Here is a 115,343-nt window from a genome sequence, read left to right on the forward strand (position 1 = left end):
CCGCCTGTATTGCCGAAGCCGGCAACCCATGCGTCATAAGCATCCTCAATGGAAGCCAGTGTAGCACAAGGATCGGTGATATTAACAGCAGGAGCACAGGTAACAACAAGATCAACATCAGGAGCCACAACAAAGGTCGAAGTGCACTGATCATCTTCGCAGTCACCATCTACCATGTAGGTGAACGACAGGTTAGCACCTATACATTCAACATTGGCAGGCAGCTGAGGTATCTGACCGATATTGGTGGTTACATTGCAGCCGCCTGTATTGCCGAAGCCGGCAACCCATGCGTCATAAGCATCCTCAATGGAAGCCAGTGTAGCACAAGGATCGGTGATATTAACAGCAGGAGCACAGGTAACAACAAGATCAACATCAGGAGCCACAACAAAGGTCGAAGTGCACTGATCGCTGGAGCAGTCATCGCTGGCGGTATAAATAAAGCTCAGGTTAACGCCGTCGCAGAAGTCTGCAGGCAGTGTCGGGACCTGGGCAATGTTGCTTGTAGCACCGCAACCACCGGTGAAGCTGAAGCCGGCAGCCCATGAAGTATAGGCAGCCTGGATATCAACGGCAGGTGTACATGCGGGCAGGTTAACCGGTTCAGCGCAGGTAACTTCAACCTCTGGAGCCACCACACTCACCTCCTTCTCACACGTCCTGCTGCAATCAAAACTGTTGGTCACCGTCAGGTTCAGGGTAAATGACTGGTTACATCCAGAACCGGCTGTTACGCTGACTGTCTGGGCATTGTCAGCACCAACGATGGTTGCATTTCCGGTAACCGACCATGCATAGGAACTCATGCCGGCCGGAGCCGAGTAAACCAGGCCGGTAGTCAGCGGACAGACCGGACCATCCGGACCTGTGATCAGGCAGTCAGGACGGGGGTGAACGGTAACCGTAATGGGAACCCTGGGCCCTACGCAACTGGTTGACACCCCTTCAGCTACCCAGTAATTGGTTATACCGGGCGTGGCCGTTGAAGGCGTTATGCTCAGCTGAGAGCTACCTCCTGTTGATGTTGTGTAATAATATAAAGTATATTCCGGGTCTGTCGGTGTTGCTGTCAGTGGCACAGCGGTATCATCCTGACAGTATTCAGGATTTACCGGGTCAGGAGATGTATCTATGCTGGTCACCGTAATCGTGAATTCGTAATAGCAATCCGTGATACCGGGAGGTACAGCATAATACGTAATAGTTCCGGGGGTTGCCGGGAAAGGATTTCCGATGGTATATTCGGTCGAGCCTTCATCGGGTGGATACTCATTGTAGAACCTTGATCCTGCCGGAAAATTCCCAAGTACTTCGGTAACGGGGATAACCCCTCCGGGGAAATTGCAATAGGCAAAATCAGGGATTGCCGGGGTTCCCTGACAATTCTGGTTCACATAGTCTGCTGCATCAATCAGCACGTTTACAGGATCGTAAATGGGCTCTCCTTCACACTCGCCGATGGTTGTATAACCCTGTATAAAAGGAACTTCAGAAACTTCAATAAGGGAGGTGGCCCCGGTTCCTTCTATAATTCCATCCACAGTCACCGCAACCTCACAGTTGGCATTGCTGAGGATTACACAGTTTGTTGTTACCTGAAGCGTATAGGTAAGGGTGGCGAGCAGGTCATCCGGATCGGCCGGAAGCGGAAGAGTACCCAAATCCCATACAATTGAACCGGTTGCGCCTGCTCCTGCATCATAGATAGGGGCGGAATTTCCAACCGGGGTATAGGTGAAGCTGGCCGAACTGCTTACATAGGATGCGGAATAAGGCATCGGAATGACCACCTGGGCATTGTTGATGGGTTCCGTTCCCTTGTTTCTGACTTCAAGCTGATAAACAATGGTCTGCCCCGGCAAAGCCTGCATCCCGGGGGTATAAGGCATCCCGTTTATTGAGGCAAGGGTATTGAGGCCTTCGGGTTCCGGCCGGTAGGCATCCACTGCCATGGCTATACAAAATATAATGTAGGTATCCTGCGTTGAGCCATATCTGAACGTGGTTGAGTTCTGATTATTGGTAATAATGCTGTTTCCCGTGTTCGGGATTGCAAACATGGAAATATCCATCCCCGTATTGTTCAGCAGGTTCGGATTGCGGGCATTGCCCCCGGTAAAGATGGAGCTGTTGAAGAAATTATTGGTTGCATTGCCTGCATGACTGAGCGAAACCCAGTTGCTGGCCTGGTTGATGATCTGAAAATAGTCGCCGGGAATACTTACATCCCCTTCGCCGGCCATCATCCCCATTTTCATATTTACATCCCCGCTTTGGGTAGTACTGAAACCGGAAACAGGAAGGTCATAGCTCACAGTTGTATTCCCTTCAACGTAAGCGTGTCCGTCAAACAGGGTGATGTCACGCCAGCCCATTTTCGAATTCTCGTAAATGACCACCAGACCCCAGCCACCGTAAAATCCGGTTGCTGTGCCATTCCCTTCGCGCAGCGCAATATTGCCGACTGTGTATTCTCCGGGCCCATGCTGTACTACATAATCTGTGACTTCAGCATAAGCAGAGTACATATTACCATCGGTATTGCTCGGGTAATAAATATCTGCTGAATTAGCGGTTACATCGAGATAAGAGCCGGAAGCATGCTTCAGTTTAACCGCCAGCTTATTTAATCCAAAACTCGGAAGCGTAATATTTGCCCAAAAATCATCATCAATGGTATTATTTATATAAGTTTTTCTTAGACTATTCACAGTAATTGTGCTGCCTCCGGTGGTGATTACATAGCCTGTATTAAAAGTAACAAGCACCCAATTATCCCCACTTGTACCTGAACTAGATGTATAAGGCACATTTGTTGGCGAACCACTTCCAACCTGAACTGTCAAAGATGTTACACTAGCGCTTGAGGTAGTAAAAACAAAAACTACAGGATCTCCAGTAACAGGCTGAAAAGTATAAGTAGCAATACGTGAAGTAGATCCGGTCTGAGTAATCGTCAATGTATAATCACTGATTACTTGCGAATTATAATAATCGGCAGGAGTGCCACCTACCGTAAAAGTATTCGGACTGCTCCCTCCGTCATGAGCCCTTCCTGTCCAGTAGAGTCCGGCATAGATGATATTTGAGCATAACGGGTTTGCACCGTTTTCTGTTGACAAAGCAAGGGTTGCAGCAGAAGAATTAACGGTTGCCGGGTCACCGTCAACATCCACGTACCGCATGTCATTTTGACTGTTGGGTTCGTTATCGTCATATTCTACAAGTGTCATGTTGGTGTTCCCGATCATGGTAAAGTCGCCTCTGACGTTGTAAATGGTTTTGGTCGGTGTATAAACGGAAGTCCTGGGTTCAAAATCCACCCTTACCTGGGCAAAAGCAGACTGTAACATCAATCCTGTGAGCATCAACAACACGATGACACCCACCATCGTATTCACGCAGGTGAATACAGAATTCAAGATCTTTTTCATGGCTTTTGGTTTTTATGTTGTTGAATCAGGAAGGAATTGAGACTTTATAAAGTATCATCATCACCCCATCACCTTGCCCCGAGAGCATAGGACTCAGGCGATTCTCGACACAGGTGCGGCTCTGGTTGAATTCAGGGCACACGTCGAAAGTGCAGAGGAAATAGATGTATTTCAGCTGTGTAAAAGCCGTGAGCCGGGTGAGATCTACCTGTGCACCCAGCTCCGCAGGGCTGGTCACCCTGATAATGATCAGTTCAACGCCGGAATATGCCGGCAGCGGCTGGTAAAGATTCGAGATGGATGCGGCATCGCACTTCACCCTTAACGGATAGTCTCCTCCATAATAAGTGAACTCGCCTTTGGTGATGTAAAGGGTTGGATGCAGGTCCGCAACAAGACTTTGGAGATGTTGCCCCTCATCTACAATGGCTGTATTGGGCGAGGCCAGCATGGTTGCAATCTGTCTGTCAAGTTGCAGCAGCGTCTGGGCTTGCAGCCCTACTGTCAATAGCAGCAAGATAAACCCCAAAAGCCATGCTGCGCCGGATAAGCCATAAGCGCGTTCAGCCCGGGGTTGCCGGGATGTGTTCAGATTTTTCATAACGGTGTTGTTTTGGCATTAAAAATTGTGGTTATAATTGGTTATTCTTTAGTACAAACACGATATCAATAACTTAAAAGCATCAGGCTGGCATTCCTGATACTTCCTGAAACAAGCAGCATTATTCTCTTCGTTCCAAACAGGCAGAAGAAAACCCAAAACAATCTTTCATCCATACATCCGGCAATACGATGGCCAGATACATTCACATAGATGAAGAAAGTACATCTCCTCCGGAAATTCTGCCCGGAAATTGCAGTTGGGGTTTGAAAAAGTAATACCTGAATTGAAGGTTTCCTGTCAGGCCAGTTTAGTTTAGCATTTCAAGTACCTGAAGCATATTATATATGTAGCAGGATCAGATAGTACATGCAGAAATCTTGCATCAGGATGAATGCATCAGATCATAAAATTCCCATAAATTACCCTAAATATTTGCTTTCCTGAATCTTGACGAAAGATAACTCATTTATTTAAAATACGATAGGGTAAAAAAGTATATTTCTATGTACGTTAAATTACGCAGCAAACAATTGCATTTCACATTAAATTGAATTATATTTGTTATTTCATACTATAAATCAATTAAGTAAATTACGCGACAGGGAATGCGTAATCTTATCGTATCATACGATGAACGCTTAATCAGGAAATAACCGGCCAGGGCATAATGGGATCATTGAAAAAAATTTTCATCGTTGATGATGATGCAGTGATAAGAACCGGATTAAACGGGATTATCCGGCATACAGGACTATTTGAGATTTCCGGGGAAGCATCAAATGGTGAAGAATTTTTACAGAAGCTTGCTGATATTGAAACTGAAATTGTACTGCTTGACCTGCTTATGCCGGGGCTTCACGGGCCTGAAGTTGCACGCAGGGCATTGGAAATCAAACCGTCTCTTAAAATTCTCATATGCAGCGCTGAAGCATCACAGGAAGAATTATACCAGTTGCTTGACATCGGCATTTTTGGCTTTATTCTTAAAACAGAAGGGTTCGACCAGACCATCAGGGCATTGACCAACGCAGCCAACGGAATACCTTATTTTTCTCCCGAGTTGGTGGGCCATGCAGTAAATCTCAGCAGAAATAAAGCAAAGCCTGTTCAATTCTCTCGCCGCGAAACCGAAATCCTCGAATTATTTTGCAAAGGTTACAGCCTGCATGAGATCGCATTAAAACTCTATATCAGTTCCCGGACTGTTGAAAAGCACCGCTCCAATATGCTGTCGAAAGCTAAAAAAAGCTCAACCCTTGATCTGGTGCTGTTCGCATTAAAAAATCAGATTATTGCGCCGGAAAAAATTGCCTACAGGACTGCAACGCACAGACACTATCTGAATGGCGAAAAACAGACTGATCTCTTTTCCGGAGCCTGAAAAGTCCCGCTTAATGAATGTAAATAAAAGTTCTATACATTAAAACCCTGTCCATAAAAACCATACCGGATGATCGCCCCTTTCCGAATATACATTTCTGATCCGCATGTCATTTTCCGTGAGGGAATTAAAAAGATTATCAATGAAAATCATGCGTATGTCATTGCCGGGGAGTCAGACAACTGGAGCAATACGGATGCTTTTTTTCAAACATCGGGAGCCGATTTGCTGATGATTTTCACCATTCCGCTGAAAACGGGTATTGAAGGTGCCCTTTTACTGAGGCAGAAACATCCGGATCTGAAATGCGTGCTGCTCACAAACACCTCCAGGCATCCCGACCTTTTTACAGCCATGGACAAAGGCTTTTCCGGTATCATACATAAAGCCACTTCGGAAAAAGAACTTCTTCATGCGCTGGAGATTATCCGCACCGGTTCTGCTTACACATCCCCCGAAATTTACACCTACCTGTCGAAAAGAAGAGCTAGCTATGCGCCAGTTGATGATAATCCCGTGAACAGTATATGGACAGAAAAAGAGATCAGGATCCTTAATTATATAGGAAAGGGTTACCATAACGATGAGATTTCAAGGTTAATGAATCTGAAAATCCGCACCATAGAAGGACACAAAGCGAGAATGATCGAAAAAGCCGGAGTCCCCAATACTTTAAACCTGATCCTTTTTGCACTGAAGAACAAGTTGTTGAGCATCGATGATTTATAAACTGAAGCTAACTAAAGCAGCACAGTCTGTTACCTGATTCAGCCCAGATATCTGAAGGCTGACCGTTTTGACCAGAGCCAGACCAGCAGGCTGGTGGCCGCGGTGATTAAAATAAAGGACATTATCAGGGCTGGCACCTGAACGCTTTTATACAGCAGTGTGGCAGTATTTCCGATTAACAGCCACTGGATTACATAAAATGAAGTCACATGCCTCCCGATCCACCTCAGATACTTTAGCGGTGGCAAATCTCCTGCCCGGGAAACGATCATACTGAAAATCAGGATTAAAAGAAGCAGAAAACTAACGGCCCACAATGCAAATATAATTCCGTGGTGATAAAAGGTTTCAAGGTGCGTTGAAACAGAAAAACCATACTGAAAAGTAATGAGGATCATTGCCAGCAATACGGTAGCAGCTATCAGCTTTTGTTTCAGTGATAAAAGAGACAAATTGAATTCTTCATAAATCAGATAAAAGACAAATCCGAAGACGGGATAAGCCAGCCAGGGTAAAACAGGAAAATAAGACCACCAGGCAAGGCCATAGAAATATGAAAGCACATAAGTCACGCATGGTTGAGCTCCGTCAATAGACGGCAGATATTTGCCGGCTGCAGCTGCAATAACGGCAACAACCAGCCATGCTGCAATCCGGTTCTTCAGAAAGATTCTTAAAACTGCGATAATAATTACACTTAAACCAGCCAGGAAAAGGATGTCCACCCCAAAGAGATAAGGCAAAGGGTCAATGGCAGAAGTTCCGTTGAAAATTCTCAGGAAAAGATGAAGATTCATGCCGATATTCAGCAGAAAGCCCCAGCCAATCAGTTTCAGCCCCCTTAAGGTCTGCCTGCCGAAACCGGCCTGACTGGCGCCAACAAACCAGCCCATCACCGCCATAAACAAAGGCGCTGCAGGAACACCACCCAGAAAAAGCGAAATCCTTCCGGCCAGGTTTTCCGAAAATTCACTGACAGCAAACAACTCAGTAAGATGAACCTGGATCATCAGCAGAACAGCGACTCCTTTCAGCAAATCGGGCAAAGCCATCCGGGCCGGTATTTTACTTTTCATAATCTGAAATTATTCCCAATATTTCAGCAATTCAGTTATTTATAAGTAGCGCTTGAAAAAGCAAACATACCTTAAATAGAAACACCAATCCGTTTCAATTAAAATCTTATAAGATATTGTATGAATAACATAACCGTGCTGAGGCAGGTTCGCATAAATTTGCCGCAATCATTTATTGAGTGAGCCATATTCATTACCTAAAAACTTCCTTCAGAAACATGAGAAGAAATCTCCTGATCCTTATTCAGACTTTGCTGACAATTAATCTCTTCGCTCAGATTACTCTTGAAAACACTTATAACTATTCCGGGACTTATACCCACCTGCAACATTCCGGCGACAAGTTTTTTCTGATGGATATCGGACAGAACCAATGCAGGATTTACAATACTGACCACAGTTTGTGGAAAACGATTAACCTGAATGTACCCGCCGGTAATTACCTTTACGACATCAGATATGTGAGTGAAAACCTGTTTACCACAGACAATGCACTATGCCTGGCTTATGTTTATTACTACTATGACGAAATAAACCAGTATTATACCTTTACGGCAAAAATCATCCGGGAAAACGGCACCGAACTGCTCAGTATTCCGGGATGCCAGACATTCAGCATTTACACCACTGATAATGGCGTTACGAAGCTGCTTGCCTACAGCTATGACTACTCACTCCTGCTGTACACAACCACCACAAGAGTTTACAATCTACCCGGACAACTTACCGGGACAGATATAAATCAGGAAGATCAAAACGAAACCTACTTTCGTCCTTTTCCGAACCCGGCTTCTTCCCGGATTACGGTTCCGATCCGTTTGCCGGAAGGAAATCCGGACGGTGTGGTGCATCTGATGAATGCTGCAGGAAAAGAAATACGAACTTATAATGTTTCAGGGACACAACCGGAATTAACCATTCCAACCGACGATCTGCCTGCCGGCATTTACTTCTGCACGATTGAATCGGGAAATGTATATTCAGCAGCTCAAAAAATCATCGTGAGATAACCTTAAGTGCCAGTAATCACCCATCACTTTTTGAGTTGACGGACAATCCCGGAATATTCAGAATTTATAGGGATTTTTAAATGTCTGTGAACTCCCGTCGCTCAGGTGCACCTTTAGCTCAGGTTCATTCAGTTGCCTGATTATTTCATCCCTGCCGGTCATCTCAGGTATATAAACCAGACCCAGCACAAAACCGGCATCTGAAGGGATTACCTCAAACTTCACCACACCACGGTTGTTGCTGATGTGACTGAGCAGGTACCAGGGCATATCTGCCAGCAAAGGATCGGCTGCGGCTGAAAAAGGAAGCAAAACATCAGCTGTTTGGGTTGAATCATAATTTTCGAAGCCATTGAAAGTCAGTACTACCGGCTCATACATTTTCCCGAGATAATCCTTCATGTTCAGCGCACCCTTCGGTTCAACCGAAGCCACCTTAAAGCCGGTGATTGCTTCACGGGGATCTCCGTCGACTTCCCACTTAACCTTTTTTTCTTCAATTATCCTGCTGATCTCATCAGTGGAAACAAGAGTGGAATCAAAATAAACCAGGGTGTGAACCGGTTCACCGAACATGGTTTCGAAAGCCAGGATGCCCGGTTGCTGCGATGCCTTGATGGCCAGCAGCCCGGCATCGGAAGGATCGAAAAATTTATCCACGGCAAATTCGGCCATAGCCACCCGGCTGATATTTTGAGCCGGAGCTGCGATCACCCTTGAAACAGGCGTAAATATAAATTCTTTGATCGCTGTTTCGCTTGTAACAGCCGGATCATAATAAATTTTCACGCTGTTGTCTGACACAAATGCTTCCACACCCAGCACGCCGGGCAATTCCCTCATATGATTGGCAAACGACATGGAACTGCCAAAACATTTCACACTTTTAATCCCCGACTGCCGGTAGACAGCGGCAGTCTCCATTTGTTCCGCGCTGCCCCATTTCTCGCTGATGGTGGGAATATCTGTAACCGAAGCAAATGCAAAACCAAATGCCACAAGCGCTACAGTTGCCGCTGCCGGCAACCAGTTGATTTTTCGGTTGCTGAACTGCAGGGTTTCCGGTTCCGGACAGCTTGTTACGCAATCGCCGCACAAATGACAGTCAATATGCTGAACCTTCGGGATATCAGAAATCTTTATTGCCATTGGACAGGCTTTATCGCAAAGGCGGCAGGAGGTGCAGGTGTCAGCATTACGAGTGACTTTTACAACCGGAAATATTCCAAACTTCAGGCGGGTGGTTTCAAGAATTACACCTGCCAGACAGAGCGCGCCCAGCAACCATATCCAACCAATGGAAAGCCCTAAACCGGCGGTCAGAACAGCATAAAGAGCAACAATTCCGAGAAATACAAAACCAAAACTAAAAATATTGGATGCGGCACTGAGCGGACAAATGTATTTACACCAGAACTGCCTCACAAAGAAGGAACCGGGGATGGCTAGCAAAAGTGCCATCACAGCATAACTTATCACTACATCGGAGCTAAAACCCGAAAAAATTGCATAATACGGATCAAATGTCTTGCAGAAAAGTTCGCTGCTGCTTACCGAAAAGTAAAAGGTAATAAAGAGCAGGGCATATTTCAGCAAACGAAGCAAGCGGTCTGCAATTCCGGAAATTATAATATTCATTTTAAGCCGCTTTCCCTGTTTGCTGAGCCATTCGGTAAAAGTTCCTATGGGGCAGATGTAACTGCAGAAAAGCTTACTGAACAGGAATATGCCGGCAAGCAAGGCAAGTCCCATGGCAATCTGGGTGGTCGTCATGGAACAGGCCAGAGAATTATTAGCCAGAAATGACGACAATGCCTGCAATCCGCCGAACGGGCAATATGCTTCAAAATCTGCCACATACGACCTGTCAACAAATGGCCTCACAAGCATGTAAGCCAGCAAAGCAACAATTATCCACTGAAGGGTGAGCCGGTAATAATTCTTTTTCCTGGTGCGTGCCATTTCCCGTTAGCATTTGGTTTGCGGGTCAAAAATAATGAGTTAAGAAGATGATTTTGCACAATTGCCTTATTCATACTCAGTTTAAACAAGCGAAAGAACATGCTTCACGCAGTTGCACGAAAGAACTGAACTCAAAAATATTTAAGTTTGTAAGTGAAACAACCATGTCATGTTCAACCTGCAAAATCAATCAACCGGATATTTTATATCAATCGCATTCATTCTGTTGTTCCCGCTTTTTGCTTTATCCCAGGAAAAAGAACATAAACCTGAAGAATTCAGGATTATGTTCTACAATGTTGAGAACCTGTTTGACCCATTTGACGACTCCCTGAAAAATGACGATGAATTCCTCCCCGGTGGCATGCGCGCCTGGACGTGGAAGAAATTCGAGAAAAAGCTGCAACACACCGCTAAAGTCATCATCAGTGCAGGTGGCTGGAGGCCGCCTGAAATCATTGGCTTCTGTGAAGTCGAAAACCGGTTTTCATTGATTCAGCTGCTTAAAAGAACACCGCTTGAGCGTTTTGGCTATCAGATAGTGCATGAAGAATCGCCCGACGCCAGGGGCATTGATGTGGCACTGATCTACCGTCCCGACAGGGTTAGGCATCTGTATCATAAAGCCATACCTGTTATTTTTGAAGGAGACAGCGCCGGGGCTACCCGCGACATCCTGTATATGAAAGGACTTGTGGGCGGAAAGGATACCTTGCACCTGTTTATCAACCACTGGCCGTCAAAATACGGCGGGGCAACGGCTACGATTACGCGCAGGCGTGATGCAGCGCTTACCCTCAGGGCAGCGGTGGACTCCCTTCAGCAAAAAGACAGCACCGCATTAATAGTAATTACCGGGGATTTCAACGATCAGCCTTCGGATGAAAGTGTTTTGGTGCATCTTGATGCAAAAGACCGGCAGCAGGACGGTCACGGATTTTATCTGCTCAACCTGATGCATCCGCTCATGGGCAAGTGGGATACCGGCACGCACAAATTCAGGGAAGAATGGAGCATCATAGATCAGTTTATTGTTTCCTCTCCCCTGCTTTTAAAAATAAAAGGCCTAAGGCTGGGTGAGAAAAGGGCCGAAATCCTGCGCCTTCCTTTCCTGCTTGAAGAAGACAGGGCCCACAACGGCACGAAACCTTACAGGACCTACAACGGGATGCGCTACCAGGGAGGATTCAGCGACCATCTTCCCATCATGCTCCATCTTGAATTCTGAAACACAAAAGCATAAAGCGATGCGCGTACTGATTATCAGGGCAAGGATAAAATCCATGCTCCTTTATCCTTAACGGGATGAAACTTCACCCCGGCTTTTTCAAAACCGTCTTTCCAATCCATTGTCCTGCGATAGGCATTTGATGCATCGGCAATAAACTCAGCCCCGGGGAAATAAGCAGTCAGGTCATCGGCATTGAGTTTCGCATTTGAAGTAAGGATCACATAATCCACATTTATTGCCCGGCCCCGGGGTGGTTTAATGAATCCGCCTGATATAACCGCAAACCGGGATCCGCTAAATCTTAAAAATCCATTTTTATAAAAATATACCTGATCTCCGGCAGGGGTTTCTGCATCAAATCCAACCAACACCGGAGGGCTGAGTCCGGATTTAATCCTGAAGCCTTCGAGGGGATAGTTTAGCATACCAGGTTCGCTGATAACGGCAGAATCAGCCAGTATGCTGTGTGTTCTTCCCATCACCAGGCTGATTGCAGAATGCCGGTTCAGGCTGTGCACAATCAACATTTGCTGCCTGGCCCGCAGCACGTTAACCCTCGCGTAATCGGCAGCCAGCAAAAGCACGGTGGCAAGTGCGATGCTGAACCATATCCTTTTGTTGCTCAGGTATAAAGCAAGCAGGGCAAGAATCAGCATGTACAGCAATAATGCTGAGAATCCTGAAAGAAACAGGTTCCGGCTGACCGCTCCCGGCAAATCTTCAATCATTGCAATCACCCAATTCAGGGACTTAACTTCGGTAACAAGTACAAATGCGGCAATCTTTCCGAAAGCCGGCAGCAGGGAAAAGAAAAGGAATATGACTCCGGTATAGATCAGTATACCGGCAAACGGAATAACCAACAGGTTGGTTAAGAGAAAATAGTTGGGGAACTGGTGAAAATACATTACCGACAGCGGGCCGGTAGCAAGCTGTGCAGCCAACGAAACCAGGAGGATATCCCACAAATATTTAAGCACTTTGGACTGAGGTGCCCAGATCTTCTTTAAGTGGGGCTGAAAGGTTACAATTCCGATAACGGCCGCATAGGAAAGTTGAAATCCGACTTCGAAAAGCATGGCCGGATTCAGGATAAGAAGGAAAAATGCCGATGCGGCCAGTGTATTGTAAATGTGCGATTTTCTGCTGAGCGCGTTGCCCACCGTTACCAGCGAAAACATCAGGGAGGCACGCATCACTGAAGGAGCCAAACCGGTAATCAGGGCATACAGCCAGATAACCAGAATAATCATCAGCGGCTTCAGCACTTTTCCTTTCTTTCTTCTGCCAAGAAAGAAAAAAAACTTGTCGGCCATCAGGAATACGATTCCCACGTGCAGTCCGGAAACACACAGGATATGCATAGCACCGGCTCCTGAGAACTCACGCCGCTGTTCAGGATCCAGGCGGTCGTCGTATCCGATCATCAGGGCGGCGGCCACGGCAAACTCCCTGCCGCCAATCCCGTATTGGGAGAATACCTGCAAAAACCCATCCCGCACATTAAAAGCCAGTGCCCTCAGCCAATGCCCCTTATTCCCTTTTGACACACTATAAGCTGCCCGCTTAAGATAAACCTGATGGTAAATGGCTTTGTTTGCGAGATATCCTGCATAATCAAACTCCCCGGGGTTGGCGGGCGGGGTCACCCTGACAGGTGGGGTCGAGAATATAATGCGGTCACCATATTTCAATCCGGAAACTACTGTATCCTTCGAAAAATATACCATTACCCTGCCTTTACAGCTCCTTGCATCCTGAACCTGATAAATCCTGTCGATATTAACAATTGCACGGAATGAATTAGCCCTTTCAGACGGAGGTTCAGCCAGTATTCCGGAAAAAATTGCCTTTTCATCATTCAATAATCCGGAGAAATGATCAGACGAATTGAGTTCATGATGCAGTGATGCCAATTGAAAACCCAGCATGACAAAAACCAGATTCAACAGCAAACCAAATACCCAGCGGCTGCCATAACCCGTAATGATTCTGCCGGATAATCCTGCCATTATCAGTAAAAGCGACAGAATCGCAATAGTGTAAATTGACAGGTTCAACCATTCAGACAGGTAACGATGCAGCAATATGCCGGAAATCAGGGGCAGTACAATTCTGACAAATGGGAATCCGGGCCAGATCTTCACCTAAACATAGATTAATTATATCTTTAACTTTCGCAAGCTCAGTTTACCCTGCTTGCAGTAGGGCTTTGTAATTTGTTAGTTTTGTAATTCTTTGATTATCAGATATTAGCTTCTCCATTAACAAATCAGTGTCAATTTCGATCAGTTCGGCTAAATCAGCTAGCACGTCTACGATTAATTGCCACAGTCTTTCTGCCAGAGTAAGTTGTATTGTTTCGGCGTTTGTGCTACGGAACATTTCGCCCAGCGATTCGTAATCAGTAAACTGTTTAGCAACCGAAAGCAAGTTATATTGTAGCATACAAATAGTTGTGCTTGCTATTTGGGCATCAAAATCCTGCGACTGGCATTTTCCAAGCCCCAGGTATTGCTTGCTTTCCTTGAAGAAAACTTCTATAGACCATCGGATGGCGTAAATTTTGTAAGCTTGCTCAAAGCCCAATTCCTGGTTTGTGGTTAACAATACATTCCATTTGCCTTTGCGGGAGGTCTTACAGAAGAAGAGCTTTACCTGTATGCCATTAAAGTCAACCAAGGCTTCGCTATAGTAACACTTTAATTGCTTTGAGCGTTTCAATTTTTTTTGCTTGCGCAAGCAATCGATGATTTCTTTAGATGTAAGCTTTTTCCCGTTAAACAAATACCTCGTTTTTCCCATTTTAGCCATGCCAAGCAGATGACAACCGAATCGGCGTGAGGAAACGAACTTAACAAGTGCATAGCAGGTAAACCAACTATCAACCAACATATAATCAAACCGAAGCCCTTGTCCAATGGCAGTGCGTACCATCTCTATCATGTTGTCGATCTTGGTCGTAAAATACTCCTGCTTCCGTATGCTGCCTGGTGAACTTTTGTCACGGCGTTTTGAATAGCGGGCTTTCATTTGTTTTGTTGAAAGTCCATAAGGCTTTTTCTTGTTTTTCCCCTCTTCTCCATGTAATGAAAAGTCCATTGCAAAAAAGCTTTTCCCATCGTGATAGCCCAAAAACAAACCCTTGAATGCCAATACGCTTTTCTGGGTTACATGAGAAAATACCTTGCCTATCAGCTCCATGCGTCTTCCCGTTTTTGGCAGGTCAGTATCATCAACTATCAGGCAACTTGGTAACTCACCACTACTTTCATTATTCTTGTCAATTGTCTTGCCTATAAGTTGCATGGTTAGCTTATAGGATATCTTACGCCAAGGTATATTATAATCGTTCAGCAAACGGTAAAAAACATCCTTGCCACACCTAAAAGCTGGATAAAGGCTTGATTGCCCATAATTCCAGGCGTCTTTTACTTCAAAAAAAGGAAACATCACAACCAACAATAATTTGTTGATGTTTTTATGCTTGTTGTTGCATTTGCTTGCTAAGCCCAAATGCTTTTCTGATAATGTCAAAGAACTTAAAATCGTAAGAACTGTATAAATTGCCTTTTCACTTGAAGTAAAAAAGTCTTTTACCTCTGAAACGATTGTTGTACTTTTGTTTGGCAGCATATTTTATTTTGTTTGTTTGGCAAAACAAAGTTATTGATTATCAATAACATGACAAAATAATTATGCTGCTTTTTATCTCATTCCCAAGGATTTATTGAACTTGCGAAAGTTGAATTATATGACAAAATAATTATGCTGCTTTTTATCTCATTCCCAAGGATTTATTGAACTTGCGAAAGTTGAATTATATCTTTATAAATAATTATAATAATACGAGTTATAAAGATATATAAAATAATCACGCAAAGCAAGGGGTTGCAAATAATTTGCAACCCCTCCGATCCGATAAGTAAATAATTATAAGTATTTCACACGCATGAAATACTCCTGACAATAGAAAAGCCGGGGACAACAACGGCAAATTTCCGGCTAAAAAGGCAAAATAAGTGATTTCACGTCCGCGTTGTATTAAAAACGGTAGTGCTTAACAGCAGAAACAGCAGGCATCAGCAGGTAACCATAAAGGCAACCATTAATAAAACTATCTGAACCGACCCGGATAAACAGCGGGTTAATTACAATACTTTGCCAGCACCTGCCCTGCAGTTTTATGCCCCAACGAAACCGCCTTTTTCCAGTCTTCGCAGGCTTCTTGCTGTTTTCCCGTTCTCTGATAAGCAAATGCACGGTTGTAATATGCATCAGTATTACCGGGCTGAAGGGTAATGGCCTGAGTATAATCATCAGCAGCATCAGTGAATCTTTCAAGCATGAATCTGCAATTGCCCCGGTTTGTGTAAGCCTGGCTGTAACCGGGATCCAGTTCCAGGGCACGTGTAAGCGCCTGATCTGCTTCAGCAAATCTCTTTAATGCAGCCAGGGAGGTTCCTTTATTAAACCAGGCAAGTGCATGATCCGGAACTTTATCAATTACCTGATTATAAATGGCAATCGCATCTTCATGCTTTCCGGTATTGGCCAATGCCACACCTTTAAAATTAAAAGCATCGGTGAAGTGAGGAGCGCGTACAATGGTTGAATCAAAGTCAGCGATTGCAGCCGCATACTGTTTTATTTCGTTGTACATCTGCCCGCGGTAATAAAAGTAAGGCGCCTGTGAAGGCCTGATCTCTATGGCTTTGGAAAAATCCTGATCGGCGCCCGCATAATCTTTCAACTCCCATTTGGCTTTTCCGCGGTAAAAATACGCATCCGGATTCCTTTCATGAATCTCAATGGATTTCGTAAACTCCCTGATGGCACCCTGCAGGTCTCCGGCAGCGGCAAGGCTTACCCCCTTGCGACGCTCTTCAGCCCCTTTCCCTTTAAAAACGATTGCCTCAAACATCTGAGCATCCTTGTTCTCCGGAGATTTCAGCGAGGGTTTGCCGGATTCAATTCCCGGCTGCAAGGGTATGCGGTCAAAACCACCTTCTTCCTGTTTAACGGTGGTTGTGTCCGGTTGCTGAGCCATCGCCAGACTGTCAGCTGAAGTTGCCTGTTGCTTTCCCTTACTTCCGCTACAGGCGGATAAGAGCACCAATACCAGAAAACAAACACTTATAACACTGTTAATCAATTTCATACAATTAAATATTTAGCGCACAAATTTAGGGTATTCATTTGAATTATTCAGATTCTGCCAAACGGAGCCTTAAAAACACTTCGATTGTTGCCGCAGCCCTGGCGGAAGCCCCCGGCCCGCCCAGCTTCTGTCGCAAATCATCAAAGTCATTAACGATCGCCGTCTTGCGTCCTTTATCATACAGTAAAAGCCTGAGTTCCTTTTCAAGGTTATCCGTTGAAAGATCCTGCTGTATCAGCTCCTTCACCACTTCCCGGTCCATGATTAAATTTACCAGAGAGATGAATTTAACTTTTACAAGCCTTTTTGCGATCATATAAGAGATCGCCCCGCCTTTGTAGCATACCACTTCAGGAGTACCAATCAGGGCAGTTTCCAGCGTTGCTGTGCCTGAAGTAACCAGGGCGGCGGAAGATTGCTTCAACAGATCGTAGGTACGTCCTTTCAGAACGGTGACTTTTTGCTTTCCGGCAAGTTTTGCATAAAATTTATCATCTACCGAGCAGACTCCGGCAATGATAAAATCCACTTCCGGAAACCGGGGAACCACTTTAAGCATTTCCGGTAAAACAGCCCTGATTTCCTGCTTTCGGCTGCCAGGCAACAGTGCAACCACAGGCCGGTTTGCTTGCTGAGTTACCGGACTAAAGGATTTACCGGACAATGCATCAAGCAGCGGATGCCCTACAAACTCAGCTTCAACCCCATGTTCTGAGTAGAATTTATTCTCAAAAGGAAGGATAACCAGCATTTTATCGACCACCCTCCGGATGGTTTTCACGCGGGATTGCTTCCAGGCCCAGACCTGGGGTGAGATATAATATACCACAGGTATACCTTTCTGATGGAGAAATCCGGCAATACGCAGATTGAACCCCGGATAATCAACGAGTATCACCCCATCAGGACGATAATTCATGATATCCTGTTTACAAAAAGTCAGATTCCGGACAATGGTACCAAGATTTAAAAGCACCTCGGTAAATCCCATAAATGCCAGATCCCGGTAATGTTTCACGATCACGGCTCCCTGCTGCTGCATCAGGTCACCTCCCCAGCAACGGAAGTCCGCCTGCGTATCTTTCAGCTTCAGTTCCCTGATCAGGTTAGAGGCATGAAGATCTCCCGAGGCTTCACCGGCAATAATATAATATTTCATGATCTGTCAGTTTGTCGATGGGAAACAGGCGAAAACCGGACGAAGCTGGCGGCTGTAACCAAATCAGAAGAAATAAATGCTGAAATCACCACCTTCAACAAGCACAAAATAGAGGATTATTGACACAAAAACGATCAGCAGGGCCCCCATTCCGGCTTTGTCAAACCTTAGTTTCCGCAGGTACCAGCGCATCAGTAACACCCCGGGCAGAAATGCCAGCAGCAGTAGTTTATTCTCAGGTCCGCTGAGTGACAACAAACGGTAAACCGGTGGCCCGGCAAGTATGACAACAGCAGCAGATGCCAACGTCAACAACAATGAAGCCAGCATGCCAATGAAGAAATTATTGTTTTTCCACATATCCTTCCGGAAGGGTCAGTTTAGATTTCCTGTTTCCCAGTCCCTGAGCAAAGGTATGGTTTTATGCGATGTAAGGTCGAAGTGCACCGGCACCACTGAAACATAATTATTTTTCAGCGCCCATTCGTCGGTATCCAACCCTTCGTCTCGGTTACGGAATACGCCGGTCAGCCAGAAATAGTCCCGCTCATGCGGATCTTTCCGGTGCTCAAACTTTTCATCCCAGAATGCCATGGCCTGGCGTACAATTTTTATTCCTTTAATCGGCGAACCGTTAACAGCCGGAATATTGACGTTCAGACAGGTATACTCAGGCAGTCCTTTCTCAAGCACATTGCCTGCAATTGATAAAATATAGGGCTCACATTTGCTGAAATCTGCGTGAAATGAATAGTCATTCAGGGAGAACCCGATGGAAGGAATATTTTCCATTGCTCCTTCAAGCACTGCCGCCATGGTTCCTGAATAAATCACATTCACCGATGAATTTGAGCCATGATTGATTCCCGATACAATCAGATCAGGATTTCGTCCGAGTATCGCTTTCTGTCCTAATTTCACACAGTCGGCAGGCGTCCCGTTGCAAGAGTACTCAATATGTCCCGGTTCCTCTTTCAGTTTATTTACACGCAACGGCGAAGTGATGGTGACAGCATGTCCCATGCCCGACATGGGTTTATCCGGGGCAACAACCAGCACATCACCGAGTTGCTTCATAACTCCGATCAGGGCGCGGAGACCCGGCGCATGAATCCCGTCATCATTGGTAATGAAAATCAAAGGCTTATTCATTATTTTCAGATTACTTAATTTATAAACTTAATTGTCCGCCAGTTGGTTCATTCAGTTTGCCTGAGACTCTTGTTTTCCAGGCTTGTAACGCCGGCGGTTACAATAAATTTCATCACTTCAGCCGGCGGCGCATTGAGCGGTGTGATATTCTCAACCGGCACAATAAACAGGTTGCCCGAAAAATTGTAAGAGTGAGGCAGATAAACGGCAACCTTTGTTTCCGGAATCCCCAGCATGGATAAATCCTTCTGGGTGATAAATCCCATTTTTTCCAGATTTGCTTCCCTGCTGACCTTAACCAGCACCGGTTCGGTAAACCTGCGCTCTTTACCGACAAATGCTGACATAAAATCCTTGATCGAGGTATAGATGATCTTTACGAGGGGCGCCTGGCTGATCAGCTTGTCAAGGTATGACAACAGGGGTTTAAAAACAATTGAAGAACCCAGAAATCCTATCAGGGTAATCATGGCAAGGATAACCACCAAACCAAGCCCGGGGATTCTGAAACCAAGAATATTAAAAATTACATCAGTCAGTATCCCATCAATAAAAGTAAATGATACGACAATGATGTAAATAGTCAGTGCTACCGGAGCTGTAAATAACAACCCCTGCAGAAACCATGTCAGCAGTTTTTTTGAAACCCTGTTCTGATTCTTCATGTAAATAGCTGTTAGCAATATACAAACCTGAATGTTACCGGAATTTCCGGATGGAAGTGCAAAGTTAGGCAATGATCGCATGTGAATGCTAAAACAGTGGAAGGCATCCAGCTAAAAGATCAACAAATAATTGATAAGAAGAAACAGTGATAGAAAAATCCTGACTCTTTTGGCAATAGCCAGTAAATGGAAATCCACACGTGTTAACTCACAATTCCGATCACACCCGAAGGTGCAGGCGTCTAACGGTTTTTCAGCCTGATTAATTCCGCCGTGGTGATTCAGAAATCAAAAGTCAGGGATATTAGCCTGCATCAAACAACTTTGTTTTTATATACACTTTTCGGAATTCAGCACCGGACTCCTATATGAAACCATAAAACCAATGCATGTAACAACAAGAAATAAAATAAACCAGCAGTCAATTTAAGGCAAACTGCTGGTTTACAATGATCTGAACAAACAGTTAAGGCAAAGCAATTATTGGCCCAATGAAACTACAATGCCAAGATTAAACTGGACAAAGCCATAGATATACTTATAATCTGTATCGCGGGATACTTCATCTTCATAAGTATATTTTTCAGTATCATTGCCATATCCGAGATAAACATCAAAACCCACCCTGTCATTTACAAAATAAGTAGCTCCGACACCCAACCGATAGCCAAACAAAGAACTTTTATCATCCTGTGAATCACCCTCGCCCGGAATCCAACGCTCCTTATAGGAACCTATGCCAACTGCAGCCTGTGCGTAAGGCCATAAACCATCCAGGTCTGTGATGTAATACCGGACAAATGGACCAACAATAAATGAAGAGTAAACTGATTTGTCATCATCCTCAGGGTCTTTCCAACTTTCACGCGATAATTCAATCAAAAGCCCTACCGGTAATTTATCAATGACAAAATACCCGACCTGAGGTTCAAAGGTCAATCGTGTAAACTTGTAACTGTCGCTGGTTGTGCTTCCGGATTTGTATTTTTCCTTACCGGAATCAAAGCTCAGCCTGCTTGAGCCATTGAGAAGCCATTTACCTTTTTCTGTCTGCGCCTGCGCAACCATCAGATTGCCGGCGAGTAAAACCGCAATTAAAAACAGGATCTTTTTCATGGCGTTGTTTTTTTTCGGTTAATAACCAGTTAACTAACAAATGTAGTGAATTCCAAACATTTTGTCAAGTTAAATATTTAACCGTGAGGGCGCGCGGAAAACGCCGTAAAAATCTAAACCCGTATGTGAATGTAAAAGGGCAGGATATATTTCAGGCAATCCCGGATTAAGGTAAGCTGTAACTTCGGAAAAAGCCGGAAAATCTCCGGGCAGCCACTGCCAGTTATTGATTTTGAATAAACTGCTTCAGTTCACAATACAACCTCTGTACAGGCAGGCCCATCACATTGAAATAAGAACCTTCTATTCTTTCAACGCCGATGTAACCGATCCACTCCTGAATACCATAAGCACCGGCCTTATCGAGCGGTTTATAGTGTTTGACATAATAGTCAATTTCATCGGGCTCCAGCCACCTGAAGAATACCTCCGTATTAACAAAGAAGGAATGCATCCGATCGCGGGTTCTGAGGCATACTCCGGTAGCTACCGTATGTCGTTTGCCCGATAATTTCCGAAGCATAATCTTTGCGTCCTGCTCATCAAGCGGCTTACCGATACACTCCCCGTCAAGCCAGACGATCGTATCCGCGGTAATCAGCAGGGTGTTGGCCGGCAATGCATGCATATCGAAAGCCAGCGCCTTTTCCCTGCTAACATGAAGGGCAATCTCTTCACATAACAGATTCTCAGGGTAGTTCTCTTCCGTTTCAATCACCTGCACCTCGAATTTAAACCCGGTCTCCGACAGCAGGAACTGTCTTCGGGGCGACCGGGAGGCGAGGATAAAATGGAAGCCGGAATTATTGAGATCAATCATATTCGGATTTCAGAATTTGTTTTATTTATAAGTTCAACGTAACCAATGTATTGACCACATCTCATTAAAGGGACATAGCCAGCGGCTGCAATCCCAGCACTCCGGCAAGCATAAGCAACTTCAGCAGGTTGCTGATCAGGTGAAAGTCGGATTTATCAGTGGCCGGTATGATCCGGTAACAGATAAAAAGCAAGGGAATAAATACCACTGCCGCAAAGTAAACGGCCGGCAAAATCATCCCAGCTGAATGCAGCTTCAGGACAGCGGTAACGACAAGCATCCCGGTAAAAAGTCCCGTTACGAGCGCAATAATTTTTGCTGACTTTATTCCATGAACGACCGCCAGGGTATTGCATCCGGTCAGCTGATCCCCTTTTACATCTTCCATATCTTTAATAATTTCGCGCATCAGGCTGATCAGGAAGGCAAAAATTGCATAAACAAAGAAATACCGGCTGATCATTTTCATATTTCCATAGATCGCAATGAACTGATCCGGTTGTTGCCTGAGCATATAGAATTCGAATAACCAAACTATCAGGACAACCATAGCCGACATAAATGCCACCGCTAGATTTCCCCATAAAACCGTCTTTTTGTACCTTACCGAATAGAGCCACAACAGGATTATAATCATCAAAAAAATAAAGGCGAGTTTCAGTGAACCGGCTTTCCAGGCCAGAAAAACGCCTGCAACCAATGCAACGACGTTCAGGGCAATGTGATAAATGATCGCCCTGCGTTGCCGGATACTTCTGCCAAGCACCTGTGAATCCGGGTGATTCACGGCATCTGTTCTCAGATCAAAATAGTCATTGATGACATACCCTGCAGCTGCAATCAACACAGTTGTAAACACCAGTATGGCAAATAAGTAATTGCTCATAGCCGGCGCCAGCCCTTCGGCATCGTATATACGGCCGATTATAGCATACCTTAACAGGTACTGTGTAATTATAATGATAATCAGGTTGGGCCAGCGGATAAGTCTGATAAAGGGCAGAAGCCCCTGACTGAATAATTTATTCATTACAATGTTTTATTACCAGTGAAATGCGTTTCCATTCATCCACTTTCCCTGGATCTTCATCACCTGTTCGATGATATCCCTTACACATCCCTCTCCCCCATTGAAGTGAGAGATGTAACGGCTGATCTTTCTGATTTCCTCTGCGGCATCTGCCGGGCAAACCGGCATGCCAACCCTGAGCATAACCTGGTAGTCCGGAATATCATCCCCCATATACAATACTTCTTTCGGAGACACTCCAACGCGTTGGATATATTCTTCAAAGACCCTGATCTTATTTTCTACACCAAGAAAAACATCCGTAAGTTTCAGCGCGTTGCAGCGGTGGCGCATTGATTCGGAATATCCGCCCGAAATCACGGCCACCCGGTAACCACTCTTGATGGCCAGCTGAAGGGCATACCCATCCTTCACATGTCCGGTCCTGAGCTGATCGCCCGAGTTGGTAATCAGCACCACACCGTTGGTCAGGACCCCATCGTAATCAAAAATAAAAGTGGTGACCCCTGTGAGATCTTCCTTGTAATTTGTCATAAAATATCTGGTGATTTCTTTTCTTTTTCAAATTGCTCAATACTCTCGCTGAGTATCTTATAAATTCTCTGAAATGATGGCTGCCCTTCAAGCAACTGAAGATGCCGCTGCATTGTTGTCAGATCTCCCCTTACAGCCGGCCCTGTCTGCAACAGCAGAGGATCGGTGTCACCCAGTCTCATGGCTGTTTCCCTGATCAAAGGCAGCAATATATCCTCCTCAATACCCGACTGCTTCAATATGCGGGAAGCAATGACATACAGATGGTTAGGGAAATTACATACAAACACTGCAGACAAGTGTAACAATGCCCTGCTTTCAGAATCAATTACCCGCACGTCACCGGATATCGCAGCAGCTACCTGCCTTAATAATGTCTCTGTTTCAGGTGAATTTGCCTCAATACAAACGGGCACTTTTATGATTTCAGGGGCACTGAACCTGCTGAATGTCTGGAGCGGATAAAACACTCCGGCTTTGCTGAAGTGCTGAGAAATGGTTGAAAGTGGGCAGGTTCCCGAAGTATGGGCAACCAAACCGTTAAAGCTGCCTGCATTCTTAAGTTCAGCAACAAACTCACCGATAGACTGATCGGGAATTGCCAATAACAGCAGATCGGTGGTATCATCAAGGGTACATGGGTCGGTTGATGCTATGGCTCCGGTTATTCCGGCCAATGACTGCGCATGCGCTGCAGTATGGCTGACGATATGCCGGATGCGAAAGCCTGCACCAAGCAGTGCCGGAGCCAGGTGGTTTGCCACATTTCCGGCTCCGGCGAATGAGATGTTTCTGATTCTGTTTCCTGCCATCGCGGTGTAAAGATACAAAAACCGCCGACAGTTGCGGCAATACTATTCCGCTGCATTCCTGGCCTTGACAGCCCTTTTCCAGATACCGACCGTGATGCCCGTAAACATAATGACAGCGCCAGCCCAGAGTATGAATATCCAGGGAAAATGCAGAATCTTCACTACAACAAATTCCGGCTTCTTCTCAAATATCCCCACATTGATGGTCCTTGCCATTTCCGAAACCTTATCGAATCTCAATCTCAAACCCGAGCCCGGGATCTCCGCAACCCCGCTTTCGGCCATACCGCCATTCACGGTATAAGTAAGCGGGTATGTCTGTTCCATACCCAGGCTGTCTTTTGCCTTCAGCATTGCCATGATGGAAATCTGCTCTGCATCGGCACTCATATTGCTGATATACAGGGAGTCGAATATAACCGGGACTTTACCAGCCTCTAACGTGTCACCAAGGGTAAAATCAACACTACCCGAATAAACATAACCATCCGGCATGCGTTTGGCCCTGTCTTCGGCAAAGGTTATATACATGTATATATCACCGCTCAGCATATTCCGCGTGTCAGGGTTATGTACATTTCCCATCATGGAATTATACTTCACTGATGGATAAAGGGAAAAACTAAGATGAAGTTCACCGTCTTTGTCCTCCTCAAGAAAATCAATCTGATGGAAGGTCTCATCCCGCACATCCTTGCTGCCCGAATAGTTGATCTTGTACTTTCCCAGTGGCTTCATCATCCCTTTGAACAACATCAGGTTATCTCCACCTCCAGGCATACCCGGAGCCCCGCCTTTCGACAGCGTTTCTGTATTGGAAAAAGTAATCAGTACACCCAGCAGAAAAATCCCGAATCCGACATGGGTGATGCCGGCAGCCGAATTACCCCTTACGGAAGCAAACCTGAACAGGTAGGCTACGGAAGTAAGGATTGTAAATACAATGCAGAAAAGAAACACCCCATGCACCACACTCATATCATTGTCTGCAATAAAGCCCCAGATGGCGACAATCAGCGCAAGTACAAACGGATAAATAATATTATGCAGGAACGATTTAATGTCATTTTTCCCATAGCTCAGATATTGCCCGATACTCAGGAGGAGTGTCATCATAATGGCAAATGGCAGTTGCCAGGTGTTGTAGAAGTTGACCACATCGGAGGGTGGAGCCATACTCGTACCAAAAACTTTATTGATAACCGGAACCGAGGTAGTGCTGATCACCTGAAATGCCGCCAGTAACATCACAATTGCCCCGTACATCATCAGAAATTCCCTGGTAAAAAGTTCAGGCAGGTCATTTGCCCTGATGTTCTTCCGGTTCTTGATCAACTGCCATACCGGAAGTAATATAAAAATAACTGTAAACAGTATCAGTTGAAAACTCCTTCCGTCATCGCCGAACGCATGCACCGAAGTTTCGCCAAGCACGCCCGAACGGGTCAGGTAACTGGCGTAAATCACCATGATAAAACCAAGGAAAGTGAATATATAAGTGCCATAATAGTACTTATCCCGCTTATAGGACAGCAGCATATAATGCAATGCGGCAACCAATACCATCCAGGGAACCAGTGAGGCATTTTCTACCGGATCCCATGCCCAGAATCCGCCGAAAGTCAATGACTGATATGCCCAGGCTCCTCCGAGTAAAAGTCCGGTACCAAGCAGGCCAATGGCCAGGAGCATCCAGGGCAATACCGGTTTAAGCCAGTAGCGCTTATCTCCCTGAACCAGCGAAGCGAAAGCGAAAGCATAAGGAAAAATAGCAGTGGCGTAACCCATAAAAAGCAGGGGCGGATGAATGACCATCCAGGGATTCTCGAGCAGCGGATTCAGGCCGTTCCCATCCCTGATGAAACTCAGATAATTCGGATTTTTAAAGAAATCATTACCCATGTTTTCAGGCACTTCCCTTAACAGGAGAAAGGGATCACTCCCAATAGAAATTCCGAAGAAATTCAACCCCAGCACCATGGTTACCAGAATCAGCTGGGCAATAACAACGATTGACATAACTCCGCTTTCCAGTTTTCGGGCTGTCAGCATGGCCCCGATTCCAAAGAGCCCGATAAACAAAGCCCAGAGCAGAAAGCTACCCTCCTGCCCTGCCCAGAAACTGGAAATTATATACTTACCAGGCATCAGCGAAGAGGAATGCTTGAATGCATAGGCATATTCATAGTAGTGATTTACAATGATGTAAAACAACGCAGCACTCACACCGACTATTGAGAAAGTCTGTATCAGGTAAAACAGCCTGCCGGAGTTGCGCTGCTTCAGATCAGCCAGTGAGCCTGATTTAAGGGCCCGGAAATAAAAGAACAGGGAAAAAATACCGGCAATGAGCGAAAGATAGATCAAAGCCCTGCCGGTAATGGCTGGCGCAAGGTGTTCGCCGATATATGCAATTTCATTCATAAGTAGATATTTATCAATGATTAAGCAAAAAAAGCAGCGGATTTTCCGCTGACAGATGAAAACATGTAAAATGAAGCACTAAAATACAACACTTTCCTTTGTTTTTCAGAAAGAAAAAAATCATCTTTGTAAAGCAGGATTTATTATCCCTTTTGTAATCCCCTTATCAGTCTCATGCTCAGGTAACATATATGCTAATTGATGTCAGGATTGTTAACAGCAGGAAACTTCTGTCTGTTTTTATAAATCTTCCTGCCCGCATACACAAAGGGCACAAAAACTGGTTACCACCCATCTATCATGATGAATGGCTTTTTTTCAATCCCCGCCGGAACAAGGCCTTCAACTATTGCGATACCATACTGGCACTCGCTTTCAGCCAGGGCATTGCCGTGGGGCGCATCATGGGCATTATTCATCATCCTTATAATGAACTCAAAGGGGAAAAATCGGCCCGCTTCAGCCATTTCGATTGCACTGACAATCCTGAAGCAGCTTCAGCCCTGCTGAAATTCATTGAAAACTGGGCAAAAGAAAAAGGAATGAATCAGGTGACAGGCCCTTACGGATTTTCAGACAAAGATCCGCAAGGCTTCCTTTTTGAAGGATATGATGATATCCCCTTGATTGACACCTCATGCAACCTTCCCTACATGGTTGATTATACCGTGAATAATGGCTATTCGAAACTGGTAGACTGTCTTACCTACCGGTTTGACATCGATTTTATGATGCCAGACATCTATCAGCGCGTTCAACAGCGCCTGATGAACACACACAGGTACACCATTCTTGAGTTTAGGAATAAGCGCGCGCTTAAACCTCACATCGTACCGGTACTCAGGCTGGTAAACGAAACCTACCGCAACCTTTACGGGTTTTATCCCATGGAAGAAACCGAAATGCATGACCTTGCCAGAAGGTATATGCCGGTGCTTGATCCGCGATTTGTAAAAATCATTATGCTGGATCAGGAACTGGTTGGATTTGTAGTGGGGCTGGCAAATATGTCGGAAGGAATTATGCGTGCCAAAGGAAAACTATTCCCGTTTGGCTGGTACTTCATTTTACAATCCCTGAATAATTCAACACAGCTTGATCTGATGCTGGGGGCAGTCAAACCGGGGCACCAGGGGTTGGGACTGGAAATCAGCATGGGTCTCCGTCTGCTGGAATCGGCAAGAACCGCAGGAATCAAGACCATTGAGACCCATCTTATACTGGAGTCGAATCAGCGCATGCGGGCGGTGATTGAACGCATCAATGCCCCGATAGTAAAACGCTTCAGGGTTTTCACAAAAAAAATCCCCGGAAACTGAACATTCCCGGGGAAAATTTACAAGATTATAAACGCTACTTTGCGTATTTGAATTCTTTCCCTAAATAGCGGGCAGAAGTCCCCAGAATTTCTTCAATTCTGAGGAGTTGGTTATACTTGGCAATCCGGTCAGTGCGACTGGCCGATCCCGTTTTGATCAGACCGGTATTCAATGCAACCGCCAGGTCGGCAATAGTGGTGTCTTCAGTTTCGCCTGAGCGGTGGCTCATCACGGCGGTGTAGCCATTGCGGTAGGCAAGGTTCACGGCGTCGATGGTTTCGGTAAGGCTTCCGATCTGGTTAACCTTCACCAGAATACTGTTGGCCACGCCCCTGTCGATACCCATCTGAAGGCGTTTTGAATTGGTAACAAACAAATCATCGCCCACCAGCTGAATCTTTTTACCCATTACATCGGTCATCAGTTTCCATCCGTCCCAGTCATCCTCAGCCATACCATCCTCAATAGAAATAATGGGATATTTATCGATCCATGTTTTCCAGTAGTCAACCATCTGAGCCGGAGTCAGCTTATCACCGGTTGATTTTTTCAGATGATATACCTTTTCTTCTTCGAGCCAGTATTCCGATGAAGCAGGGTCAAGGGCAAGGAACACATCCACACCAGGTTTGTAGCCGGCTTTTTCTATAGCCTGTAAAATAACGGTCACGGCCTCCTCATTTGATTTGAGGTTCGGGGCAAATCCACCTTCGTCGCCAACGTTTGTTGAATAACCGGCATTTTTGAGCACGGATTTGAGGTTATGAAAAACCTCTGCACCCATACGAAGGGCTTCGGTGAAGTTTGGCGCACCCACAGGCATGATCATAAATTCCTGAAAGTCAATGGCATTGTCAGCATGTGAGCCGCCGTTGATGATGTTCATCATCGGGATAGGCAGGGTATTGGCATTTACCCCTCCCACATAGCGAAAGAGGAATTGGTTCGACTCCTGTGCTGCAGCATTGGCCACGGCCAGTGAAACTCCGAGAATTGCGTTGGCACCCAGATTACCCTTGTTGGGGGTTCCATCAATTTCAATCATGCGGTGATCAATCTCATTCTGTTCTGAAACCAGATAACCTTTCAGTTCATCGGCAAGCACTTTGTTCACGTTCTGAACGGCTTTCTGAACGCTCTTTCCCATGTAGATACTTTTGTCTCCATCGCGAAGCTCAACGGCTTCATGGATACCGGTCGAGGCTCCTGAAGGAACAGCTGCCCTCCCCATAATTCCGTTGGTAGTATATACATCTACTTCAATGGTAGGATTTCCGCGTGAGTCGAGTATCTGGCGGGCAAAGATGTTGGCTATTGCACTCATTTTCTTTCTTTTTTGAATTATTAATCGGGTTAACTCAGGTTTATTGATCCGAAAGCAGGAAGTAGTAGTTCCCTGACAAATAAAATGAGGACAAAGTAACAGCTACCTTATCCTCATCCCTTAAAAACAGTAAATCTTTATTCTTTGTTTTCGGTATTTTCGGCAGCTGGTTCTTCAGAAACATTTTCTGTTTTGGGAGCCGCTTCGGTTTTAGCCACCGGCTTTTCCGGTTTGGCCACCGTGGTTTTATCCTTGGTGCCACGGCTGCGGCGGGTGGTTTTAGCTTTGGGTGCTTCTTTGGCAGCCAGCATATTTTCGTTGAAATCCACCAGTTCCATCATGCACATTTCTGCATTGTCACCCAGGCGGTTACCGGTTTTCAGAATCCTTGTGTAACCTCCGGGGCGATTGGCAACTTTAACAGATACTTCCCTGAAAAGCGCGACAACAGCCTCTTTATTCTGAAGGTAGCTGAAAACCATCCTGCGCGAATGTGTAGAATCTTCTTTGGAACGGGTAATCAACGGCTCTACATATCCCCTCAACGCCTTGGCTTTTGCAAGCGTGGTGTTGATGCGTTTATGAAGGATAAGCGAAGATGCCATGTTCGAAAGCATTGCCTTACGATGGGCACTTGTCCTCCCCAGATGATTGACTTTCTTTCCGTGTCTCATTTCAATTAATCCTTATCAAGTTTATATTTTGCAATATTCATTCCGAATTCCAGGTTTTTCGACTTCACAAGCTCTTCAAGCTCGGTGAGTGATTTTTTACCAAAATTGCGGAATTTTAAAAGGTCATTCTTGTTGTATGATACCAGTTCACCCAGGGTTTCTACATCAGCTGCCTTCAGGCAGTTAAGAGCCCTTACAGAAAGATCCATGTCAACAAGTTTGGTCTTCAGCAGTTGACGAATGTGAAGTGAGGTTTCATCAAATTCCTCAGCAACGGCTTTTTCTTCAGTATCGATGGTAATTTTTTCATCCGAGAAGAGCATAAAGTGATGAATGAGTATCCTGGCGGATTCTTTCAGCGCTTCCTTGGGATGAATAGAGCCATCGGTGATTAGTTCCAGTATGAGTTTTTCATAGTCGGTTTTCTGCTCCACGCGGAAATTCTCGATGGTATATTTCACATTCTTTACAGGTGTGTGAATCGAGTCAATCGCGATGGTACCGATAGGGGCACCAGCTTGTTTGTTTTCCTCAGCAGGCACATAACCGCGGCCCTTGTCAATAGTGAGATCGATGACAAGTTTTACTGAAGGTTCCATATGGCAGATCTCCACTTCGGGATTCAAAACCTGAAATACCGAGAGGAACTTATTGATGTCACCGGCCATAAAAGTATCCTGACCGGAAATGACCAGGCGGATCTTTTCGCTGGTTTCGGAATCAAGCAATCGTTTGAACCGGATTTTCTTCAGATTGAGGATAATGTCGGTAACATCTTCCACAACGCCTTTGATCGAGGAGAATTCCATATCAACTCCATCAATCCGTACAGAGGTGATCGCATAACCTTCCAATGAGGAAAGCAGTATCCTTCTGAGTGCATTGCCGATGGTAATTCCGAATCCTGGTTCAAGAGGCCTGAATTCAAAAACGCCTTTTGAATCATCAGCTTCGACCATGATAACCTTTTCAGGCTTTTGAAATGCTAATATTGCCATATTATCTTCCTCTTGTGTAATGAATTTATAAACCGTAAAATCGTTATTTGGAGTACAACTCAACGATGAGCTGTTCCTTAATGTTTTCGGGAATATCTTCACGAGCCGGAAGGCTGGCCAATTTTCCTGTCAAAAGCGTGCTGTCCCATTCAAGCCAGGGGTAGGTATTCCGTTTTGAAGCCAGGGCATTCTGGATCACTTCCAGAGATTTGGATTTCTCCCGCACTGCAACAACATCACCCAGCTTCAGTTCATAAGAAGGCACATTCACTACTGAACCATTTACCATGATGTGACGATGAGTCACCAGCTGGCGCGCAGCGCTGCGTGTGGGAGCAATACCCAAACGATAGACCACATTGTCGAGACGTGATTCAATCAGCTGAAGCAGTACCTCACCCGGCATGCCTTTTTTACGGCTTGCTTTATGGAAAGTATTTTTAAACTGTTTCTCGAGAATTCCGTATGTATATTTGGCTTTCTGCTTCTCCTGAAGCTGTGTTCCGTATTCAGAAAGTTTTTTACGCCTCTTCGAATTTCCGTGCATACCCGGGGCATAGTTTTTCTTCTCGAAATACTTGTCCGGACCGTAGATCGGATCTTTGAATTTTCGTGCAATTTTGGTTCTTGGACCTGTATACCTGGCCATAGTTACTTGTTATTTGATGTCAATTTGTTTTCAGTGATCACTCCGGTAGCCGCGTTACAAACCATCCTGAAGGGCTAGACAAGTACCGGAATTAAAAAAAATTATACCCTTCTCCTCTTGGGAGGACGACAACCGTTGTGCGGCAGTGGGGTTACATCCATGATTTCCATAACCTCAATGCCTGAAGAATGAATGGTACGGATGGCAGATTCCCTTCCCGAACCAGGCCCCTTCACAAACACTTTTACTTTGCGCAGGCCCATATCGTATGCAACCTTTGAGCACTCGGTAGCAGCCATCTGTGCAGCGTACGGGGTGTTCTTCTTCGAGCCCCTGAACCCCATCTTACCAGCGGATGCCCAGCTGATAACCTGACCGGCATTGTTGGTGAGCGAGATTATGATGTTGTTGAAAGATGCACTCACATAGGCTCTTCCAATGGGATCAACCTTAACAACTTTTTTCTTTGATGTTTTAGCAGTTTTTGCCATAACAATGTTTTTTCGACAATTCGTTTGGTTTATTATAAGGTTAAATCAACGATTAACCTTTCGTTGCTTTCTTCTTGTTGGCAACAGTTTTCTTTCTTCCTTTACGGGTACGCGCATTGTTCTTGGTACTCTGTCCGCGGAGCGGAAGACCCAGACGATGCCTTACCCCACGGTAACAGCCAATATCCATCAATCGCTTGATGTTGGTCTGTACTTCTGACCTCAGCGCACCTTCCACTTTGTACTGATCACTGATGATGGTACGAATGGCATTCTGTTCGTCGTCATTCCAGTCCTGAACCTTCTTGTTCAGATCAACACCGGCAGCCTGCAGAATCTTCTGAGCGGTGCTGCGGCCGATTCCGTAAATATAGGTAAGACCAATCTCACCTCTTTTGTTTTTGGGTATATCAATACCAGCAATACGTGCCATATATTGTTTTGTTGTTTGTTAAACGCTTAACCTTGTCTTTGTTTGTACTTGGGGTTCTTTTTGTTGATGATGTACAACCGCCCTTTCCTTCTGACAATTTTACAGTCAGGTGTTCTTTTCTTGACTGATGCTCTTACTTTCATTTTACAAGATGGTTTGTTTATTTGTATCTGAAAATTATTCTTCCCTTGGTCAGGTCATAGGGCGACATTTCAAGCTTCACCTTATCACCAGGCAAAATCTTGATGTAGTGCATCCTCATTTTTCCCGAAATGTGGGCTGTAATGATGTGCCCGTTCTCAAGCTCAACACGGAACATCGCGTTTCCCAGCGATTCAGTAACCGTTCCGTCCTGTTCTATCGAAATCTGTTTTGCCATGTAATTTCAAGTTATTTTTTTGACTCAAGTACTTTTTCAATTTCATCAAAAGACGATAAAATGTCAGTGCTCCCCTCTCTGATGGCAATCGCATGCTCAAAATGCGCCGAAGGTTTACGATCAGCAGTTCTGATTGTCCAGCCGTCTTTGTCCTGTGATACCTGCCGGCGTCCAAGGTTAATCATAGGCTCGATACAGATCACCAGTCCCGGTTGAAGCATGGTTCCAACACCACGCTTGCCGAAATTCGGCACTTCCGGTTTTTCGTGCAGATGCCGGCCAAGTCCGTGTCCTACCAGGTCACGTACCACTGAATAACCGAATTGTTCCACATAAGCCTGTATTTCAAAACCTATATCTCCGGTCCGTTTGCCTGCTTTCGCGGCCTCAATTCCCAGATAAAGCGATTTCTTGGTTCGCTCCATCAGCAGCTGTACTTCTTCAGTAACATTACCGACGGCAAAGGAATATGCGGAATCACCGTAAAATCCGTTCAGGATTACACCACAGTCAACCGAAACAAGATCACCATCCTTCAGCACCTGATTCCCGGGAATTCCATGCACCACAACATCGTTAACCGATACACACAAAGTGCCGGGGAAACCGCCGTAACCTTTAAATCCGGGCACAGCCCCATGATCACGGATAAATGTTTCTGCCACCTTATCGAGCGAAGCGGTAGTTATGCCTGGTTGAATGTGCCTGGCAACTTCAGCAAGGGTCTTACCAACAAGTAAAGAACTTAATCTTATTAATTCAATTTCTTCGTCAGTCTTGTAATAAATCATCTTTCAGCACTCAAGTCTGTCACACTAGCCCATATTGATTGATGAACGGCCTTTGATACGACCTGACTTTGTCAGACCATCGTAATGCCTCATCAGCAAATGGCTTTCAATTTGTTGTAGCGTATCAAGCACCACACCCACCAGAATAAGCAGTGAAGTACCGCCATAAAACTGGGCAAATTGTGCAGTGATACCTATTTTACTGACCAGTGCGGGCATGATAGCTACAAAAGCCAGGAAAAGAGAACCCGGAAGGGTTATGCGCGACATGATCTGGTCAATAAACTCAGCTGTTTTCTTTCCGGGTTTAACACCAGGAATAAAACCGTTGTTCTTCTTCATATCCTCTGCCATCTGATTCGGATTAATGGTGATGGCGGTATAGAAGTAGGTAAATACAACAATCAGCAGGGCGAATACAAAATTGTACCAGAATCCATTGATGTTGGTGAATGCGGAAGCAAATCCCGTTAAGGTTTCTGATTCGGCGAATCCGGCCAGTGTCAGCGGCAGGAACATAATTGCCTGGGCGAAAATAATCGGCATAACGCCGGCAGCATTCACCTTCAGGGGAATATATTGTCTTACTCCACCGTACTGTTTATTACCAACAATGCGCTTTGCATACTGTACAGGAATTTTGCGGGTCCCCTGAACCAGCAGTATACTGATCAGGATTACGCCGATCAGGACGGCAAGTTCTACGATAAAGATGACCAGTCCGCCGCCTTTCTGCTCCATACGTGAAACCAGTTCACCAAACAGTGCGAAGGGCAGACGGGCAATAATCCCGATCATGATGATAAGTGAAATACCGTTTCCGATACCTTTATCGGTAATCCTTTCACCAAGCCACATTACAAACAGGGTTCCTGAAATCAGAATAATTACAGAAGATACCCAGAAGAAAGTGGTGGGCGAAGTAACCGCAGGATCGAATGGTGTAATGGCCTGGGCGGGAAGCTGCGAAACAAGGTTCGCAATATAACCCGGAGCCTGGAAACCAGTGATCAGCACGGTGAGATAACGGGTAATCTGATTGATTTTCTTACGTCCGCTTTCTCCCTCCTTCTGCAATTTCTGGAAGTAAGGGATTGCCATACCAAGCAACTGTACCACGATGGATGCAGAGATGTAAGGCATAATCCCAAGCGCGAAAATGGAGGCGTTCGAAAATGCGCCCCCCGAGAACATATTCAACAATCCGAGCAGTCCTCCGCTGGTCTGATTCTGAAGATTTGCCAGCTGGTTGGGATCAACACCCGGCAGAACAACATAAGAGCCTAACCTGTAAAGCAAAACGATTCCAATGGTATAACCAATGCGTTTGCGCAGATCCTCGATCTTATAAATGTTCCTGATAGTCTGTATGAAACGTTTCATCTACAGTTTAGATTTTTATAGCCTGACCACCCTTTGATTCGATTGCTTTAACGGCAGATGCAGAAAAAGCATTGGCCTTAATATCAACTTTAGCCGTGAGTTCACCGCGACCAAGAATTTTGATCTTGTCATTCTTTGCAGCAAGGCCACTTTCGATAAGCAGATCAATATCTACGGCATCAACATTCTTGGCAGAGACCAGCGCCTGAATTACGTCAAGGTTAATGCTGCGGTACTCGATGCGGTTAATGTTTCTGAAGCCATATTTGGGAACCCTCCTGTAAAGAGGCATCTGACCGCCTTCGAAACCGATTTTCTGGCTGTAACCTGAGCGTGATTTAGCTCCTTTGTGTCCGCGGGTAGAAGTACCTCCACGGCCAGAGCCCTGACCACGGCCGATTCTTTTGCTGGCTTTTACAGATCCCTGTGCCGGTTTAAGATTACTCAAATCCATAATATCTTGTCAATTAGTTGTGTACGATTAGATTTCTTCAACTTTCAACAGGTGGTTGATTTTTGCAATCATACCTTCAATCTGGGGGGTTGCTACCACCTCGACGGGCCTGTTCATCCGCTTAATGCCTAAAGCCTTAAGGGTAAGTTTCTGACGCTCGGGCTGTTTTATGCCACTCTTTATCTGGGTAACTCTCAGTTTTTTCATTTTCTGGTCTTGTTATTATTGGTTATGCCTAACCATTGAAAACTTTGTTGAGGTCAACGCCGCGAAGCTGGGCTACTGCATAGGCATCACGCATATTTACGAGTGCATCAATGGTAGCTTTTACCACACTGTGAGGATTTGAAGAACCCTTTGATTTTGCAAGAACGTCTCTCACGCCGACACTCTCAAGAACAGCACGCATAGCACCGCCGGCAATAACTCCGGTACCGGGTGTAGCGGGCTTGAGAAACACCAGGGCGCCCCCATACTTACCCAATTGTTCGTGGGGAATGGTACCCTTCAGAACCGGAACCTTTACAAGGTTTTTCTTGGCATCGTCAACACCCTTGGCAATAGCGGCTGTAACTTCCTTGGCTTTGCCCAGGCCGTAACCTACAACTCCGTTTTCATTGCCAACAACAACGATGGCAGAAAAACTGAATGTACGGCCCCCTTTGGTAACCTTTGTAACCCGCTGAATGCTTACCAGCCTGTCTTTAAACTCAATCTCGCTGGATTTAACCCTTTTTATGTTTGCGTTTGCCATCTGTGTTAAAATTTAAGGCCTCCTTCTCTGGCTGCTTCAGCCAGGGATTTGATTCTACCATGATATAAGTAACCGTTGCGATCGAAAACCACGTTCTGAATACCTGCCTCAATCGCACGCTTGGCTATCAACTGGCCAACCAGTTTAGCCTGTTCGATTTTGGCCATCGGGGTTCCCGAAACTTCAGGAGTGCGTGACGATGCAGAAACAAGTGTCTTACCTTCCAGATCATTGATAATCTGGGCATAGATCTGTTTGTTGCTTCTGAATACGGTCAACCGCGGCTGCTCAGGCGTACCGGAAACTACCTTCCGGATTCTGAGTTTTATCCTGTGCCTTCTGTATTCTTTTCTGTTCTTAATAGCCATCCTTTTCTGAGGAATTTGACCCGGGGTCACCGGGAATGGTTTATGTTAAAGATTATTATTTGTCTGAAGCTGACTTACCGGCTTTCTTCTTCACCACTTCACCCATAAACCTGATACCTTTACCTTTGTAAGGCTCGGGTTTACGCAGCGAACGGATCTTGGCAGCCACCTGTCCGATCAACTGTTTGTCAAAAGACTTCAGCGTAATGGTAGGGTTTTTTCCCCTTTCAGTGAGGGTTTCAACACTCACTTCTGCCGGCATCTCAAAGAAGATATTATGCGAATATCCAAGGGATAATTCAAGTACATTTCCTGCAGCTGAAGCTTTATAACCTACGCCAACCAACTCCTGAACCACGGTAAAGCCTTCAGAAACGCCTTTTACCATATTGGCCAGCAATGACCGGTACAAACCATGCTTTGCCCTGGCATCCTGTGATTCATTCACTCTTCCGACTATGAGATGACCATCTTCAACCTTCACGGAAACAAGGGGATCGATCTGCTGGGTAAGTTGTCCGAGTTTGCCCTTCACCGTCACCAGGTTAGTGTCAGATACTTCGATCTGAACTCCTGAAGGAATGGCCACCGGCATTTTTCCTATTCTCGACATTGTAAAATCTCCTCTTCTTTAGCTAATGTAACACAAAACTTCGCCGCCAATCTGAAGGGTTCTGGCTTCTTTATCGGTCATAAGCCCCCGGTTGGTAGAAAGTATAGCAATACCCAACCCGTTCAGCACGCGGGGAAGCTCATCGGCGCCGACATACCTGCGTAAACCCGGTTTACTGACACGCTCCAGCTTTGAAATTGCGGGAACCTTTGAAATCGGGTGATACTTCAGCGCGATCTTTATAATGCCGGGGATGGTTTCATCCTCGAATTTATAATTCAAAATATAACCCTTATCAAACAAAATCTTGGTGATTTCCTTCTTCATGTTGGATGAAGGGATTTCCACGATCCGGTGGTTTGCCATCACGGCATTCCTGACTCGGGTCAGATAATCTGCAATAGGATCTGTTACCATTTTATCCTTGAATATTATGATTGTTCACTTGTTTTTCTTACCAGCTGGCTTTCTTCACGCCCGGGATAAGACCCTCGAGGGCCATAAAGCGGAAATTTATACGCGAAATACCAAACTGACGCATGTAACCCTTGGGGCGACCCGTGAGTTTGCAACGGTTGTGCAGACGCACCGGCGATGCATTCTTGGGAAGCTTCTGAAGCGCGATGTAGTCACCGGCTTCTTTCAGTTCAGCACGTTTGGCAGCATATTTTGCAACAAGGCGCTCTCTTTTGCGTTCCCTTGCTTTCATTGATTCCTTTGCCATATCTTATTTCTGATTTTTGAATGGTAAACCAAATTCTTTCAGCAGTGCCAGGCACTCATTGTCGTTGCGGGCGGTCGTCACAAAGGTAATATCCATACCATTGATCTTGGCCACTTTATCGATCAGGATCTCAGGGAAAATAATCTGCTCGGTAACACCCAGGGTATAATTACCACGTCCGTCAAATCCTTTTTCATTGATACCGCGGAAGTCCCTGATACGGGGGATTGCCACAGAAACAAGCCTGTCAAGGAATTCATACATCCTGTCGCCCCTGAGGGTAACCCTTACCCCGATGGGCATGCCCTTACGGAGTTTAAAGTTGGAGATGTCCTTCCTTGATTTGGTGGCAACCGCTTTCTGACCGGTAAGGGCTGTAAGTTCATTTACCCCGGCATCAATAAGTTTTTTGTCGGCGATGGCTGTGCCAAGACCTTGGTTCACACTGATTTTCAACAGTTTCGGAACCTGCATTACAGTTTTGTACTGGAATTTTTCCGTTAATGCCGGAACAATTTCCTGCCTGTATTTATCTTTTAAGCGTGGTGAATAGTTCATTACTTAATTACCTCCCCCGACTTTTTAGAATAACGGACTGATTTATTGGTTTTGGTGTCAAGCTTCCGCCCGATGCGGGTGGGCTTGCCGGTGCCATCCACAACCATCAGGTTGGATACATGGATTCCGGCCTCTTTTTTCACGATTCCACCCTGAGCGTTCTTGGCGTTGGGTTTGGTGTGCTTGGAGATCAGGTTAACGCCTTCAACGATGGCCTGCATTTTCTCAACATCCACCTCCAGAACCTTACCCTGCTTCCCTTTTGAGTCACCGGCGATCACCATCACGGTATCACCCTTTTTTATACTTAGTTTCGTGCTCATGTTTGTTAGGTCAATTAAAGCACCTCGGGTGCCAATGAAACAATTTTCATGTACTGCTTTTCGCGCAGTTCCCTGGCGACCGGTCCGAAGATACGGGTTCCGGTCATTTCGCCGGCGTTGTTCAGCAGCACTACCGCGTTGTCATCAAAGCGGATATATGAACCGTCGTTGCGGCGGATTTCTTTCTTGGTTCTGACAACCACCGCTTTGGCCACTGTACCTTTCTTGATATTTCCGGAAGGAAGGGCATTTTTAACGGTTACAACGATTTTATCGCCAATAGAGGCATAACGTTTGCGGGTTCCTCCCAGCACACGGATGCAAAGCACTTCTTTTGCACCGCTGTTATCAGCTACCGTAAGTCGTGATTCCTGTTGTATCATAATTACTTGGCTCTTTCAATGATTTCGACTAATCTCCAGCATTTGTTCTTGCTCAGCGGACGGGTCTCTGCAATGCGAACGGTATCACCGATATTGCAGTCGTTGTTTTCGTCATGGGCCGCAAATTTGGAGGATTTCTTCACAAACTTTCCGTATTTGGGGTGCTTCTCGCGACGTTCAACCTGAACGACGATAGATTTCTGCATCTTGTTGCTGACAACTACCCCAATTCTTTCTTTTCTCAGATTTCTGGTTTCCATTGCTTTTCCGGTTATTTAGTGTTAACGGTAGCCGTACCCTGAGCCGCTGCAGCATCATTCAATTTGCGTTTATGCAATTCGGTGAGCATACGGGCGATGGTCCTGCGGTAATTTTTGATTTTATTGGGGTTCTCAAGAGGCGAAACAGCATGATTCAACTTGAGCTTGGTAAGCTGCTTGCGTTCTTCATCGAGCCGTTCAATAAGTTCGGCTGTTGAAAGCTCTCTAATGACTTCTTGTTTCATCGTTCGTTATATTGATTCTTCAACGTAATCTCTTCTTACCACAAATTTGGTGGCAACAGGCAATTTCTGGGCACCCAGGCGGAGGGCTTCCTTTGCAACCTCTTCGGTAACACCTTCGGCTTCGAACAGGATGCGGCCCGGGCTAATGCGTGCCACGAAATATTCAGGAGCACCTTTACCTTTACCCATACGCACTTCAGCAGGTTTCTTGGTAACGGGCTTATCAGGGAAAATGCGGATCCAGATCTGGCCTTCACGTTTCATGAAACGGCTGATAGCCTGACGGGCGGCCTCAATCTGCCGGCCGGTAATCCAGGCTTCTTCCAGGGTTTTTATCCCGAACGAACCAAATGAAAGCTCAGCACCACGTTTGGTGTTACCCTTCATTTTGCCCTTCTGCATCTTCCTGTACTTGGTTTTCTTTGGCTGTAACATTATTGTCGGATATTGATCGTGTGATTGTTACTCTTTTTGTTAACTTCTTACTTCTTGGGACGGTTGCGGTTTCCACGCGGAGGCCTGTTTCCGCCCGGACGCGGGGGCATTGACTTTTCCCTTGCTCCGGTAGCAGCCTGGCTTTCTGCCGAAGGGGTAAGATCTACCTTACCATAAACTTCACCCTTGCAGATCCATACCTTGATACCGATACGGCCATAGGTTGTGTGGGCTTCAGCAATTGCATAATCAATGTCAGCACGAAGGGTATGGAGCGGAGTACGTCCTTCCTTGATCATCTCGCGACGGGCCATCTCGGCGCCGGCCAACCTTCCGGAAATCAAAACCTTGATTCCTTCAGCACCGATGCGCATGGTGGAGGCTATCGCAGTCTTAATCGCACGGCGGTATGAAATCCTGCCTTCAATCTGACGGGCAATCGCGTTGGCCACGATCACGGCATCCATTTCAGGGCGCTTGATTTCAGAAATATTGATCTGGATCTCCTTTTTGGTGACCTTCTTCAATTCTTCCTTCAATTTATCAACTTCCTGACCACCTTTTCCGATGATGATACCCGGACGGGCAGTATGGATAGTAACGGTAACCAGCTTAAGGGTACGTTCGATCACAATCTTCGAAACCCCGGCTTTCGATAAACGGGCATTCAGATATTTGCGGATCTGGTCGTCTTCCACCAATTTGTGTTCAAAACGCCTTCCACCATACCAGTTGGAGTCCCATCCTTTGATGATGCCTAACCTGTTACCTATTGGATTTGTCTTTTGTCCCATTCAACAAATGATTATTTGGTTGTTAAAGCCTGCTTTGCAGAAATTTCCTTTTTATTGTGCAATTCTATTGTCAATCAACAAAGTAACATGATTCGAACGCTTGCGGATACGATGGGCACGACCCTGGGGAGCAGTGCGGATACGTTTCAGTGAACGGCCACCGTCAACACCTACCTCTTTCACAAAGAGACTGGTTTCTTCCATGCGTACGCCCTCATTCTTGGCCTGCCAGTTGGCAAGCGCTGAAAGCAGCAGCTTGTGCATACGGCCACTGGCCTCCTGGGGCGAATGTTTAAGCACATGCAGTGCCTGTTCCACCTTCATGCCGCGGATCATATCAGCCACCAGGCGCATTTTCCTGGGCGATGTAGGGCAATTCCTGAGCTTGGCAAATGATTCAGTCTTCTTTGCTTCCTTGATCAGCTCAGCTCTGTTATGTTTACGTGATCCCATTGGTTTTTCCTTCTTTATTTTTTACCTTTATCTTTACTACCGGCATGGCCCCTGAAGATACGGGTGGGTGAAAACTCCCCGAGTTTGTGACCTACCATATTCTCAGTAACATAAACCGGGATGAATTTATTTCCGTTATGGACGGCGATAGTCTGCCCCACAAAATCCGGAGAAATCATCGAAGCACGCGACCATGTTTTAATCACAACTTTTTTGTTGGAACTGATGGCGTCTAATACTTTCTTTTCCAGTTTGTAGTCGATATAAGGACCTTTTTTAAGCGAACGGCTCATTTTTAATGCTGTTTAAGGTTCAATTACTTCTTCCTTCTTTCGATGATGTATTTATTCGAAGCTTTCTTCGGATACCGGGTCTTGTAACCCTTTGCAGGTAACCCCTTGCGTGAACGCGGATGTCCTCCTGAAGCCCTTCCTTCTCCACCGCCCATCGGATGATCTACCGGGTTCATAACAACGGCACGTGTACGTGGCCTGCGACCGAGCCAGCGGCTGCGTCCGGCCTTTCCTGAAACCTCGAGGTTATGCTCCGTATTGGAAACCATTCCTATGGTTGCCTTGCAACTCTGAAGGATCATGCGGGTTTCCCCTGAAGGAAGTTTGATAACGGCAAATTTGCCATCGCGCGACATCAGCTGTGCCGACGATCCGGCGCTACGTGCCATCTTTGCTCCCTGTCCGGGCCTGAGCTCAATATTGTGAATCACGGTACCGAACGGAATCTCACTCAGGTAAAGCGCATTCCCGATTTCAGGCTGTGCGCCTTTGCCGGCAATAACTTCCTGACCTACCTTCAGTCCATTGGGTGCAACGATGTAACGTTTCTCACCATCGGCATAGTAAAGCAGGGCAATACGGGCGGTACGGTTCGGATCGTATTCAATGGTCTTTACCGTTGCAGGAATATCCTCTTTATCGCGTTTGAAGTCGATGATACGATATTTCTGCTTGTGACCACCACCTATTGACCTGATGGTCATTTTACCGGTGTTGTTTCGGCCACCAGAGCTTTTCCTCGGCTGCAGCAAACTCTTTTCAGGGCTTGTAGCAGTTATGTCATCCAGTGCGCTAACCAGTTTGAAGCGCTGACTTGATGTGGTCGGTTTGAATTTTTTTAAAGCCATTATCTTTAAATATTGCTATAAAAATCAATTGTTTCACCCTCAGCTAAAGTTACAATAGCCTTTTTGTACGAACCTGCACGGCCTTTAACCATCCCGGTCTTGGTAAACCTGGATTTGTTCTTTCCGGCATAATTCATGGTGTTTACTTCAGTAACTTCAACGCCGTAAATCTCTTCCACGGCTTTCTTTATCTGCAGCTTGTTGGAATCCTTCTGCACGATAAAACCGTAACGTTGAAGCTTGTCGCCTAAGGCTGTCATCTTTTCCGTAACTACCGGCTTTATTATGATACCCATTGTGTTTCTTGTTAATGGTTCTTAATCTCAGCGCTGTGAGCGTGATTGTTTAGTTCTCAAAGATTTTTTCGATTTCGGCAACCGAGCTTTCGAGAATTACCAGGTTGTGGGCACGAAGAATTTCGTATGTATTTAAATCACAAGCCCTTACAACCCTTGCCTGCTTCAGATTTCGGGAGGACAAATATACGGCTTTATCGCTTTCGCTTAACACCATAAGTGTCTTTTTCCCTGAAAGTTGCAGATTATTCAGTAATTCAATGAAATTTTTGGTTTTCGGTTTGTCAAAGCTGAAGTCTTCCAGAATCATGATGCCGTTATCTTTGGCCTTGTGACTGAGGGCCGACATACGGGCCAGTTGCTTCAGCTTCTTGTTCAGTTTGAAACCATAATCCCTGGGCTGAGGTCCGAATACCCTGGCACCACCCCGCATAAGCGGAGACTTGATACTGCCTGCACGGGCGCCACCGGTTCCTTTTTGCCTCTTCAGTTTACGTGTACTGCCCGAAACAGTTGATTTCTCTTTCGAGCTATGGGTTCCCTGACGCTGATTGGCCAGATACTGTTTTGTATCAAGGTAAATCGCGTGGTCGTTGGGTTCGATATTGAATACCGAATCGTTCAGGTTAACCGTTTTACCGGTCTTCTCCCCTTTGATGTTATATACTGTTAGCTCCATCTTTCTACAATTACGTATGATCCGTTAGATCCGGGCACTGCACCCTTAATTAACAAAAGATTCTTTTCCTTGACAATTTTTACGATCTGGAGGTTGATCATCTTTACCCTTTTGTTTCCGGTCTGACCAGCCATGCGCAATCCTTTGAATACGCGTGAGGGCCATGAGGAAGCGCCTACCGATCCGGGAGCCCTCAACCTGTTGTGCTGTCCGTGGGTTACACCACCAACGCCGCTGAAACCGTGCCGGCGGATAACACCCTGGAAACCTTTTCCCTTGGAAATGCCCACTACGTCAACAAATTCGCCTTCTTCAAAAACATCCACCATTACCGCGTCACCAAACTGCTTGCGGTGACCGGACTCAAAACGGGTAAACTCAACAAGTTTACGCTTGGGGGATACACCTGCCTTGGCAAAATGGCCCATCTCGGCCTTGTTGGTATGCTTTTCCTTTTTATCGTCGTAAGCAAGCTGGATGGCATCGTATCCGTCCACTTCCTTAGTCCTGATCTGGGTGACATAGCAGGGCCCGGCTTCAATAACCGTGCAGGGCACATTCCTGCCATTGGCATCGAATACGCTGGTCATCCCGATTTTTTTTCCTATAATTCCTGACATTGCAGTATCATGTTAAAATTGATGATTCTTTTTTTAACCCCGCCACGCTAAACGCGGCTGTGCGGCAATCCGATCAGACTTTGATCTCTACTTCAACACCACTGGGCAACTCAAGCTTCATAAGTGCATCAATGGTCTTGCTGGTAGTGCTGTAAATGTCAAGGAGACGTTTGTATGAGCTTAACTCGAACTGCTCCCTTGATTTCTTATTGACAAAGGTTGACCTCAGCACGGTGAAGATTTTTTTGTTGGTCGGCAGGGGAATGGGGCCGTTAACAACTGCACCGGTAGATTTCACGGTCTTTACGATCTTTTCGGCAGATTTATCAACCAGGTTGTGATCGTACGATTTCAGTTTTATTCTGATCCTTTGGCTCACGTTACTTAGGTTTATTGATTTTATTTTCTTTGTTTATTTAACAAGATATCCTTTTAACTTGTAGATTACATCGTCAGTGAGGCTGGCAGGAAGCTCGGCATAATGCGAAAACTCCATGCTCGAATTCCCCCTGCCCGAAGTAATGGTACGCAAGGCTGTAACATATCCGAACATTTCTGACAGAGGCACATGGGCCTTTACAACCTGATAGCGGTTTCTGTTATCGATACCATCGACACTTGCACGCCGCTTGTTAAGATCACTGGTAATTTCACCAACATACTCATCCGGGCAATTGACCTCAAGCCTCATTATCGGCTCAAGCAATACATTCCTGCCCGATTTTGCAGCTTCCCTGAAACCGACTTTTGCACAGATTTCAAATGCCAGGGCATCGGAATCCACCGAATGGAAGGATCCGTCAAGCAACCTGACTTTCAGACTCTCGAGAGAGAAACCGGCCAGCACGCCATTCTGCATCGCAATGCGGAATCCTTTTTCAATGGCCGGAATGTATTCCTTCGGGATATTCCCGCCCTTAACATCATTGATGAACTGCAATCCGCGGATTCCGGCATCGGCAGGGCCCATCTCAAAAAGGATGTCGGCAAATCTGCCCCTGCCACCGGTTTGTTTCTTATAAACTTCACGGTGCTCAATGGTTCCCACAAACGCTTCTTTATAAGCGACCTGGGGATTACCTTTGTTGATCTCTATCTTAAACTCACGTCTCAAACGATCGGCAATGATTTCAAGATGAAGTTCACCCATACCGCTGATAACGGTCTGACCCGTTTCCTCATCCACCCTTACGGTAAATGTGGGATCCTCTTCGGCAAGTTTATTAAGCGCTGAATCCAGTTTGTCAACATCGTCCTGGGCACGGGGCTCCACGGCGATACTGATCACCGGCTCGGGAAACTCAATAGATTCCAGAACGATCGGATGTTTTTCATCGCAAAGCGTATCGCCGGTCCTGATTTCCTTAAAACCAACAACTGCCGCGATATCACCGGCCTCTACCTGTTGCAGGGGATTCTGCTTGTTGGCATGCATCTGCATGATGCGGGCAATGCGCTCCTTTTTACCGGTTCCGGTATTCAGCACATAACTGCCTGCAGCCAGAGTGCCGGAATAAACCTTGATAAATGCAAGGCGGCCTACAAACGGGTCGGTGGCAATCTTGAAAGCCAGGGCAGCGAATGGCTCCGAGGCTTCCGGATGACGGACCTCCTCCTTTTCAGTATTGGGGTTGATTCCGGTTATGGAATCGATATCAGAAGGATTCGGCAAGTATGATACAATGGCGTCGAGCAGCGGCTGTACGCCTTTGTTTTTAAATGAAGCGCCGCACAACACCGGGGTTATCCTGTGCTCGATGGTAGCTTTGCGGATGATCGCACGCATTTCATCGGGGGTGATGGAGTTGTGGTCGTTCAGGAACTTCTCAAACAATGCTTCTTCTTCTTCAGCAACGCCTTCGATAAGTCTGGTCCTGTATTCTTCAACAAGTTCGGTAAGTTCAGCCGGAACATCGGTAATGTTGAAAACCGAACCCAGAGAATCATCGTCCCAGATGATGGCCTTATTGGTGATAAGGTCGACCACCCCGGTAAAGTCGTCTTCCTCTCCGATGGGAATCTGAAGGGGAATGGGGTTGGCGCCGAGTTTCTCTTTCATCTGGTTGAGAACCCCGAAGAAATCGGCCCCCGAACGATCCATCTTATTGACAAAAGCGATGCGGGGAACCTTGTATTTATCAGCCTGTTTCCAGACAGTTTCGCTCTGAGGCTCAACACCTCCAACGGCACAGAACAAGGCGACCGCGCCATCGAGTACCCTGAGTGAACGCTCTACCTCAACGGTAAAATCTACGTGGCCCGGGGTGTCGATGATATTGATCTTATATTTTTCGTTCCTGCAATCCCAGTAAACGGTGGTGGCTGCCGAAGTAATGGTGATTCCGCGTTCCTGTTCCTGGATCATCCAATCCATGGTGGCGGTTCCTTCGTGCACTTCACCGATTTTATAACTGATCCCGGTATAATACAATATCCGCTCCGTTGTCGTGGTTTTACCCGCGTCAATGTGCGCCATAATGCCGATGTTGCGTGTATGTGCTAATTTAACGGACATTGGATATTGTGTGGTGTATCAGTGATCAGTTGTTACAGATTAAAACCTGAAATGTGAGAATGCCTTGTTGGCGTCGGCCATACGGTGGGTATCCTCTTTTCTTTTGAATGCAGCACCTTCTTCTTTGTAAGCGGCCATGATTTCACCGGCGAGTTTGGCACTCATGGTTTTTTCGTGGCGTTTGCGTGCAAAAAGGATAAGGTTCTTCATGCCGATGGAGCTTTTGCGGCCCGGACGGATCTCTGAAGGAATCTGGAAAGTTGCTCCTCCGATACGGCGGCTGCGCACCTCTACATTAGGGGTAACGTTGCTGAGCGCTTTCTTCCATACTTCAAGGCCATCTTCGCTGGTCTTCTCGGTAACGGTTTCTATGGCTTCATAAAAAATCTGGAAAGCCAGGTTTTTCTTCCCGGTGTACATGAGGTTGTTGACGAACTTGGTTACAAGCACATCATTGAACTTCGGGTCAGGAAGTATGATTCTCTTTTTTGGTTTTGATTTCCTCATTGTTGTAAGCTGTTTTTACCTGAAACCAGTTTTACTTTTTACCTTTTGCCGGAGCAGCTACCTTACCGCCTTTGGGACGTTTGGTGCCGTATTTTGACCTACGCTGGTTCCTGCCGTCAACGCCCGATGTATCAAGCGCACCACGGATGATGTGGTACCTTACACCCGGAAGATCCTTTACCCTGCCACCGCGGATCATTACGATCGAGTGCTCCTGCAGGTTGTGGCCTTCGCCCGGAATGTATGCATTCACTTCCTTGGTGTTGGTAAGCCTTACCCTGGCTACTTTGCGCATGGCTGAATTGGGTTTCTTGGGAGTGGTGGTATATACCCTCACACAAACACCCCTTCGCTGCGGGCAAGAATCCAGAGCAGGTGATTTGCTCTTATCGGTTAACTTGTTGCGTCCTTTACGAACCAATTGCGAAATTGTAGGCATATCAATACTTTTAAATTGTTTTTTGGTTACTCGGCTACCCCTGTTTTTTGGGGACTGCAAAAGTACAGCATTATTTTATATTTACAATAGGCTGAACAAAAATTATTTAACCCGCTCAGGCGTTTGTTCATGATGAAAAACAAAATGCCTTTAAAGTAATAATCCTGTCGCCGGGACTGTGTTTCTGAAATCGGTGGGAAAGCAATAAGGGGAGACAAATTTAGCCTTTGAGGCCTGAAGACTCATCAATTGCAGAAGGTTTTTTTGAACGCTGCCCTGGGGGCAGTCTGCATTGATTGAAACCTATATTGTCTTACTTTATCAGGTTTCCCGGATTCGAAAATCTCAGAAAAATTGTGCATTTCAGGAAGTTAAATTCAATTCGTTCCTTTCAAATGCGGCTGCAAAAGTACTTAATAATTTGACACCTACAACTTTTTTTGCTGATTTTTATTGATTTTCTCAAAAAAAACAGCCGGAAGTCAGAAACGACCGGCCAATAAGATGATTTAAGATACTTTACACGCTGCATTACAGCAACTCTCTCAGCCGCTTATAACCTTCGGCGCTGGCTTTCAGCCGGGCGCCGCTTTTCAATACCACCAGGTGGGTATCTTTTCCGTAAAGGTCAACCGAAACAATCTGGCTGATATTGACGATATGGCTGCGATGAATCCTGATGAAACCGTTGCGGGGCAGGTGACTTTCGAAATACTTCATGGTTTTTTCCTTCAGGTGGTTGCCCAGGGAAGAACAGATCATCACGTAGTCGTCCTGGGCCTCTATATAATATATGGTATCAACCGGGATCACCACGATGCGGGAGCCAAGTCTGGCTACCACCCTGTCGATTTCGCCCGGAGTTTCCTCAAACTGACGCTTCAGATCGGTAACAGGCTTTGTGGTGAGATCACCTTTATCCTCAATGCGCAGCAGCGCCCTTTCAACTGCCTGCCTGAACCTGGAAGCCGAAAAAGGCTTGAGCAGATAATCAACGGCATTCATTTCGAAAGCCCTGATGGCAAATTCATCGTATGCGGTAGTGAAAATGATCGGAGGCGGGTCCGTCAGTAGTTCCAGCAATTCAAACCCGTTGATCTTGGGCATCTGGATATCCAGAAAGATCAGTTGCGGCTTCAGCTCCTGTATCGCTTTCAGGGCTTCAAAGCCGTTCTCGCATTCTCCGGCAATTTCAAGCGCCGGAAAATCCTTCAGGTAATGTTTGACCAGATCCCGTGCGGGCGGCTCATCATCTATTATCAGTACTTTGATCTTTGACATTTTCAGGAAATTTCAGTTTTACTTCAAAAGCATCTTCAGTTTTGCGGATATTCACCAGATCAGGCATCCCGTATACCATACGCATCCGTTTCATTACATTCGAGAGGCCGGTACCCGTTCCTTTGCGGCCCGGAACCGATGGGTCGTAATTATTGATCACACGCACCTCAAGCCAGGGGCCGGTAATCTGCGCGTTCAGTTGTATCACGGATGCCCCGGGGGTATCGTAAACTCCGTGTTTCACAGCATTCTCAACCAATGGCTGCAGAATCATGGGCGGCAAAGGCCAGCCCAGCGCCAGTTCATCAATCTGCTCGCTTACCTGCAGCCTTCCCCCGAACCGGACTTTCTCAATCTCGAGGTACAGCCTGAGGTGGTACAACTCCTTGCTGAGCGAACTCATGCTGTTGTCGGAAAAACTCAGGGAATACCGCATAAATTCCGACAGGTTGATGACCATCTCCTGCGCCTTTGCAGGATTGGTTATGGTGAGCGAACTGATTGAATTCAGCGAATTGAACAGGAAATGCGGCTTGATCTGCGAACGCAGGGCATTCAGTTCCGTTTCATAAAGCATGGTTTGCAGCAATTGCTCCCGGGTCCGGTGTTCGCGGAGGTTCTCATAATTGATCACCAGGTAAAAGACCGAGACCAGAATAATGTAGAGCAACAGCCCGACCATGATTCTTACCATCAATGTTTCGGTGAGAAACAAACTGTATGCATCATCCTGGCCGGTAAGATACCCAAGGATAAAATAACTGCTTCCAAGCCAGATAATTACTGAAACCGAACTGCTGGCAGCCAGTCGCCAGATCATTTCAAGCCTGCTCAGTTTCTCGTAATCACTGATCTTCACCATGTGCCACAACCCGACGCCCAGCAAGGCATAGATCAGGTTCATGACCAGGACTTCCGCAACGGCATTGCTCAGCTCAAGCCCGTATTGGTTATGGATGATGATAAAATGGATCAGCGAAATGACCATCCAGGTGGAAATGTAAAACAATACATTCCGGCTGATTCCCGATCTTTCCAGCATAACTCAGTGATAAACCGGTTAGAAACTTTTTAATTCACCGCCTCCAAAGATGGCAACGCCTTTAATGACAAGGGTTTTATTATAATCCACGTTGATATTGCGTCGTTTATCGGCAAAACCTCCAAAGATGTTGAACACCTCCATTTTTACATTCCAGTCGGAAGGCACCAGCAGGGTGGACCCTCCGAAAATGGCAACCATTTCCAGTACATTGTCTCCTTCCGAAAGCTGACACTGTGTAAGGTCAAGTTTTGAGCCGCCGAAGATGGCGATAACTTTTCCTCCGCGCATGGATGGAGTATGAATGACGCGTTCGCTTCCACCGAAAACAGCAACATCTTCAATAAAGTCATCACTGCCGGAAGTTACACGCTCCCTTTTCAGGCTCCTGAACAGGGTGGTATGCGAAAAGATGACAGCCAGACCGACCAGAATAATCACAACCGGCCAGAAGTATCCCAGCATATTAAATCCTTCAATCCGGCCCTGTAAAAATATAAGCCCGACAACCACGAGTATGGTTCCCCATCCGTAATGCTTGCCGGCAAAGTTGATCAGACCGACGACGATCAGCAGCGAAGGCCAGGAAAAAATTACGCGCCAGGCAGCATCGTTGACAACGCCCATATTGCGCAGCATGTAGAGAAGACCAAAGGCAATGATGGCCAGACCGACCAGCGTGGTTTCAAGGTGCCATGTCCGGTTCAGCGGATTGCGGTTCAGATTGTTTTCCATTGTTGTAAGAGTTTAAGTTGAGAAATATTTTTACCCTGCAAATTTAGGGGTACAATAAAGCGGGAAGGTAATACAAATCGGTAAAAAGGGGAAAAAGCCCGGTAAATCAGTTTATGCAGGGTACAAAAAAAAGAACCGGGGCGCTCGCCTGCCCCGGCATCTTCATTCCACTCATCGAATAACGGTTTTCAAACCGTCCATATCATACAAAATCAGCATCGGGCAAATCAGGCAGTCCCTGCAGATTGCCGATAAAACGCGCATGGTTGAATGCTTCCCCATAGCGCATAAGCCGGAACAGCTCAACCTGAACCGCCATATAGATCAGCCGCCTGGCTTCCACATCGGTAAATGAATCCTGCAAAAGCCGCTGATAGGTCTGTGCCGTTTCGGGAGGGTCATTCCTGCGGATCTGCTTGTCAACGATCTGCTCTATAACCATTCCTATACTCTCGTCACGTTTTATGTTGCTTATCATTGTTCAGTAAATTAAGAATACAACCATGCTGCAATACCGGGATTTATTGAAATCCAAAAAACAGGAAACTGCAGTTTTTCTATTACCAAAACAGGAACACTGACAAATACGCAACCACTGCCCCGGGCTGGCCGGCAAATTCTTTCTCCGGCCTTTTGCAGCAAGTCATGCAGCCTGTTCTCTGGTTTATCCTGAAGGGGCCTAAAAGTAACAGTTGCGCAAGTAATTTAGATTATTTCTAAATAAGATAATATGGAATAGCCCTTCAAATTAGCCGGAGACATCAGATCACAGAAAAAGTATGCTAATTTTGCACGACCAATCAAACCCATTAAAGTGTCGCAACTGCTTAAAGAATTAAATGAAGCCCAGCAACTTGCGGTGACCAGCAGCGATGGTCCCGTGATGGTGATCGCCGGAGCAGGTTCAGGCAAAACCCGTGTATTGACCTACCGTGTCGCTTACCTGCTTGAGCAGGGCGTAGACCCGTTCAATATCCTGGCGCTGACATTTACCAACAAGGCTGCCAGGGAAATGAAAGAACGCGTGATCGGGCTGGTGGGAAGTCAGGAAGCACGAAATGTCTGGATGGGCACCTTTCATTCCATTTTTGCGCGCATTTTAAGGGTGGAGGGTCACCTGCTGGGCTTTCCTTCCAACTTCACCATTTATGATACGGATGATTCGAAGAGCCTGATCAAGACCATACTGAAAGACCTCAGCCTCGATCCTAAAATATATGTACCGGGGGCGGTGCTTTCCAGGATATCTTCGGCCAAGTCGAACCTGATTTCGGCCGAGGAATATAAAGCCAACTCCGCCATTGAAGAGCAGGACAGGATTGCCAACAGGCCGCAGACCGGCGAGATCTTCCTGCATTACAAGACCCGCTGCTTTAAAGCGGCAGCCATGGATTTCGACGATCTGCTGTTCAACATGAACCTGCTGCTCCGCGACTTTCCGGAAGTTTTGTTCAAATACCAGCAAAAGTTCCGTTACATTCTTGTGGATGAATACCAGGACACCAACTTTGCTCAATACCTGATTGTGAAGAAACTGGCAGCGAGAAATGAAAACATCTGTGTGGTAGGCGATGATGCGCAGAGTATTTACGGTTTCAGGGGGGCAAACATCCAGAACATCCTGAATTTCAGGAAAGATTATCCCGATGCCAAAACCTTCAAGCTGGAACAGAACTACCGCTCAACCAAGATGATTGTAAATGCCGCCAACAGCATTATTGCAAAAAACAAGGATCAGATTTTCAAGGAAGTATGGACCGAAAATGAAGAAGGCAAACTGATCAGGATACTGAAGGCCAACTCAGACACGGAAGAGGGAAATATGGTTGCCAACGCGGTGTTCGAAACCAAGATGAATCAGCACTGCCAGAACAGTGATTTCGCCATCTTATACCGCACCAACGCCCAGTCGAGGGCCATTGAGGAATCACTGCGCAGACTGAACATCCCCTACCGCATCTACGGCGGCCTGTCATTTTATAAACGCAAGGAAATCAAAGACCTCCTTGCTTACTTCAGGCTTGTGGTAAACCCCCGGGACGATGAGGCGTTCAACCGCATCATCAATTACCCCGCCAGGGGCATTGGGAAAACCACCCTTGAGAAAATTGAGCTGGCCGCCGGAGTTTCCGGTAAAAGCCTCTTTGAGGTTGCGTCTGCTGCAACACATTATGTGAAGGGACTGAATTCGGGCACTATCTCAAAAATAGAGGAATTCACCACCATGATCGCCGCGTTTCATCAGCAATTGCAAGTACTCAACGCGTATGAGCTTGCCATTAAAATTGCCAGAAACTCCGGATTACTGAAAGAGCTGGCGGCCGATGATACGGATGAAGGGCAGTCGAGGGTTCAGAACACCGAGGAGCTCCTCAATGCGGTAAAAGATTTTTCCGAAAAGGAACAAACCCTGTTTCCGGATGAAGAAACGGGTGAACTGAGCGCTGCTGAAGTAACCCGTACCCTCGATAAATTCATGCAGGAAGTGGCACTGCTTACCGATGCCGACAGCGACGATAAGGACGACATGAATAAGGTGGTGCTGATGACAATTCACGCGGCAAAAGGGCTCGAATTCCCGTATGTTTTTATTGTCGGGCTTGAAGAAAACCTGTTTCCTTCAGTCATGTCGCTGCAGTCGCGCGCCGATATTGAAGAAGAGCGGCGATTGTTTTACGTGGCGCTGACCAGGGCCGAAAAACAGGTCATCCTCTCCTATGCTGAAACCCGTTACCGCTGGGGAAACATGACCATGAATGAGCCCAGCCGTTTTCTCGATGAAATAGAAGAAAGTTTTATCGAAAAACCGGCGCGCAAAATTTCGTCATCTGGATTAACCGGAAAATCCGGCGATGGGCTTAGAAAAGAATCCGTTTTCATCAAAAAGCAACTTAAAAAAATCAGCACTGCCGAGGGGCCTGCGGTTCAGGGAGCAGAAACGCCCCCTGAGCTGATACAACCCGGCGTGGAGGTAGAACATGAGCGTTTCGGCAAGGGAAAAGTGCTCAGTGTGGAAGGCAGCGGCCCGAATATGAAGGCAACCGTCTTCTTTGCTGCCGTAGGTCAGAAACAATTATTACTTAAATTTGCGAAACTCAGGCTGGTAAATTGATTTAATTTGTATATTTGCACCCGGTAATCAGGCCAGCAATTAATTATCTCCGGGCAAATACCAGTTTAACGAATTCCTGACACTATCAGTAAATTTAAGCTTTGACAGCAGTTTTCAGATGCTAATCCTGCCTTATTAAGACTGCTACCAACACTTATCAATCAACCCCGACAAGAAGATTTCTATTAATAAAATGTTATATGGATTATAACAGCACCCGTGAAAAGCTCATTATTCCCGAGTACGGACGCAATGTGCAGAAGATGGTCGCCTATGTGATCAGTATTGAGGACCGCGAAAAACGCACCAACCTGGCCAAAACGCTGGTTAACGTGATGGCGCAACTCCATCCCGATCAGCGCGACACAGTGGATTACAAAAGAAAGTTGTGGGACCACCTGCACATCATTGCAGATTACAAACTCGACATCGACGGGCCGTACCCTGCTCCTGCGCCGGAGGAAAAAATCAAAAAACCGCAAAGTATTCCTTACCCTCAGGAAGACATCCGCTTCAGGCCTTATGGCAAGAACATCGCCAAAATGATCGAAAAAGCCTGCCTGTTTGATGATGGCCCTGAAAAGGACGCATTGGTAAAAAACATTGCCAATCACCTCAAAAAATCATACCTCAACTGGAACCGCGATTCAGTCAATGACGAGCTGATTACCGAGCACCTGAAAGTGCTTTCGCACGGCAGACTGAAGCTGAGTGAAGATACCCGGCTGACGCACACCAGCGAATTGCTGGCCCGGAATAACCCGCCTGCCGCCATTCCCCATAACCAGAACAACAAACGCAGAAAATTTAATCCTAAAAACGATAAGAACAGCAACTATCGTGACATGAGGAACCGTAAAAAGAATTAACTTGCCTGCCTGTTAATTTACGGTTGGATTTAACTTTCTGATAACTATGAGCTCTTTCATTATCAACGGAGGCAGAAAGCTTCATGGAGAAATTGTGCCTCAGGGCGCTAAAAACGAAGCGCTTCAGATATTATGCGCTGTTCTGCTGACTCCCGAACCGGTTACCATCCACAACATTCCTGACATCAGGGACGTGAATAAACTGATTGAGCTGCTGGGTGAAATGGGCGTCAGCGTGACTCCGGCCGGCAAAGGAACCTATATTTTCCAGGCAGGAGATATTGACCTTGACTATTTAAAAACCAAAGAATTCCGTAAAAAAGGAGCCGGGCTGCGGGGCTCGGTGATGATCCTTGGTCCACTGCTTGCCCGTTTCGGCAAAGGTTATATTCCACATCCTGGCGGTGATAAAATAGGCCGACGAAGGCTCGACACCCATTTTACCGGTCTGCAGAAACTGGGCGCGCGTTTCGAATCTGACGGGCTTAATACCTTTTACAGTGTAGACGCCACGGAGCTGAAAGGCTGTTACATGCTGCTGGATGAAGCATCGGTAACGGGCACCGCCAATGTGGTGATGGCTGCCGTTATGGCAAAAGGCACGACTACCATTTTCAACGCCGCCTGCGAACCCTACCTTGTCCAGTTGTGCCGTATGCTTAACCGCATGGGGGCGAAAATATCAGGCGTAGGCTCCAACCTGCTCAGCATCGAAGGTGTTGAATACCTTTCCGGAACAAGCCATACCATGCTGCCCGATATGATTGAAATCGGAAGTTTCATTGGTCTGGCCGCAATGACCGGTTCGGAAATCACCATAAAAAATGTTCAATACAAGGAATTAGGGATTATTCCGGAGGTTTTCAGAAGACTGGGCATTCAACTTCAGCTGCGTGGAGATGACATTCTTGTTCCGGCCCAGGAAACTTATGAAGTAGAAACCTTTATGGACGGATCTATCATGACCATCAGCGATGCACCCTGGCCGGGATTTACCCCTGACCTGATCAGTATTGCCCTGGTGGTGGCTACCCAGGCCAAAGGCAGCGTGCTGATCCACCAGAAAATGTTTGAAAGCCGTCTGTTTTTTGTGGATAAGCTGATTGACATGGGGGCACAGATCATCCTTTGCGACCCTCACCGGGCAACGGTAATCGGCCTCAACCATCAGGTGCCGCTCAGGGGAATCACCATGTCATCGCCGGATATCCGGGCCGGAGTGGCGCTGCTGATCGCGGCCCTTTCGGCAAAAGGGAAAAGCCAGATCGATAACATTGAACAGATCGACCGCGGATATCAGGATATTGACGGAAGATTGCGTTCGCTCGGCGCCGGTATTGAGCGTATCGAAGGTTAGGCTGCCCGGAAAAGAAACATACACTGCAGGATACAGGCCGGACCATCAACAGGAAAATTCCGCTGATCAGCAAAGATGCTCAGCGCTGTTGTGATCGTTTTAATACAGCCGAAGTAAACCCTGACAGCCTGAACCATCAATCCTGATTTCTCAGAAAAACACTGTCAATTTGGCGTTGGAACCTGACTGGCAGGCATTTTGCAATAGGTGCATCAAAAAAAACAAAACAGGGCAAAACCTGATGAAAATATTCGGAAACATGGGTAAACAAAGTAAGCACAAGCCGGAAAGCGCAGAAACTGTAAATGAAAAGGCACCTGTAAATGCGCAACCTGAGACCAATGAAACTGACATTCCGGCACAGGAGGATGTGGCAAAAGAACAGCCTGCAGAAGAGTTGTGCGGGGAGCTCAATAAGAAATACGACGAACTGAACGATAAATATCTCCGGCTCTACTCTGATTTTGACAATTACAGGAAGCGCGTCATCAAAGAGAAAATCGAGCTGAGCAAGAATGCATCGGAAGAAATAATAACCGGGCTGCTACCGGTTCTCGATGATTTTGAGCGGGCCATCAATGCTTTCGCCGGAGGGGATGAACCGGACCCGGTAAAAGAAGGAATTACACTGATCTACAATAAATTCAGAAATCTTCTGGTGCAAAAAGGATTGGCTGAAGTGGACGCCATGGAGCAAGCTTTTGACACCGACTTCCATGAAGCCATCGCCAATGTGCCTGCGCCGGCCGAAGCGCTCAAAAACAAGATCATCGACGTAACCCAGAAAGGATATACCCTTAATGGCAAAGTGATCAGGTTTGCAAAGGTGGTTGTCGGAATCTAAAATAAGTTTAAATCGAAAACGGTGACGAAAAGAGATTATTACGAAATACTGGGTTTGCAGCGCAACGCCGGTGAGGCTGAAATAAAGAAGGCATACCGTCAGATGGCGCTGAAATACCATCCTGATAAAAACCCCGGAAATAAGGAAGCTGAGGAGAAATTCAAGGAAGCTGCCGAAGCTTATGAAGTACTCAGCAACGCCGAAAAACGTGCGCGTTACGACCAGTATGGGCATGAAGGCATGAAGGGCATGCCGGGCGGCGGATTCGGCGGAGGAATGTCGATGGATGATATTTTCAGCCAGTTCGGCGATATTTTCGGCAGTGCATTCGGCGGAGGTTTCGGAGGTTTCGGCGGAAGTACCCGCCGCAGGGTAAACAAAGGTACCAACTTAAGGGTAAAAGTACGGCTCACCCTCGAAGAGATTGCCAAAGGGGTAGAGAAGAAAATAAAGGTCAACAAACTGGTCAGTTGTTCAACCTGTCATGGTACTGGCGCGGCCGGAGGATCGTCCTTTTCTACCTGTTCCCACTGCCACGGTACCGGCCAGGTAACGCGTGTAACCAATACTTTCCTCGGGCAGATGCAGACCAGTTCAACCTGTCCGTACTGTAACGGAGAAGGTCAGACCATTACCAACAAATGTAATACCTGTGGCGGCAGCGGAACTGTGAAAGGGGAAGAGGTAATCAGCCTCAACATTCCGGCAGGTGTTTCCGAAGGAATTCAGCTTTCGGTAGGAGGTAAAGGAAACGCCGCTCCCCGCGGAGGTGTTCCCGGGGACCTTATCGTTCAGATTGAAGAAATACCACACGAAGAACTTATACGCGACGGTTCCAATATCCTTTATGAGCACTACATCAGTTTTCCTGAAGCTGCGATGGGCACTTCCATCGAAGTGCCAACCATTGAAGGCCGCGTGCGGATCAGAATAGAACCCGGCACCCAGGGAGGCAAGGTTCTACGCCTCAAAGGGAAAGGGGTTCCCTCCCTGAATGGCTACGGCCGTGGCGATCAACTGATCAATATCAATGTGTGGACGCCGAAAAACCTTAACCGCCAGGAAAAAGAGATGTTGGAAAAACTTATGGAATCCGAGAACTTTAAACCTCATCCAGGCGCTAAAGACCGTTCGTTTTTCGACCGCATGAGAGAGTATTTTCAATAATTTTGTCTTTCCGGATGAAAGTGCATGAGGGGTGATTACTTAAATGAACAAGCAATCACCTTTTCTTCTTTAACCCATATAACCAACCCTGAATATCAATGGCCTATTTTTCAGTAAGAAACATCACCAAACGCTATGCGGCCCATACAGCACTCTCCAATGTGAGTATCGACGTGCCGGAGCAAAGCATCTTCGGACTTCTTGGTCCGAACGGGGCAGGAAAAACTTCCCTTATCCGCATCATCAATCAGATTACAGGCCCTGACGAAGGAGAAGTTTACTTCGGAAATGAAAAACTTGCCCCCCATCATGTTGACCGTATCGGTTATCTGCCCGAAGAACGCGGGCTTTACAAAAAAATGAAAGTGGGCGAACAGGCATTGTATCTGGCTCAACTCAAAGGAGTCAGCAAAGCCGATGCCATGAAAAAACTGAAGTACTGGTTCGAGAAGTTTGAAATCCAGGCATGGTGGAACAAAAAGGTGGAAGAACTTTCGAAAGGAATGCAACAAAAGGTTCAGTTCATCGTCACCATCATACATGAACCCTCCCTGCTGATCTTCGATGAGCCTTTCAGCGGGTTCGACCCCATCAATGTAAACCTGCTGAAGGATGAAATTCTGAACCTGAGGAAAAACGGGGCCACCATCATCTTTTCTACGCACAATATGGCTTCGGTGGAAGAACTTTGCGATAACATTGCCCTTATCAACAATTCACATAAAATACTCGAAGGCAGTGTTAAGGAGATAAAAAAGAGGTTCAAAACCAATACCTACTCCATTGATTTCGATGGCTTTACAGGCCCGGTCAATCCGCTTCTGCCCGGAGGGTTCGTACTCACAGAGGATAAATCTGACGATGACCTGAGACAAGTAACCGTCACATTGCCTGCAACAGCCACCCAAAATGAGCTGCTGAATGCTTTTATGCCTTATGTCAACATTCATGCTTTCAGGGAAATTATCCCCACCATGAACGAGATCTTCATCAAAACAGTGCATGCGGCAGGCAATCATTCCATAAACAGTTAATTAGAAGACCTATGAATAAGATAATCCTTGTCATAAAACGCGAATACCTTTCCCGCGTCCAGAAAAAGTCGTTCATTGTAATGACCATTCTCGGCCCCATCCTCATGGCAGCGCTTTTCATCGTCCCCATTTATCTTTCACAAATGTCGGATGAAGTAAAAAAGGTTGACATCCTGGATGAAACCGGGTGGTTTATCAACAAATTCGAGAACTCCGAACGCTTTAATTTTGAGTATGTTTTCACTGACCTTGAAACAGCGAAAACAGCTATGATGGCAAAAAAAGGATACGCGCTGCTTTACATTCCCAGACCCGAAGTGAGTGTACCCGCAAGCGCCATGATCTTCAGCGAAAAGCAAGCCAGCATTGACCTGAAAGGATACATCAGGAGCGTAATGGGCAAAGAGGTTGAAAACCAGAAGCTGGGAGCGGAAATCATCAGGGAAATCAAAAAGGCAAACCCGGACTTCAATACCGGTGAAAACGATACCGCTTCCCGGGAAAGTATCGTGAGTGAGGAAATCCTGAAAAATATCAAGACCAACATCAAACTAACCTCAATCAGGATAGGCGAGGAAGGTAAGGAAGAAAAAAGCTTTACCGAAGTAAGTATGGGTGTAGGCATGTTTGCCGGCATCCTGATCTATTTTTTCATTTTCCTGTTCGGATCGCAGGTAATGCGGGGCGTTATTGAGGAGAAGGTCAGCCGCATTGTGGAAGTAATCGTAAGTTCGGTGAAACCCTTTCAGCTGATGATGGGCAAGATCGTCGGGGTCGCCCTGGTCGGGCTTACGCAGTTTATGTTGTGGGTAGTGCTTACCCTGGCCATCGTCACAGTTTTTCAAACGGCGATGCCTGATAGTATGAAAAAGGATGAAACCGTTCAGGCTTTTAACCCGGGCACAAGAATCCCTGCCTCAGCCGAGGCAAACATCAACTTTGAAGAGACAGAAAGCCCAGATAACATGGACAGGATTATCGAAGCCCTCCAGTCCATAGACTATGGCACCATGATATTCTCATTTATCTTCTTCTTTCTGGGCGGGTACCTGCTGTATGGAGCCATGTTTGCAGCCATCGGGGCAGCCGTGGACAATGAAACGGACACCCAGCAGTTTATGATGCCGGTGACCATTCCCCTGATCCTTTCTATTATTGTCGCGCAATTTGTAATCAACAATCCCGAAGGGCCGGTAGCCTTCTGGTTCTCAATTATTCCGTTTACTTCACCCATCATCATGATGGTACGCATACCTTTCGGAGTACCTTACTGGGAACTGGCCCTCTCGATGGGTTTACTCACGGTTACATTTATTGCAGCTGTCTGGATGGCCGGCAGGATCTACCGGACCGGGATCCTCATGTACGGGAAGAAAGTTTCGTGGGCTGAACTGGGAAAATGGTTATTTTACAAAGGGTAAATGGCACAGAGCTTGTAGCAGCGTCAATGCGGAACCGGCAGCATGAAAAACCGGGCGATACTAACAGCATTCCGAATTAAAAGATAACATGGCACGAATACTTGTAATTGACGATGAACGCAGCATCCGGAGTACGCTGAAGGAAATACTTGAATATGAGGGGTACCAGATGGATGAAGCACCCGACGGGATGACTGCCCTTGAGCTGGCGGGCAAGGAAAAGTATGACGTGATCCTTTGCGACATCAAGATGCCGCAGATGGACGGGATAGAAGTTCTTGACCGCCTGCTGGTGATGAATGACACCCCGGTGGTGATGATATCCGGCCACGGCAATATCGAAACCGCCGTGGATGCCATCAAGCGCGGCGCCTATGATTATATTGCCAAACCCCTCGATCTGAACCGGTTGCTGATTACCATACGGAATGCCATGGAAAAAGGCAGCCTGCTGAAAGAAACACGCGTATTAAAACGCAAAGTCAGCAGGACCTATGAAATGATCGGTGAATCGGAGCCCATGCTTCAGATCAGGACCATGATTGAGAAAGTGGCTCCGACGGATGCAAGGGTGCTGATTACCGGAAGCAACGGTACCGGAAAAGAACTTGTAGCCCGCTGGCTGCACGAATTCAGCAACCGGTGCGAAGGCCCCTTTGTGGAGGTAAACTGCGCGGCCATTCCGGGTGAACTGATCGAAAGTGTACTTTTTGGCCATGAGAAAGGATCTTTTACATCGGCCATCAAGCAGCGCAAAGGTGATTTTGAGCAGGCCAGCGGCGGTACGCTCTTCCTCGATGAAATCGGTGATATGAGCCTGGCTGCACAGGCCAAGGTGCTGAGGGCCCTGCAGGAAAACAAGATCATGCGCGTGGGAGGCGAAAAGGATATACCGGTAGATGTAAGGGTCATCGCAGCGACAAACAAAAACCTGGTTGAGGAGATTGAAAAACGGAATTTCCGCGAAGATCTCTATCACCGCCTGAGTGTAATCCTTATTCATGTGCCTACCCTGAACGAACGGGCTGAGGATATCCCGCTGCTGGCAAATCATTTTATCAATGACATCTGCGAAAGCCAGGGCAAGCCCCTGCTGACATTTACGGATGATGCCATAAAAGCGCTTCAGGACATAATATGGACCGGCAATATCAGGGAGCTCAGGAATGTGGTAGAACGGCTGGCTATCCTGTGCGATGGTCAGATTACCGCCGCCGATGTGGAAAGGTATGCCAGGCCGTTGAGCAAGGGATAAAAAGAATAAACGTCAGAATCAGGATGTTGATTTCACCGGTTTGGTATATATTTTGTAATTTTGCACCAGTAAAACAAGTGACCGGGGATGACCGGTTTTGACAGCAGGGAAGTGGTACTGTAAGCATGCCGGGCGTTGGAAGCGTGGCCCGTTAATCCCAACTTTCAAAGCCCTAAACGGCAACGATTACAATTACGCGTACGCCGCTTAATCAAGAGGATTAAGCCGCCTACTGCTCCCCGGGAAGCCTCGCGCGGCCGCGTCCTGACCGGAGCATCGCAAAAGCCGCGATAAGGCAGTTAAGGTCCCGGTGACTGCACGAAAACCAAAGGGAATAAGAAACGGATCGGGTTGTTTTCTCCCTGTCAGTTTACGAAAACCAACTGAAAACTAAGCATGTAGAAAGCACTATTGCTGCCTGTTTGGACGCGGGTTCGACTCCCGCCATCTCCACAAAAAAACCTGTAAATCAATAGTTTACAGGTTTTTTATTTACTGAAAAGAGTCCTGATAACCCAGGCATTTTCAGGGATATAATTTCACAGGCTTACTTTCGTCCCACCGTTGAATTATACTTGTTCATGCCAGAATATCAAAACCCCCGGCCGAACATTTCCCAGAATTTAGCTTCCATGGCAGTCCAGCGCTGCATGGTGGCACCGGAGAAATCATTGCTGTAGTTCGTGAGCAGGGCACGGGCTTCATCATTTTTACCGGTCTTTATCAGCTCAGCGGCATTCTTCTCAAGTGCGGGCATCTCCAGCCTGGCTTTTGCTTCAAAACTGAGCACCTGCTCCAGCATTTGCTTCTTTGTCTTACCCCACGATACCGTCGCCAGTTTATTGGCTTTACGGTAGCTCCACAGTGCAGCATCCTCGCGATAAGACTTCTGTCCGCAGATTTCCCATTTTGAGGGTACCTGTTTTACTCCTGCATAGATGGGTACACGCGGACTCTGGCCCGGATTATCGAATGAAAACCAGGAAACGCCGCCGACTTCATCGGGCAACCAGTCGCGAAGAACGGTTATATGCGAATAAGAGCACCATGAAACCGATACGGTCCGCTGAAAATCTACCGTACCGGGCGCAATATAGTTGAGCGTGTTGCGCATATCTCCCGTGAGCCAGGGATTGGCAACCGGGCTGACGATTGTATCCCTGCCAATCACGTTTCTTTTCTTGTCGTAACGGGTATTGACCATTTTAACGTGCCGGGTCATATCGTAGCTGCTGCCCTCATAAGACGAGCGGTACAATTCCGTCAGCACCTCCATGCTTACCTTCTTTTCCGGTTTTACCGAAAACGGAAGTTCATCCATATCAATGCTCAGGTTAAGGGATGGCGCCAGGGTGCTTAGCACAAAGAACTCCCTGATTTTGAATGGCTTTTCGGCATTGGCATAAGCTTTCCAGAACTTAAAGGGCTCCTTGCCATCCCACAGGCCAAACTCTCTGGCAACCTCCTTTACATTCGGGCTGGCCATAAAAAAATCGGGATTGCTGAAATCGATGATTCCGATACGGGATATGTTTGCCGATATACCCACATGATCGTCGGGGACACGTTGTGCAGCCCAGACCCCTCCGATCCGCTCCTTCCCTTCTCCAAGTATTTCCATCTGCCAGACCTCACGGGTATCGGCAATGGTAATGCATTCACCGTAATCGCCATAACCGTATTCTTTGATCAGCTCTCCGATCAGGCGGATGGCATCGCGGGCATTGTCGCAGCGCTGCAAGGCGACGCGCTGCAACTCTTCGATAAGAAACATTCCCTTCTTATTTACGAGTGTATCTGGTCCCACGAAAGTAGTTTCACCCATGGCCAGCTGCTTTTCGTTCAGCGAAGGATAGGCGGTATTGAGGTACGCATAGGTATGCTTTACCTGGGGGATGCGTCCGGCCACGGTAAGTTTCCGCATATCGTCAGGCGTTTCGGTATGCAGTGTGCCTTTGTATACCGTATGCAACGCAGTGTCAGCATGATCCGCTGCCTTTTCCATTCTCACCCAGGTACGGTAATTGCCATCGCAGGTATGGGCGGTAATCACCGAGCCATCGGCCGAAGCCATTTTCCCGACCATAATGGAGGTGCAGCTCTCGCCAAACCAGGGATCGCCGGGATTTACCTGCGCGGATAGGATGATGCTGCTCAAAGTCAGCAATGATGCAAAAATGATACGTTTGTCCATAATCAGTCCGTTTGGTGGCAGTGCCGGTTTCAGTTGATTTAATACCGGCCGGTGTGCTTTGGTTAGTGAAACTTTTCCGGAACCGTCGTTGCCCGTCCGGGCGGTAAATTTAGTAAGGGTTTTCAAAATAATCTAATCCCGGGCAGGTGGCAAATTAAAATCCGCTGGACGATAATCTGAGTTTCCTGATCAACACCTTGCTAAGGCTATATTCAATCTTCCTGAAAATCGTCTGAAAAAAGGGATATTTCAACCGGAGAAAAGGATATTTCGTCTAAAATATTCGTTTATCAGTCCGTAATACCCTTATTTTGAAAAACCAACCGGATTAAGCTGCTGGAGTGAATGTCTGTGATAGCCGGGATCTTATTTAAACAAATCCCGGTTGCTGAAGGAAATGTTCATTTCACAGCAGATTCTGGTTACTTGTACCTATAAGATCATTCACAAATATATCACGAACGGCAAATCAAACAATATGAAACAAAAACAATTGCTGCTGATCTTTCTGACTTTGTTTTTCTTCCCTTTGGGAATTCAGGCTCAGTCACTGATCGTGCAGGAAACTGACGGGTACGAAACCAGCGAAGCACTGAGTCTAGTCAGGAAACTCACTTTTGAGCAGAACAACCTGCATGTTCACTTAAAATCGGGTATTATTGAAAGTTACGGACTTCAGCAGGTACGGAAGCTTTACTTTGACACCCTGACTACCGCAGCCAGCCTCGTTCCGGGCACTGATGAACACCTGATTGTTTATCCTAACCCTGCCGGCAACCTGATTATGGTCGATCACATACCATCAGGCACCAAAGAACTCTCCGTTTTCTGCGCTGAGGGGAGTCTGGCAATGCAGGTCCGGGTCAATATGCAGAAGGAAACCATCAACCTCGACGGGCTTAAGAGCGGCATCTATTACATTTTTGCAAATGGCCGGGCGGCAAAATTTATCAGGCTATGAAAAAACACATTATTACGCTGGCCCTGGCAATTGCCGGTCTGGCAGTTATGGCTCAGGAAAAAATGTACATCCATAAAGCGGATCATTTCACCCTGGGAGCCCTTGTCACTTCAACTGACAGTATTTATTTCAGCAACGACCAGAGCACCATCTTATTCAGCATTGGCGACACCCTGGACTCATACGCCGTATCAGAGATTGACAGTATCACTTTTGGCGCGAATTCAACCATTATCAGCATCTTCTATGAAGGGAACTACGTCAGGGTTATAAACCCGCTTGCTTATGAAGGGGTTTCAGTTTCAACTGACGGAGCAAATGTAACCGTAACCTCAACCAGCCAAATACAGGATATTGGTTACCGTCTTTCAGGGAGCACCCATGGAGGCTCGTTTAAAATATACAGCCAGCAGCCTTTCGAGCTGATGCTTAACGGGGTGCAGATAACCAATACCAATGGGCCGGCCATAAACATTCAATCCGGGAATACAGTTACCGTCGACATCATGAACGGAACAACAAATGCGCTTACCGACGGCGGCTCTTACAGCAATCCTGCCAAGGCACCTGACGGTAAATCAGAGGATCAGAAGGGCGCTTTCTTCAGTGAAACCACACTGATATTCACCGGCACCGGTAATCTGACCATCAACGGCCTGGGTTCTGCAAAGCATGGCCTGTGCAGCGACAGCAACATTGAGATCAATGGCTGCAGCATTAACATTGCAAGTGCAGCAAAAGACGGGATACATGCGAAGACCGGATTCGAAATGATAAACGGTTCACTTAATATAACTGCGACGGGTGATGCCATTGACGGAGATGCTGGAAATGTGACCATCACAGGCGGAAATATTACGACCCTGAATGATGCAGATGATGTAAAAGGCATAACCTGCGACGGAACCATGTCCATTTCGGGCGGGGTGCTCATGCTTACGGTCAACGGAGATCAGTCAAAAGCCATGAAGAGCGAATCGGACATTACCATCAGCGGAGGCAGCATTACTATAATTACAACAGGTGATGCAGTGCTTGAAGCTTCAGGATCCGGATTTGACCCTTCCTATTGCACAGCTATCAAATGCGATGCAAATATTAATATCAGCGGGGGGAGCATAGACATCATAAGCACGGGAATCGCCGGTAAAGGTATTTCATCGGATGCTGACATCACTATTGCAAACGGAACCATAACCATAACCTGTTCGGGGAACGGAGCAAGATACACGAATACCGAAGGTGCTTATGACGCTTATGTTTCCACCTGCATCACATCCGACGGAAATACCCTGATTAACGGAGGTAACATTACCACCAGCAGTTCCGGTTCAGGCGGGAAAAGTATTTCAGTGGACGGAACTCTGAACATAGAAAACAGTAACTCACCCCCTGTAATAAACCTGACTACAACAGGAAACAGGATTTACATCAGTGGCTCCGGTGAAAATGCGGAATATGCAGAGGCCAAAACCGTCAAGAGCGATGGCGACATCGTAATTGAAAGCGGAAACATCACGCTTAATTCAGCGGATGACGGGTTGAAATCAGAAACATCCATTACCATATCCACCTCCATTATCAACATTACCAACTCAGTTGAAGGCATAGAGGCTCCATTTATCAACATAAACAGCGGGGAAATAACTATTAAGTCATCTGATGACTGTATCAACACTACATTTGGCCTGGGCGGAGAACAAAACGACGGGAGCATCATGACCTTTAACGGAGGCTTTGTGGCGGTAAATACAACCGGAGGCGACGGGCTGGATGCCAATGGCAATATTGTCATTAACGGAGGAACCATCGTTGTACACGGGCCGCCCAATGCCCCTGAAGTTGGCATGGATTACAACGGCTCCTGTAATATGAACGGCGGATTCCTGGCCGTTTCAGGGCCTAACTCAAATATGCTTCAGGCGCCCAGCAACAGTTCCACACAGAACTGCCTGAAGGCGGTTACTTACAGCGGGTTATCAGCATCTACCTTGTTCCATATCCAGGATGCTTCCGGTGTTAATATCTTAACATTCCAGCCTCTCCGCACTTACTACTCTGTCATCTTTTCTTCTTCTGAACTGCTGACAGGCTCCACTTACTCAATCTATACCGGGGGAAGTTGCAACGGGACCATTAATAACGGGCTTTACACCGGCGGAACGTACTCGGGAGGTACATTCAGGAAATCCTTTACGATTAATAACAGGATTACAAGTGTAAACTTTTGAATATCTTGCACTTATGGAGGGATGAAAAAGTGCCTTTACCGTTCCGGTAAAGGCACTTTTTCATTGTCATTTCACAACATACTCAAGGGAAACGTAAAAATTTTTCAGGTAACCGTTCGTCAGATAGTACTTACCTTTGCAGAAGCAATCCAGAATAAGTTATGCCTTCAGAAGAGAATATTATCAGACTGCTTTCACTGCTGAACGAAAGTTATGGCAATTCAACACTGATAAAGCTGACGCTGAGCAACAAGCGCTCAAGATCATCGGATCTGAACAATGTATTTATCCGTCCGGTAGTGATCAGGGAACAGGCTTTACTGCAATTTACCTACCGGCATGCAACCCGGGACATCACCTCGAACTACCCGGCCGGAGAAGCTGCAGGGAAAATTGAAGAGCTGCTGAAGGAGACCTTTATGAATGCGGATCTTTTCACTGCTGAAGCCGATTACACTTTGCTGAGCAACAAAAAAGGCAACAGCAAACTACTGAAAAAGGCTGCTTCATCATCAGAGTTACCGTTATACCGTCACGACAAACTGAAGCGCAGGCTGATTCCGACTGAAAACAACGTTTACCTGCGCGAGTTGGGTGTATTAACGAATGACTGGAAGGTGAAAGCCGGGATGGAGGATAAATTCAGGCAAATCAACCGTTACGTTGAGCTGGTTGAGGATGTACTACGTAATGCGGCCTTACCCGGGCATTTTTCAATCGCCGATATGGGCTCAGGAAAGGGATATCTGACCTTTGCCCTTTATGACCATCTGAGCCGGAACAGCGGGGCATCCTTCAGCATAACAGGGGTTGAACTGAGGCAGGCGCTTGTTGACACATGCAATAACATCGCAAAGAAGGCCGGTTTTGATCACCTTCATTTTATTACCGGATCGATCGCAGAAGCCGGACTGACTGAACCCAACGTTCTGATTGCCCTGCATGCCTGTGATACGGCAACTGACGAGGCCTTATACAGGGGTATTACATCGGGGGCGGAAGTGATTATGGTAGCCCCCTGCTGCCATAAACAGATCAGGAAACAGATCAACCCTCCGAATGTACTGAAGGAAATCACCCGCTATGGTATTTTTGAAGAACGTCAGGCTGAAACACTTACGGATACGATCCGGGCCCTGATTCTTGAAGCCTGGGGATATAAAACAAGCGTTGCAGAGTTTATCTCCACCGAACATACCCCCAAAAACGTAATGCTTTCGGGACTGCGAAAGAAAGTCCGGACTTTACCCGACCCCGCCGTGGTGAAAAAAATATCGGAACTGAAGCAGCAATTCGGAATAAAATATCATCATCTTGAGCAGTTGCTTGGTATGCTCTAGTCCTGCGCTGTCATTTTGAACAGATTAATTCAATGGCCAGGTAGTTTTTCAGCTCCGTAAAAGTTTCGAACTCTGGTGCTTACAATTCCGGATCAATATAATATTCACCGATAAGGCACAAACATAATTTCCTGTTTAGCAATCATTTATTGATCTGAATACTTGCTTAAAACCGGTAAGTTGCTTACATTTGTGTTTCACCAATAAACAGGTTTAACACTCCAGAAAATCCGAATCTACGGGCATCAGACCAGACCGGAAAGCACAATATCCCGGTTGGTGTAACTCACAGCGATAAAGGGCCGGATATTCAGGTCACTCTTGCATCTCAACACAAGGATCCATGAAAAAATCAGCATTGTTGTTTCACTTGCTCCTGCCGGTGTGTTTTTCCTGCTTTTCGCAAACCTGGGTTAAACAGGAATCAAATACTACTTCCGATTTATACAGTTTATACTTCATTAATACTGATACCGGATTTGCCTCAGGTTCAAACGGAACAATTATTAAGACTAATGATGGCGGATCTAACTGGTTATCTGTAAATTCAAACACTTCCGAAAGGATTGGCTCAATTCATTTTACAAATATTCTGACAGGCTTTGCAGTTTGCGGGAGCGGACTATTAAAAACCACCGATGCCGGAGAAAACTGGTTTATTCAGGATACGGCTTCCTGGTTAACAGGAATAAGTTTTATTAACCAGGATACAGGCTTTGCCTGCGGGAGCGGTGTACTATTAAAAACTGCAAACGGAGGCAATACCTGGGTCAGACAACAGAGTATCGGCGGGACAGTTATCAGCTTTTATGCGGCAGACGCTGATATTTTCTATATTGGCGCCGACTGTTCTTACATATATAAAACTATAAATGGCGGGACCAACTGGGATGTAATATACGGCCCCGGATTTCCCGTATCTTATTATGACTTATATTTTATGGACCGGGATACCGGCTTTGCGGCAGGCGGAGGCTGGGCGCAGGGATCGGAGGCTGGCATTATTATGAAAACAACCAATGGAGGAATGTCATGGGATGGATTTTCATTCGATAAAACCGTCCGGTCCGTGCACTTCGTAAATAAAACAAGTGGTTATGCAGCGGGTAATTATGGAACCATATTTAAAACCACTGACACAGGGAATAACTGGTCACAATTGAATTCAGGCGTTACCGAAAATCTGACCCACATCTGGTTTACAGATGCATCAACCGGTTATGCCGTCGGTGAAAACGGAGTCATCCTGAAAACCACAAACGGCGGACTGGGCATTATTACACCGGATAACAATGAGAAAGATTTCAGCCTTTTTCCTAATCCATTTATAAATTATATCACAATTAATGCGTCACAGTTAACTGATAATGCGGAAATCAGTATTTACACCATCCAAGGATTATTGATTTACAAACAATCATTGCGAAAAACGGCAACTCAACTTGATTTATCATTCATGAAACCAGGAATTTATTTTGCTGCATTTACAAGCGGGCAAAGAACCGGAATTATTAAAATGATCAAGAAGTAATGCCAGTCACCGGCAACCGGAACTAAAACCTCAATGAGTGTTATGATAACCGTACCTTATAAAAATGCTCCGTTGGTAAGCCGGCACTGCCCGAATTATTAAAATGTCTTACAATTTCTATATAATCCCAGTGTTTCTGATGTTCAAATACCCCTGCTATAACATGCTGGTTCCGGATTCCATCCGTTTCTGCTATGCTTCACTGCGGAATCACCAAAAATGAAATCTCAAAAGCAATAGAAGTGCAAATACTTAAATATTAGTATTTTAAATACCAATTATCTTGCTTTTCTACCTGAAATTGATTATATTTGCTTTTTTTGGTTTTCATACCATTTATACACCCTAAGACCGGAGCTATGCAGAAGTACAGGTTATGGGTTGTAATGTTATGCTGGGTTCTGGGCATCACTGCTGCAGCGCAAACTTTTATTGAAGCCGGCGATGTAAGCGGAAGCTGGACCAAGCACGGTTCGCCCTATATCATCAACGGCGCCATCACCATCCCTTCAGGCAGCGAACTGATCATTGAACCCGGAGTTATGATCAGTTTTGCCGGACACTACAAATTTGTAGTTATGGGCAAGTTGTCTGCCATAGGAAATGAGACAGACAGCATTATTTTTACAGTGAATGATCCGAAACAAGGCTGGCACGGTTTGCGGTTTCTGAACACCGTCACGGCAGAACAGGACACCTCGCGCCTGCAATTCTGCCGGATTGAGTTTGGCCGGGTGTTTGGCGACTGTCCGGATAATCGCGGAGGTGCCATTTATGCCGAACTTGCAAGATTGAATATCAATAATTGCCTGATCCGTTACAACAGGGCTGTATCCGGTGCAGCTGACTGGGGCGGCGGGGCAATTTACTGCGAGAAAACAAATGCCGTGATCACTGATAATCTGATTACGATGAACTATTCAGGCCATGACGGCGGCGGCATCTACTGCTCCTTTTCCAATCCGAAGATTATCCGGAATACCATAACCAATAATCAGGCGGCCTACCGGGGTGGCGGGATAGCTGCTTTCTCCTTCTCCTCCCCTGTTATTCAGAACAACATCATTAATAAAAACACTGCTGCTGATCATGGTGGCGGGATCAATATATCGGGAGGCAATCCGCTGGTTCAGCACAATTACATCGAAGAAAACCAGGCCGGGGCCGGCGGAGGCGGCATCAGTTGTTACCTGAGCAATGCCCGGATCATTAACAATCAGATTGTTTCAAACACTGCCGGCAGCGGAGGCGCTTTAGACTTCAGGGGCAGCAGCCCTTCGGTTTTTGCCAACACCGTCTGCAACAACCAGGCTACCGGCAATGGGGGCGGCATCAGCAACTCATTTGAGATGGTCGGGGTGCCGGTTTACAGTAACCCTGTCCTGACATCGAACATTATCTTTTACAATGCCGGCGGGCAGGGCAGCCAGATATGGTCAGCCTCAGGATGCGAGCCATTTGTCAGCTATTGTGCCATCGAGGATATGAACGGCGAAGGAATCTCAGGGGGCATGAATGACTCCGGGGCCAATACTGATCAGTCACCCATGTTCATCAGCCTGGGAGAGAATCCATGGGCGCTCAGCAGCAATTCGCCCTGTGTTGATGCCGGGCCGGCAGAACTGAGCGGTACATTCTGGCCTGCCTGTGACCTGGGCGGATGTGTGCGCGTTTGGGACGGAAACGGCGACCAGCTCGCCGTGATTGACATAGGGGCCTGGGAATTCGGATCGCAGTCATTGGGCACCGAAGAAGCGAATCCTGCTAAAAAAGGCGTATTTTCATGCATTCCCTGCCCCAATCCGGCCGGGGAATCAATTTCTTTCCTGATAAACACTCCGCAACCGGGAGAAATATACATCGTAATCACCCTGACTGACGGAAGAATTTTTCTGAAAACCTCTGCATACGTATCGGAAGAGGATCATCGTCAAATCATCTCTCTGAGCAGACTCCCTACCGGGGTTTACATCTATGAAGTTTACTACATGGGGCATAGGCTTAGTGGTCGTTTAGTACACCTTTAGGATCCATACTCAAAGAGTACTCCCCCGGAAACACTGCATAACGCCGTGTCCTCCGGGGGAGTTTTTCTTATCTCAGGAAAATAAAAGCCTGACGCTGTTTGCCGGGGCTTACTTTGTGAAGAAGCTGAGGACAAACAATACTGCAAGCACATACATCACCGGGGTGACTTCGCGGTATTTTCCGGTCAGCAGTTTGAGCAGCACATACGAAAGCATTCCAAACACGATACCTTCGGCAATAGAATAGCTCAGGGGCATCATGATAATGGTAAAGAAAGCCGGAATCGCTTCGGTGAAATCATTGAGATTGATTTTAAGAATGGGAGACATCATGAACAATCCCACCAGGAAAAGTACCGGAGCGGTTGCGGCAGCCGGAATCATAAGGAAAAGCGGGGCAAAGAAGAGCGCCAGCAGGAACAATCCTGCCACCGAAAGAGAAGTAAGTCCGGTACGCCCGCCTTCAGCTACGCCCGAAGCACTTTCAACGTAAGTGGTTACTGTACTGGTTCCCAGCATGGCTCCGAAAGTCGTTCCGAAAGCATCGGCAAAGAGTGCCTGCTTGGCATTGGGAATTTTACCGTCTTTTGTTAGCATTCCGGCTTTATCGCTGACGCCAACGAGTGTTCCAACCGTATCAAACATATCCACAAACAAAAAAGTAAACACCACTACCAGCATATCTGCAGTAAAAATCTCATGAAATTCAAGTTTCATGAAGATGGGAGACAAAGAAGGCGGCAAGGATACCAGATGTCCTTTCGGTATCTGGGTGACCCCCAATGGCAATCCGATAATGGTGGCTGCAAAAATCCCGATCAGCAGGGCTCCCTTAACATTTTTTGCAAGCAGCACCCCGGTAATGATAATTCCTGACAGTGCAACAATCACGGCCGGTGATTTGACCGATCCAAGCCCCAGCAGTACAGCATCGTTGTTGACAATGATCCCGGCATTCTGCAGACCAATAAAGGCAATAAAGAGTCCGATACCCGCCGAAACGGCGTGCTTCATATTCATAGGTATGCTGTTGACGATCAGTTCCCGGATATTGAATGCGGTGAGCAGAATAAAAATAATCCCTTCGATAAATACCGCGGTCAGGGCAAACTGCCATGAATGTCCCATGCCCAGCACAACAGTGAAAGCAAAGAAAGCGTTCAGGCCCATACCGGGGGCAAGGGCAAACGGCAGTTTCGCATAGAGCGCCATTACAAGGGTGGCAGCCAGGGATGCCAGGGCAGTAGCCGTAAAAAGCGCATTTTTATCCATGCCGGTGGCACTCAGTATAGAAGGATTCACGGCCAGGATATAGGCCATGGTCATAAAAGTGGTAAGACCCGCCAGCACTTCGGTGCGGATGGTGGTCTTATTTTCTGAAATTCTGAAGAATTTTTCTAACATAGTGATCCGGTTTCAGGGGTTAAAAGGTCCACTTCGCGGCAAGGGTCGGATTGACTGCAAAGCCCTTGACACCACCAAAGTTGCTGCTCAATTCAATCTCTGTGCCCAGAGAAATATTCTGGGTAAAGTTATACCACAACTGGGGTTCCGATAAAAATATAAATTTGGTTTCATCCAATGATTCATCATCATTTACAAACGCATTATCCTCTCTCCAGAAATCGGCAAAACCACTGAATGTCATTTTCTTGTTCAGGAAATGCATATACCAGACACCGGTGAGCTGAAAAGCGGCATCGTGCTTATCGCGGATATATTTGTACAACACCTGAAAAGTAAATCCGCGTGAAAAGTCTCCGTTGTTCCAGACATAATCCAGACCTCCCAGCCAGGCGTCATTGATCTGATAGGCTCCACCTGGCATAAACTGGCCAAACCCGCCGTTATACTCGGCATGAAATGCCAAAGGGGTTTTACCCAGATTGAAAGCTCGGGCAATTTCCCAGTAAGCCATACTGACTCCCTTTACATCATTGACGTTATAATCCATATCCACAAAGAAAAAAGTTGAGCCCCATTTATCGGGCCTGAACATCTCAACTGTGGTGGTGGGATACTGACGATCCTTACCAAAATCGTAATGTAACTGCACATTCTGGGCAAAAGTCCCCGTTACCGCAAAGACCAGCAGTAAGATCAGATAGTTTTTTTTCATGTGATAAGTGGTTTTAGTTTAAAGCGCAGGCAAAAATAAAGCATAGCATGAATTTTCAAAATTCACCGGTTTTGAAATAAAAACCTCCGAAAACCGCGTCAATACAGAACATTGGTCGTTTTCGCCTGTTTATAGTGAACCAATTGTTCATAAAATGTTAAAAACAATATCTGAAACCCGGCACGGGAGGTTTACGGATGCCGGACTGTTGCTTGCACGCGTGGCCGCAGGCGCCATGATGTTGACACACGGTATTCCGAAAATCCTGAACTATTCTGCGATCGTTGCTTCCGGAAAATTCCCGGCCATATTTGGCAGTGCGGAGCTGGGACTCTCCCTGGCGATTATAGCAGAGGTGGGGATGTCGATATTGCTGATCTTCGGATTGCTGAGCCGGCTGAGCACCATCCCGCTGATCATCACCATGCTTGTAGCCGCCTTCTATGCCCATGCCGGTGACCCCTTCAATGCCAGAGAGCCTGCTTTGCTATATCTTACAATGTATCTGATGATTTTACTGGCGGGGCCCGGAAGATACTCGGCAGACCATCTTATTCGCAGCAAATACCGGAATTGAAATCCGTGAAGCGGAGTCTTAAAGAAGTTTTAACTCCTCCTGGTAATCATGCCTCAGGTCTTCGTGCAGCGATGGCAGCAGCTTCCTGACCTTTTCGAGCTGCCCGGCGTAAAGATTGACAATTGAAGTAACCTCAGGCAACAACATGCCGGTGTTTTTCATGGTACGGCAGAAAAACAGCCGCATTTCCACTTCAAACTGCTTTGAACCTGAAAAGCGAATGAATTTGTTGACGGTGCGGAGTATTTTGCGGATGCTTTTCCGGATGTAATAACTGCTGGCGGGATTGATTTCGCTGAAGGATTGTGTGATTTCGTGCTTAACCGACCGGAGAAAATCTTCTTCATCCCCGGTTTCGAACAACAGGTATGACATCAGCTCTTTGTTTTCGTTCCGGAATCTGGCCAGGCGAAGGCAAATCTGCACCAGTTCCTTTTGCGGCAGGCGGTTCAGCTCCTGCCTGATCAGGGTGACTGATGCAGGTTTCATGACAGTTTCCCTTTTTTGATCGGATCCAGCAGATACTCCAGTCCGTTCAGCTTAATTTCATAAATTGTATGCAGCAACATGCCAAGTTTGCCTTCCGGGAAGCCTTTGCGCCCGAACCACTCCAGATAGGAAACCGGCAGATTGCAGAGCAACGTGCCTTTGTATTTCCCGAAAGGCATCGGCATGGTAACTAGTTGAACAAGTATCTGAGGATCAGGATACATAATCTAAACAATGTTTTTTATCAGGGTTCCGGCTGAGAAACCCCATCTGTTTCAACCGGATTCCGGACTCCGCGCCGGAATGCCGGGAGACAACCCTGTCTGACGCATCAAAGACTGCCACAGGTTTATTTTTCAAGCTTAAGAATCAGTGATTCGAGCGGTTCCACGGCAACTTTTACCGTACCCAATCCGTCCGTGACAATCAGTTCATATTTTTTTTCCTGGTAGAGCTGATCTGTAAGCTGATATTTACCATCCGCCAGTTGCCACTCCATTATAAGGTCCGAAGGAATTTTAAGTTCATACTCATCGGCGACCCAGTCTTTGAAATTTACAAGTATCAGCAGGTGTTCATCTTCAGACCAGCGGGCAAAGGCATATCCTTTCTCATAGTAACCGGGGCTGTTGGCGCGGTTGTAGGAATGCAGTTCCTGATACTTACCCATCAACGCGGAGCTGTTGATGGTAAAGTTGAGCAGGCGCTTGTAAAAATCGCGCAGTGCGGATTCTTCTGCGGTCAGTAAACCTCCGTCGAATTTTCCGTTGTTCATCCAGCGCTGGTGGGCAGGAACGCCCCAATAATCGAAAATGGTAGTCCTTGTTTCGCTGCCAAACCCTGCATTTCCTTCGCCGTGCTCCCCTACCTCCTGACCAAAATAGATCATGGTAGGCGCCGTGCTGATGGTGGCGCTCAGGGTCATCGCCGGTTTGCCTTTCAATGCATTGCCGGCGAAAGCCGGGCTGGGCAACCGCTGTTCGTCATGGTTCTCAAGAAAATGGAGCATATGATGCTCAATATCTGCCAGACCGGCCTGAATACCGGCAATATGGTCGGCCGAACCGTGGCCCTGTATGATATTTTTCAGCGTATCGTAAAGTTCCACCTTGTCATAGAGATAATCCATCTTACCCAGGTGAAGATAATCGCGATAGAGGGACGGATTGTAGACTTCGGCCAGGAGGAATGCATCGGGATTGGCATTTTTGATGGCTGAATTCATATAACTCCAGAATTCCACCGGCACCATTTCGGCCATATCAAAGCGAAAGCCGTCCACACCAAAACTGACCCAATAGAGTGCAATATCCCGGAACTTTTTCCAGCTGTCAGGCACATCTTTTCCTTGCCAGAAGTTATAATGATCGCTTACAGACTTTTGCCCGAAACCGGCCGGCAGGGTATCGAAATCTTTGGTGCCATCCGGTCTGACTCCATAATTAATTTTCACTGTCTCGTACCAGTCGTTGAAATCTGGCCGGGTCATTCTTGAACCGTTTCCGGTCCATTTCGCGGGAAATTCCTCAAACTTCCCGTCGGCCATAGGATGCGGCTCGCCTCCCAGGGGCTTGTACCAGTCAGGAAATTCCGGGACACTGAATGGCTGCCCGGGAATATAATAAAAGTTATTGTTGCGTGCATATTCAACCGTTACATCGTCGGATACACCGAAATCCTCCGTTCCGGGAGGGTTGGAGAGCGATTTATAATGCCTGGCCACATGGTTCGGCACAATGTCCATGATGGCCTTCAGGCCCTGCCGGTGGGTGCGTTCAAGCAAGGCCCTGAACTCATCAAGCCTTTTGGCAGGATCAACGGCCAGATCCGGGTTTACGTTGTAATAATCCTTAACGGCATAAGGAGAACCCGCCCGGCCTTTCACCACATCAGGGTCGTCGTTTGATATTCCGTATGCTGTATAATCGCGGATCACGGCATGGTGCGGCACTCCGGTGTACCAGATATGGGTAACGCCCAGCGCCCTGATCTCTTCCAGTGCTTTGTCAGTGAAGTCATTAAACTTCCCTACCCCGTTATCTTCAATTGTCCCCCAGGGAATGTTTGCAGTATTGGTATTCCCGAATAACCGGGTAAATACCTGATAAACTACTATTTTCTTATCAGATTGATCCATGGTTTGAGATTTTGTTTTGTCAGAAGTTCCTTTACAGGACAACAACACTGCCGGAGCAAGTAACGGAAAAATCCAGCGAAACACTTTCATAGCGGCTGATCTTTGGTTGATTATTCAAAGATAAATAAAGTTTCCCAGCCGCAGATTGTTACCCGGAAATCCTTCTGCGACTTCCCTGCCGTTATATTAAAGATGAATCCGGAGGGTGACTTACTTAAGTTGCAGCTGATATTTTACTCCGGCCAGCATCCAGCGTCCCGGCTGAAGTACATTGGCATGATCCATCACTTTGGTATTCAATATATTACTGACTTCTGCAAACACCTGAAATGCGCCAGGGTTCCAGAATGCTTTTACATAGGCCAGCAACACCGGGTGATAAGGAATTTCATCAACATATGCACCATCGACATAAGGCTGATAGCCACCGGAACGATCCTGAAAAGAAAGCTTCCAGTCGATACCGCTCTTTGAAGTAATTGAGTGGCCAAGGCTCATATCCACTTTGTGTTTGAGGATATCCAGCGCATAAAGCGAGGTAAAACCCCTGCTGTGCTTATCTGCCTTTGTCCAGGAATAATGCAGGCCGATATGCCTGACCACCTTTTGGCTGCCCGATTTCCGGAGGTCGAAATCCGCACCGGCTTCAATCCCGGCAACATGAATCATGGTATGATTGAGGCTCTGCCAGATTTCGTTTCCGGCAGGTTTTACCCAGTCTATCATATTTTTTCCCCATTGCCGGTAAACGGATATCTCAGCATTTACAGCGCCTTTATTCAGCTTAAAACCCGATTCCAGCGCAAGCGCTTCTTCCGGTTTCAGATCAGGATTGCCGGCATTGGTCGGGCTGTTGTAGAACAGGTCGGTGAATGTGGGCAATCGCAGTGTTCTGTTGGCCGTGGCGTACCATCTGATTAATTTATGCACCTGCCACCCGAGATCAATTCCCGGATAAATACTGATGCCATTTGGCAGTGAAGCATTCAGATGCATCAGCAAACCGGCGGAAACGGAGAAATTTTCAAGAAATACCGATTGCTCTGCCATCATACTGAGGGACTGCCGCTGATACGATCTGGTAAATTCCTCTCCCGGTTCACCCGGAACAGACCTTGGCACGGCCATCGGATTCCCCAGCACATTGCTGAAAATATGCTCAAAACGGTAATCGGCGCCCAGCGACAACCGGCCATAACCGGCTACATGCATCCAGTTAACGGTAGCTCCGGCAACATCTGTCATGTGATAATTGTGACCGGGATACCACAGCGGGGCATCATCACGGAAAAGTTCAAAACGGTCATGATGCCTTCTCCAGTAGACTGCCGGATTCAGGTTAATCCGCCTGCCAGGCTTATATTTAACGGATATAAATGCGGCACGGGTTTCCTCGGCCTGAGCCGGAAACCTGGGCGAATAAAAACTGTTTGCCCCGAAGGCGCGCTGTGTAAAGCCGGCCTGCATATCAAAGGAACCCGGTCCGGAAGGGACAACAGCCCTGTAAAACATATTGAGGTTACTGAAATCAGTATTTTCCTGATATCCGTTGCTCCTGTTCCAACCAAGTGAAATGTGCTGATTTATTTTACCCAATGCAAGCACTGCCGATACAGATGATTGAAAAAGACCGAATTCTCCGCCCGAGAGCGTTGCGGTGATTCCCCGCCTGTCCGGATCTGCCGTAATGATGTTGATGGCACCGTTAAATGCGTTCGGGCCGAAAATCCGGGCCCCGGGCCCCTGGAGCACCTCTATACGCTCAACCGAAGATAAGTCAACCGGGAGATTCAGGTTGTGATGTCCCGTCTGGGGATCGGTCAGATTGATCCCGTTCAGTAAAATTAATGTCTGATCGAATGTTCCGCCCCTGATGCTGATGTCGGCCTGGATCCCGAAAGCTCCCCGCTGCCTGATATCCACACCGCGCAGATGTTCGAGCAATCCTGCCAGTCCGGCTGAGGAATGCTGGGCAATCTCCGTAAGGGTGACCACCTGAACAACGCGCATCAGCTCCGACTGAACGACCGGAGTACGTTGGGCGCTGACAACAACTTCTTCAAGTTCAATTTCACGCCCGGATGATGAGGATGGGATGGAATCCGGCTGCTCCTGGCTATGACCCGGCAGCACAAGTATGGAACACGACAGACTGAGCACGCCGATACGGATGCTGCGTCCAAGGCTGCTGAATACCGCCCATGAACTGCGGCTCCAGCGCCGGAAGCTTATCACACCCGTCACTCCGGACTGAAGGTTTTCCATATACTGTTTGTTTTTGAGCGGCAAAGGTAGTCTAATTAAAGTTACATGGCTGATCAGCCATCATTCCGGTTATGGCAGAAAAACCGGATCTGCCTGTAAAGACAATATTAACAGGCTGTTATGGCCAAAACCGGTATTTATCAGAAAAAACATACTTTTACAAAAAATTGACAACTGCCATGAAAAAAGCATTCACACTGGTTTGCCTTATTTTACTGCTTCTGACTGGAATCGTCCGGGGCCAGGTAACTTTTCTGGTGACCTCACTGCCGGAAAATACGCCGGCACAGGACAACCTCTATATTGCAGGGGATTTTACCGGGTGGAATCCCGGATCGCCCGCTTATGCCATGCAGAAAAATACAGACGGCAACTGGTATATTACCCTTGCTGAGGAGGCGGAGGGGACAGAGATCAGGTATAAATTTACCCGTGGCAGTTGGGCTACCGTTGAAAAAGGCCCGTCAGGGGAAGAGATTGCTGACCGCAGATTCACATTCGGCAACGGACAGACCGTTGAAGTCACCATACATAACTGGGCCGACGGCGGCAGCGGAAACAACTCTACTGCGGCCCCGAATGTGTATATAATGGATGAGGACTTCATGATTCCTCAACTCAACCGGTCACGGAGAGTATGGATTTACCTGCCGCCTGATTACGACACCTCAGGCAAAGATTATCCTGTGTTGTATATGCATGACGGGCAGAATCTTTTTGATTCGAATACTTCATTTTCAGGAGAATGGCAGGTGGATGAAACACTGAACGCTATGGCCGGCGAAGGAATTGATGTGCCGGTAGTCGTTGGCATAGACAATGGCGGCATATACCGTATTGCGGAATACACCCCATGGGCCAGTCAGCAGTATGGCGGAGGAGATGGAGAGGCGTATGTCCGTTTTATTGTTGAAACGCTTAAACCTTATATTGACCAAAATTACCGCACGCTCCCCGGAAGGGAGCATACCGGCATCATGGGAAGCTCCCTGGGCGGACTGATTTCCCATTACGGGGCCCTGCGGTATCAGCAGACTTTCAGCAAAGCCGGAATATTTTCGCCTTCCTACTGGTTCTCCGACAGCGTATGGTCATTCATCCAGAACAGCCCGAAACAGGCAAACATGAAGTTTTACCAGTTATGCGGCACCCTCGAAGGTGAAAACACGGTGGCACACATGCTCAGAATGAGCGATTCCCTTGAATCTGCCGGCTTTTCGCAGGAAGAAATCTTTAACAAAGTTGTTGAAGGGGGGCAGCACAACGAAGCACTCTGGCGCGATAATTTCAGGGAGGCCGTGCTATGGCTTTTCGGCAATGGCCCGGCGTCAGTTCAGGAACAGGCAGCAGTCAGAAAGCTGATCCTTTCTCCGAATCCTGCACATGAATATTTCCGCATCCTTAATCAGGAATCGTTGAATGCCGACAGTCTGATTATTATGGATATCAGCGGACAGGTTGCAAAAGAAATGAAGTATAAAACCAAAGGGCATTATGATATCCGCAACCTGAAACCGGGAACATACCTTATCAGATTGCATTCAGAAGGATATTTGTATGAAGGTAAACTGATCAGGGGTAAATAATTCATGACTCAATAAAATGGCCATACCGGCGTTAGCAATGCCGGTTAATCCTATCTTTGCAACTGCAATACCGCACGCTTCATGCGCAGATTCACGCTTATCCTGACCATTATTCTCTTAAGCATCCGGGGCATCATGGCCCAGGAAGCCGCTGCAGACAAAGAAGATCAGCAATCACCGGACACGGCATCGGTTTTCTTTTTTCATGCGGATCAGCGCTGGCCGGGGGAATCAGCACTAAAACGTACAGCCGATACCCTGCTTACAGGATTTCAGTTTTACGATCCTGCCGAAGGGACAGATCTGTTGAATGCCGTAAATGGAAACATCGGCCTTGCCTACAAAACGTTAATTTTTAATCCCCGGAGAAGTTCCGGATTCAGGTTTTCTCCATACAATTTCGATGCGTATATACTGAATAACGCGAACATCCGGTATTACCGGAGTTTTGCACCTTACACCAACATTGCATATTCCTTTGGCAAAGGCAAAGAGCAATTATTCAGCGTTACCCACAGCCAGCATCTGGCCAGGGGACTGAGCTTCGGCGTTGACCTTCGTATCATTAATTCGGTCGGGCTTTATAACCGGCAAAAGTCAGACAATTCTTCCTTAGCCCTACAAGGGCAGTTTGTTACGGATAACGAACGCTATGCCGTGTTGGCCAACTACCGGAACAACCGTTTTAAATGGCGTGAAAACGGAGGCATTGTTTATGATTCTGTTTTTACCACCAACTATGAAGCCGACCGCAAGCGCATTGCCACATGGCTGAGCAATGCAGATAACCTTATAAAGGAAAGCGGGTTTCAGATAAATCAGTTTTATTACTTCGGACGCAACCCAAGGCTCATTGAAAATCCTGATGCGGTCAGCGACACGTTGCTTAACATGATCAAAGCAGATACCGGATCACAAATCCGGACAGCACCGCCCGGTAAACTGTTTTTCAATCCGGAGCGTACCAATTTTTTCCGGCATACCTTCACCTACACACGCAACGCCCTGCTTTATACCGATGCCAATCCGCGATCGGGTTTTTATCCCGAAATATATGCCGATTCCGTAAGCACCTTCGATTCTGTCTTTTTTCATGAGTTCACCAACGAGCTGATTTTCGAAGGCGGCGTGGGCAAAGCCAGGGGCAGCGGCAAGGCTGTATTACTGAGGGCTGGTATCGAACATGCTTTCAGCACCTATAAAAACGATACCATCATCCGGAGATTCAACCGTCTCACCCCTTTTGCCTATATTTCAGCCAATACCTTTGGCATCGCAAAAGCCGAGGGTAAAATATGGTTCAGTAACGGAGCGCCTTTCAATGGCGAGAAAGGGATTGCCGCCATGCTCACCCTGCCCGCTTTCGACAATTCCACATCCTGGGGAAATCTTTACGCGTCTCTGGCACTGGATGCCCTTCAACCCGAATATCTCTATCAGTTTCATACCTCCAATCACTTCCGCTGGGAAAACAGTTTCGGGCAACAGACCATCCTTAGCGGAAAAGTGATGTACAAGCGGAAATATTTTCAGACCGGATTTAACTTCTACAACCTGGATGGTTGGGTCTATTTCAACGAAAACGCCCATCCGGCCAGGGCAGACGGCTCCATCACGATAAGCCAGCTATACGGACTTGCCGATATCACCCTGGGCAGCATCGGACTACAGGCATTCGCCATCTGGCAAAATGCTTCAAAGTCCGACATACTGCGCTTGCCCGATCTTGCCGGCAGGGCAACAGCCACATATTCGGTTGCCTTGTTCAAAAGGGCGCTTTATCTGCAAACAGGGCTTTCGCTGATGTTTAACACGGCATTCTATGCCGATGCCTATATGCCTGCACTGAGGTCTTACTACCTGCAGAACAGGGTGGAAACAGGGAACTATCCTTATGTGGACGGATTTGTCAACCTCAGGGTAAAACGGGCACGCCTGTTCCTGGTAATGAAGCACCTGAACAGCGGACTATCGGGATATAACTACATTATGGTTCCCTCCTACCCCATGCCTGACCGCGGATTGCGTTTCGGGGTATCGTGGAACTTCTTTGACTAAATAAGCACATCCATTTCAAACGGATTCAGGATGAAAAATTTTTCAGTTATTCTGCTATTGCTGCTCCTGGCAGGGATCGGCACTCAGGCTCAGACAGTTCTGCATGAGGGATCATTTACCGGAACCGTGATCCGCCAGGTATCCCTGGATTACCTGCTGTACCTCCCTGATAATTATAATTCGGAAAAGGATAAGACATGGCCCCTGCTGATATTCCTGCATGGATCAGGTGAACGTGGCAACGATCCTGAGAAAATCAAGGTTCACGGACCTCCAAAACTTATAGAAGCCGGGCAGCACTTTCCATTTATGGTGCTTTCGCCCCAGTGCCCCGACAAGCGCGACTGGGATGCAGAAACCATTTATGCACTGGTGAAAAATATTGCCGGTCGTTACAGGGTTGATGAAAACAGGATTTATGTTACCGGCCTGAGCATGGGCGGCTGGGCAGCCTGGGATCTGGCGATGGCTTATCCCGGCTATTTTGCCGCGATTGCCCCGGTTTGCGGGAGGATTGACCGTAATTATCCGCGCAGGGCAGATGAACTGAAATCAATGCCCGTATGGGCATTTCACGGCGCCGCAGATGATGTGGTCCCCGTTACCGATGCGGCAAAAATGATCAGACTCCTTCAGGATGCAGGGGGTAATGCAAGGATCACTATATATCCCGGCGCCAACCACGACAGCTGGACGGAAACCTACAACAATCCGGAACTGTATGAATGGCTGCTGAAACAGAGCAGGCCTTAAACTGTCCGGTGCAATTAACGTGAAACCTGCCTATACAACAGGTTCCGCTTTTAAATTATTCCGGCAGGTATAAATCAGAAAGTATAACGGATCGAGAGTGCCACCCCATCTCCCCACCAGTGCCGGTCGCCGATCAGGTTAAAGGCCGGCTTCCAGTCAAGGCTGAAATTGAAGGGGACTTCCTGCAGGGTGTATTCCAGTCCGGCGATAAAATCAACCCCCACAATGCTGAAATGGCCATCGCGGCGATCACCATCATACCAGTAATAACGATCGTTATGCCACACACCGATGTGTCCGCCAAGCCCGAGAAAATAGTCAAGTCCGGGAGCCCCTTTAATGGGTTTCTGCCATTCGTACAAGCCTGTAAGGGCAAATCCTCCCCAACGGAAAGTTGCAATGCCCTCGATGGCGTTCGAATTACCTACAAAGTGCTTTACCGTGATTCCGTTGAAAAAACCCAGCCTGGCACCCAGACCGGTCCGGTAATTCTGTGCCTGTAATGATAAAGTGGCTGTTAACGTCAGCAACAGGGCAACAATAATCACTTTAGATTTCATAGTCTGCATGTTTAATTTGGCAAATGATATTTGTCTGACGGTTGAAATACTAAATTCCGTGCCATAATTAATGGATATTGATCGCGATAAACCAAAAAGCAATCGAATCAGAATTCCGCACAATAGTATTTCATGATGAATATTCGGCATCTGCGACTGTTAAAATACTGTTATACAAATCGTTACATAAATCCGGAATCCCATGAAAATATTTATTCTAAACTGCATACAAGCGTGTCCTGGATTAAACAATGTATTATCTTGCATGCACCATTGTAAGTAAGGAAAACACATCGTATTTGCTGAACCGGTATGGGTTCATGAATTCGCGGATTCAAGGCAACCACACAGTAATATATAATCCGATAATGCTATATAACATTGAATTATAACATCTTACCTGAATGAACCAAATCCATTCAACCACAATTTCACCGAGCAGGGTTTTATTGCCATTTCTGATCTTTGTAATGTTACTGGCCGTTAACTCGTGCGAATATCCGCTCACTGATGACGAATTTACACAGATTGACCCTCCGGCCGCCAGTCATCCTTTACAGATCGAACTGGAGGATTCAGGCGACACCTTGTTTATTTTCAACAGGCTCCGGCTCAATTACAGGCTGAGTGCATTCGGGCTGGATATCCATGCCGGTGAGATGCTGCTGTCTGATGACCGGTGGGAATTATATAACGATACGGGTGAGGTGGAAATTGATCCGTTTGAATACAATCCGGGCATCTACAAGCTTTCGGTCAATATGTTTACTTCAACCGGCACCGGCAGCCTTGCCGATCTGTCGGGTTACGAATATTATGCCGGAACCCGCGAATGGGTAGCGCTGATCGACACCAGACCGGCCGGGTACCTTCAGATGACGGCAGACACCGATGAGAACGGATTTTTACGCATCAGCTGGCAGCCTTCATTAAATTTTAACTCGCAGTCGCTCCGCTTAAACAGGAGTTTCAGTTTTAACAGCTCCCAGAGGTATTTCAATCCCAGGCTTCCCGGTCAATTCATCGACAGTTGCTATACCTGTGGTGAGGTCAATTACTCGCTTTACCACACCGTATACACCGAATCCGCCTCGCCAAGTTACACATCGCTTCAAATACAGCGCGAACCGCCTGTCCCCTCAGCCTCGTTTGCCAATCTTGACAGTGTGACATTTTCGTGGAATAAAACGGGATACCCCACGCATTATACGTTCACCAGAACGGATGGATACCCCAATCCGGTTTATCTTGAAAACTCGCCGGATACCAGCATTACCATCGCACAGCCCGGCTTTGGCAGCTGGGGGCAGTACAAACTTGACAGTAAACCGATGTATTCCAGTAAGTGTGATGAAACATACTATCCTTATTCGTATGTTACCTTCACACTCGGCGAAAATGTTGCGCCCAATTGGCCGGAATACGCCTACAATTCAGTTGAAAAAGCATTTTACACCTCTGTGTATGACGACATGAAGGCCTTCGACATTTTCAGCCTGAATGCAATGGCTTCATACCGTATCCCGAATTTACTGTATGACGCGGTTTATGCCTGTCCGCCCAATTCAACCAGGGTCGGCGTTGCCACCAGGCAGGCACTTTACCTGTTCGAAAACCGGCAACTGACGAATCCGGCCATCATCCCGTACGGCACACCATCGGCCAATTCGGATCATTTATGCCTGACGACGGTCAATACAGCAGCCCTGATATTGGGTGGGGATTACAGCATTATTGACCTGAATACCGGAGAAATCACCGCAACGCTGGATATTGAAGATTATCCCTATTACAGCAAATGGGCGTGTATTTCCACAGCTCCCGCCGGGGATCAGTGTGTAATAGTTACCCGGAACGGAATCTGGCTCTACAATATTGCGAACAACACCTTCGAAACCGCTTACCGCGATCAGCGTTCCTACAAGTCGGCCCTGTTTGACGATCTGCATCCGGACCGGCTTTTTCTGACGCTGGAGGAATCACCAGTGCTTGAGCTGAGAAACCCCCGTGATTTCAGCCTGATCCGGTCAGTAATCTTACCCGGGAAATGCGTGCTGCGCAATATTGATCCGGAAAGCGGATACCTGCTGCTTACCGATTACACCCATCTGTATGTAATGGACATCAATACCTTTCAAATTGTACTGAAAGTTCCCAGCACCGATTCAATGCCGAAACTGTATAACAAACGCCTGTTTTCCCATTCGGGATATGTTTTTGATATAACACCGTATCTGCCATGAGAAAAGTGCTAGCCAATCTGATTGCATCCCTGATACTGATTACCGGATACCAGTCGTCAGCCCAGGAGCTGAAGGCCGGAATTTATGGCGGGTACGGGTCATACAACCTGAAGGATCTGAAAGCTTTTCAGGACGAAATCAGTAACTATCCCAACCTGCCTGCCCTGTCACAAACAGCCTCTTTTCCGGGTTATATAACCTACAGCGGTTTTATGGCATTAACTATGAAAGACTTTTCAGAAATGGTATTCGATATCAGTTATCAATACACCGGTGCCCGCAATTTTTACGGAGATTATTCGGGTTATTACCGGATGAGTATGCAGCTGAAGGGTTTACGCACAGGCATGCAGTATCGTATACCGGTTCATCATGGCGGGCAATGGGGGTGCCATTTTGCCGTTGGAGGCGGAACTACTTCAGGCTGGCTTGATTTCAATGAAGACTTTGAGATTACAGGAGCGGAAGAGTTCCGTGAAGACCTTACATTCGTTTCCCTGAATTTCTTTGGTGAAGTTGCGCTGTCAGGATATTATCACATATCAGACAAAATCAGCCTGGAAATGCTGGCCGGCTATGAATATAACATCCCCGGTCGCCTGAGATGGTCAGAAAATAAAAAAGCCTATTTACAAAACCAGGAAAAGCAGCCGGTCAGGGTCGACTGGTCGGGAATCAGATTCAGGATGGGGGCTGCCTATCATTTTTAGCAAGAATGAGCGTTTAGCTCTACAACCCTTACAAAAAAACCGGAGCAATGAACTCCGGTTTTTTCGTTTTGATCCGCCTGCAAATATCAGGCATCAATTTTCGCATATTTTGCATTTTTCTCAATGAACTCACGGCGTGGCGGCACTTCATCGCCCATAAGCATGGAGAATATACGGTCAGCTTCAGTGCCGTTTTCGATGGTTACCTGACGCAAGGTCCGGAATTCAGGGTTCATGGTAGTCAGCCAGAGTTGTTCGGCGTTCATTTCTCCCAAACCTTTATAGCGCTGAATGTGCACGTTGCTTTCCTTGCCGGTTCCTGAAAATTCGGCTACCGTAGCTTCCCGCTCTTCCTCCGACCAGCAATAGCGTTCATTATTGCCTTTGCGGATCAGATACAGCGGAGGTGTGGCAATGTAAACATAGCCGTTTTCAATCAGCTCGCGCATGTACCTGAAGAAGAAAGTGAGGATCAGTGTGGCGATATGGCTGCCGTCCACGTCGGCATCGGTCATGATCACTACCTTGTGATAACGCAGTTTTGAAAGGTTGAGTGCCTTGCTGTCATCCTCGGTTCCAACCGAAACGCCCAATGCGGTATAAATATTCTTGATTTCCTCGCTATCGAAGATCTTATGCTGCATGGCTTTTTCCACGTTCAGGATTTTACCCCTGAGTGGAAGTATGGCCTGAAAGCGCCGGTCACGGCCCTGTTTGGCGGTTCCTCCTGCCGAATCTCCCTCCACAAGGTAGATTTCGCAGAGTTCGGGATCTCTTTCGCTGCAGTCTGACAGTTTACCCGGCAAACCCGAGCCGGAGAGTACATTTTTGCGCTGTACAAGTTCCCTGGCCTTACGTGCCGCATGGCGGGCCGTGGCCGCGAGGATCACCTTGTTGACAATGGTGCGGGCCTCTTTTGGGTGTTCTTCAAGGTAATAATTAAGAAGTTCAGAAACAAGGGTATCCACAGCCCCCATCACCTCATTATTTCCGAGCTTGGTTTTGGTTTGCCCTTCAAACTGGGGCTCCTGCACCTTTACGGAAATAATTGCCGTTAATCCTTCGCGGAAGTCGTCACCGTTGATGTCGAACTTCAGTTTGGCCAGCATCCCAGACTTGTCGGCATAGGCTTTCAGGGTTCTGGTGAGCGCCCTGCGAAAACCGGCAAGATGGGTTCCGCCTTCATGGGTATTGATGTTGTTGACGTAAGAGTGGATGTTTTCGCTGAATGAGGTATTGTACTGCATCGAAATCTCAACGGGAATATCATTTTTCTCCCCCTCGATATAAATCGGCTCCGGCATCAGTTTTTCGCGCATGCCGTCGAGATATTCGATAAAATCGCGCAAACCGTTCTCAGAATAGAATGAAAAATGGGGATGATTCCCGTTTTCATCTGCTTCACGCTCATCGGTAATGGAAAGACGGATCCCTTTATTCAGGAAGGCGAGTTCGCGCAGGCGGGAACTCAGTATCTCAAGATCGTATATATCATTGGTAAAAATTGAAGTATCCGGCTTAAAATGAACCGTTGTGCCTGTTTTTCCGGTAGTGCCGGCTTCCCTCACCGGGTAAAGCGGCTTACCGATTGAATATTCCTGTTCAAAGACCTTTCCTTCGCGGCATACAGTGACTTTCAGCATCGAAGACAGGGCATTTACGCAGGAAACACCTACCCCGTGCAAACCACCTGAAACCTTATAGGAGCCTTTATCAAACTTTCCACCGGCATGCAGCACCGTCATGACCACTTCAAGCGCCGAACGTTTCTCTTTTTCATGTAAATCGGTAGGAATTCCACGGCCGTTATCCGAAACAGTGATAGAATTGTCGGGATGAATAAACACCTCTATGTTATCGCAGTAGCCGGCCAGCGACTCATCAATTGAATTGTCAATAACCTCATATACAAGGTGATGCAACCCCCTGGAGCCAATATCACCGATATACATGGCAGGGCGCTTACGAACCGCTTCAAGACCTTCAAGAACCTGGATGTTTTCAGCAGTATAATTTCCATTGCCGTTGCCGTTTCCATTTCCACTTCCGGCAGCAATGGCTTCTTTATTTAATTCACTCATATTCAGTAAAATAGTAAATTTTAGTTAACAAGCAAAGGTAATCATTTAATCAATTCAAATCACGGAATCATTGACCCTGATTTGTGCAAGTTATTAACAAAAAAAGGCCGCGTTACATTACGGCCTTTCTGGTTCAGCGGTATTGCCCTCCGACAGTGCTTTTACGACAATCTGATTCCGGAAAATCGAAAAAAATTCTGATGCGGATCTGATGCTTTGGTTAAAATGAATAAGCTATTCCGCCAAGCAGGTTAAAACGGTATCCCGGATAATTATACCATTTATAGGCACGCACACCGGTAACGTTATTCAGATTAAGAAAAGCCGACAACTGGCGGGTATAACGGTACTCCAGGCCCAGGCTGACATCGGTGTAGCCCTTGATCCGGTAAGCCCTGACTTCTCCATCCTCATCCTCCAGCCTTGCATATTGTTTACCGCTGGCGGTAACCGAGGCACGTGCAATAATTTTATTCCCGATATTGTAATAGGCTTCCGCACCCAGGGTGCTTGCCGGTTTATGCCAGGGTTGAAGTTCATGCTGCACTTTCCATTTTTCAAAAGCAGCAAAAGCTTTAACTTTCAGGCGTTCAGCAGTGTGATATTCTGCCTCGAACCTGCCCGCAAGCAAATTGGCGTCGTCGTATAGCGGAACAAAGCGGTTGAACGGTGCCTGAGAAAAATCATTCACGAAAAAGGCTTCATGCTCGATGACGCCTGTCCGGAAAGAGGCATAAAGGTTGATGTGCTTCCCGGCCCTGGCCGAAGCTCCGGCATAAAAAGCAAACCGCTCACGGGTATATTGCAAAGGCAGCACCGATTGAATAAACGGATTTTGTTCGGCAAGCAAATCAAATCCCTTCCTTTGCAGACCTCCAGTGATTCCGGCATAGATATTCAAGGCATCTTCAATCACGCTTAACCTGGCTTCGGCAAAGGGAAACAGATAGGCCTTGGAAACGGAATCACCCTGAAACGTAAAATTCAGGCCCAGTTTAAATGTGTATTCATTAAATCCTGTTGCGATAAACGGCCGTACACTGACCAATGTGCTGCTTTGTTTCAGTGTAGAATCCATGTATCCCGCGAAGTCCATAGATGTTTCAAGACCCAGTTGCTGGAAATCCGTAATATCAAACAGTTCAAACCGCTTATCTGCCGCTCCCTGCAGGCTGAATGTTGTTTCCCGAGTTTTGAATTTGTCAGCAATGTTTCTGAAGCCCAAAGTAAGCTGATGATTCAGTTTATCTTCATCCGCATAGTTCGACCTGATGGCAACAGAGGCATTGAGCCGGTTAAACCGTTGTTTCAGCATATCATCCGGGAAGAAGCCTTCAGATTCTGCAGGTTTAAAGCCATAATGGTGTACTGCATTTCGCCTGAAACCCAGTCCGGCGCTCAGGGTGTGCTGCCCGAAAAACTTCCTGCCCTGCAGTTGTATCAGGTTAACGCTGTTTCCGCTTTCGGCATAATCCTTTATCTCACCCGAAGATGACAAATGCTTGAAGTGTAAGCCGAGCTGGTAAGATTTTGAGCGGAGTGAGTTTGCCCAGAATTCCGCGTAAGGGGTGGTATAGTTTCCGAACCCGAGGCGGGCATAGTTCCTTAAAAGCTTTTTCTGAGGCTCGCCCACCAGCCGCACAGCCGGAATCGATTCAGGACTCAGCTTTGTTTCCATCTGCACGGGCGTCACCGAATAGGACATTACAGGCAGTTTTACTTCAGTTTCGGAAGCTGCCGGATTTAGATTGATCTTATTGACATCCGGAATGGAGGGTTCATAAGCTGCCACCACAGTCACCTGCTCATTGATTCCCTGTCCTGATAGAAGATTCCAGGCACCATTGATCATCACAAGCATGGCCAGCAAAAAGGGTTTAACTGACCTGATCCGGGATTTGGCATTCATATATTCTTTCATTTTTTTACCGCTTTATCGTCAAAACACATTTTAAAAGAAACCCTGGCAGCAGCTATCTGATGATAATGCCTTCCTCATCATCGAATGTCTTTGTGGCCGGTTGGGATGAAGATTCCCCCTGATTTATCAGGTCAAGCTTGTCAGCAGCGATTTTCCTGAGGTCTCCCCCTTCATAATTATCGATGATACTCTGAAGGGTTTGTCTGGCCTGGAATACATTGCCGGTCTTTATGTATACATCCGAGAGGAGGATAAACGAGCGTGCCACCCAATAGTCATAAGATGCGTAATCACTGCTGAGCCTGAAAATCTGCGATTCAGCGTTTGTATAATCCTTTTGTTCATAACTGATCGCAGCCAGGTTATAAAGTGCTTCGGCACCGGTTTCGCCCTGCGAAATTTTCAGAACATTTTCAAAAGAAGCCCTGGCAGCTTCATACCGTTGTAGGGACATGTAGGATTTTCCGGTAATCAGATGGGTTTCTGCTGCAAGATTGGGAGAAAGCCGCTCTGTCTCAAGCACTTTTTGCCCCATCTGAACGGCAATCCCGTGATTCCCCAGATAGAAGTTACAGCGCATCTGCCCGAGGTATGACTCCTGCAGACTAGCCGGGTTTTCTGCATTTTCTTCCAGCAGCTCATACATCTGAAGGGCTTTCGCGTAATCCTTCATGCTGAAGAGGATTTCAGAGGCTTTCAGTGCCGAATTTTCGGTGTACCCGGTACGCGGTTTTGAGAGGATAAATTCATAGCTTTTCAGTGCTTCAGCATGATTGCCGGCGCGGCTTTCACAATCTGCTTTAAAATAATGCGCTTTCACCGAAAAGATTCCATTCGGGAATTTATCGAGATATGAAGCAAAGCCCGGGATGGCTTTACTGCAATCCCCGGCCATATACCTGCCTTCAACTGCAATAAACGTTAGGGAATCCTGCTCCGAACGGGTAATGTTTGCAAAAGGAATATCCTGTGAATAAGCAACATAGTCATCAACCCGGTTCATATCAACATAGATGTTTTTCATTACCGCCAGGGCTTCGCGCGATTCAGGTGTGGCAGGATAATCCCTGACTACTTTTTTGAAAGTCTCCAGGGCTTGCTGATTGCGGTCCGTATTGTAATAGATCAGGCCCGTGTTCAGCAGCGAGCGCTTGACAAAACTGCTGTTCGGATGATCGGCAACCAGTTTTATGAACGTCTGCAGCGCGTCCTCATGCTGATTAAGGGTCATTTGTGCCTGGCCGATTTCAAAACGGGCATCATCGTTGTAAGGGGATCTCGGAAAATCGGCGACCAGCTTCTGAAGAGAAGCTATTTTCTGCCTGATATTACCGGTAACGCCAACAGCAAGTGATTTCTGATAGAGGGCATAATCACCATCGGCAGCCTTTGCACCGATCACCTTATCATAACCTGCAATGGCATCCTGATATTGCTTCAGCATGAAAAAAGCATCGGCCTGACGCAACCTGGCATCGTTCAGCATTTTCTTATCCGCCGGGCGGCTATCGATAAACCGGTTGAATGCCTGGGCGGCCTGGCTGTAGTTCTTCTGCTTGAGCATGGTATACCCCAGGCTGTAATTGGCCGACGTGTAAGCGGTGTGATTTTTAGCCCCCGGAGCATTTTGAAAATCCCTGTAATAAGTCGCTGCCTTATCGTACTGCCCCAGCCTGTAATAGGACTCTCCGGCCCAGAAGGTGGCGCCCGCAGCAATCAGTTCATCACTTTTATGCTCGGCAGACTTTTTAAACATCCCGATGGCATCAAAAAACTGATTATCTGCAAACAGTTCAAGCCCACGGTAATAGGTAATCTTCTGATAGATTTCATTCTGCGCCGGCGTACGCTTTTTGACGTTCTCAAGGGTTGAAAGAGCCTCCTTGTAATTACGCGTTACAAGATAGAGATTGGCAAGGTAGGTATAAGCTTCATCCCTGCGGGGTGATGAAGGGTATTCGGTAAGGTATTGCTGCAGTGCCCTGATGGCCTCATTGTATGGATTGTATGACAGTTCTATCGACAGTTTGGCATAATTGAAGAGGGCATCTTCCGCCAGCGCTGACTTAACCGGCACTTTCCATGCCGACAAGAAGGCGTTGGAGGCAAATTGTTTTTGGGATGTTTTCAGGTAGCTGTCGCCGAGGTGATACCAGGCATTCTGAGACAGGCTGTCTTCTCCCCCGGCCACCAGCTGAAATTCAGGAATGGCTTTTGCATACTCACCTGTTCTGTAGTAAGAGAAGGCCAGGATATAACTTTCCTCGCGCGAAAATTTTCCCCTTGAAAGCTTCCTGTACTCTTCCAGAAGGTCAATGGCTTCCTGAAAATTGCCCCGTTTGTAATTCACATCGGCAACCAGCCGCAGAATTTCATTGGTTCGTTTGTTACGCTGACCTTTCAGATATGGCCGGGCCACCTCGAGCAATTCATCATATTGGCCCCGGATGTAATGGATCTGGATGATATAGTAGGGCACTACCGACTTAAAAGTTTCATCTCTTTCCAGCCGCTGAAAATCCCGGAGGGCCGTTTCATATTTTCCGTCAGCATACATAATGTGTGCGTAATAATAGGTTGCAGGCCCGGTATATCGGGTCTGTTGTTCCTTGATGCTGTAAAAAGCATCTGCAGCCTTGTCAAAATCGTCCTGCTTAAAATGGCAGTATCCCTGTTTAAAGGTAAATTCGGCCAGTTCTTCAGGATTCATGTCAAACTTGTCCACCTGCTGGTAGGCGTCCAGCGCACTTCTGAAACTGTTATTGCGGAAGTACAGGTTACCCAGCTGAAACCAAACGCGGTTGGTGCGGGTATTTTCAGGATGTTTCTCCAGGAACTCTTTAAGCAGGGCCGGGGCGTCGGCATGCTGCAATTCGGCTGCACTTGCGGCTGTATAGTAGTCCTTTTCCACATCATAAGCAAGCAGCAGATCTGAAGGTGTCTGCAGCATGCTGTAGTGGTCCCGCACGGATCCGAATTTTTCATTATTAAATAAATCTGTAGCTGCAGCGATTCCTGCTGCCTGATCCTGCCTGGCAACAGTTTGCTGGGCCATTCCATTGAAGCTGAAAAACAAAGGCAAAGCTGCAATGATGGCAATAAAATTCCTTCTCATACCGGACTTCTGTTTGGGCTTTAAAATTACACCTCCAGTGACTACCATGAAATGTGTTTAATGGGTAGTTTTCAACAGCAGGTGTTTGAAAACTAATGGTGAATAAACGCTTCAGGCTGCAGGATAGTATATACAACCTGAAAGCCCCTATAAAAACCGGCTAATGAAAGCTAGAATGAATTTGTTGACCTGAAAAGATTAGTTCTTAACAAATTTCACCACGTGCTGTAAACCTGAGGTATTTACATGGCGTACAATGTACATGGCCGGTTTCAGGCCATATATGTCAATTATAACCGGAGTTTCACCCGGGGGTAATTGTTTTTGCTCCAGTAAGACTCCGTTCATATTTACCAATTGAAGAATGCCTCCATTATCACCCGGGCACCTGATTTCCAGCTGCTCACCACCATTGACGGCATACACCCGCAAAGCAGCGTTCAGCCCCACATCGTTTACCGAAACTGTTCCGTATTCCAGCCAGAGGTCATCCACCCAGAGTTTGCTCCCGGTAACCGGACTGCCGGTAAGGAGGTTGGATGAAAAAAACATGATGTTCATGGTATCGGGTTGTTCGGGCAAAAGGTATTCAATCGGAAGGGAGAATTCCTCCCAGTCTGGGTTTTGCCCTCCGATTGTAAGGTAAGCATATGCCAATGTATCGCGTGAAGTTCCGTTCCAGCGCGAAAGCCCTATCCCCATTATACAGGAATCATTGGCAGAAGGTAGATAACGGAACCATCCCCTGAGCACAACCGGCGCCCCGCTGACCGGCACACCCCCTTCAACGGTTCCCGTCTGGTTGAGAATATCGAGCGTAATTTCGCCAAGCGAGAGCACACCCGGCATTGTTACCGGTCCCACAATAAAGATGTTATGGGTAATGGTTTCAAGTTTAGCCGAATAAGAACCTCCATGTGGGTTTGACTGCTCCCGGGTTACGGGAGTAAAAGTTGTTCCCAGAAAGGTTTGATTGATGGTATTCCATCCGTCAGGCTCACCGCCCGACCAGTTTTCGAAACCCGGGTTCGGAATGTCCTGCGCCCTCAAAACTTCCTCCGTAGAAGCTGAGATGCAAAATATTAAAATGAGGATGAGATACTTTGACCGTTGCATTATTTTCATGACGAGCGCTTGAGTGTGTAAGCAGCAAAAATAATCAGAAAAACAACCGCTTTGTTGATTCCTGGTTCAGGAGTCGCGCCCGATAAATTTATGGCGAAGGCCAGTCAGGGTAAAAAAGCAAAACCCCGGTTTGGCCGGGGATTTGCTTTAAAAAACGGTGCCGTACAACGATGTAAGCGGGGTTCTGTTTCCCGCAAAAGCGGGACTTCTGTCATTTATCTGCACCTGATGTTGCCATCAGGTTCTAACGGCCTACCCCCCGGAAAAGAGCGGGCAGCCCTTTGTTGCGCTTTGCGGCACAACGATCCGGTATATTTGGCCTTTCAACCCATAAGGTTTACCCGCGCAGGCTGTCACCAACCTGAGCCGTGGGCTCTTACCCCACATTTTCACCCTTATCCTGTCATGATAAATCATGACAAGACGGTAATTTTCTGTGGCACTTGCTGTTTCCGCCGGCTGCAGAACCTTCCCGTTAGGAAGTATGGTGCCCTTTGTTGCCCCGACTTTCCTCTTTTAGTCTTTCGACCAAAAGCGACAGAACACGTTGCTTTTACCGTTAAGAGACCTAAGTTGATACAAAAGTACAAAATTATTGGATACCAACGGAATATGAATATAAAATGATCACAAAAAGCCTGCCGCGACAAAACCGGTTACACCGGACATAAAGAAATGCAGGGCAGTTCACCCGAAAAATGACCATTTCAGTGATGTTCAATGATTGAATTTAGAAGAATTTCAGGTTATTCTGTCTGTTTCCGCTCAATTGCCTTTATGGATGATGATATCCACGGCGCCGTTTCCATACCTGGCAAAGGGTGCGTTTCTGAATTCGACATTCTCGTAATCGGCTATGGCCGATACTATTGCAGATTTGAGGGAACCATTCCCGATTCCATGAATAAAGGTAACCTTGTAATAATTATTGGTAATGGCACTGTCAAGCATTCGGGTAAAGAAATCAAGCTGATAACGCAGAATTTCGTTGTTCGACATTTCCGCATAATCTTCACGGAGTGAAGAAATGTGAAGATCTACTTCAGCTTCACGCGGGGCGGTGCGGAAACGGTCGATGTATGCCGGAGGGGCAATGGCCGAAATTTTCTGCCTTGCGGCCGGATCACTCACTGCGGCCATCAATGGATCGGTACCGGATATCAGCAGTTGTCCGGAGATATCCCCCAGATTCAACACCACCGACTTTAATCCTGCAAGCCTGAACTCCTGGTAACTTGTCTCCTTATAAAAACGGACAGATTTGATCTTAAATGCAGCATGCAACGGACTCAAAACCGGTATACTCTCAGCACTGTGGAAAATAACCTGTACTATGCCTTCTGACCAACTGTCAAGGTCTTCACGGGTAATGGTTTCTATCAGCATTTTCGAATAAGGCGGGATCACGTCATAATTTACCCCTGAAAAAGCATCTCCCTCTTCCTTCAGCATAAACGAGAAAATCGCCTCGTACCTGCTGTTGTTTACCAGGAAGATATCGAGATTCCCGGTCATCAGCCATTTCTGATCATGCGGGGCATAGATCAGGTAAATGCCTTCTGTAATTCCCGCCCCTGACTGCCTGAAGAGCGGTGAAATCCCGTCAGGCTGTTCGTCACCGGAGACAGTTTCAGTTTTTACAGGTTTTTCATTCCGCTCTTCAGCGGTTGCACTACCGGCAGGCAGCTCAACATTTACATTCCGGTCGAAAAAACGGCCTGCCATCCCCTGCGGCTCTATCCTGATCAGGTCACTGGCCAGCACCGGCACTTCAAAACCTTCTTCAATGGCCACATTGACCATGGTATTGCTGAGTATGCGCGTTACTATTCCTTCTCCTTTTTCGTTCAAGAAACGAACCTTATCTCCAGTCCTGAGTTCCATTTTAGTTCTTTAAGAAATTTATCCGGCAAAAAGAAGATTTTGCTGCCGGCTGTGTGCAGTAAATTTATCCCGCACAAAATTAAACATTTGCTTTGAATCCCTTCAGATTAAGTTGCTTAAGCATAAGGCCGCAAGCTTAACTTTCCGGGTATACTTCATGTTATTAAACACTTAAGATAACAGTTTTTCTTTTCCGGTCGACCGATATTTTGTAATTTTATGGTCTGATCCTGCTTGTCATGTCTCAAAACACTTTTATACACCTCAGGTTCCTCCTCTTTGTCACACTGTTTCTCACCGGTGCAGCGGGTTGTGGCGATAAAGAACCTGATCCGGATAAACATAAACCAACGCCCTATCAGATACAGGTACCGCGGTTTTTCCCTACCCTGCTGAATATCCCTTCCGACAATCCTATGACCGTTGAAGGTATAGAATTGGGACGTTATCTTTTCTATGACGGGCGTTTATCCGGCCGGACCCATGCCGACTCGCTGATGAGTTGCGGGAGTTGTCACCGGCAGTCACGTAACTTTGAACCGGGGATTGACCACCCGGTATTTCAGGGAGGGATGACTTTCGGACTGAGCGGTGCACCCACCCCTCATGCGCCCCTTCCCCTGGTTAACCTTGTATGGAATCCAAACGGATATCTCTGGAATGGCCTGATCAGGGAGGATAATCCTGATGTTTCACGCCGCAGGCTCGAAGACCTGGTTTGGATGGGTGTTGTGGCTCCCCATGAAATGAGTGGAGACACCAACCGCACCAAAACCCTGATTCAGAACACCCCCGGCTACCCGGAACTTTTCCTGAAAGCTTTCGGATCGTCAACGGTTACCATGGAAAATATCAGTAAAGCAATAGCGCAGTTTGTCAGGACACTGATTTCAGCCAACTCAAGGTTCGACAAATACATGCGCGGGGAGTTGCAACTCACCCAGCAGGAACTGAACGGTTTCATCCTTTTTACCACGGAGGAAGGGGCTGATTGTTTCCATTGCCATGGAAGCAGCGGAAACCCGCTGTTTACGACCAACCTCTTCTATAATAACGGCAAAGACACTGAATTCAACGATCCCCGCGACCGGTATGCAATCACCGGCATCGAAACTGATAAAGGAGCTTACAAAGCGACCACCCTGAGAAACATTGCCCTCGGCGGGCCCTATATGCATGATGGACGCTATGAAACCCTGGACGAAGTCATCGATTTTTACTCCCACAACCTGAAGATGTCGCCCTATGTCAACCCGCTGATGCACCATATTGCAAACAACGGCGTGCAGCTGACTCCTGTCGAAAAAGCTGAACTTAAGGCCTTTATTCTCAGCCTTCAGGATGATGAATTTCTGGCCAATCCGGATTTCAGCCCACCGGCAATTTTCCCCGACGGCTCAACTTACGGGCAGGTTTCCGGCAGGTTTGGCAACCTCAGGTAAAGTAATGACCGGATATGCAATAGCTGATCACTTGCATCAGCAACTAACCGCATTCATTCAGGGTGATCAGTAAACTGATTTCAGTTCGAGCAGACCTACAACAACCCGCTAAAGGTTAATAGAGGTTTGAAGATGCCGGATGCTAGCGCTTTCCGATCATGGTCAGCAGTTCAAGATCAAAGGTTATCCCGAAGTAGGGTTTAACTTTCCATTCCTTCGTGGTTGGGATAGCGATTCCGGCATCCAGTTTATCCCCTACATTAAATCCTTCCTTCAGTGCTTCATATTCCCTGATATTGGCACCCAGATTCACATGCAGCACATCGAACAGCTTAAAGTTCGGACCCAGATAGAAGTTCTTGAAAAGGTTATTCCCGCCGAAACCCAGGAAAAACCCGACATCATAGGTCAGACTCGCATTGGGTTTTGAGAGGTCTTTGAGCATAAAACTTGCTCCGGTGACGTAGTCGAACTCAACATCACTTGTATTATTATTGGTAATCACATACACCCCCGGGTTATTGGCATCTTTGGGCGCCAGGGCAAAATCCGGAGTGCGGTAACCTTTGATGGCAAAACCCTGCACAACACGGGTTTTCTTCTTCTTGTTGGTGACAGTTGAATATCTGTTCTCGCAATCCTTGAGCTTCAGTTCTGTATATTTCAGCTGCTCCCCGGTGCGCACCAGGTTCTTCTCCGTCTCAGTCAGGGTGGTTCGCAGGGTGTCGATGCGACGGTCAGCAGCAGCCTTGTCGGCAATAATCTTCTGAATCTCGCTATTGCGACTGGCAATGTCACGGTTCTTCTCATCAATGCTCTGCTGCAACAGGCCGATCTCCCGTTCTTTGCCTTCAAGGCGTGAGTCCTTGGCCGAAATCAGGCCTTCCAGCTTAACTTTGTCAATCAGGCTCGAATTAACGGCATCCTTGTAAATCTGCTCTTTCTCTGCAAAGAGTTGCTCCTTCTCTTTCTGCAGCCTGAGCTGCTCTTCCAGAAAAAGATTCTTGGCATGCAATTCCGCGCCGAGTTCAACGATTTTCCGGTTCAATGCCTCATTGAGCGGCACCAGTTCCCGTTCACGCTGTTTCAGCTGATCCACCTGAACAGACAGCTTATCAAGATTTATTCTCAGGGAGTCATTCTCCAGAGAAAGCAAATGATTACGCCCCTGTTCCTGTTCGAGCATAAACCTGAAAGTCTCCAGTGAATCTGCCGTACTCATTGCGAGGGTGTCAATTATACCAGGGCCACCCTGAGGCGTCTGGGCTGAAATAAAAACAGGAAAGAAAAACAAGGCAAAAAAGCGTAATGCAGACAAGCCTGTACTCTGAGAAATACTTTTAATCATCAGACAAACAATGGGTTTAAATAAGATCCGGCAAACCATTCCGCGCTAAATATTACTGCTATCAATGCGGCATGGTTTACCGGACAGAAAATATTCCGGCTACTTAAACGCGGGTTTCATGCCTAAATTGTACATGGTAAATGCCCAGATATCGGTAGCCTCGTCAATCAGTTTGGAGATGGGTTTTCCGGCACCATGACCGGCATTGGTTTCAATCCGGATCAAAGCCGGGTTGTTGCACGACTGGCATTCCTGCAGGGTAGCGGCAAATTTGAACGAATGGGCGGGCACCACCCTGTCGTCGTGGTCGGCAGTGGTTACCAGGGTTGCGGGATAGCAGGTAGCCGGCTTCAGGTTATGCAGCGGGGAATACCCGAGCAAATACCTGAACTGAGTTGAATCCTCACTTGATCCATAGTCTTCGGTCCATGCCCATCCAATCGTAAACTTATGAAAACGCAGCATATCCATCACACCGACAGCGGGCAGCGCCACCGCAAAAAGATCAGGCCGCTGGGTCATACAGGCACCAACCAGCAAACCTCCGTTAGAGCCGCCAGCAATGGCAATTTTTTTAGGGTTGGTGTATTTCTCAGAAACAAGGTATTCGGCAGCGGCAATAAAATCATCAAAAACATTCTGTTTCTGCAGCTTTGTTCCGGCCCTGTGCCATTCTTCGCCATATTCGCCGCCACCTCGCAGATTGGCCACAGCTATGATCCCTCCCTGCTCAAGGAAAAGCAGCCGGCTGACGCTGAAAGCCGGAGTAATGCTCACATTAAATCCTCCATAGCCATAGAGATAAACAGGATTCTTGCCATCTTTTTTCAGGCCGGACTTGTAAACCAGAAACATGGGCACCTTTGTGCCATCCTTGCTGGTATAGAATATCTGCTCTGTGGTATAGCCGGAAGCATCAAAGTTTATTTCAGACGCATACAGCACCTCTGATTTGTTGGCGGCAATATCATAGGTATAAACAGTTGAAGGAAAGGTAAAAGAAGTAAAAGAGTAAAACGCCTGGTTATCCTCCCTGTTTCCTTCAAAACCGGCGATGGTGCCCAGTCCCGGCAAGCTCAGTTCATGCATAAGGGTTCCGTCCATATTATGGACAAAAACCTTGCTTACCGCATCCATCATATACTGGCAGATAATCTTTCCTCCGGCAACTTCCGCCGATTTCAACACTTCTTCTTTTTCAGGAATAATGGTCAGCCAGTTCTCCTTTGCGGGGTTTTTAAGGTCAACCTGCACCAGCCGGTAGCGCGGGGCTCCGTCGTTGGTGAGGATATAAAAACGCTCTCCATCGTTACTGATCACATTGTAATCGAAGCGGAAGCCATCGGCTATCTTCACAAAGCCTGAGGCGGGGTTTCTTAAATCCTTGACATAAAGCGCATTTCCACTGGTGCTTTCCGACTCACCAAGGATCAGGAACTGTTCGTCCTCGGTTGTGCTACCACCGTAATTGCGTAAAGGATAAGCGCGGTTTTCATATACCAGCACATCTTTATCCTGGGGGTCGCCCACTTTGTGATAATATACTTTCTGGAATTCATTTTTCGAAGAAAGCTCTCCACCGCCGGCGGGTTTGTCGTAACGGCTGTAATAAAATCCGTCACCGCGCCACGATATTCCTGAAAACTTAACCCACTCAAGCTTGTCGCTCAACTGCTGGCCGGTCGCGGTTTCCATGACATAGATTTCATTCCAGTCGGAACCGGCTTTTGAGATGGCATAAGCAAAATATTTTCCGTCTTTTGAAACGGAATAGGTCCCCAGCGAGGTGGTTCCATCAGCGGAAAGCTTGTTTGGATCAAGAAAAACCCTCGGCGTTCCGGTTAATGAATCCTGAATATACAAAACGCTCTGGTTCTGTATTCCGTCGTTCTTAAAAAAGAAGAAATGGTTCCCCTTGTGGAAAGGAACACCATAACGGGGATAATTCCAGAGCCCGGTCAGGCGTTCCCTGATCTGGTCGCGAAAAGGGATTTTAGCCAGATAAGCGTTGGTCACATCATTCTGGGCTTTCACCCATTCCGCCGTTTCGGCGGAGTTATCATCTTCGAGCCAGCGATATGGATCGGCTACTTCAGTGCCGAAATAGACATCTACTGTGTCGGTTTTACGGGTTTCAGGATAGTTGATTCTCTCCTGTGTAGTGCAACTGTTCATAATCAGTAATGCTGAAACCAGAGTATACAGCAGGTTTTTCATATTGTTAGAGGTTAAGGTGTTCTGATGGTCAGAAGAAATCAGCAATGGTATTTCCCGGGCTTCAAAATTAATAATTTATAATGAAAACAGGCTTATCCCCGCTGATTGCAAAATTTTCACATCCAGGGCACTCCCAAGAAATAACTCACGGCACCAGGCTCTCCGGCCGTATTACAAATACAGAATAAGCCGCACAAAAATCGCCATGAAATATCCGCCGGTTTTATTTAATTTGCAGCCGGATAATGTTTAAATAAAAATTGAAATGGAAAAGCAAGTGAGGGAAATTACTTTATATCGTACCAACCTGGTTCTAGCCGATCCGGATGATGATGGTTTACTGTCCGAAGAAATCCTGGTTAACCGGGTGGTTATGGATGAAGATGGCCATGAAGTGGAAAGGATAAGTTACAACGCGTATGGCGAACCGGAGGAACGGATAATAATTAAATGGGAAAACGGGCATCCGGTGGAAGAACTTCTGGAGTTGGAAGGAGAGACTGCCGAAAGAACCACCCGTGAATTTGATGAAAAAGGCAGGATTCTTAAAGAATGGAGGCATTATCTCGAAGGAGGAACGGATGAAATCAGGTATATTTACGAGAATGACCTGCTGATCATGAAACAGACCTTCGACAGTGAAGGAGATGAAGGTGAGAAGCATTACCGGACTTATGAAGATGGTCTGCTGATAAAGGAAGAAACCTTTGATGCCGACGGTGAGCCGGAAATGAAGAAGACCTATATCTATGCCGAAAACGGCCGGCTTGACGAAACCATTGAATTGCAGATAAACAGTGACGGGGAATCAAAACTGGTTTCCGTTATGGATGAAGCCGGGCATATTGTGCTTGAAAAACGTTACGATACCCGCGGCAACCTGATTGCCCGCAACACAATCACGATAGGCGATAACGGCCATCCTGTAAAAATGGAGGAAGAAACCGTGAGGGGAAAATCAATCGTTCACCTTGAGTATGACGGGCAGGGCAACAATGTGCTTTACAGGGAGGAGTCGGGTGATGGCAGCCTGCTTTCTCTGATTACCCGTGAATACGATGCTGACGGCAGGAATACCGGCTCCGAGATCAGAATAGAACCTCAGGCACAGCGCCCCGGCCAGCATTACCGTTTGAGGTATGAATACCGCTTTTATGAATAAGAACCTTATGAAGCTTACTGCTCAGGAGGGATGAACTGCCCGGAGCAGGATTATATTCCGGCTTCGGGTGGATTAGTGGCCTTTCCTGAACTTTACCACCGTTTTTGTCTTCCATTTACCGGTTCTGTAGTACAGGAACGACAGCGTCATTCCCATAAACCAGGCGATGGGAATGGCCCACCAAATTCCGTCGACCCCGATACTGCGGGAGAGTATTGCTGCAAGGGGAATGCGGAATAACCAGAGGGAAAGTAAGGTAATAAACATCGGAACAATGGTATCGCCGGCGCCGCGCATCACACCGCCTATAACGAACATGGATGAAAACAACACATAAAAGCCGCCGACAATCAGCAGATAGCGGGCGCCGATCTGAATCACCTCCGGGTCACTGGTAAAAAGCGTCATTAATGGCTCACGAAAAATCATGATAATCAGTGAGGTAACAACAGCCACGACGCTTGACATGCGAAGGGTGGCCCGTAAGCCCTCCCCCACCCGGTTGATTTTGCGTGCCCCGATATTCTGACCGGTATAAGTCGACAATGCCTGACCGAAATTCATGGCAGGCAGGGAAGCCAGGCCATCAATGCGGCCCGCGACGCTGTACGCGGCTACCGTATCCGTCCCGAAATCATTGACAATTCTCAGCAGGGCCAGCATCCCCAGTGATACAAATGTCTGCTGAAACCCCGTGGGAACCCCGATGCGGATGCTTTCACGAAACACCTCACGGTCCCATGCCAGCTTTCGCCATGACAAATTGATCAACGGATGCTTTTTGTTAAGATAAATCACCAGCGTTACAAACGCCCCGGCCTGAGAAAGCACGGTAGCCATTGCAGCTCCTGCAATGCCCCACTTAAAGACCACGACAAACAACAAATCAAAAACGATGTTGGTAAGCGTGGAAATAATCAGAAAATAGAGCGGGGTTTTCGAATCGCCCAGGCCGCGCAACACCGCGCTTGTTCCGTTAAATCCGAAGAAAAAAAGAATCCCTGTAAAATAAACCTGCATATAAAGGGCCGCCTGCGGAATTACCTCCTCCGGCAGCCGGATGAGCCTGAAGATCGGTTCACTGAAAGCGATGCCAAGTATTCCGACCAGCAATGAAGCGAAGAAGAGAAAAATATACATGGTATCCATCGACCGCCTGACTTTGGCCATATCCTTAGCGCCGAAATACTGGGCGATGATGATGGTGGAGCCTGAAGCAATGCCGATGATAAAAGAAACCAGCATGAAAATAAGCGGGAATGAAGCGCCCACGGCTGCCAGCGCCTCTTTGCCGAGAAATCTGCCGACGATGATGCTGTCGGTGACATTGTATAACTGCTGGAAAACATTGCCCAAAAGCATGGGTGTGGCAAACCTCAGGATCAATCCCGCCGGGCGGCCGGTAGTAAGATCATGCATTGACAGTCATGATTTTAATCCGGTATTTAATTTTAATTTCCAGTAACCTCTTCATTTTCCTCCTCAGTAAAACCGGAATATCTGACACGCTTCACAAAATATTTCAAGCTTAATTATCGCTTTTGATTCAGTTAGAACCATTTAACCAGAGAAAAAACAGACCTTGTCAGAAGTCCTCCTTTTGGGCTTTGACCAGTTCCTTTGTTGACAATAATCCGCACGCGGCTTCAATATCCTGGCCTCTTGAAGCCCTCAGGGTGGTTACAATGCCCTTGTCGTTCAATGCCTGCTGAAAATCAAGGATGGTAGCTTCGTCAGAGCACATCAGCGGAGTCCCGGGTATGGGATGAAAGCGGATAAGGTTGATGCGGCTCTTTACTTTATTGAGCAGACGGGCAAGTTCATTGACATGCCTGCGGGTATCATTCACCCCTTTAAACATGATATATTCAAAGGAAACCCGGCGATACCGGCCGATGTCATACTCCTGAATGGTGGCAATCACATCCCTGAGCGGATAGACGTTCTGAATCGGCATTAACCGCCGGCGCTCATCCTCGAAAGGCGTATGCAGGCTCACGGCAAGGTTGCATTTGCTCTTTTCCAGAAAAACCCGCATCGCGGGAACAATTCCGATGGTTGATACGGTCACCTTGCGGACACTGATGGCAAATCCATATTCGGCCGTAAGAATTTCCTGGCTTTGCATCACGGCATCCAGGTTGTCAAAAGGTTCACCCATGCCCATGTATACGATGTTGGTCATGAGTTTGCGCTCGGGAATGCTCCGCAGCTGATTGAGGATTTCCCCCGCGCTCAGGTGCCCCTGAAAACCCTGCTTGCCGGTCATGCAAAACAAACAACCCATCTTACACCCCACCTGTGAAGACACGCAGAGGGTATGTCTTTTCCCGTCAGGGATATAAGCCGCTTCAATGAATTTTCCGTTACCGGCGGTAAAAAGATATTTTTTGGTACCATCGGCCGATTCGTTGACCTTCACGGGAGCCTTAACCCCGAACTCAAAGTGTCCGGCAAGCAGAGAGCGTACCTTCTTCGAGACATTGGTCATGTCATCAAAGGTGGTGATATCGGTTTTGTAAAGCCAATAGGCAATCTGAGTAGCGGTATAGGCAGGCAGGCCGAGTGATAAGACCACCTGCCTGATTTCATCCAGTGTTTTTCCGAACAGGGCTTCCTTGTGCATAATCAGGATCAGAAATAGATCTCCGAGATGATGTGGTCGAAGGGAATACCCCTGGAAATAAGGATATCACGCACATCCACAACCATTTCGGCGCTGCCGCAAAGGTAATACTTTTCTGAAGGCGACAGGTCGGGATGTTCAGTCAGGTACTGAGTAAGACGTCCGTGATAGATGTCTTGTCCCTGTTCCCGGGAGCAGCAGCGAACATAGTTTTCACCCAACTCCGTCCCGAACATCTCACTGAAATAAAATGATTTAAGGTCACGGCCTCCGTGGAGCAATTTTTTCCCCGCCGTTAAACCGGTGCGAAACATCGCGCTGAAAGGGGCTATTCCTGTGCCGGAAGCAATCCACCATCCGGCTTCCCCGCTTCCGGTAAAGGAGCCGAAAGGCTCGCTTACCCAGATCGTGTCCGCGGTATTCAGCTGGGCCATCCATGGGGTAAGTTTACCCTCCGGATTAATGTTGTACAGGATATCCACTTCATCATCGAGTTCTCCGCTGGCAATGCTGTAAAGGCGGGCTTCAGCGGTTTCGTGCCCGCTGATTCCTATGACCTGTCCGGCCGTAAAATCCCAGGGACGCGGAAATGAGAGCACAAAAACGCCCGGAGCAATCTCACGCTGACGGCTTACTTTTACTTTCTTAAGATTCAGTTTTCGTTTCATAATATTTTGTGTAACCGGGATCAGGTTGGAACCACCCGGATTCGTATAATGTTTTGAGAAAAAACTTAAACAACAGAAAAAGACAAAAGTTTTTCGTGGCTCACGAATCCTTTGACCGCAATGCAATGGCTGCGGTAAACCCGGATTCTGTCTATAAAGCAGGGCTTCTGATTTTGTCATTCATTGCTGATTTGAGCCCGGATTATTAGTAATTTAGCTGAAAATTCAATAATATGGATCAGCGGAATGCCCTGAAATCGGATGCGCTGGCAGCCAACCTTCAGGAGACCAGGACAGGAAAAATCGAGATACCGGAAAACCACCTGGCTTTCAGAGACCTGTCGCTTGAATATTACAGCATACATGCACGGGCGGTCGACTGCCTTAACGAATATAACCATCCTTTCTCGAACAGCGGATACGTGATCGGGCAACTGAGGAACATCGCACTCGGCGATTTCTGGTTTTACGACAAACACGAAGAAGCTGTTTTTGCCTGGGATGTGGTACTCGGCCTTTTTGAAGGAATTTTTGAACGGGTGACCACACCTGAACTCGGTGAAGACGCTGTTCACTCCCTGCTCGAGATGGCAGAAAAACTGCTTCAGTCAGAACTAAACAGGGAGCAAAGTCTGATAAGGCTGCTCGATGTCATTGCAAAAACACCGGCACAGCACCCTTTGGCACTGATCCTGAATTCAACTTTTATGCAGCGGGTGTTCACCCGCGGCAACTGGCCCGGCCAGAGCAGGGAAAAGGCATTCGAAGTATTACGCAATACCCTGATACTGAACGCTAAATACTGGAAAAACACCACCAACGCGGAAGCCTGGCTGGCTGAAAGAAAGAAGCTTTTCTCAGCCGGAAGCAGGCAATGCATCTCCTCCATCGGAAATGCATATTTTGACAACATCATCACTTCAGCTGAAAATGCCGCAGATCCTGAAAGCCTGCTGGCCATCCCCGGTTTCAATGAAATAGCCTTGCATATCAGGCAGCTGCACCACAGTTTCGGGCGTTTCCACGAGAAATTCTTTTACCTTCTGTTTCTGCTTCATCTCGAAGGGATGCAGAATCAGAAAGAATTGCTGCTCCGCGATTTCAACAACCTGCTCCGCAACATTAAGAACGAGTTGTCGAGTGATGAGGTATTTGGGTTTCTCGATAATATCTTCAGGCTTTTCGCTGACCTTAAAACCAGCAACCCGGGAACCGTTCTTGACTGCATTCTTACGCTGGGTAAAGAAATTTTCCGCACTGAGAATGACCGCCATATATCACACTTCGAAAAACTGCTGATCCGCTACGGGTTTATTGCACCGGGGCTTGTTTACATCAGCGACGACTGGCAACTCAGGGTTAACGAATACCACATCAAGAACATACGGGTGTGGATGGAGCTGATCGAATACTCCCCCCTTACTTTCCGCGACCTGCTCTCCGCGCTGATTATCCACCTTCGGCTGGGCGGCGTATTCGTGGCCGATACCGACCTGTTTCAACGCGATGTTACCGCTCTGCTCAACTCCGACATCAAGCCGATCTTCAAGCACATCAAGCAGCTGGCAAGGCTTTTTCCGGTATATTTCAATGAAATCGGCGCCGAAGGGGAGCTTCGCGAAGTCACCACCGCTATGGATGAACTTTCGCACCGCAACGACAGGCTGATCCATTTCCTGCGGAAACAGGTCCATACGGAAAGCAACAATACCCATATTGAACTAACCCGCAATATCATTAGATACTGGTACGACGGGAGCCCCGCCCACCTGCATGCGCTGCTGCCCAAGGATGTCGAGCTCAGCCTGTCACCGGAATCGAGGTGGTTTACCGGTATCAACAGCCTGATGCACCAGCTTTGCGAAACCTTCAACTGTATGCCGGAAATCCTGATGAACCTGCCTGCAGACAAAATCAGAAAAAATATCGAAAGCATTGCTTCTGACAACACCCTCGACAAACAGCGGCTGCTTTATATTTTCCGACTGCTCGAACTCCTGAAGGAAAAGTACTCATTCAATACGGTCAATCTCGGGGTATTGATGCGGAAATTCAGTTTCTTCAACCAAAGTGACATTGACGGATTACTGCAGCTGCTCGAAAGGCCTGCACCCGACCGGGCATTGAGGCAGGTGTATATATTTATGCGCCAGCTCAATACCATCATTATGTCGGCCGAAAAAACCGAAGGCTGGGAAGATATTTATCATAAGCGCCACATCGCCATCGGCATCCCGAGCATGTACGGAAAATACCGGGAGCCCAAGTTCGAGGCCATGGGGCTTACCTTCCGGCTCGAAAAGGTTGCTGCAGCCCTGATGGAACAGCTGATTGCCAGTATCAACCTTGATTATATCACGGCCAAGACCCTCAGAAGGATTCATGTGGTGCTGGAACTCTTCCGTCAGGGCCTCGAACTCGACGGCATCAGCGATCAGGGGTTCAACTCAAACCTGAAGATGTTTCGTTTCAGCCTGAATTCAGCCAGCTTCTCGGTGGGTCAGTACATCAACATTCTTCAGTTCATGCTCTCGAGTGTGCGCGAAATCATCAGTAAGTATTTCCTGCGTATCTATGACAGCCAGCTGAAGGTAGTAATTCCGCAGATCTATCCGCAGGAGATCAAAGAGGATCCGGGGAAGCAGTTTGTGATGAAAAAGTCCGAGCAGTTTTACCGTGAGATGCTCTCTTCGGCGTTTCTGGTGCAATCGCTCGACAATTTTCTTGTCCGTATTCTGGGGTCATTCAGACAGATGGTGGATAATTACTCCGAAGAAACGATCAGGAGCATTATGTCATACAACACCGACCTGGTTATCTCGCTGCTGAATCGCGAAACGCCCGAAATGGACAATCAGATTTTCCTGGGTTCGAAGGCTTACTTTCTGAAAAAGCTATCATTGCTTGATTTTCCGATTCCACCGGGATTTGTGCTGACTACCGAAATTTTCCGCCGCCGCGAAGCCATTCTCCAGAATCCCTTTATCGAAAAAGAGCTTGACCTGATGCTGCGCCGGCAGATTGCCAACCTGGAGCGGACTACCGGACAGCAGTTTGGCAACCCCGACAATCCGCTGCTGCTTTCAGTACGTTCAGGTACTGCCATTTCGATGCCCGGCGCCATGAATACCTACCTTAATGTCGGCCTCAACGACAAAATCGTGGAAGCGCTGAGTAAAAAAGAGAATTTTGGCTGGACATCATGGGATTGTTACCGCCGCTTTCTCCAGTCGTGGGGCATGGCTTTCGGTGTTTCGCGCGATGAATTTGACCAGGTGATGATCGACTTCAAGACACGTTACGGCATCGGCCAGAAAATTGATTTCAGTCCGGCCCAGATGCGTGAGATGGCCATTGCATATAAGAACATCCTGCACAACCACAACATTCATTTCAAGGATGAACCTTATGAACAGCTCAAGCAGGTTATTTTCAACGTATTGCAGTCGTGGGACAGCGAAAGGGCGAAAGTCTACCGCGAATACCTGCAGATAGCCGATGAGTGGGGAACTGCCGTGATTGTTCAGAAAATGGTACTGGGAAATCTACACCGCACTTCGGGCACCGGGGTGCTGTTTACGCACGCACCAGACTTTGAGCAGCCCGGCATTCATCTGTATGGCGACTTTACCCTCTGCAGCCAGGGAGAGGATATTGTTGCAGGGCTGGTACACCCCTGGCCGGTAACCGAGCGGCAACGTAAAAAGTTGTTTGGCGACAAGGGCGTTTCTTTGCAGAAGGGCTTTCCGGGCATTTACGAGAAACTGTTGAAAATTACCGAAGCGCTGACAGAGACCCACGGCTTCAGCCACCAGGAGATAGAGTTTACCTTCGAAAGCGAAAACCCGGATGATTTGTATATTCTGCAAACCCGCGACCAGGAAATCCGCAAGCCGGACCTGAGTTTTGTATTCAACTGCAAGACCTCAGAACTTGACCTGCTGGGCCGTGGCATCGGCCTGGGCAAGGGGGTGATGAACGGTATTCTTGCATTCGACATGAAAGACCTGGAAGCGTTCAGCGCATTGCCTGATCAGAAGATCCTGGTGCGGCCGGATACGGTGCCCGATGACATCGGGATGATCTTTGCCTGCGACGGGCTGATCACAGCCAGGGGGGGCGCCACCTCGCATGCGGCAGTAACGGCGGTCCGCCTCGACAAAACATGTGTGGTCAACTGCTCCGAACTGATTGTGAATGAACGGGATAAAATCTGCACCATCAACGGCCGGACACTGAAACCCGGAGACAAAATCGCCATCGACGGCAACCTTGGCAATATCTATGCAGGAAACTACCCCGTTAAGCTGGCCGAACTCGGGTAAACTTCCGTTCTGCTCATTCCGGATTACGACCAACCCTGAAAACCGGGCTTTGTTATACCTTTGCAAATCTTTCTGCACCCTGAAACAGGGCAGAGGTCATCTTTTAATACAGATTAAATAATGGATATTAATATTTTGCAATGGATCGGATACCTGGCCAGCGGCATTATTGCACTTTCCATGACGATGAACTCCATTCTGAAGTTCCGCTGGATCAACCTTGCCGGTGCCCTCACGTTCTCAACTTATGGATTCCTGATCGGCGCATTGCCTGTCGGATTTTTGAATGCCTTTATTGCCTGCGTCGACATCTACTACCTCTATACCATCTATTCGAAAAAGGAGGTCTTCGAAATCCTGGAAGTCAGGGCCGACAACCGCTACCTGCTCCGCTTTCTGAAGTTTCATGAAAAAGATATACAAAAGTTCTTTCCCGGATTCATTTATAAACCAGAAATTAATACCGTCAGCTTTTTTGTTTTGCGGGATATGGCTGTGGCAGGGGTTTTCCTGGCTCACAGGGAAAAAGACCATTGCCTGGTGGTAGGGCTGGATTATGTACTGCCCGAATACCGGGATTTCAAAAACGGGAAATTCATTTACTTCAGGTTAAAAGACCGGTTTGTTGTTGAAGGATACAAAAAGGTGATCTCAGAAGGGAAAAGCGAGAAATATTCTGCCTATCTGAGGAAGCTGGGATTCGCGCCCGGACCTGAAGGATTGTATGAAAAATCATTCGAATGACGTTCATTAGTTGAATACAATACAATGGTTTGTCGCAGTTTCCGTGCAGAATAACATCCGGAGAGAGTTGATCGCAACTTAATTTTATGTAACTTTACTACGCTAACAATCATATCCTGTTGCTTTCATGCAGTCGGTGTTAATCGTCAACGGAACCCTGATTTCGGATGAATCCATAAAGCAGGAAGATATCCTGATCGTGGACGGCAGAATTATATCCACCGGCAGAAACCTGCCCGGGCTGCCCCTGGAAACCAACATCATTGAAGCCAGCGGAAAATATATTATTCCGGGTGGCATTGACCCTCATGTTCATTTTGCCTTGCCAACCCCGGCGGGGCCCTCATGCGACGATTTCAGATCAGGAAGCCTGGCCGCAATGGCCGGTGGCACTACTTTCATTATGGATTTTGTAACGCCAGCGCCCGGTCAGGACCTTATTGAAGCCCTGGCAATCAGGCGTCAGGAAGCTGAAAGCAGTCTTATACCATACAAGCTTCATGCAGGCATAACCTGGTACGATGATTCCATACCTGCACAAATGCAACGCTGTGTGGAAGAAGAAGGCATTGCCTCCTTCAAGGCTTACCTGGCTTACAAAGGCAGCATCGGAATAGAGTACCATGAGCTGGAAAAGGTGATGCATGCCGCAGCGGCGCTTAATGCCATTGTGCTGGTGCATTGCGAGGAGGGAGATATTATCCTGAAAAAACAACAGGAATTTGTTGCCGCCGGCAAAACAAGTCCGCTTTATCATGCCCTGTCGCGCCCCCCTGAAGCGGAAGCCAGTGCCGTAAAAAAGGTCATTGACCTCTGCCGCAAAACCGGATGCCGCACGTACATCGTGCATACCTCTGCCGCGGAGTCTCTGCAATATATCCGGGAAGCCAAAGCCGAAGGATTGCCGCTTTATTGCGAAACCTGCCCCCAGTATCTTCTGCTTGACGAAAGCGTTTACCGGGAGCCGCTGCCCGGTTCACTGAAATATGTGATCAGTCCGCCAATCCGTGGCAGGGAGGATCGTGAAGCACTCTGGCTTGCCCTCCGCGATGGCACCGTGGATGTGGTTGCGACGGATCATTGCCCGTTCAATACTTTCGGGCAGAAAGACAGGGGAGCTGACAATTTCACACTTATCCCGAACGGGGCCGGCGGTGTTGAACACCGGCTGGAGCTGCTGTATACCTATGGTGTGCTGTCAAAAAGGATCAGCCTGCAGCAGTTTGTCAAACTGACATCGGCCAACGCGGCAAAAATATTCGGACTCTTCCCCGAAAAAGGATCCCTGCTTCCTGGATCAGTCGCTGATTTAGTGCTGCTTGACCCGGATTATACTTCAGTAATCAGCGCCAATAATGGCATGCAGCAATGTGATTCGGATATTTATGAAGGAATGCCCATCAGCGGGAAATTCACTGTGGTAAAAACACCATCGTTATAATCAATTCTGCTGTCATCACTCCTTTTAGTGTCCGGGAAGACTTGATAAATCAAAGGAGTACTCTTTACTCAGGCTGTCGATGATAACCGGTAGTCACGCTCCCGGTTCAAAGGATCCTGGTTCAGCATTCTGCTGAGCAATCCGTAAATTTCAGGTTTGTGTTGCTTCAGCAGTTCCGGCACCTCAAAAAAATATTCCACACATACCGAAAAGAATTCTTCGTCATTGACATAGGCATACTCCCTGAGCAGGCCGGGGACACCTCTTGCCGCCAGCTCCTTTTCTTCCGGAAACCTACGGTCCATCTCATCGCTCCTCAGCTGCACCATCAGCCCGGTTTCGCGGGTAGTCTCCAGTTCAAGGCGCAAAGCATGGGCCATCTCATGCAGGCCAAGGTTGTAATTGTCGTTATGCACAAGGTAGCCTTCCTGAAAATCAGCCCAGGACAATGTAATGAAACCTGCTCCAGAGGTTAATCCCTTCAGATCGCTGTTAAAGAACCTTGAATAAAAGGATTCAGGATAAAGAATATACCGCCTGAACCTTTCAAAAAAGAACAACTTCATCCCGAAAGTAAGCTGAATCTGCGCAAATATCACACAGATTTTCATCTCTTCAGTGACTTCGAGCCCTGCATGACCCGTAAATGAAACCTTTCCCATCACCTTGCACAGGCGAGCCATAAAGCGGTTTCTCGCCGGAGGTGAAAGGTGACGATAGTAGAGAAACCTGTCATTCAGCAGGGTGTCAATCGATTGCCGGTTATTGCGGAACTTCCGTTTTACGCTGTAACGGTCAAAATAATCCCCTGTGATCAGGAATAAAATATATCCATGATATTGTATCAACATCAGCAGGAGGAAGTATAGGAATACAAAGTACAATGAGTTCATTGCAATGATTTAGAACATACCCGGATCAGCAGTCTTTGACCCGCCAACACTGCTTGAACGGATTCCGGCTCCGGCTGACAAATAATTTTAAGAGAGTGGGGTCAATACTTTTCTGTGCATACACAAATTCTGCCAATGCCATATCCCAGAAGCAGATCAACATAGAAAACTGAATCGGTAATGCTGCGCCAAATTAATAAAAATACAGAGTAATCATGTTTTCGCTCTCTTGAAAACGACATATTCTCCCGGCGGGAGAGGCAGGAATAAGCCGCCGACCATCCAACACCAGCACGCCCCGTCATATAACATCAACTCCAGGTTAATACAAAACTGTGTTTTTCAGCATCCTATACAATTACGATAAAATCAATGCTGATTTTTTGTAGCATGCTCAATTTTCTCCTTATGGCAAACCAGCACATCATTCATATCTCCGTGCCAGTTATGAAATCCATTTCCCCAACAATCTTTATAATCCTTGCAAGATGCACATTTCCCTTTTTTCGTCCATTCCCGGTTTCTGAAGGGCAGAAACTTATTCAGCCATACTTCATAAAGATTATCCCGGTAAATATTCCCCTGTGTGAAGGACCGGTTAATATTCGGGCAGGCTGAAATGGAACCGTCAATCAGGACAGACCCGATATTGATCCCCGCCCTGCAGAAAAAATAGCTGTCCCTGACCAATGGTTCATATTTACCCACATATCCTTCACAACTGAATTTTACATCAATCTGTTTTCCTTTACGCTGTAAGGCAATAAAATCCATCAGTTCAGCAAACTGATTATCCGTCAGTTGCAGTTCCTGATCGCCGGCGGCCCGCCCTATCGGAATAATGGTAAACAATCTCCAGGACTTTACATTTGCTGAAACAAGCAAATCCCTGATTTGGGCTAACTCACTTATGTTCTTCTGATTCACACAGGTTACAACGTCGAAGCTGAGTCTTCCGGAAGAGGCTGCCAGCTCAATGGCATGAATGACTTTTGTAAAACTCTTATCATTGTTCCGCAGCCAGTTATGAGATGCTTCAAGACCGTCAAGACTGATTGTCAGCGCGCCAAGACCTGCATTCAATAAAGAGATATGCCTTTGCTCATCGTAAAGGTGGCCGTTGGTGACCAGTGACCACCGTAATCCTC

General features: G+C 47.0%; 104 protein-coding genes and 2 other RNA genes (1 of these 106 only partly in view). 30 read left to right on the top strand and 76 right to left on the bottom strand.

All coding sequences use genetic code 11. The features are described from left to right. Both TBC1_RS06805 and TBC1_RS06810 read right to left on the bottom strand, forming a co-directional pair. On the bottom strand, positions 1-3,437 hold a 3,437-nt coding region (locus TBC1_RS06805), incomplete at its 3' end, for a DUF11 domain-containing protein (protein ID WP_062040052.1). Between the two features lie 25 nt (positions 3,438-3,462). After that, a complete protein-coding gene (locus TBC1_RS06810; protein WP_062040054.1) occupies positions 3,463-4,038 on the bottom strand; it encodes a hypothetical protein in 576 nt (191 codons plus the stop codon). A 670-nt stretch (positions 4,039-4,708) separates the two neighbouring features. Here TBC1_RS06810 and TBC1_RS06815 point away from each other — a divergent pair. Both TBC1_RS06815 and TBC1_RS06820 read left to right on the top strand, forming a co-directional pair. Next, positions 4,709-5,422 (top strand): response regulator transcription factor, encoded by a 714-nt coding sequence (locus TBC1_RS06815; RefSeq protein ID WP_062040057.1) that lies wholly within the window; start codon positions 4,709-4,711, stop codon positions 5,420-5,422. A gap of 69 nt (positions 5,423-5,491) precedes the next feature. Then, on the top strand, positions 5,492-6,151 hold the full coding sequence (locus TBC1_RS06820; RefSeq protein ID WP_062040058.1) for a response regulator: 660 nt from the start codon (positions 5,492-5,494) through the stop codon (positions 6,149-6,151). A 38-nt stretch (positions 6,152-6,189) separates the two neighbouring features. Here the strand turns inward: TBC1_RS06820 and TBC1_RS06825 are convergent, their stop codons facing one another. Continuing rightward, positions 6,190-7,227, bottom strand: a complete 1,038-nt coding sequence (locus TBC1_RS06825) for a heparan-alpha-glucosaminide N-acetyltransferase domain-containing protein (protein WP_062040060.1) — start codon at positions 7,225-7,227, stop codon at positions 6,190-6,192. Positions 7,228-7,445: 218 nt separating this feature from the next. On the opposite strand from TBC1_RS06825, the gene TBC1_RS06830 reads away from it, so the two are divergent. Beyond that, positions 7,446-8,237 (top strand): T9SS type A sorting domain-containing protein, encoded by a 792-nt coding sequence (locus tag TBC1_RS06830; protein ID WP_062040062.1) that lies wholly within the window; start codon positions 7,446-7,448, stop codon positions 8,235-8,237. 57 nt (positions 8,238-8,294) lie between these two features. On the opposite strand, the gene TBC1_RS06835 is transcribed toward TBC1_RS06830, so the two are convergent. After that, on the bottom strand, positions 8,295-10,199 hold the full coding sequence (locus tag TBC1_RS06835; RefSeq protein WP_062040064.1) for a 4Fe-4S binding protein: 1,905 nt from the start codon (positions 10,197-10,199) through the stop codon (positions 8,295-8,297). A gap of 169 nt (positions 10,200-10,368) precedes the next feature. Here TBC1_RS06835 and TBC1_RS06840 point away from each other — a divergent pair, with 169 nt between their 5' ends. Continuing rightward, entirely contained in the window at positions 10,369-11,427 is a 1,059-nt protein-coding gene (locus TBC1_RS06840; RefSeq protein WP_062040066.1) for an endonuclease/exonuclease/phosphatase family protein, read from the top strand. Between the two features lie 35 nt (positions 11,428-11,462). Here TBC1_RS06840 and TBC1_RS06845 read toward each other — a convergent pair whose 3' ends face one another. The 13 genes from TBC1_RS06845 to ccsA form a co-directional block, all read right to left on the bottom strand. Beyond that, the gene (locus TBC1_RS06845; protein ID WP_062040068.1) at positions 11,463-13,577 is read right to left on the bottom strand and encodes a ComEC/Rec2 family competence protein; all 2,115 of its coding nucleotides are present in this window, start codon (positions 13,575-13,577) and stop codon (positions 11,463-11,465) included. A 43-nt stretch (positions 13,578-13,620) separates the two neighbouring features. Continuing rightward, complete coding sequence (locus tag TBC1_RS06850; protein WP_062040070.1) at positions 13,621-15,066, bottom strand: IS4 family transposase; 1,446 nt, start codon at positions 15,064-15,066, stop codon at positions 13,621-13,623. Positions 15,067-15,577: 511 nt separating this feature from the next. Next, a complete protein-coding gene (locus TBC1_RS06855) occupies positions 15,578-16,591 on the bottom strand; it encodes a tetratricopeptide repeat protein (protein WP_062040072.1) in 1,014 nt (337 codons plus the stop codon). A 43-nt stretch (positions 16,592-16,634) separates the two neighbouring features. After that, positions 16,635-17,750 (bottom strand): lipid-A-disaccharide synthase, encoded by a 1,116-nt coding sequence (gene lpxB, locus TBC1_RS06860; RefSeq protein WP_062040074.1) that lies wholly within the window; start codon positions 17,748-17,750, stop codon positions 16,635-16,637. Positions 17,751-17,813: 63 nt separating this feature from the next. Beyond that, on the bottom strand, positions 17,814-18,110 hold the full coding sequence (locus TBC1_RS06865; protein WP_062040076.1) for a hypothetical protein: 297 nt from the start codon (positions 18,108-18,110) through the stop codon (positions 17,814-17,816). Between the two features lie 15 nt (positions 18,111-18,125). Continuing rightward, on the bottom strand, positions 18,126-18,902 hold the full coding sequence (gene surE / locus TBC1_RS06870; RefSeq protein WP_062040078.1) for a 5'/3'-nucleotidase SurE: 777 nt from the start codon (positions 18,900-18,902) through the stop codon (positions 18,126-18,128). Between the two features lie 47 nt (positions 18,903-18,949). After that, a complete protein-coding gene (locus TBC1_RS06875) occupies positions 18,950-19,567 on the bottom strand; it encodes a DUF502 domain-containing protein (protein ID WP_062040079.1) in 618 nt (205 codons plus the stop codon). Positions 19,568-20,047: 480 nt separating this feature from the next. Beyond that, positions 20,048-20,683: an outer membrane protein gene (locus TBC1_RS06880; protein WP_062040081.1), complete on the bottom strand. Its 636-nt coding sequence runs from the start codon at positions 20,681-20,683 to the stop codon at positions 20,048-20,050. A gap of 223 nt (positions 20,684-20,906) precedes the next feature. Beyond that, positions 20,907-21,503 carry a Maf family nucleotide pyrophosphatase gene (locus TBC1_RS06885; protein ID WP_062040083.1) on the bottom strand — a complete coding sequence of 199 codons (597 nt, stop codon included), beginning with the start codon at positions 21,501-21,503 and terminating at the stop codon, positions 20,907-20,909. Positions 21,504-21,567: 64 nt separating this feature from the next. Continuing rightward, on the bottom strand, positions 21,568-22,533 hold the full coding sequence (locus tag TBC1_RS06890; protein ID WP_062040085.1) for a geranylgeranylglycerol-phosphate geranylgeranyltransferase: 966 nt from the start codon (positions 22,531-22,533) through the stop codon (positions 21,568-21,570). A 12-nt stretch (positions 22,534-22,545) separates the two neighbouring features. Beyond that, positions 22,546-23,067, bottom strand: a complete 522-nt coding sequence (locus TBC1_RS06895; protein ID WP_062040087.1) for a KdsC family phosphatase — start codon at positions 23,065-23,067, stop codon at positions 22,546-22,548. Continuing rightward, complete coding sequence (locus TBC1_RS06900) at positions 23,064-23,879, bottom strand: Rossmann-like and DUF2520 domain-containing protein (protein ID WP_062040088.1); 816 nt, start codon at positions 23,877-23,879, stop codon at positions 23,064-23,066. Before TBC1_RS06900 ends, TBC1_RS06895 begins: the two co-directional genes overlap by 4 nt. A gap of 42 nt (positions 23,880-23,921) precedes the next feature. Then, entirely contained in the window at positions 23,922-26,303 is a 2,382-nt protein-coding gene (gene ccsA, locus TBC1_RS06905; RefSeq protein WP_062040091.1) for a cytochrome c biogenesis protein CcsA, read from the bottom strand. A 191-nt stretch (positions 26,304-26,494) separates the two neighbouring features. Between ccsA and TBC1_RS06910 the strand changes: the two genes are divergently transcribed. Beyond that, the gene (locus TBC1_RS06910) at positions 26,495-27,622 is read left to right on the top strand and encodes a hypothetical protein (protein WP_062040094.1); all 1,128 of its coding nucleotides are present in this window, start codon (positions 26,495-26,497) and stop codon (positions 27,620-27,622) included. 34 nt (positions 27,623-27,656) lie between these two features. On the opposite strand, the gene eno is transcribed toward TBC1_RS06910, so the two are convergent. From eno to TBC1_RS07095, 38 genes are all read right to left on the bottom strand, one after another. Further along, entirely contained in the window at positions 27,657-28,946 is a 1,290-nt protein-coding gene (gene eno / locus TBC1_RS06915; RefSeq protein ID WP_062040096.1) for a phosphopyruvate hydratase, read from the bottom strand. Between the two features lie 137 nt (positions 28,947-29,083). After that, positions 29,084-29,620, bottom strand: coding sequence for a 50S ribosomal protein L17 (rplQ, locus tag TBC1_RS06920; protein ID WP_062040098.1), 537 nt, complete (start codon positions 29,618-29,620; stop codon positions 29,084-29,086). 5 nt (positions 29,621-29,625) lie between these two features. Next, positions 29,626-30,618, bottom strand: coding sequence for a DNA-directed RNA polymerase subunit alpha (locus TBC1_RS06925; RefSeq protein WP_062040100.1), 993 nt, complete (start codon positions 30,616-30,618; stop codon positions 29,626-29,628). 43 nt (positions 30,619-30,661) lie between these two features. Continuing rightward, positions 30,662-31,267 (bottom strand): 30S ribosomal protein S4, encoded by a 606-nt coding sequence (rpsD, locus tag TBC1_RS06930; protein WP_062040102.1) that lies wholly within the window; start codon positions 31,265-31,267, stop codon positions 30,662-30,664. 101 nt (positions 31,268-31,368) lie between these two features. Next, complete coding sequence (gene rpsK / locus TBC1_RS06935) at positions 31,369-31,758, bottom strand: 30S ribosomal protein S11 (RefSeq protein ID WP_062040104.1); 390 nt, start codon at positions 31,756-31,758, stop codon at positions 31,369-31,371. Between the two features lie 52 nt (positions 31,759-31,810). Beyond that, positions 31,811-32,191 carry a 30S ribosomal protein S13 gene (rpsM, locus tag TBC1_RS06940; RefSeq protein WP_062040106.1) on the bottom strand — a complete coding sequence of 127 codons (381 nt, stop codon included), beginning with the start codon at positions 32,189-32,191 and terminating at the stop codon, positions 31,811-31,813. Between the two features lie 26 nt (positions 32,192-32,217). Beyond that, entirely contained in the window at positions 32,218-32,334 is a 117-nt protein-coding gene (ykgO, locus tag TBC1_RS17410) for a type B 50S ribosomal protein L36 (protein ID WP_082189512.1), read from the bottom strand. Positions 32,335-32,351: 17 nt separating this feature from the next. Next, a complete protein-coding gene (infA, locus tag TBC1_RS06945) occupies positions 32,352-32,570 on the bottom strand; it encodes a translation initiation factor IF-1 (RefSeq protein ID WP_062040108.1) in 219 nt (72 codons plus the stop codon). Positions 32,571-32,581: 11 nt separating this feature from the next. Then, positions 32,582-33,361 carry a type I methionyl aminopeptidase gene (gene map / locus TBC1_RS06950; protein WP_062040110.1) on the bottom strand — a complete coding sequence of 260 codons (780 nt, stop codon included), beginning with the start codon at positions 33,359-33,361 and terminating at the stop codon, positions 32,582-32,584. 24 nt (positions 33,362-33,385) lie between these two features. Further along, positions 33,386-34,744 (bottom strand): preprotein translocase subunit SecY, encoded by a 1,359-nt coding sequence (gene secY / locus TBC1_RS06955; RefSeq protein ID WP_062040112.1) that lies wholly within the window; start codon positions 34,742-34,744, stop codon positions 33,386-33,388. Between the two features lie 7 nt (positions 34,745-34,751). After that, entirely contained in the window at positions 34,752-35,198 is a 447-nt protein-coding gene (rplO, locus tag TBC1_RS06960) for a 50S ribosomal protein L15 (protein WP_062040114.1), read from the bottom strand. A 27-nt stretch (positions 35,199-35,225) separates the two neighbouring features. Further along, positions 35,226-35,405: a 50S ribosomal protein L30 gene (gene rpmD / locus TBC1_RS06965; RefSeq protein ID WP_062040116.1), complete on the bottom strand. Its 180-nt coding sequence runs from the start codon at positions 35,403-35,405 to the stop codon at positions 35,226-35,228. A 28-nt stretch (positions 35,406-35,433) separates the two neighbouring features. Continuing rightward, positions 35,434-35,952: a 30S ribosomal protein S5 gene (gene rpsE, locus TBC1_RS06970; protein ID WP_062040118.1), complete on the bottom strand. Its 519-nt coding sequence runs from the start codon at positions 35,950-35,952 to the stop codon at positions 35,434-35,436. 5 nt (positions 35,953-35,957) lie between these two features. Continuing rightward, positions 35,958-36,314, bottom strand: a complete 357-nt coding sequence (gene rplR / locus TBC1_RS06975; protein WP_137305653.1) for a 50S ribosomal protein L18 — start codon at positions 36,312-36,314, stop codon at positions 35,958-35,960. A 61-nt stretch (positions 36,315-36,375) separates the two neighbouring features. Then, positions 36,376-36,933, bottom strand: coding sequence for a 50S ribosomal protein L6 (rplF, locus tag TBC1_RS06980; protein ID WP_062040122.1), 558 nt, complete (start codon positions 36,931-36,933; stop codon positions 36,376-36,378). Positions 36,934-36,951: 18 nt separating this feature from the next. Continuing rightward, on the bottom strand, positions 36,952-37,350 hold the full coding sequence (gene rpsH, locus TBC1_RS06985; RefSeq protein WP_062040123.1) for a 30S ribosomal protein S8: 399 nt from the start codon (positions 37,348-37,350) through the stop codon (positions 36,952-36,954). Between the two features lie 37 nt (positions 37,351-37,387). Continuing rightward, a complete protein-coding gene (gene rpsN, locus TBC1_RS06990; RefSeq protein WP_062040125.1) occupies positions 37,388-37,657 on the bottom strand; it encodes a 30S ribosomal protein S14 in 270 nt (89 codons plus the stop codon). A 3-nt stretch (positions 37,658-37,660) separates the two neighbouring features. Further along, a complete protein-coding gene (rplE, locus tag TBC1_RS06995; RefSeq protein WP_062040127.1) occupies positions 37,661-38,215 on the bottom strand; it encodes a 50S ribosomal protein L5 in 555 nt (184 codons plus the stop codon). Next, the gene (gene rplX, locus TBC1_RS07000) at positions 38,215-38,538 is read right to left on the bottom strand and encodes a 50S ribosomal protein L24 (RefSeq protein WP_062040129.1); all 324 of its coding nucleotides are present in this window, start codon (positions 38,536-38,538) and stop codon (positions 38,215-38,217) included. The genes rplE and rplX overlap by 1 nt, the downstream gene beginning before the upstream one ends. Before the next feature lie 14 nt (positions 38,539-38,552). Further along, entirely contained in the window at positions 38,553-38,921 is a 369-nt protein-coding gene (gene rplN / locus TBC1_RS07005) for a 50S ribosomal protein L14 (RefSeq protein ID WP_062040131.1), read from the bottom strand. Between the two features lie 2 nt (positions 38,922-38,923). Beyond that, entirely contained in the window at positions 38,924-39,181 is a 258-nt protein-coding gene (gene rpsQ, locus TBC1_RS07010) for a 30S ribosomal protein S17 (protein WP_062040133.1), read from the bottom strand. 11 nt (positions 39,182-39,192) lie between these two features. Further along, positions 39,193-39,426: a 50S ribosomal protein L29 gene (gene rpmC / locus TBC1_RS07015; RefSeq protein ID WP_062040135.1), complete on the bottom strand. Its 234-nt coding sequence runs from the start codon at positions 39,424-39,426 to the stop codon at positions 39,193-39,195. A 6-nt stretch (positions 39,427-39,432) separates the two neighbouring features. After that, entirely contained in the window at positions 39,433-39,861 is a 429-nt protein-coding gene (gene rplP / locus TBC1_RS07020; protein ID WP_062040137.1) for a 50S ribosomal protein L16, read from the bottom strand. A gap of 47 nt (positions 39,862-39,908) precedes the next feature. Beyond that, the gene (rpsC, locus tag TBC1_RS07025) at positions 39,909-40,655 is read right to left on the bottom strand and encodes a 30S ribosomal protein S3 (protein WP_062040139.1); all 747 of its coding nucleotides are present in this window, start codon (positions 40,653-40,655) and stop codon (positions 39,909-39,911) included. Between the two features lie 51 nt (positions 40,656-40,706). Then, complete coding sequence (gene rplV, locus TBC1_RS07030) at positions 40,707-41,108, bottom strand: 50S ribosomal protein L22 (protein ID WP_062040141.1); 402 nt, start codon at positions 41,106-41,108, stop codon at positions 40,707-40,709. Positions 41,109-41,122: 14 nt separating this feature from the next. Then, positions 41,123-41,401, bottom strand: coding sequence for a 30S ribosomal protein S19 (gene rpsS, locus TBC1_RS07035; RefSeq protein ID WP_062040143.1), 279 nt, complete (start codon positions 41,399-41,401; stop codon positions 41,123-41,125). A 23-nt stretch (positions 41,402-41,424) separates the two neighbouring features. Further along, entirely contained in the window at positions 41,425-42,249 is an 825-nt protein-coding gene (gene rplB / locus TBC1_RS07040) for a 50S ribosomal protein L2 (RefSeq protein ID WP_062040146.1), read from the bottom strand. Positions 42,250-42,254: 5 nt separating this feature from the next. After that, positions 42,255-42,545 carry a 50S ribosomal protein L23 gene (gene rplW, locus TBC1_RS07045; protein ID WP_062040148.1) on the bottom strand — a complete coding sequence of 97 codons (291 nt, stop codon included), beginning with the start codon at positions 42,543-42,545 and terminating at the stop codon, positions 42,255-42,257. Positions 42,546-42,594: 49 nt separating this feature from the next. Further along, complete coding sequence (rplD, locus tag TBC1_RS07050; RefSeq protein WP_062040150.1) at positions 42,595-43,224, bottom strand: 50S ribosomal protein L4; 630 nt, start codon at positions 43,222-43,224, stop codon at positions 42,595-42,597. Next, a complete protein-coding gene (rplC, locus tag TBC1_RS07055; protein WP_062040152.1) occupies positions 43,215-43,844 on the bottom strand; it encodes a 50S ribosomal protein L3 in 630 nt (209 codons plus the stop codon). Before rplC ends, rplD begins: the two co-directional genes overlap by 10 nt. 73 nt (positions 43,845-43,917) lie before the next feature. Next, positions 43,918-44,223, bottom strand: a complete 306-nt coding sequence (gene rpsJ / locus TBC1_RS07060; RefSeq protein ID WP_062040154.1) for a 30S ribosomal protein S10 — start codon at positions 44,221-44,223, stop codon at positions 43,918-43,920. A 33-nt stretch (positions 44,224-44,256) separates the two neighbouring features. Beyond that, positions 44,257-46,359, bottom strand: coding sequence for an elongation factor G (gene fusA / locus TBC1_RS07065; protein ID WP_062040156.1), 2,103 nt, complete (start codon positions 46,357-46,359; stop codon positions 44,257-44,259). A 39-nt stretch (positions 46,360-46,398) separates the two neighbouring features. Then, positions 46,399-46,866, bottom strand: a complete 468-nt coding sequence (rpsG, locus tag TBC1_RS07070; protein ID WP_062040157.1) for a 30S ribosomal protein S7 — start codon at positions 46,864-46,866, stop codon at positions 46,399-46,401. A gap of 31 nt (positions 46,867-46,897) precedes the next feature. Beyond that, positions 46,898-47,305: a 30S ribosomal protein S12 gene (gene rpsL / locus TBC1_RS07075; protein ID WP_062040159.1), complete on the bottom strand. Its 408-nt coding sequence runs from the start codon at positions 47,303-47,305 to the stop codon at positions 46,898-46,900. Between the two features lie 531 nt (positions 47,306-47,836). Beyond that, positions 47,837-48,586 carry a LytR/AlgR family response regulator transcription factor gene (locus TBC1_RS07080; RefSeq protein ID WP_062040161.1) on the bottom strand — a complete coding sequence of 250 codons (750 nt, stop codon included), beginning with the start codon at positions 48,584-48,586 and terminating at the stop codon, positions 47,837-47,839. After that, the gene (locus tag TBC1_RS07085) at positions 48,555-49,628 is read right to left on the bottom strand and encodes a sensor histidine kinase (protein ID WP_062040163.1); all 1,074 of its coding nucleotides are present in this window, start codon (positions 49,626-49,628) and stop codon (positions 48,555-48,557) included. Before TBC1_RS07085 ends, TBC1_RS07080 begins: the two co-directional genes overlap by 32 nt. A gap of 18 nt (positions 49,629-49,646) precedes the next feature. Next, positions 49,647-50,363 (bottom strand): LiaF transmembrane domain-containing protein, encoded by a 717-nt coding sequence (locus tag TBC1_RS07090; protein ID WP_062040165.1) that lies wholly within the window; start codon positions 50,361-50,363, stop codon positions 49,647-49,649. Between the two features lie 202 nt (positions 50,364-50,565). Beyond that, complete coding sequence (locus TBC1_RS07095) at positions 50,566-50,841, bottom strand: hypothetical protein (RefSeq protein WP_137305501.1); 276 nt, start codon at positions 50,839-50,841, stop codon at positions 50,566-50,568. Between the two features lie 336 nt (positions 50,842-51,177). Here TBC1_RS07095 and TBC1_RS07100 point away from each other — a divergent pair, with 336 nt between their 5' ends. From TBC1_RS07100 to ssrA, 9 genes are all read left to right on the top strand, one after another. Continuing rightward, a complete protein-coding gene (locus tag TBC1_RS07100) occupies positions 51,178-53,475 on the top strand; it encodes an ATP-dependent helicase (protein WP_082189513.1) in 2,298 nt (765 codons plus the stop codon). Between the two features lie 200 nt (positions 53,476-53,675). Beyond that, a complete protein-coding gene (locus tag TBC1_RS07105) occupies positions 53,676-54,344 on the top strand; it encodes a DUF4290 domain-containing protein (RefSeq protein WP_062040169.1) in 669 nt (222 codons plus the stop codon). A gap of 46 nt (positions 54,345-54,390) precedes the next feature. Further along, entirely contained in the window at positions 54,391-55,701 is a 1,311-nt protein-coding gene (gene murA / locus TBC1_RS07110; protein ID WP_062040170.1) for a UDP-N-acetylglucosamine 1-carboxyvinyltransferase, read from the top strand. 259 nt (positions 55,702-55,960) lie between these two features. Beyond that, a complete protein-coding gene (locus TBC1_RS07115) occupies positions 55,961-56,545 on the top strand; it encodes a nucleotide exchange factor GrpE (protein WP_236695643.1) in 585 nt (194 codons plus the stop codon). Positions 56,546-56,566: 21 nt separating this feature from the next. Then, positions 56,567-57,712 carry a molecular chaperone DnaJ gene (gene dnaJ / locus TBC1_RS07120; protein WP_062040172.1) on the top strand — a complete coding sequence of 382 codons (1,146 nt, stop codon included), beginning with the start codon at positions 56,567-56,569 and terminating at the stop codon, positions 57,710-57,712. 98 nt (positions 57,713-57,810) lie between these two features. Continuing rightward, a complete protein-coding gene (locus TBC1_RS07125) occupies positions 57,811-58,746 on the top strand; it encodes an ABC transporter ATP-binding protein (RefSeq protein WP_062040173.1) in 936 nt (311 codons plus the stop codon). A gap of 11 nt (positions 58,747-58,757) precedes the next feature. After that, a complete protein-coding gene (locus tag TBC1_RS07130; RefSeq protein WP_062040174.1) occupies positions 58,758-60,167 on the top strand; it encodes an ABC transporter permease in 1,410 nt (469 codons plus the stop codon). 88 nt (positions 60,168-60,255) lie between these two features. Then, positions 60,256-61,422: a sigma-54-dependent transcriptional regulator gene (locus TBC1_RS07135; protein ID WP_062040175.1), complete on the top strand. Its 1,167-nt coding sequence runs from the start codon at positions 60,256-60,258 to the stop codon at positions 61,420-61,422. A gap of 83 nt (positions 61,423-61,505) precedes the next feature. Then, positions 61,506-61,878, top strand: a transfer-messenger RNA (tmRNA) gene (gene ssrA / locus TBC1_RS07140). Positions 61,879-62,014: 136 nt separating this feature from the next. Here ssrA and TBC1_RS07145 read toward each other — a convergent pair. After that, the gene (locus TBC1_RS07145) at positions 62,015-63,616 is read right to left on the bottom strand and encodes a dipeptidase (protein ID WP_062042862.1); all 1,602 of its coding nucleotides are present in this window, start codon (positions 63,614-63,616) and stop codon (positions 62,015-62,017) included. Positions 63,617-64,094: 478 nt separating this feature from the next. On the opposite strand from TBC1_RS07145, the gene TBC1_RS07150 reads away from it, so the two are divergent. The 5 genes from TBC1_RS07150 to TBC1_RS07170 all read left to right on the top strand — a co-directional run bounded on the left by TBC1_RS07150 (position 64,095) and on the right by TBC1_RS07170 (position 71,706). Beyond that, on the top strand, positions 64,095-64,577 hold the full coding sequence (locus TBC1_RS07150; RefSeq protein ID WP_172668847.1) for a T9SS type A sorting domain-containing protein: 483 nt from the start codon (positions 64,095-64,097) through the stop codon (positions 64,575-64,577). Then, positions 64,574-66,808, top strand: coding sequence for a carbohydrate-binding domain-containing protein (locus TBC1_RS07155; protein ID WP_062040178.1), 2,235 nt, complete (start codon positions 64,574-64,576; stop codon positions 66,806-66,808). Before TBC1_RS07150 ends, TBC1_RS07155 begins: the two co-directional genes overlap by 4 nt. Before the next feature lie 161 nt (positions 66,809-66,969). Continuing rightward, positions 66,970-68,148 carry a class I SAM-dependent methyltransferase gene (locus tag TBC1_RS07160; protein WP_062040180.1) on the top strand — a complete coding sequence of 393 codons (1,179 nt, stop codon included), beginning with the start codon at positions 66,970-66,972 and terminating at the stop codon, positions 68,146-68,148. Between the two features lie 343 nt (positions 68,149-68,491). Beyond that, positions 68,492-69,679 (top strand): YCF48-related protein, encoded by a 1,188-nt coding sequence (locus TBC1_RS07165; protein ID WP_082189514.1) that lies wholly within the window; start codon positions 68,492-68,494, stop codon positions 69,677-69,679. 359 nt (positions 69,680-70,038) lie between these two features. Further along, the gene (locus tag TBC1_RS07170) at positions 70,039-71,706 is read left to right on the top strand and encodes a T9SS type A sorting domain-containing protein (RefSeq protein WP_062040184.1); all 1,668 of its coding nucleotides are present in this window, start codon (positions 70,039-70,041) and stop codon (positions 71,704-71,706) included. Positions 71,707-71,814: 108 nt separating this feature from the next. Here the strand turns inward: TBC1_RS07170 and TBC1_RS07175 are convergent, their stop codons facing one another. Next, positions 71,815-73,110: an NCS2 family permease gene (locus tag TBC1_RS07175; RefSeq protein ID WP_062040187.1), complete on the bottom strand. Its 1,296-nt coding sequence runs from the start codon at positions 73,108-73,110 to the stop codon at positions 71,815-71,817. A gap of 19 nt (positions 73,111-73,129) precedes the next feature. Further along, complete coding sequence (locus tag TBC1_RS07180) at positions 73,130-73,825, bottom strand: DUF5020 family protein (RefSeq protein WP_062040189.1); 696 nt, start codon at positions 73,823-73,825, stop codon at positions 73,130-73,132. A gap of 154 nt (positions 73,826-73,979) precedes the next feature. On the opposite strand from TBC1_RS07180, the gene TBC1_RS07185 reads away from it, so the two are divergent. Further along, positions 73,980-74,402 carry a DoxX family protein gene (locus TBC1_RS07185; RefSeq protein ID WP_062040191.1) on the top strand — a complete coding sequence of 141 codons (423 nt, stop codon included), beginning with the start codon at positions 73,980-73,982 and terminating at the stop codon, positions 74,400-74,402. An 18-nt stretch (positions 74,403-74,420) separates the two neighbouring features. Here the strand turns inward: TBC1_RS07185 and TBC1_RS07190 are convergent, their stop codons facing one another. The 4 genes from TBC1_RS07190 to TBC1_RS07205 form a co-directional block, all read right to left on the bottom strand. Next, positions 74,421-74,891, bottom strand: a complete 471-nt coding sequence (locus tag TBC1_RS07190; protein ID WP_062040193.1) for a hypothetical protein — start codon at positions 74,889-74,891, stop codon at positions 74,421-74,423. Next, on the bottom strand, positions 74,888-75,115 hold the full coding sequence (locus TBC1_RS07195) for a DUF3820 family protein (RefSeq protein WP_062040195.1): 228 nt from the start codon (positions 75,113-75,115) through the stop codon (positions 74,888-74,890). The genes TBC1_RS07190 and TBC1_RS07195 overlap by 4 nt, the downstream gene beginning before the upstream one ends. A 125-nt stretch (positions 75,116-75,240) precedes the next feature. Further along, a complete protein-coding gene (locus TBC1_RS07200; RefSeq protein ID WP_201781641.1) occupies positions 75,241-77,028 on the bottom strand; it encodes an alpha-amylase family protein in 1,788 nt (595 codons plus the stop codon). 210 nt (positions 77,029-77,238) lie between these two features. Next, the gene (locus TBC1_RS07205) at positions 77,239-79,293 is read right to left on the bottom strand and encodes a TonB-dependent receptor plug domain-containing protein (RefSeq protein WP_137305508.1); all 2,055 of its coding nucleotides are present in this window, start codon (positions 79,291-79,293) and stop codon (positions 77,239-77,241) included. A gap of 179 nt (positions 79,294-79,472) precedes the next feature. Here TBC1_RS07205 and TBC1_RS07210 point away from each other — a divergent pair, with 179 nt between their 5' ends. From TBC1_RS07210 to TBC1_RS07220, 3 genes are all read left to right on the top strand, one after another. Next, positions 79,473-80,879 (top strand): alpha/beta hydrolase-fold protein, encoded by a 1,407-nt coding sequence (locus TBC1_RS07210; RefSeq protein WP_172668848.1) that lies wholly within the window; start codon positions 79,473-79,475, stop codon positions 80,877-80,879. Positions 80,880-80,960: 81 nt separating this feature from the next. After that, on the top strand, positions 80,961-82,937 hold the full coding sequence (locus TBC1_RS07215) for a putative porin (RefSeq protein ID WP_062040200.1): 1,977 nt from the start codon (positions 80,961-80,963) through the stop codon (positions 82,935-82,937). Positions 82,938-82,967: 30 nt separating this feature from the next. After that, entirely contained in the window at positions 82,968-83,690 is a 723-nt protein-coding gene (locus TBC1_RS07220) for a carboxylesterase family protein (protein WP_082189515.1), read from the top strand. A 74-nt stretch (positions 83,691-83,764) separates the two neighbouring features. Here TBC1_RS07220 and TBC1_RS07225 read toward each other — a convergent pair whose 3' ends face one another. After that, positions 83,765-84,250, bottom strand: coding sequence for a hypothetical protein (locus TBC1_RS07225; protein WP_137305510.1), 486 nt, complete (start codon positions 84,248-84,250; stop codon positions 83,765-83,767). A 404-nt stretch (positions 84,251-84,654) separates the two neighbouring features. Between TBC1_RS07225 and TBC1_RS07230 the strand changes: the two genes are divergently transcribed. Then, a complete protein-coding gene (locus TBC1_RS07230; protein ID WP_062040206.1) occupies positions 84,655-86,493 on the top strand; it encodes a hypothetical protein in 1,839 nt (612 codons plus the stop codon). Then, the gene (locus TBC1_RS07235; protein ID WP_062040208.1) at positions 86,490-87,203 is read left to right on the top strand and encodes a hypothetical protein; all 714 of its coding nucleotides are present in this window, start codon (positions 86,490-86,492) and stop codon (positions 87,201-87,203) included. The genes TBC1_RS07230 and TBC1_RS07235 overlap by 4 nt, the downstream gene beginning before the upstream one ends. 86 nt (positions 87,204-87,289) lie before the next feature. Here the strand turns inward: TBC1_RS07235 and gyrB are convergent, their stop codons facing one another. From gyrB to TBC1_RS07265, 6 genes are all read right to left on the bottom strand, one after another. Then, positions 87,290-89,284 carry a DNA topoisomerase (ATP-hydrolyzing) subunit B gene (gyrB, locus tag TBC1_RS07240; RefSeq protein ID WP_082189516.1) on the bottom strand — a complete coding sequence of 665 codons (1,995 nt, stop codon included), beginning with the start codon at positions 89,282-89,284 and terminating at the stop codon, positions 87,290-87,292. Between the two features lie 220 nt (positions 89,285-89,504). Beyond that, positions 89,505-91,205: a hypothetical protein gene (locus TBC1_RS07245; protein ID WP_062040209.1), complete on the bottom strand. Its 1,701-nt coding sequence runs from the start codon at positions 91,203-91,205 to the stop codon at positions 89,505-89,507. Positions 91,206-91,257: 52 nt separating this feature from the next. Beyond that, the gene (locus TBC1_RS07250; protein ID WP_172668849.1) at positions 91,258-94,320 is read right to left on the bottom strand and encodes a tetratricopeptide repeat protein; all 3,063 of its coding nucleotides are present in this window, start codon (positions 94,318-94,320) and stop codon (positions 91,258-91,260) included. A gap of 198 nt (positions 94,321-94,518) precedes the next feature. After that, positions 94,519-95,445: a PCMD domain-containing protein gene (locus tag TBC1_RS07255; protein ID WP_082189517.1), complete on the bottom strand. Its 927-nt coding sequence runs from the start codon at positions 95,443-95,445 to the stop codon at positions 94,519-94,521. A 157-nt stretch (positions 95,446-95,602) separates the two neighbouring features. Then, positions 95,603-95,999: RNase P RNA component class A (gene rnpB / locus TBC1_RS07260), an RNA gene on the bottom strand. A 211-nt stretch (positions 96,000-96,210) separates the two neighbouring features. Beyond that, on the bottom strand, positions 96,211-97,329 hold the full coding sequence (locus TBC1_RS07265) for a Smr/MutS family protein (RefSeq protein ID WP_062040215.1): 1,119 nt from the start codon (positions 97,327-97,329) through the stop codon (positions 96,211-96,213). Between the two features lie 239 nt (positions 97,330-97,568). Here TBC1_RS07265 and TBC1_RS07270 point away from each other — a divergent pair, with 239 nt between their 5' ends. Beyond that, entirely contained in the window at positions 97,569-98,771 is a 1,203-nt protein-coding gene (locus tag TBC1_RS07270) for a cytochrome-c peroxidase (protein ID WP_062040217.1), read from the top strand. A 142-nt stretch (positions 98,772-98,913) separates the two neighbouring features. Here the strand turns inward: TBC1_RS07270 and TBC1_RS07275 are convergent, their stop codons facing one another. Together TBC1_RS07275 and TBC1_RS07280 are read right to left on the bottom strand one after the other, a co-directional pair. Beyond that, complete coding sequence (locus TBC1_RS07275; RefSeq protein WP_062040219.1) at positions 98,914-100,119, bottom strand: hypothetical protein; 1,206 nt, start codon at positions 100,117-100,119, stop codon at positions 98,914-98,916. 99 nt (positions 100,120-100,218) lie between these two features. Beyond that, entirely contained in the window at positions 100,219-102,336 is a 2,118-nt protein-coding gene (locus tag TBC1_RS07280; RefSeq protein ID WP_062040221.1) for a prolyl oligopeptidase family serine peptidase, read from the bottom strand. Between the two features lie 265 nt (positions 102,337-102,601). Here TBC1_RS07280 and TBC1_RS07285 point away from each other — a divergent pair, with 265 nt between their 5' ends. Then, positions 102,602-103,498: an RHS repeat domain-containing protein gene (locus tag TBC1_RS07285; protein ID WP_062040223.1), complete on the top strand. Its 897-nt coding sequence runs from the start codon at positions 102,602-102,604 to the stop codon at positions 103,496-103,498. 72 nt (positions 103,499-103,570) lie between these two features. On the opposite strand, the gene TBC1_RS07290 is transcribed toward TBC1_RS07285, so the two are convergent. The 3 genes from TBC1_RS07290 to TBC1_RS07300 form a co-directional block, all read right to left on the bottom strand. After that, complete coding sequence (locus TBC1_RS07290; RefSeq protein WP_062040225.1) at positions 103,571-104,917, bottom strand: MATE family efflux transporter; 1,347 nt, start codon at positions 104,915-104,917, stop codon at positions 103,571-103,573. A gap of 166 nt (positions 104,918-105,083) precedes the next feature. Then, the gene (gene rlmN, locus TBC1_RS07295; RefSeq protein WP_394330756.1) at positions 105,084-106,127 is read right to left on the bottom strand and encodes a 23S rRNA (adenine(2503)-C(2))-methyltransferase RlmN; all 1,044 of its coding nucleotides are present in this window, start codon (positions 106,125-106,127) and stop codon (positions 105,084-105,086) included. A gap of 5 nt (positions 106,128-106,132) precedes the next feature. After that, positions 106,133-106,792 carry a ferredoxin--NADP reductase gene (locus TBC1_RS07300; protein WP_062040229.1) on the bottom strand — a complete coding sequence of 220 codons (660 nt, stop codon included), beginning with the start codon at positions 106,790-106,792 and terminating at the stop codon, positions 106,133-106,135. A 233-nt stretch (positions 106,793-107,025) separates the two neighbouring features. Between TBC1_RS07300 and TBC1_RS07305 the strand changes: the two genes are divergently transcribed. The 3 genes from TBC1_RS07305 (at position 107,026) to hydA (ending at position 113,302) form a co-directional block, all read left to right on the top strand. Further along, a complete protein-coding gene (locus tag TBC1_RS07305) occupies positions 107,026-111,117 on the top strand; it encodes a PEP/pyruvate-binding domain-containing protein (RefSeq protein ID WP_062040231.1) in 4,092 nt (1,363 codons plus the stop codon). A gap of 120 nt (positions 111,118-111,237) precedes the next feature. Then, the gene (locus tag TBC1_RS07310; RefSeq protein ID WP_062040233.1) at positions 111,238-111,861 is read left to right on the top strand and encodes a hypothetical protein; all 624 of its coding nucleotides are present in this window, start codon (positions 111,238-111,240) and stop codon (positions 111,859-111,861) included. Between the two features lie 127 nt (positions 111,862-111,988). Beyond that, positions 111,989-113,302: a dihydropyrimidinase gene (hydA, locus tag TBC1_RS07315; RefSeq protein ID WP_062040235.1), complete on the top strand. Its 1,314-nt coding sequence runs from the start codon at positions 111,989-111,991 to the stop codon at positions 113,300-113,302. A gap of 68 nt (positions 113,303-113,370) precedes the next feature. Here hydA and TBC1_RS07320 read toward each other — a convergent pair whose 3' ends face one another. Together TBC1_RS07320 and TBC1_RS07325 are read right to left on the bottom strand one after the other, a co-directional pair. Further along, positions 113,371-114,195, bottom strand: coding sequence for a zinc-dependent peptidase (locus TBC1_RS07320; RefSeq protein WP_062040237.1), 825 nt, complete (start codon positions 114,193-114,195; stop codon positions 113,371-113,373). 369 nt (positions 114,196-114,564) lie between these two features. Next, on the bottom strand, positions 114,565-115,343 hold the 3' portion of the coding sequence (locus TBC1_RS07325) for a TIGR04133 family radical SAM/SPASM protein (RefSeq protein WP_062040239.1). The gene runs 292 nt beyond the window's last position; 779 of the gene's 1,071 nt are visible here — the last part of the coding sequence; the start codon falls outside the window, past its right edge; the stop codon is at positions 114,565-114,567.

Origin of the sequence: Lentimicrobium saccharophilum (assembly GCF_001192835.1) — a bacterium.
GTDB lineage: Bacteria > Bacteroidota > Bacteroidia > Bacteroidales > Lentimicrobiaceae > Lentimicrobium > Lentimicrobium saccharophilum.

Coding starts and splice junctions, on each gene's coding strand:
- TBC1_RS06810 (WP_062040054.1), bottom strand. CDS start 4,038: ATGAAAAATCTGAACACATCCCGGCAACCCCGGGCTGAACGCGCTTAT.
- TBC1_RS06815 (WP_062040057.1), top strand. CDS start 4,709: ATGGGATCATTGAAAAAAATTTTCATCGTTGATGATGATGCAGTGATA.
- TBC1_RS06820 (WP_062040058.1), top strand. CDS start 5,492: ATGATCGCCCCTTTCCGAATATACATTTCTGATCCGCATGTCATTTTC.
- TBC1_RS06825 (WP_062040060.1), bottom strand. CDS start 7,227: ATGAAAAGTAAAATACCGGCCCGGATGGCTTTGCCCGATTTGCTGAAA.
- TBC1_RS06830 (WP_062040062.1), top strand. CDS start 7,446: ATGAGAAGAAATCTCCTGATCCTTATTCAGACTTTGCTGACAATTAAT.
- TBC1_RS06835 (WP_062040064.1), bottom strand. CDS start 10,199: ATGGCACGCACCAGGAAAAAGAATTATTACCGGCTCACCCTTCAGTGG.
- TBC1_RS06840 (WP_062040066.1), top strand. CDS start 10,369: ATGTTCAACCTGCAAAATCAATCAACCGGATATTTTATATCAATCGCA.
- TBC1_RS06850 (WP_062040070.1), bottom strand. CDS start 15,066: ATGCTGCCAAACAAAAGTACAACAATCGTTTCAGAGGTAAAAGACTTT.
- TBC1_RS06855 (WP_062040072.1), bottom strand. CDS start 16,591: ATGAAATTGATTAACAGTGTTATAAGTGTTTGTTTTCTGGTATTGGTG.
- lpxB (WP_062040074.1), bottom strand. CDS start 17,750: ATGAAATATTATATTATTGCCGGTGAAGCCTCGGGAGATCTTCATGCC.
- TBC1_RS06865 (WP_062040076.1), bottom strand. CDS start 18,110: ATGTGGAAAAACAATAATTTCTTCATTGGCATGCTGGCTTCATTGTTG.
- surE (WP_062040078.1), bottom strand. CDS start 18,902: ATGAATAAGCCTTTGATTTTCATTACCAATGATGACGGGATTCATGCG.
- TBC1_RS06875 (WP_062040079.1), bottom strand. CDS start 19,567: ATGAAGAATCAGAACAGGGTTTCAAAAAAACTGCTGACATGGTTTCTG.
- TBC1_RS06880 (WP_062040081.1), bottom strand. CDS start 20,683: ATGAAAAAGATCCTGTTTTTAATTGCGGTTTTACTCGCCGGCAATCTG.
- TBC1_RS06885 (WP_062040083.1), bottom strand. CDS start 21,503: ATGATTGATCTCAATAATTCCGGCTTCCATTTTATCCTCGCCTCCCGG.
- TBC1_RS06890 (WP_062040085.1), bottom strand. CDS start 22,533: ATGAATAAATTATTCAGTCAGGGGCTTCTGCCCTTTATCAGACTTATC.
- TBC1_RS06895 (WP_062040087.1), bottom strand. CDS start 23,067: ATGACAAATTACAAGGAAGATCTCACAGGGGTCACCACTTTTATTTTT.
- TBC1_RS06900 (WP_062040088.1), bottom strand. CDS start 23,879: ATGGCAGGAAACAGAATCAGAAACATCTCATTCGCCGGAGCCGGAAAT.
- ccsA (WP_062040091.1), bottom strand. CDS start 26,303: ATGAATGAAATTGCATATATCGGCGAACACCTTGCGCCAGCCATTACC.
- TBC1_RS06910 (WP_062040094.1), top strand. CDS start 26,495: ATGCTAATTGATGTCAGGATTGTTAACAGCAGGAAACTTCTGTCTGTT.
- eno (WP_062040096.1), bottom strand. CDS start 28,946: ATGAGTGCAATAGCCAACATCTTTGCCCGCCAGATACTCGACTCACGC.
- rplQ (WP_062040098.1), bottom strand. CDS start 29,620: ATGAGACACGGAAAGAAAGTCAATCATCTGGGGAGGACAAGTGCCCAT.
- TBC1_RS06925 (WP_062040100.1), bottom strand. CDS start 30,618: ATGGCAATATTAGCATTTCAAAAGCCTGAAAAGGTTATCATGGTCGAA.
- rpsD (WP_062040102.1), bottom strand. CDS start 31,267: ATGGCCAGGTATACAGGTCCAAGAACCAAAATTGCACGAAAATTCAAA.
- rpsK (WP_062040104.1), bottom strand. CDS start 31,758: ATGGCAAAAACTGCTAAAACATCAAAGAAAAAAGTTGTTAAGGTTGAT.
- rpsM (WP_062040106.1), bottom strand. CDS start 32,191: ATGGCACGTATTGCTGGTATTGATATACCCAAAAACAAAAGAGGTGAG.
- ykgO (WP_082189512.1), bottom strand. CDS start 32,334: ATGAAAGTAAGAGCATCAGTCAAGAAAAGAACACCTGACTGTAAAATT.
- infA (WP_062040108.1), bottom strand. CDS start 32,570: ATGGCAAAACAGATTTCGATAGAACAGGACGGAACGGTTACTGAATCG.
- map (WP_062040110.1), bottom strand. CDS start 33,361: ATGATTTATTACAAGACTGACGAAGAAATTGAATTAATAAGATTAAGT.
- secY (WP_062040112.1), bottom strand. CDS start 34,744: ATGAAACGTTTCATACAGACTATCAGGAACATTTATAAGATCGAGGAT.
- rplO (WP_062040114.1), bottom strand. CDS start 35,198: ATGGATTTGAGTAATCTTAAACCGGCACAGGGATCTGTAAAAGCCAGC.
- rpmD (WP_062040116.1), bottom strand. CDS start 35,405: ATGAAAAAACTGAGAGTTACCCAGATAAAGAGTGGCATAAAACAGCCC.
- rpsE (WP_062040118.1), bottom strand. CDS start 35,952: ATGGCAAACGCAAACATAAAAAGGGTTAAATCCAGCGAGATTGAGTTT.
- rplF (WP_062040122.1), bottom strand. CDS start 36,933: ATGTCGAGAATAGGAAAAATGCCGGTGGCCATTCCTTCAGGAGTTCAG.
- rpsH (WP_062040123.1), bottom strand. CDS start 37,350: ATGGTAACAGATCCTATTGCAGATTATCTGACCCGAGTCAGGAATGCC.
- rpsN (WP_062040125.1), bottom strand. CDS start 37,657: ATGGCAAAGGAATCAATGAAAGCAAGGGAACGCAAAAGAGAGCGCCTT.
- rplE (WP_062040127.1), bottom strand. CDS start 38,215: ATGAACTATTCACCACGCTTAAAAGATAAATACAGGCAGGAAATTGTT.
- rplX (WP_062040129.1), bottom strand. CDS start 38,538: ATGAGCACGAAACTAAGTATAAAAAAGGGTGATACCGTGATGGTGATC.
- rplN (WP_062040131.1), bottom strand. CDS start 38,921: ATGATACAACAGGAATCACGACTTACGGTAGCTGATAACAGCGGTGCA.
- rpsQ (WP_062040133.1), bottom strand. CDS start 39,181: ATGGAAACCAGAAATCTGAGAAAAGAAAGAATTGGGGTAGTTGTCAGC.
- rpmC (WP_062040135.1), bottom strand. CDS start 39,426: ATGAAACAAGAAGTCATTAGAGAGCTTTCAACAGCCGAACTTATTGAA.
- rplP (WP_062040137.1), bottom strand. CDS start 39,861: ATGTTACAGCCAAAGAAAACCAAGTACAGGAAGATGCAGAAGGGCAAA.
- rpsC (WP_062040139.1), bottom strand. CDS start 40,655: ATGGGACAAAAGACAAATCCAATAGGTAACAGGTTAGGCATCATCAAA.
- rplV (WP_062040141.1), bottom strand. CDS start 41,108: ATGGGATCACGTAAACATAACAGAGCTGAGCTGATCAAGGAAGCAAAG.
- rpsS (WP_062040143.1), bottom strand. CDS start 41,401: ATGAGCCGTTCGCTTAAAAAAGGTCCTTATATCGACTACAAACTGGAA.
- rplB (WP_062040146.1), bottom strand. CDS start 42,249: ATGGCTTTAAAAAAATTCAAACCGACCACATCAAGTCAGCGCTTCAAA.
- rplW (WP_062040148.1), bottom strand. CDS start 42,545: ATGGGTATCATAATAAAGCCGGTAGTTACGGAAAAGATGACAGCCTTA.
- rplD (WP_062040150.1), bottom strand. CDS start 43,224: ATGGAGCTAACAGTATATAACATCAAAGGGGAGAAGACCGGTAAAACG.
- rplC (WP_062040152.1), bottom strand. CDS start 43,844: ATGTCAGGAATTATAGGAAAAAAAATCGGGATGACCAGCGTATTCGAT.
- fusA (WP_062040156.1), bottom strand. CDS start 46,359: ATGTCCGTTAAATTAGCACATACACGCAACATCGGCATTATGGCGCAC.
- rpsG (WP_062040157.1), bottom strand. CDS start 46,866: ATGAGGAAATCAAAACCAAAAAAGAGAATCATACTTCCTGACCCGAAG.
- rpsL (WP_062040159.1), bottom strand. CDS start 47,305: ATGCCTACAATTTCGCAATTGGTTCGTAAAGGACGCAACAAGTTAACC.
- TBC1_RS07080 (WP_062040161.1), bottom strand. CDS start 48,586: ATGTCAAAGATCAAAGTACTGATAATAGATGATGAGCCGCCCGCACGG.
- TBC1_RS07085 (WP_062040163.1), bottom strand. CDS start 49,628: ATGCTGGAAAGATCGGGAATCAGCCGGAATGTATTGTTTTACATTTCC.
- TBC1_RS07090 (WP_062040165.1), bottom strand. CDS start 50,363: ATGGAAAACAATCTGAACCGCAATCCGCTGAACCGGACATGGCACCTT.
- TBC1_RS07095 (WP_137305501.1), bottom strand. CDS start 50,841: ATGATAAGCAACATAAAACGTGACGAGAGTATAGGAATGGTTATAGAG.
- TBC1_RS07105 (WP_062040169.1), top strand. CDS start 53,676: ATGGATTATAACAGCACCCGTGAAAAGCTCATTATTCCCGAGTACGGA.
- murA (WP_062040170.1), top strand. CDS start 54,391: ATGAGCTCTTTCATTATCAACGGAGGCAGAAAGCTTCATGGAGAAATT.
- TBC1_RS07115 (WP_236695643.1), top strand. CDS start 55,961: ATGGGTAAACAAAGTAAGCACAAGCCGGAAAGCGCAGAAACTGTAAAT.
- TBC1_RS07125 (WP_062040173.1), top strand. CDS start 57,811: ATGGCCTATTTTTCAGTAAGAAACATCACCAAACGCTATGCGGCCCAT.
- TBC1_RS07130 (WP_062040174.1), top strand. CDS start 58,758: ATGAATAAGATAATCCTTGTCATAAAACGCGAATACCTTTCCCGCGTC.
- TBC1_RS07135 (WP_062040175.1), top strand. CDS start 60,256: ATGGCACGAATACTTGTAATTGACGATGAACGCAGCATCCGGAGTACG.
- TBC1_RS07145 (WP_062042862.1), bottom strand. CDS start 63,616: ATGGACAAACGTATCATTTTTGCATCATTGCTGACTTTGAGCAGCATC.
- TBC1_RS07150 (WP_172668847.1), top strand. CDS start 64,095: ATGAAACAAAAACAATTGCTGCTGATCTTTCTGACTTTGTTTTTCTTC.
- TBC1_RS07155 (WP_062040178.1), top strand. CDS start 64,574: ATGAAAAAACACATTATTACGCTGGCCCTGGCAATTGCCGGTCTGGCA.
- TBC1_RS07160 (WP_062040180.1), top strand. CDS start 66,970: ATGCCTTCAGAAGAGAATATTATCAGACTGCTTTCACTGCTGAACGAA.
- TBC1_RS07165 (WP_082189514.1), top strand. CDS start 68,492: ATGAAAAAATCAGCATTGTTGTTTCACTTGCTCCTGCCGGTGTGTTTT.
- TBC1_RS07170 (WP_062040184.1), top strand. CDS start 70,039: ATGCAGAAGTACAGGTTATGGGTTGTAATGTTATGCTGGGTTCTGGGC.
- TBC1_RS07175 (WP_062040187.1), bottom strand. CDS start 73,110: ATGTTAGAAAAATTCTTCAGAATTTCAGAAAATAAGACCACCATCCGC.
- TBC1_RS07180 (WP_062040189.1), bottom strand. CDS start 73,825: ATGAAAAAAAACTATCTGATCTTACTGCTGGTCTTTGCGGTAACGGGG.
- TBC1_RS07185 (WP_062040191.1), top strand. CDS start 73,980: ATGTTAAAAACAATATCTGAAACCCGGCACGGGAGGTTTACGGATGCC.
- TBC1_RS07190 (WP_062040193.1), bottom strand. CDS start 74,891: ATGAAACCTGCATCAGTCACCCTGATCAGGCAGGAGCTGAACCGCCTG.
- TBC1_RS07195 (WP_062040195.1), bottom strand. CDS start 75,115: ATGTATCCTGATCCTCAGATACTTGTTCAACTAGTTACCATGCCGATG.
- TBC1_RS07200 (WP_201781641.1), bottom strand. CDS start 77,028: ATGGATCAATCTGATAAGAAAATAGTAGTTTATCAGGTATTTACCCGG.
- TBC1_RS07205 (WP_137305508.1), bottom strand. CDS start 79,293: ATGGAAAACCTTCAGTCCGGAGTGACGGGTGTGATAAGCTTCCGGCGC.
- TBC1_RS07210 (WP_172668848.1), top strand. CDS start 79,473: ATGAAAAAAGCATTCACACTGGTTTGCCTTATTTTACTGCTTCTGACT.
- TBC1_RS07215 (WP_062040200.1), top strand. CDS start 80,961: ATGCGCAGATTCACGCTTATCCTGACCATTATTCTCTTAAGCATCCGG.
- TBC1_RS07220 (WP_082189515.1), top strand. CDS start 82,968: ATGAAAAATTTTTCAGTTATTCTGCTATTGCTGCTCCTGGCAGGGATC.
- TBC1_RS07225 (WP_137305510.1), bottom strand. CDS start 84,250: ATGAAATCTAAAGTGATTATTGTTGCCCTGTTGCTGACGTTAACAGCC.
- TBC1_RS07230 (WP_062040206.1), top strand. CDS start 84,655: ATGAACCAAATCCATTCAACCACAATTTCACCGAGCAGGGTTTTATTG.
- TBC1_RS07235 (WP_062040208.1), top strand. CDS start 86,490: ATGAGAAAAGTGCTAGCCAATCTGATTGCATCCCTGATACTGATTACC.
- gyrB (WP_082189516.1), bottom strand. CDS start 89,284: ATGAGTGAATTAAATAAAGAAGCCATTGCTGCCGGAAGTGGAAATGGA.
- TBC1_RS07245 (WP_062040209.1), bottom strand. CDS start 91,205: ATGAAAGAATATATGAATGCCAAATCCCGGATCAGGTCAGTTAAACCC.
- TBC1_RS07250 (WP_172668849.1), bottom strand. CDS start 94,320: ATGAGAAGGAATTTTATTGCCATCATTGCAGCTTTGCCTTTGTTTTTC.
- TBC1_RS07255 (WP_082189517.1), bottom strand. CDS start 95,445: ATGAAAATAATGCAACGGTCAAAGTATCTCATCCTCATTTTAATATTT.
- TBC1_RS07265 (WP_062040215.1), bottom strand. CDS start 97,329: ATGGAACTCAGGACTGGAGATAAGGTTCGTTTCTTGAACGAAAAAGGA.
- TBC1_RS07270 (WP_062040217.1), top strand. CDS start 97,569: ATGTCTCAAAACACTTTTATACACCTCAGGTTCCTCCTCTTTGTCACA.
- TBC1_RS07275 (WP_062040219.1), bottom strand. CDS start 100,119: ATGATTAAAAGTATTTCTCAGAGTACAGGCTTGTCTGCATTACGCTTT.
- TBC1_RS07280 (WP_062040221.1), bottom strand. CDS start 102,336: ATGAAAAACCTGCTGTATACTCTGGTTTCAGCATTACTGATTATGAAC.
- TBC1_RS07285 (WP_062040223.1), top strand. CDS start 102,602: ATGGAAAAGCAAGTGAGGGAAATTACTTTATATCGTACCAACCTGGTT.
- TBC1_RS07290 (WP_062040225.1), bottom strand. CDS start 104,917: ATGCATGATCTTACTACCGGCCGCCCGGCGGGATTGATCCTGAGGTTT.
- TBC1_RS07300 (WP_062040229.1), bottom strand. CDS start 106,792: ATGAAACGAAAACTGAATCTTAAGAAAGTAAAAGTAAGCCGTCAGCGT.
- TBC1_RS07305 (WP_062040231.1), top strand. CDS start 107,026: ATGGATCAGCGGAATGCCCTGAAATCGGATGCGCTGGCAGCCAACCTT.
- TBC1_RS07310 (WP_062040233.1), top strand. CDS start 111,238: ATGGATATTAATATTTTGCAATGGATCGGATACCTGGCCAGCGGCATT.
- hydA (WP_062040235.1), top strand. CDS start 111,989: ATGCAGTCGGTGTTAATCGTCAACGGAACCCTGATTTCGGATGAATCC.
- TBC1_RS07320 (WP_062040237.1), bottom strand. CDS start 114,195: ATGAACTCATTGTACTTTGTATTCCTATACTTCCTCCTGCTGATGTTG.